Below are 115,343 nucleotides of genomic sequence, written 5' to 3' on the forward strand. Positions count from 1 at the left end.
CACCAAGGGCAGTCGCCCCCATAGCGAGATCGCCTTCGAGAAGGATGATGTCTTGCTATTTGGCCCCGAGACCCGCGGCCTGCCGATGGAAATCATCGAATCTATTCCCACCAGCCAGCGCCTGCGCATCCCCATGGCCGCCAGCAGCCGCAGCCTGAATCTGTCTAACTCGGTGGCCATCATCAGCTACGAAGCCTGGCGTCAGCTAGACTATCAGGGCGCCTGCTAAACAGAGGCAGCTGAGCAGATTATCAAGTATGACCTGCTCAGGTTTTAACCACTCTCGATGGCTCAATTTGTAAAGTCCGCCATCGGCTCCCATACTCAAGCCTACATCCTCGATAAAATGGCGCCTGTTAAGCCATTGAATATCAGCACGACAGACCCAGACAAATTGAGCGTCAGCACAGGAAATGCGTATGGGCATACTCGAGAAATTCCAACAGACCATATGCGAGCATGAAGCAGAGGTCGCCGTGCTCTTTACCGGCAGTAAGACGCCTCTCTACATTATTTTGGGCCTCGCCTGTAGCCTCTTGCTGTCGCTGGCAGTGAAAAACTTTCTATTTGACCATTACCTGCTGGCGAGCCTGCTCGGCCTGTTTACCCTGTTGGTACTGATCGATGTGATCGCCCTACATAAAGGCAAGACCATACCGATCCACACCAATATCGTCGTCACCCTATTACTCATCTGCCTGGGGCTTACCATTCATCAGGTCGATATCAGCGCTATCTTCTGGGCTTTTCCCATCGCCATAGCGATTCTCTATATAGTGCCATTCAAGACGGCCATGTTCTTCTTTAGCCTCATGCTGGCCCTGGTCGGCGTAGAGACCTTCACTCAGGTGGACTCCAGCACAGCACTGAGAACCTGCGTCGCCCTCAGCTTGACCATGTTCATCTCTAGCCTGATCGCCCAACACATGCGCAGGCTGCAAAGGAGCTTAAAAGAGGAGTCGATACGCGACCCCATGACCAATGCACTGAATCGACGCCAGCTCAGCAGTCATCTGTCGAACTGCCTGGCGCGAAAACAGCGTCACGGCATAGACTCGGTGATTTTGCTACTGGATATCGATCACTTCAAACAGATCAATGACACCTATGGCCACGCCATGGGGGATCGCGTACTCAAACGGGTGACACAGACCATATTCAATCAGATCCGCGAGACGGACCTGCTCTTTAGGGTGGGCGGCGAAGAATTCATCCTCCTGATGCATGATATCGACCTGCTGTCGGCAAGGAGGGTCGCGGAAAAGCTACGCCTGAGCATCTCAGAGCAGGCCATCTTAGACCATTACCCTGTCACCGTCAGCATAGGCATCAGCATGGCGCTGCCGCACATAAAAGAGGATGACTGGATAAGACAGGCCGATAATGCCCTCTATAACGCCAAAGATGGCGGTCGCAATCGGGTGAGTTATCACGAGGTGAGCGCCTAGACGCCAGCAACCTAGGGCTATCGTAGCGCCTGTTGCTACTTGGTGGTGAAATTTATGAGGCAGGGTTTAGGGCGATGCCACGATAGACTCGATAGTCGTCATCGTCCTGATCTAGGTATTGCACCTTCTGTAGCCATAACCAGCCATCCCCCTGCGGCGCGAAGCTTAAGCGGATCATCGCCGGGCGCTGCTGCACCAAGCCCTTGCCCAGTAAGGAGAAGCCGCTCTCCTCCCGATACAGGGTAAAGAAAAGGGTCTTATCCGGGTCGACGCCGTTGAAATAGGTGAGCTTTATCTCGCCATCTCCCTCGCGAAACCACCAGGTCTCGCTCAGCGGATGGCTGGCGTGTTCGCTCACCGAGAGCGTCAGCTGACGCCGATCGCCGCTACAGAGCCCCTGCACCTGTACTGCTTTCACCTGTCCCTTGGGCCTGGAGGCCTCCCCCTGCCAGCTCCCCGCCAGGGCCTGACAGAAGGCGGGCAGGGCTATCTTGCCCGCCGAAACCGAAGGCGAGAGCAAGATAGCGGAGAATAAAATGAGCGATTTAGAACAGTTCAACATCTTGTTTCGTTTGCTGTAAATGGTTTTCTCTGTATGCATTAAGCGCCTCGTGTATCGGCACGCCCTCAAGCAGCGCCGCAAACATCTGCCGTTCACAGTCCAGAGAATAATGCGTCTGTATCTCCCCTTGCAAATCTTGCCAAGCCGCCTGGGAGTGGCGCCGCTGCTCATCTCCCAACATGGCCTCCATCAGACTCAGCGCGGTGATCACATGATTAAGGCGCTGGGAGATGCGATCGTAAAATTGAAACGCCATCACCCCGCTGTCGATAGCCCTTAGCAGACCGTCGCTGTGGGCCAGAATCGCCGCTGGCGTATCGCCAGAGCCATGCAGATGACGATTAACCTCGGTGAGATGCCCGGCCATCTGGGTAAACAGCTGCCCGAGGCCGGTGACGTTATGGTCGCCATCGGTCAGCGACAGCTCTATCTGCGCCGTCGCCAATAGCAGCAGCTTAGTGGTCTCCTGCAGGTGGCACCAGTCGGCGTCATCACAGGCGCATGTGTCGCAGCGAGGCGGTATAACCTGGGTCATGGGCATCTCCTGATAGGGCTGGGCTAAGACTTAGCTAAGGCGTTAGTTAAGGTGTTAATTAACCCTAGATGAAAGCCCATCGAAATGCGAACCGCTCGCCCGATAACGCTGGCGCCAATAGCCGATAAAAAAAGGCCCGTCAGCGTTAGCCGACGAGCCTTTATCGATTTAGCCTAACTATCTCTTATTGAGAAGGCTTACTGCGAGAAGCCGACCGCATCGATCTCCACCTGCTTCACCTGACCGTATTCGGCGGCGATGTCGGCGATCTTGCTGGCATTACCGATCAGCACAAATTGCAGCTTGTCCTGAGGAAAGTAGCTCTGAACCAGACGCTGGGTCTCAGCCAGCGTCAGGCCATCGACATTCTTCTGGAAGTCGTTGATGAAGCTGTCGTCGAAGCCATAGAGGTACATGCTCGACAGCAAGCCCGCCAGCTGAGCACTGGTCTCGAACTTAGGCGGGAACTGCCCCTTCACATAGGCCTTGGCCGAATCCAGGGTTGGCTGATCTATCCCCGTCTGCCACAGACGCGCATAGGTCTTCAGCGCCAGATCGATAGCCTCCTTGGTGGTGTCGCTCTTGGTAAAGGTGCTGATCTTGAACACGCCCCCCTGAGAATAAGGGGTAAAGGCCGAGCGAGCACCATAGGTCAGGCCGGCGTTCACCCTGAGCTCGTCGTTGAGCCAGGAGGTGAAACGACCGCCCAGTATGGTGTTCACCACCTGCAGGCCAACATAGTCTGGGTTGTTGCGGCTAATGCCCTTACCACCGATCAGGAAGGTGGTCTCGATGGCATCGCCCTTGTTGACCAGCAACACCTTGCTGGCATCCACTGGCGGCTGACCCTCGGCCAGATCTTGTTTGGCGATCGCCTCGCCGTTCTGCCAATCGCCAAATAGCTTGTCGAGTCTCGCCTTCATCTTGCCTGGCTCGAAATCGCCGACCACAGAGATGGCGACGTTTTGCGGCTGATAATAACTCTTGTGGAAGGCGCGCAGCTGGTTAACCGTCAGCTCTGCCAGAGAATCACTATTACCCGATGCCGGATTGCCATAGGGATGATCGCCAAACACCAGCTTGTCAAAGTAGCGATGGATCACCTGACGTGGGCTCTCCTTCTCCTGGGCCAGGCCCGCTATCTCACGCTGACGCAGCTTATCGAACTCGCCGCCATCGAAATCCGGCGCGCGCAGTAGATCCCGCACCAGCGGCAGCATCTTCTCTGTGTCTTTCGCCATGAAGTCGGCGTCGATGAAGCTGCCCTCTTTACCGGCGTCGGCGGCAATCGAGGCACCGAGGAAGTCGACCATCTGCTCGATATCAGACTTACTCTTGCCGTTAGCCCCCAGCAGCAAGGATTTGGCGGTCATGCTGGCCACACCCGAGGTGGTGTCCTTGACCGCACCGGCGCGCACCACGGCGCTGACGGTGATCAGCGGCACCTCGGTTTGTGGCATCAGATAGACAGTCATGCCATTGTCCAGTTGATACTGCTCATAGGCGGGCATGCTGAAGCTGCCGGTGTCGACCGTCTGGCTACTTGTCGTCGCGGCGCAGCCCGAGAGTGCTAGGGCGCCGGCCACCATGGCCGCCGTGCCCAGCTTGGCAAAGCCTTGGGGAATCTGAGTCAATAGGGTCTTCATTGGTCACTCTCCTCTGTGGCCGCCAGTACTGCAACCGTGCGGTTAGCACGACGTAGGTAGGTTTGCGCAACACGCTGAATATCTTCAGGGGTTACCTTGTTATAGGCCTCAGGCGCGTTAAATAGCTTTTCAAAGCTGCCAAAATAGAGCTCGTAAGTCCCTAAGGTATTGGCCTTGCCGTTAATGGTTTCCATGGCGCGGTAGAAGTTCATCAACTTGATATTCTTCACCTTCTCAAGCTCATCCTGGGTCACGCCTTCACGGGCGATGCGGTTGATCTCGCCTATCATGGCGCCTTCCAGCTCCTGAGCGTTAACGCCTGGGTTGGCAACGCCCATCACGTAGAAGAGGTTAGGGTCGAAGCTCATCGGCATATAGGTTTCCACCTCGATGGCCACCTGCTTCTCCACCAGGCCTTGATAGAGGCGCGAGCTGTTGCCCGTAGTCAGGATAGAAGACAACAAGTCCAGGGCGTAGTAGTCCTGGTTCGAGGTCGCCGGCACATGGTAGGCCAACATCACGTTCGGCGTGCTGACCGAGGCCTTCTGTACGAAGACGCGGCGCTCACCCTTCTGCAGCGGCTCAACCGTCTTCACCTCGCGGGGCGGAGTCTGGGCAGGAATTGGCGCAAAGTACTTGTTGGCCAAGGCCTTGACTTCGTTAAGCTTCACATCACCGGCGATCACCACCACGGCGTTGTTGGGCGCATAGTAGGTCTTGTGGTACTGCACCAGATCGTCCTGGGTCCAGGCGGCGATATCCGACTCGTGTCCTATGACAGACCAGCTATAGGGGTGTGCGCGAAATGCGGCGCCCTTGATCTCTTCTTGCAGAGTACGCCAGTTAGAGTTTTCTAGGCCTGTGGTGCGCTCAGAGGCCACCACGCCACGCTCACTCTCTACCATCTCAGGATTGATATCCAGATGAGCGATACGATCGGCTTCGAGATCGAAGATGGTCTCCAGGGCATTGGCCGGGAACCAGTCGGTGTATACGGTCAGGTTCTCTGTGGTGTAGGCGTTGTTGGCACCGCCCGCCGCTTCCATGGTGCGGTCGAACATCTTAGGACCAAACTTCTTCGAGCCATTGAACATCATGTGTTCGAAGAAGTGGGAGATCCCCGTGATACCCGGCACCTCGTTGCGGGATCCCACCTTCCAAAATAGATACATGTTGGCATTTGGGATCGAGGCGTCTTCTAGCACCATGATTTTCATGCCATTATCTAACGTGAAGCTTTTTATGTCTTCGGCTTGAGTTGCCTGCGCCCCCATGGAGGAGAGGATTCCCCCAATGGAGAGGCACAGCGCGATAATCTTTCGCATCATCTGTCGTTCCCTCATTCGTGAGCAGATAGAATTTATCTCGATATCCGGTGGCGACTCACGCGAGCCGCCTACGTTTATTCGAGAACTATAAGAGGCGAAATTATAAATAAGATCAAGCCTGTTGTAGCAACAATCGATTAAGAGAATTGTAACTTATTGCTTTTGTGCCATGCTAAGACACAAGTATGACGATACCTAACCCGAGGGAGAGTACGCCTTGCCACAAGCCACAGAGATCGATTTAGCCTACCTAAACCGCATCAACTGCAACACAGAGGCCCAGCTGCAAGTTCTCACACCGCTCAGGCCCATCAGGCTAAAGACCCGGCTGATCGGCATAGACCCGGACAATGCCATCATCCTCGCCTTAGGACAAGACAAATACTGGCAGGCCGCCCAGGATTACATCATCCAGGGACAAGGGGTGGTGGTGCGCCTGATCAACAGCGACGACCCCGAGGCCAACATCCTCGCCTTTCGCAGCCAGATCAAGACCTTGCTCAACAATGCCGGACGCTGGTTAGTGGTGAAATACCCCAAGGTGCTGCAGAGCGTGGCCCTGAGACAACACTGCCGCATTCCGGTCAATCTGGCCGCCTCGATACATGAGCGCACGGCAGAGAGCCACTCCACCCATGTCTGTTCCAGCGGCTTTCTGCAGGATATCTCGGTCAAGGGCGGCGCCTACATAGGTGATGAGATTGAGGGAGGCGCCCTGAATCAGGGCTATCGTTTACAGGTCAAATTTGGGCAGTCGCTGGAGACCCTCAGCGTGCCTATCCTACTCAAGAACATCCAGCCTCCAGGCGTGGGGCGCAACCAGTATCAATATGGCTTCATCTTAGATGAGGGTCAGGATGAGGAGACGATGGGCGACTTTGCCCAGAAGGTGATCATCAATCACCTGATGCAGCAGCCTAAGGCATAGCCCTAAAAATGAGTCTTTAAGGCAACGGCCTGAGGCTGAATCTGAGAGTTAGGATTTAGTAAAGAAGACCACATCCTTGTCGATCACCTCGAGCCGCCAGTTAAACGCTTTAGCGATCCACTCGAAGGTGGCCGTGCTGTAGAAGCGGATATGAGTCTGATCCTGCTTGTAATGCCAGTTGGCAAAGGCGGCCTCATCCAGCACCCGCTTGGTCATGACAGCCAGACAGGTCCCCGGCTTCATCATGGCATCCAGGCGCTTTAACAGGGCCGAGGCATCGGCCACATGCTCTATCACCTCTGTCATGGTGATAAAGTCATATTGCTGCTTTAGCAGCTGCTCGTCGGGAAAGTAGTAGAGATCATAGTTGTCCATGGCAATCCCCGCCTCGCCCGCCATCACGCTGATGGTCGGCCCAGGGCCACAGCCAAAGTCCAGCCCGCTATGATCACTGGTTAATCGCTCCCGCAGGGGTAACCAGGTGCGCCCCAGGAAACGCCGGTAGCCCTGATCCGCACTGTCGTTTTGATGGTGGTCATAAAACGCCTTCTCTTCCTCGGCACTCAAGAGGTACTCGTCGGGAACCATCACCAGCTGGCACTGCTGGCAGATCTTGTACGCTCTGTGCTTATCGCGATGAAAGCACGCCAGGTTCTCACTATGACAAAGGGGGCAATGACTCACACGATATCCAATTAACTTTGAGGTTTGGGAATTTTTCGATCTTGGGCGGCGGCTTCACGCGCCTCTTTAAGGTATTTCAACTCTCGACTCTCACGCTCGTTAAACTGACGCTGAGCCTTTTCGCGCTGCGACTCCTGCCACTCGCCCGATTGCTGACGCTCAAGCACCTCCTGCTCCCGTGCCTGAGTAGCATTCGCCGCCTTTCTGGCCTTCTCCAACTGCTCCGCCTCCGTCTGGCGAGCAATCTTGCCGGCCTCTTCGGCCTTAGGGCTCATGCGCTTATATTCTTTCGCCGCGAGATCCCAGCTCAGGCTGGTCAACAATACCAAGACGATGCAAGAAATTGAGCGAGTCAACATGACAGTTATCCTTAACCAGATGAGGGTCTGTGCAGATTCTAACACTATCGGCGCCACAAAACTGAAAAACCTCAAATCCGGCTCAGTTAAGCGATTTGTTAACAAAGATCATAAAAATGATTGAAAAACCGTGCAAATACCTATCCTTAGGTTTGAGTCTCGTTTAGATTCGCGGTATTTTTAACCCCATTGGCAAAGAGAAGACCAGCAAAGGCACCATAAGCGCTGCTCATTGCCCCATTTGCGAGCCACCTCATGGAGCACCCTATGGGCCCTTGGTTAACCAAACTGACGCAGCTTAGCAGCGCGCAGCCTGAGATTCAGCGGCAACTCGACAGTTGGCGCCGGGACGAGTACGCATGCTTAGCCATACTCAAGGGACACGCCTTCATCGGCGCCAGTCAGGGCACACTGGATTATTTCGACACCCAGCGCGACAGCTTTATCACCGCCACCCCCTACGACTTCTCGCCGCGAATTCAGGCCAGCGGCATCAACAGCATAGAAGTGGCGCAGCAACTGATAGAACGTGTGCACCAGGGCGAGGTCGTCAGCGTCAACTGGCTGCACATGAGCCAACTGGGGCGCGAGCTTCCCACCCGAGTCACCATGCTACCGGCACGCCTCGAGGAGAGTCAGGTGATCTTGGTACGTTTCGATACCGCCGATCGCCGCGCCAAACACCGAGAAAAGGTGTCCAACGGTTTCGACCGCCTGCCGGCTCAGCTGGTTTCCAGCATCTTGGAAGACAGCGCAGAGGCCGTCTACATCAGCAACCACCAGCACGAGATCATCGCGGTCAACAAGGCGATGTGTCGCATCTGTGGCTATAGCGCCGACCAACTGCTTAACAAGAGCCCGCTGGATCTACAGGGATTTTGTGAGGTCAGCAATAGGCAATCCGACTTCCTGCAGTGCCTGGAAGATCGCGGCAGCTGGCAGGGCGAGACCCTCAAGACCCGCTCCGACGGCAGCCAGTTTCCTGCTTGGGAAAGCTGCCGTAAGCTACAGATCGACGGCGAGCTCTTCTATGTCACCCTGTTCAGCGACATCAGCGCCAAGAAGCGCCTTGAGTCGCGCCTGACCGAGCAGGCCATGGTCGATACCCTAACCGGCCTACCCAACCGTCATCAGCTCAAGCAGCAACTGGATCAGGCGCTGGCGAGTGCTCAGAAGGAGAGTGGCAAGCTTGGCGCCGTCATATTCATGGATCTTAATGGCTTCAAGAATGTGAATGATTGCTTCGGCCACGCCACAGGCGACAAGGTACTGCAACTGGTGGCGGCACGCCTCGAGGCCAGCTGCATCGACAAGGCCAGCATTGCCCGCCTCGGCGGCGACGAGTTCACCTTAGTGCTGAGCGATTGCCAGGATAGAGCGGAGATAGAGGCGATCTCCCGGCAGCTACTGGCGATATTCGACGCCCCCTTCGAGATCAACAGTCAGAAATTCTTTCTGGGCACCAGCATAGGCATAGCCCTCTTCCCCGAACACAGCGATCAGGCCGCACAGCTGCTCAGCTTTGCCGACACCGCCATGTATTGCGCCAAGAAGAGCCCCAACCATGTGCTCTTCTACGACAGCCAGATGCACAGAGATGCCCAGTACAAGCTGAAGACCATCAACGACCTGCGTCATGCCTTTAACCTGAATCAGTTCCAGCTGGCCTATCAGGTGATCGTCAACCTCGATGGCAACCAGGTATTAGGGGTTGAGGCACTGCTGCGCTGGCACAAGAGTGACGAGGAGATCATCGAGGCCAGTGACTTCGTGCCCCTGCTAGAGGAGACGGGCCTGTTGATCAACATAGGTCAGTGGGTGCTTACCACCGCCTGCGAGCAGGTCGCCAAGTGGCGCGATGAGATAGATAGGCCGCTTCAGGCCTGCGTGAATGTCTCGGCGACCCAATTGGAACACCCGGACTTTGTCCAGCAGGTGACCCGCGCCCTAATCGCCAGTGGCCTGCCTGCCACTGCCCTGGTGCTGGAGATCACCGAGTCGGCCCTGCTACGCCAACCAAAACGGGTCAAAGCCACCCTCATTCACCTCAAGGCCTTGGGCGTGCGAATCGCCATCGACGACTTCGGTGCCGGCCTCTCCTCCCTCAGCAAGCTGGGCAGCCTGCCGATAGACACGCTCAAGATAGATGCGGGCTTTGCCGAGCGACTCAACGAACCACAGGGACGCGAGCTGTGTCAGGCGATGATACAACTGGCCCAGGCACTCAAGATTCAGTTTGTGGTGGAAGGTGTCGAGACACTAGCGCAGAAACAGATACTGGCGGGGATGGGACAAGGATTTGCCCAGGGCTATTTTTATGGTTATCCGACGGCGGCGGAGCAGTTTACCAAGGCCAACTTCATCCTGCATTGAACCGATAACTGTGTCAGCGCCTCGAAGGCGATACTGCCTCCCTGCATGGACAGTAAACTGACACAGCTATCTGACCACTCTATGTTGAGTGACTCAGGCTATTAGACCCTAATTTCTCTCAGATTATCGTGATCTACTCCATAGGCTTTTCCGGTAACCCATGGCTGGTTCACAGTTTTATCATTGGGCTATTCAGGCTCATATCTCTGCCTCACAGATGCCGGCATGGCCGCTAACCTTTGCTGCACCAGGGCCGCCAAGGCATCGTGTAGTGGCGACACGTCGCAGCTCGGCTCCAGGGTTTCGATGGCCAGCGCCGCCGCCTCTAGAGTCGACAGGCTATCGTCGCGCTTTGCCTTGCGTATAGTGTACTTAGAGGGGGCGTCGAGATCTAGATGCACCCCAGGATACTCGCTCAACCAAGGGTTTAGTTTCAACAACTTATAAGCCTTTCGCCAGGTACCATCCAGTAACAGCAACACCACGTCGTGGTGCTTGGCCGAGCTATTTAGCGTCTCGCTCTCCTCGTTGGGATAGAGCAGATACACGGGCCGGGACTGCGCCTTTAGGTAGTCCCTCAGTTCGGCAAAATCCTCGGGGCTCTCCCCTACCACTAAGCGCAATTTATCTCCCATCACTGCCTGCATCAGCTTGACGCTGTTCTTGGCATGGGACACCTCGCTGGGATGTTGCAACACAATCAACTCGACACGGGTCGAGAGTGGTCGAATGCTGTCGCACAGGCAGGCATTGACTGGATAATGGCATTGGGGGCAAACGGGACGACTCACAAGATCCTCACAATGGGCTAGCGCTAAATAAAGGCCTGATTAACACATTCACCGACTCAGCCACAGATAACTCACGCATAAAAATCAAACCTTTACACAACAATCGATTAACAAATATAATCCGGCGCTGGGCTATGGCTCGTCATAAAGCAAGATTATAACGGGCAGCAGAGTGTTATCACAGCATGGACGCTGCCAATATAACAACAAGGAAGAAGAACATGAAAAAGCAGCTACTCACACTCCCTCTCCTATTAGGGTTAACGACACAGGCGTTTGCCGGTGAAGCCGTTAACACCTTTCAACACGAAGCCAATGTGAGTTTCGGCACCGATACCGATCACTTCGAGGACGGTGTCTGGAACCTTGACTACCGCTTCTATTTTAAACCTGTGGAGAAGAACAATACCCCCCAAGCACTGGCGGGATTCCTGGCGCAATCCTCCTATCTAGGCGGTATGTATGCTCAGGAAAACGCCTATGACGATACGGTTCGCTACACAGTAGATGGCCGATATGTGATGGACTCTAATTGGTTCATAGGTGCAAATTATCTCTATCTCGATGTGGATCAAGAAGACTTTATTGCGGTACCGAGGGATGAAGATCAAACCGGTTATGGCATCAACTTCGGCTACTATTTTAACGACAGCTCCGAAGTCGCCATCTATTACCAATACCAAGGCAACTCAGATTCTTGGAGCCTGAGCACAGAGGAAGCCATTGATTACGAACTAGACAATAGTCTCTATGGCGCTCATATCCGCACATACTTTCCGCTGCAATCGACCACAGGCCTAGATCTTAAGGCCCAGATCGAATATGGCAGAATAGAAACCAGCAGTGTCATAGCTTCCCGATCGATAGAGGCTGGCTCTAAAAATGACACGACTCAAGTGAGCCTGAGCGCAGACTGGTATATCACCTCAGCCTGGTCCGTTGGCGCCGGTTATACCTGGCTAAATAGCGATATAAAAACCCAGTGGCCCACCCAGGATAATACCGTTAACACATATACCTATGATGACAGCATCAACCTGTTTAGCCTGTCGACGAAATATTGGTGGCAAATCTCCGACCACTTCGCCGCTAACTTCGCCGGGGTTAAGCGATTTTCCGATGAAGATTACGCCGATGATTTCCTTATCGGTATCGGGGTAAACGCTCGCTTCTAACCCAAGATCAAAAAAAGCCTGCATTGAGGTCACTAATGCAGGCTAAAAGGGTGTTGCTAATGGATCAGGTTGCGCCTATCAGTGGGCGTGGCGTTCCTGGTGCCAGGTATCTAGACGGCTCATATTCATGGCCACCAGCAGCAGGCTCGCCAGGCCACCCATGACGACCACCACGGCGTAAGGCGCCGCCAGGTCGGTCTGCTGGATCAGGCCAGCCAGAATCGAGGCGCCACTCATCTGAATAAAGCCCAGCATGGCGGTTGCAGTACCGGCACGCTCACCAAAGCCCGCCAGTGCCATGCTGGTCGCCGGACCAAGCAGCAGGGCGAAACCGATACACAAGAGCATCATAGGCAGCATGAAACCGAAGGCGGCCGCGAGTCCGGTCTGTGGGCCGGCCCACTGCATCGCAAGTTGTAACAGGGCCGAGACCAACAAGGCGGTCAGGGCGAGGATCACGGTCGGGCGGTTGCCCAGCTTCTGAATCACCACGGGCGCGGCGAAACAGGCGCCGATATTCACCAGGGCATTGAGACCAAACAGACCGCTGAAGGTCAGCTCAGACACGCCGATAGTCTCGATGAGCCATACGGGCGAATAGGACACATAGGTCAAAATGGCAGCCATGCCCGCCATGCAGGCGAAGGCATAAAACATGAAATGCGCATCCATCAGCACAGGCTTATAGCGGGACCAGCGATAGAGACCCCCTTGGGTCACTGTGTTGGCCGGACGTGTCTCGGGCAGGCGATAGCCGACGAGAATCATGATGATGATGGCGTACAGCGTCATAAACACGAAGGTAGAACGCCAGCCAAACTGCAGCGCCAGCAGACCACCTAGGGTCGGTGCAAGTGCCGGGATCACACAGATCACACCGTTAAGATAGCTGTAGTAGCGGGCGCCCTCTTTAGGAGTGAAACAGTCTCTGACGGCACTAAATACCACGATAGAGGTCGAGCAGGCCGCTAAGCCTTGCAGCACGCGAGCCAGTTGCAGCCAATGAAAGTCCATCGCCACCGCGGCCAACAGACTGCTGGCGATATAGAGCAGCAGGCCTCCCAGCGCTATGGGGCGACGCCCGAAGCGATCCGCCAGCGGACCGATCAGCACCTGACCGACCCCCATGGCAAACAGAAACAGCACCAGCGTCGACTGCACCTGACTGGCCGACACGGAAAATTCGGCCGCCATCACGGGCATTGAGGGCAGATAGATATCTATGGCTAGGGGGCTCAAGACCACCATAGACATGAGTATGGGTAACAGGTTCCGACGCATATTTCTCTAATTTTATGTAGGGGTAAGGGTAATGAGGCTTATTTTAGACCAGCCAAGTTATGAACAGAAATGGTATAATTTCAAAAGCTAATTTCCTGTAAGGAATATCTAATGAATCTCGACAACCTGGCGCGTATCGATCTCAACCTCTTGGTCATGTTACAGGTGCTACTGGAGGAGCGCAGCGTGACCCGCGCCGCCAGCCGCCTGCATCTGAGTCAATCGGCCCTGAGCAAGAGCCTCAACCGCCTGCGCGATACCTTAGGCGATCCCCTGTTTATCCGAACCGCCCACGGCCTCAAGCCCACCGCCCACGCGGCCCTGCTGGGCCAGCAATTGCCGGACATGTTGCAGGGGCTCTACCAGCTGACTCAGCCACCGAGTTTCAATCCCGCCAGCAGTCGGCGTCAGTTCTCCTTTGCCATGGTCGAGAGTGCCTACGAGACGCTGCTCCCCTACTTCATCGGCCCATTGCTCAACAATGCGCCCAACCTCAGGCTGGACTCCTATCTGTGGACCGAGAAATCCCTCTCCTCCTTACAGAAGGGGCAGATCGATTTCGGCATCACGGGACGGGACATCAACCCCCAATCGGATCTCATCATCGACAGGCTGCCGGAAGGGATCGCCCACCAGACGCTGTTTACCGATCATCAGGTCTGCTTGGTACGCCAAGGCCATCCCATGCTGTCGGCCATTCGTAATCATCAGTGGGATCTCGACATCTACCTTGAGATGTCCCATGTGCAGGTACGCTGCGAGGGCAACGAGTGGTGGGCGCTGGACTATTTCCTGGCGAAATCTGGGCAGCGACGTCACCTGAGCACCACGGTGCCCGACTTCTATGGTGCCGCCAGCGTCTGCGCCCATAGCGATCTTATCTTTACCCTACCCTCTAGCTTCGCCGCCCACGCCCGCAAGCTCTACGCGCTGGAGGAGTTGCCACTTCCATTCGATTTCCACTCGCTGGCCTATGTGTTGCTATGGCACGAGCGCAACGACGACGAACCGGGGCACAAGTGGATCCGCGAGACCATATGTAAGCGTGTCGCCCAGGCCGTTAATCTGCCCGAAACCCAATTATCGGTATCCGGTTCAGCTTAGGTTAACCTTGCTCCGGCTAACATTAAGTTGTTCGAGACATTTGGTAACAGTTAACAAAGAAGATTAAACGAATTTAACGTGATCTCATGGGGCGAATATGTGCACAATCGAGCCATCAACGCAGGGACTATTGAACAGAGATTAAGCCTGAAAGATAAAGAGTCCCTAGGGAGAAACTATGATTTATCAACAATTTCAACTGACACCTTTCCAGCATAGGTTCTCGGGTACTAAGGGCTGGATGGCCTTCGCGATCGGTTTAGTGGTAATGACATTGGTCTTGCTAGCGCTCCCCTTTGTCATTCTTGTCGGCGCCTTAAGTTTCATCATCCTGAGCCTGTTTGGCCGGGTCTTTCTTAAGCGCCAGCTGGCCAAGTTCCGCCAGCAGGGGAATGCTGCCTTCGGCGCGCAGACACAAGGTTTTGACCAAAAGGGGTTTTCGTCGCGGCCGTTTGAGACCGCCTCGCCCTTTGGCAAGACCCGAGCCCCACGTCAAGGTCGCACCTTCGAGCACGACCCTAACGAGTAATCTCGCTCGCCGCCCGCGGCCTTGCCAACAAAGCGGCAAACACGACCCAGGCCTGTGAGTTATCACAGGCCTTTCTCGTAACATATTCCCCGACGCTTGCCTCGCCGTGATGATAGTTGATCACATAGCTACGATTAGCCTGATAGAAACGCACCCGCTGGGCCGCCTTCTCAGGCGTGTAGAGGGCAAATTCCACTAGCAATCGCGCCGCCTCCTCGCGAGTTATCTCGCCATCGATCAATTGTCTGCACACCAGAGTATCCAGATTAGCCAGGGCTTTATAGGCTTCCATCACCTCATGATAATGCTGCAGATCCCCCTCTATCCCCGCCATGGGCATCAACACCCGCTGCTCGAAATCGATTCTCTCCTCCTTGGTCATCAGCAGCGACAGCCCAAAGTTGGCACTGCCTTCTGAGAGAAACGAGATGGGGCTATAGAGGGGGTAGATGGCGTATTCCCACCAGCCAAGCCCCTTCACCAGTTCACGCTCCTGCAGCAGATTAAACACGTGGTGCCCCGGATAGCCCTCGTGGCTGGCCAGCTCCAAGGCGCGCTCAAGATGCAGGGGATGGTCTTGATTGAGCTGGATCAGGCTGGCGTAATTTCCCTGGTACCAGTTATAGGCGGTCCAGATCTGATCTTTAACGAACTCGACCCTGAACTGCTCCCCTTCCGGAAGGGCCAGATGGCGCTTAGTCAACAGCCTCGCCTGCTCCACCGCGGCGGTGAACACCTGAGGCACTCTGTCGGCCGGCACGATAAACTGACGCCGGTAAGCGTCAAAGCGTTTGGCCAGAGTGCCCTCTCCAGGCAGCAGGCTATCGATTCGTGCGAGCACCTCACTGAAGTCACTCAGATTCAGTTTGGGCGCCTGAGTATCATAGAGGAGCTGCGACTCGGCATCGAAACTAAACGCATGACCCATCAGGCGTTTCAGGTAACCTGCCGCAGCGCCGAGCTGCTTGCTCAGAAAGCCATGACGATCCCTAAGGAGCTGACAGGGCAAGTCCTGACCGGCATTGGCCAGCTGGTTCACTAGTGAAGCGCAACGCGAAGCCAGCTCTGGCAGGGGCAGCTTTGAGGCTTGGGTCTGCCACTGGACGGGACCATAATAGGCATCCATATAGAGGGGATCATGATGGCCGATGGCCAGCACCAGCTTGACGTAGGCCGCCGCCAGTTGATTAAAAGTATGGTTGTGTTCAATGCACCGCGTCACGCAAACATCTTGGTGACAAAATTGACAGCTAACGGATTGGCTTTCGGATTGGGGCTGTGACAAGGCGACTCCACACCGGCTGAGAACAGAGGCGCACATTTAGCCACAAATGGATATTGTATGCAATAATTGTTAGCTATTAGGCGGATCGCTCAACAGTTCCCGAGCGCGCTGCAGGGCTCTCTGCTCCTCGGCGTCTAGGGTGACGCTCAAGACCTTATCGATCTGCAGAGACAGCGACTCCCACAGCGGGGCTATCACCTCACGTTCGCGTTCATTGCCACGCTGGCGCGCCATCTTAAGCAGCGCCGTCGACCCCACCACATCTATGCGTCCCAGTATGCCATCGGCCAGGGCGATGCTCAGCTCTATCATGGCCGGCACGCTGTGGCCATATTTCACCGCCTCCCTCAGGTAGCGCTCGGCCAGAGAGAAGTCGTTGCCCAGGGCATTCTCGTTGTTGAGCATCTGCTGGGCGCAGTGCAGCATGGCATCCAGTTGTCCCTGCTCGGCAGCCTCGGCCATCCACTGCTCGCTGGCCAGGGGATCGGCCTCACAGCCCTCGCCCCGCGCCAACATGAGTGCCAGGTGATACTGGGCATGTGGAAAGCCCGCCTGAGCGGCGCTAGAGATATAATGAAACGCCTGAGCATAGTTGGCCTGCTGATAGTAGAGCACCCCCAGGTTAGCCATGGCTTCCGACTGCTCGCGATCCGCCGCCGCCTGCAGATAACGATAGGCGAGTTGAGTATCTATGCTGATCTGCTCGCCGCCCACCAGGTAAAAATATCCCAGCAACGCCATGGCGTTCACCACCCCGGCCTTGGCGGCGGCTATGATGGCACTCTCGCCCGCCGCCACGTCCGCCTTGCCGGCATAGCCGTGCAGCAGGCTGACGCCGTGTTCATATTTCGCTTCAGGCAGATGGAGCGCCGCCAGAGCAAACCAGTGGGCCGCCTGCTTAAAGTTGGCCTCGCTCTGAGGGTCAAGCTCTTGCTCCGCCTCGTCATGCAGGGCTTGCTCCTGCTCCTTCTGCATCAGGGCACGGGTCTTGAGCGACATGCCCACCAGATACTGCGCCTGAGGATCGTTTTCCATCACGGCGCGATAGCAGAGATCCCGCCCGGCGAAGGCATCGAAAGGCTCGAAGCGATACTCGGGAGCTGGCTCATTGCAGAGCAGCGGATAAAGATCTTCCACTAACTTGACCAGACGCTCTATCGCCTTCTCGGCCAGCTGCTCGAGCGCCTCGGCGGTCAGGTGATATTTCTCGGGATGCGCGCCGCGGTTGCCATCGCTGCGCAGCCGATGCAGGGCGCGGGTCAGCCGTACATTGATCACCCGTTGTCGGTTGAGTAGCTCGATACGATCGTAGAGGTTGGGGCTATCGAAGACCAGCTGCTGGGAGGCCGCCAGTTTGTCCGTCAGCCTATGGGTGAAGCTACGCACGTGCAGCAGCGCCTGGGTCGGCACGTCACGCACATAGCTCTTGGCCACCCGGTAGTCTTCACCCAGTTCCTGCGAAAATTGGCTAACCAGTTCGATATCGCTGAGCAAGGTGAGGACTCCGTGGTTGTAATATTAAAAGAGGGATTCTCGCGGATCAGACCTGCTCGTCTACGCTGGGACGCGACACCATGTAGAGGCGGAACAGGGCCACGTTAACGAACAGACCAAAGAAGGCCACCAGCACCTCGACCACCAAGACCAGGGGGAAACCCACAGACTGTGCCAGGCTAGACAGGGTGCCACCGATAAGCGACAGCGGGATGTATAGCATGAGTACCAGCAGGGTCTTGAAGGCGATGGGGCCACTGAACTTAAAGCTCCCCTTGATCGCTTCCAGCGGCGTCAGGCGCTCGACCACTACCATGAAATTCACATAGGCCAGACGGGCGAAGATATAAATGCTGATCACCAGTCCCACTAACCAGATGGGGCCGAAGGCTGCAAACAGCATGACAGGAGCCAGAATCGCCAGACCAGAGAAGACACCGGCCAGCAACAGCGGCGGAACGAAACTCAGACTCGTCTTAAGCAAGATGCCGGTAGAAGGCTCGTGGCCATGGGATCTCACCTCCATAAACAGGGTCAGGGCGGCGATAAGCAGTGAAAAGACCAGCAAGAGCACCATCATGGCGAGCATGTGAGGCACGCCAAACTGGGGATTCTCCAGATCTGCGCTATTGATCTCCATTCCTAACCACATCTGAATCCCTACCTGTAGAAACAAGATAGGCACGGTAAGCGCCGCTAACTGGCGGATATGGTTACGAAAGAAGTTATAAGCTTCGGTCAAAATCGCTGATAATGACATGTGACTTTCCATTAGATATATGTAAACCAACTTGTGAGTTCGACAGGATACCGAAATTTCAACGCCAATGCACAACACATGTCTAAAAATAGATACAAAGTTATCGCCCGGCTAGGCTAGAATAGGCCGCATATTTAGCACTTATCACCATGGGATGGCGATTCATGAAATTATCCACTATCAGCGCGGTTATCTTAGGCTCTTTACTACTCGGCAGCCCGGCGTCGGCCGGCTGGTTTGACGACCTCACCAAGAAAGAAGAGGTGCCTCAGGTCGCCACCCAGACACAAAACAACGACCTTGTTGGCACTGTGATGTCTCAGCTCGGCCTCAGCCAGACTCAGGCCGAAGGTGGACTGGGTAGCCTGCTCTCGCTGGCGAAAACGACTCTGGGCGGCGACAGCTTCGGTCCTATCGCCGAGGCGATTCCTGGTATCGACGGCCTGCTGTCGGCGGCGCCGCAGCTCGACAGCGACTCAGGCATGTCGGGCCTATTGTCTAAGGCTGGCGATCTTGGCAGCTCGCTGCAGGGTGGTGCCCAGGTCTATGATTCTTTCGAGAAACTGGGCATCTCCAAAGAGCTGGCAAAACCTATGGTGGATATCGTTAAGGGCTACCTCGATGCCAACGCCGGTGCCGGCACCACAGATCTGCTGATGCAAGGACTTGGCGCCCTGCTCTAACCGCTCCATGAAGCAGAGTTCATCTGCACAGGATGAACTCTGGCCTTTTAGGGGACTCTAACCCCTAACTAAGTCTTGAAAGGTATGCGTGATGATCGCCAAGCTGAAACAGTTTCTCACCGCCCAGACTCACGCCGAGTCACCCGAGGAGAAGGCCAAACACCTACAGTTGGCCGCCGCCTGTCTGTTGCTGGAAGTCGTCTACGCCGATCAGACCCTAGACGATCAGGAAGCCGCACTGCTGCCTGAGCTGCTCACCTCGGCTCTACCACTGAGCATACAAGAGGCCCAGAGCCTGATTGCCGAGGCGAAACAGGTGCAGGGCAACGCCACCTCACTGTTTGAATTTACCAAACAGATCAACGACCAGTGCTCTCTGGAGCAGAAACAGCAGCTGATCCTCGCCATGTGGACCCTGGCCTACGCCGACGGCAGTCTGTGCCGCTATGAAGATCAGATCATCCGCCGCACCGCCGAACTCCTCTACCTCAAGCACAGCGAGCTGATCCAGCTAAGAAACGCCGCGATCAACAAGACCCGCTAAGGGCTAACAAACCTATAATTCAAAGACCGAGGCCTTTAAAAGCCAGGCCGTTAAAAGCCAAGCCGTTACAAGCTAGGGCTTCACAACTTAAGGTTTCACAAATTTCAGCACATAGCGACTGGTCTTGCCGCGTACCGCCTCATCGAAAGCCGACAGGGTCAGCTTATCTTCCGGATTTTCCAGCACATCCAGACTCGCCTGCAACTTAAATCCGGCCGCCTCCATGGCATCGATCGCATGCTGCTTGGCCAGACGGTGCAGTTCGTGAGCCGTGCTGGTACCGCTGCCCTCTGCGGCATCATGGTCGATAATAGCCACCAGACCACCGGATTTTAGGCTGCTAAACATCTGCTTTAATAGCCTTTCCCTGTCGATCGCCGGCCAGCCTGGCTCATGATAATAGGTATCGTGAAAGCCCAGGATAAAGAAGATGCGATCTAGGCTTTCGTCAGGCAGTTGTAACTCGTCCGCCTCACAGACAATGGGTTCGGCATTGGGTAGACGCGTCTCGTAGTGGCGCTCTGCCAGATCTTCCTTGGCGAAAGGCAGATAGGCCTGATTATTGTGTACCAGTACGCTGCCCTGCTCCCCCACCACACGCGCTAACAGCTCGCTGTAGTAGCCACCGCCGGAGAAGAGATCCAGCACCCGCTGCCCTGGCGCCACCTCGAAGAAATTTAATATCGCCTCGGGATGGCGGCTGCCATCGCGCGCCTTGTCGCGGGCCAATCTCTCTGGATGCTCGACGGCCGCCCGTATCGCTGAAGCGTCCCCTGCATAACTCGAATTGATACCACCCAAGATCAATCCCCCCAAAAGTGATAACACAATAAGATTAATAGTCTTCACACATGTCCCATCCAAGTGATCTGTTTTGCCCAAGGATAAGCCCTAAAATGTAAACTATTGGTTATTGAAATGTAATTAAAAATATCTCAATTGAGCCTCGAAGTGATTTTTTATTAGCCAAGGCTAAAAAAGGGTGATAACCCTATAAGTTCGTTATTTACATTTGCTTACAAATAGGTGGTATCACTTGTAGCAAAGATAATAAGGTAAGGATGCTTTATGAAAGAAACTGCACTATTAAAACGAACCTTTATCGCCATAGTCGGTGGCGTGATCACCCTATCTCTGTTCGCTTTCATGGCCAAACTGATCGATAACGAACAGCCCACGCAAACATACGCTATTGCAACGCCAGACCTTAACCTCTCCTTCGAGCCCAAACCACCAATAGAAAAGCAGCGGGAAACCATCATCGAACCTAAACAAGATCCGGTGCAGCCCCCTAGGCGCGTCGAAGGCTTCGAAGAGAGTGAAACCAACGAAACCGGGCTGCTACCGGGTGTCATCGAGATGCCTAAGGTCGTCAATACCACCCAAGACTCACCTGCGGTAAACGACACAAGCGATGCCCTGCCTATCATTCAGGTATCGCCTCAGTATCCCGTATCGGCTGCCCAGGAGGGCAAGGAGGGCTACGTGCTGCTGGAATTTGACATCACGGCCAGCGGTGCGGTCGAGAACATCAAGGTGATTGAGGCTAACCCGAAGCGGATCTTTAACCGCGCGGCCGTCAACGCGTTAAAGAAATGGAAGTATAAACCTAAGATGGAAGAGGGACGGGTCATCCCACAAACCAGGCAGCAGGTGCGACTCGACTTCAAGCTAGATCAACAGATCTGAATCGTATCGCCTTTTCCCAAGGAGGCTGCCAAAGCAGCCTCCATGCCATGTACAACTCGACTCAGGCTATTCTATCCAACGCGGCAGGTCTGCTTACGGACCAGATGGGTCTTCTGCCACCAGAGTAGCGGGGCGAGTACAGAAACCAGCAGCAGGGCGTAGAGCATGTTAGCCCCCAGCGCCAGGGTCATGGCCAGGCAGAAGCCAACACCCGTGATCACCAGTGGTAGGTAGCGCTTACTCAACAGCTTGGCCGCCGCCAGCATAGACACCAGATAGATGAGCACGAACACCCCATTGGTCCAGGCGATCAGATGTTCCAGCTCCTGCCCAAACAGATAGGTCAGGCAGATCACTGTGGCCATGGTGAGCAGCACGGCCACCAGCGCCCGCACCGGCACCCTGTGTTGATTGAGCTTGTCGAAATAACGGGGCAGTACGCCTTCGCGACTGAAACTCCAGATCAGCCTGGCCACACTGGCGGTATAGACGTTGACCGTAGAGAGCCCGCCGGCGATCCCGAGAATACCTATCACCTGAGCGCCATAGCCCCCAAGCAGATGATCGAAGGCGTTGACCATGGCGAGCCCTTCCCCCTTAGGCACAAACAGCAGGAGTAAGGTGCAGGTGACATAGACCAGGCCCACCAAGATGGTGCCTATGATCATCGCCGGCAGCATATCTTTGTCCGGACGCTTGAAGTCGTTGGCCAGATGGGTCATCGCCTCGATACCGAGAAAACTCCAAAACGCGATACCGGCCGCCGCCATCACCAGTCCCATATCGCTTCCCGCCTGGGGCGCCGCCAGTTCGAGATCGCCAAGCTTAGCACCACCGGCGCCGAACAGGATCACCACCACGGAGACGATGGCCAGGGTCAGGGCAAACTGCAACTTGGCCGACACCTGTATTCCCTTGAGGTTAAGTGCAAGCAGGAGCAGCAACAGCGCCAGCTCAGTCATCAACTGTTGCCAACCCACCAAGGGCACCAAGGCATTGATAAACTGAAAGGTCATCAAGATGGCGGCGGGTGTGCCTATGGGCACCACCAGGAGGAAGATAAGTCCGGTCGTGCGCCCGGCGGTGCGGCCGAAGGCCTTCTCGACAAAGTAGGCTGGGCCGGCGGCATGGGGAAATACCCCCGCCAGACGCGCAAATACCAGGGTCACAGGGATGATCGCCAGTGTGAGTAGTATCCACGCCAGCAGGGCACCACTGCCCGCAGTGGCTATGGTCATCTCCGGCAGGATAAATACGCCTGTACCAAGCAAAGTGGTGGCCATCAGACCGGCACCTTGCCAGCGACCAATAGTACCGTGATTATGTTCCATCTTAGGTTCTGTTAGGGTTATCTATGGGGATAGTATAGACTTAGCGGATCAAACAATCTGTCAAAGATTTCCGCCGAAACTCAAATTAGAGCCGACACTTTGACGGAATTTTATCGTTTCACCGACATTTTGTCGGTACTAACTTTGTCAGAGACAAGAGAGGATAGCTTGGACAAGTTTGATAAGGCCATCATCAACGCCCTGAGACAAGACGCCAGACAGAGCGTTTCCAGCATCGCCGAGTGCGTCAGCCTGTCTCGCAGCGCGGTTTCCGAACGGATCAAGAAGCTGGAGCAGACGGGGATCATCCGCGGTTATCAGGTATTGCTCAGCGAGTCGCAGAAAGAGGGCGTCTCCGCCTACTTCGAGATCCAACATCGCTGTCCCCGCTGCGCCGACGTGGTGCATGTATTCCAATCTATCCCAGAGGTGATCACCTGCCGCGGCATCACGGGCGACATGGATCTTTTGGTCTATGTGCAGGCCGACTCCATGCGCCGCCTGCATGAGATCCGCGAATATATCGACGCCCAGACCGATATCATCAAGCTCAAGACCCATGTGGTGATGAGCGAATGGATCGACAATCGCGGTTGAAGACCGCGACTAACATGGATATTTCTCATGCCTGAACATGAGTAACAGTTTAGGCCTGTGGTTTCCTTTACTATATGCTTAACGATAGACTATCGTTTAACTCTTTCATTGGTTAAACCATTATGCAGATTGAAAAAACCGCCGAATTAAACCTTCTTTGGGGCTCGCTTATCCTCGAGGAGCTGGCACGCCTTGGAGTGCAACATGTCTGCATGGCGCCCGGCTCTCGCTCGACCCCCCTTACCCTGGCGGCGGCCAAACAGACCAAGCTCAAGCAGCATCTTCATTTCGATGAGCGCGGTCTTGGCTTTCTCTCCCTGGGACTGGCCAAGGCCAGCCGCGCCCCGGTCGCCATCATCACCACCTCGGGCACGGCAGTTGCCAACCTCTATCCGGCCATAGTCGAGGCTTGGCTGACCCAGGTACCGCTAATCGTCTTGTCCGGCGATCGCCCGCCAGAGCTGCTGGGCTGCGGCGCAAATCAGGCGATAGTGCAGCCGGCGATTTTTGCCGACTATGCCAAACAGGTCAATCTGCCGACACCGGATATGGCGATACCGCCCCAGGCGCTGCTCACCCTGCTGGATGAGTCGGTCGCCAACGCCAAGGGGCCGATACACGTCAACTGCATGTACCGAGAGCCCCTCTATCCGGGCTCCATGAGCGCCGATTTCACCCACTACCTGAGCCCGTTAGGCAATTGGCAACATAGTGCCCAGCCCTATAACCTGTTTGCCGACGCCCAGCTTCTCAGCACACCGACGCCAGACGCCCTGGCGCGCTTCGTTCATGGCAAGGGCGTGATCATCGCCGGCACCCTGGCGCCCGAGCAGCAAGCCGTACAGCTTATCGAACTGGCGCAGAAACTCGGCTGGCCGCTGCTGAGCGACGCCCAGTCTCAGCTGAGGCAGCATGGCGCGGCAATCGGCAACATAGATCAACTCCTGCTGCAACCTAAGGCCAAGGCGCTGCTGCAGGAAGCCGATACCGTACTGGTGTTCGGCGGACGCCTGCTGTCGAAACGTCTGATTAGCTATCTTAGCGAGCAGAAATGGAAACGTTACTGGCAAGTGCTGCCCCAGCAGACCCGCCTCGACCCGAGTCACTCGGCCAAACAAGTCTGGATAAGCCCACTTAGCGCCTTTACCCAGCTTCCCTGGCCGAGATCTTCCGAGGCTAACTGGGCGCTGCAACTGATAGAGGCCAACGAGCAACTGGCAACCCTGTTCCAGCAACAGATTGACGACGCCGAATTTGGCGAGGCCCAGGTGGTGCGCGCCATCGCCGGGCGCGGCGAGCAGCAGCTGTTTATCGGTAACAGCCTGCCGGTGCGTCTCTACGACATGTATGCGCCCATCACGCCTGTCGCGCCTCGCATCTATACCAACCGCGGCGCCTCGGGCATCGACGGCCTGCTGGCCACCGCCTGCGGCATCGCGGCCCACAAGGCCAGCCCGACCACGCTGATCATCGGCGATCTGTCACAGCTGCACGATCTCAACTCCCTGGCCTTAGCGGCGAAGCAGCAGGGCCCATTCGTCATAGTTATCCTCAACAACGACGGCGGCAACATCTTCAACCTGCTGCCCGTGCCCGATGAGAAGCTGCGCAGCGGCTACTATCGCCTCGCCCACGGCCTGGAGTTTGGCTATGGCGCGGCCATGTTTGGCCTGCCCTATAATCGCGTCGAGGATATCGTGAGTTTCAACGAGGCCTACGACGACGCCCTGGCCTACCAGGGCGCCTCGGTTATCGAGGTCTGTGTGGCGCAAGATCAGGCCAGTGAACAGATAGCTCGCCTCGCCGCCTGGATAAAGCAAAGCTGATGCTGGCCTATCGCAGTGAAGGCGACCGCAGCAAGCCGGTACTGGTCTTGTTGCATGGTTTCCTGGGTGACAAGCATGACTGGCAGGGCGTTCTTGCCAGACTCAGCCAGCATTTCCGCTGTATCGCCCTGGATCTGCCCGGTCATGGCGCCAGCCCTTCGCTCGAAGGCGATCCAGACTCGTCAGGCTTTCAGCGGGTCGTGACCCATATCCTCTCGACACTGGACGAGCTAAAGGTAAATCGCTTTCATCTGCTGGGTTACTCCCTGGGTGGCCGCATCGCCCTGCATCTGGCCCAGCATCTTGCAAAACGGGCGCCCGAGCGCCTGCTCAGCCTACATCTGGAATCTTGTCATCTAGGGCTTAGCAATGACGAAGAAAGATCCCAGAGGCTGGAGCAGGACAGGCTCTGGCAGCAAAAGTTACTGTCTCTGCCCATCTCAGATTTTCTCGCCCTCTGGTACCAACAGGGGGTATTTGCCTCCCTCAATGATGAACAAAGGCAGAAGCTCATTCAGGCGCGCTCCCACAATCGCCCCGCGGCGCTGGCCAGCATCTATCTGCCAACATCCTTAGGCCACCAGGCTGATTTGTCGAGCCAACCTGAACAATCAACCTTAAATTGGCATTACTATGTAGGTTTGCAAGACGATAAGTTTCTCGCCCTGGCCAAAGCCTGGCAGGCTAAACAAAAGATTGCCCTCTATCGGGTACCGGGGGCAGGCCACAACGTGCATCTGGCACAGCCAGAGGCCTTCTGTGATCTCCTCATCGCTCAGCTCAGGATACAAGCATGATACTCAGTCAACTCAGCCTCTATCGCTACCAGATCCCCCTAGACAAGCTGCTGCCGGTAGGCAAACAGCGTATCGATAACCGTCAGGGGCTGGTCCTCAGGGCCTGCACAGCAGACGAACTGGGCGAGTCTGTTTGCTGCGAGGTCGAGATATCGCCTCTGAGTGGCCTAGATGTAGATGAACAGCCTCTCCAAGGCTTTAGCCAGGAGTCGCTGGCTCAGGTGATCGACGAGCTGCTCCCCCTGTTAGACACCTTGGTCGGCGAGGCTGTCGACACCTTGGTGACCTCTGCCCAGGCGACCAAGCTGCCCTCGCTGGCCTTTGGCCTGTCGCTACTTCATGCAAGACTCTCGGGACGATTGCCCGCCGCCAGACAGCAAGCGCGAACCATCCCCCTCATCTATCGGGCGCAGGATGAGGCGCCTCAGGCGTTGGATGCCCGCATCGATGACCTAGATGACACGGTACACGCGGTAAAGGTCAAGGTGGGACAGACCTCCATGGCCCAGGAGATCGCCATGATTCACCGTATCTTGGCGCGCCGCCCAGATCTCAAGTTGAGGTTGGACGCCAATCGCTGTTTCACCCTCGAAGCGGCCATCGATTTCTTCGCCTGTCTGCCGCTAGAGGCGATCGAATATGTCGAGGAGCCTTGCCAAGACTCTGGCGACAACTCCGCCCTGTACCGGGCCTTAGGTGTGGGCTTTGCCTTGGATGAGAGCCTGAACCACCCTGACTATCGATTTACCATGGTGCCAGGGCTTAGCGCCCTTATCGTCAAGCCGATGATCTTAGGCTCGCTACCAGACCTACAGGCCATGACTCTGCAGGCCCATGAGGCTGGGGTCAGGGTGATCCTCAGCGCCAGCCTGGAAGCCAGCCTCGGCATCAATGCCCTGAGGGATCTGTGCGAGGCCCTAACGCCAGATGAGGTACCAGGGCTGGATACCCTAAGCGCCTTTAGCGCCGATCTGCTGGTGTCGACCGGCAAGAACCGCTGCCTGACCCTGGAAAACCTGATCTGCCTGAAACAGGTCTCCCGGGAGGCGGTTTGAAACACAGCAAGGAAATAGGCCAGGAAAGCATAGACACCTCACCGCTGCACCTGATGGCAACCCAGGCGCCAGCACAAGTCGCACTGCATCACTGGCATGATGGCGGCTATCGCGCCATCGACTATGCTCAACTATCCCAAAGGGTGCGACAGTGTGCGCGCCAGCTGCATGATCTAGGCTTAACGTCAGGCGACAAGCTGGCCTGCGTCGACCAAAACTCTCTGGCGCTGGTGATCCTCTACTGGGCCTGTATCGATCTCGGCGCCATCTTCTGTCCGTTAAATCCCAGATTCCCCAGGGCGCAGATAGCCAGGTTGGCCGAGCGCTACGATTTCAACTATTTCTGGGCTGGCGAGGCCTATCAAGACTCGCTTCCTGAGCCTGGCCTGACGCTCGCCTTAGACGCCGAAGTGTCACTCACCACGACTCGCGATAGCCAGGTAGAAGCAACTAAAGTAGAAGCAATCAGGATAGACACGGCGCGGCCCTGCAACATCATACTCACCTCGGGCAGTAGCGGCATGCCCAAGGCGGCCGTTCACTGCCTAAACAATCATATCGCCAGCGCCCTGGGCTCGACCCAGAAGATCCCCTTGCATCGAGGGGACAACTGGCTGCTTTCCCTGCCGCTGTTTCACATCGGCGGCCTAGCGATAGTCAATCGCTGCGCCTTGGCCGGCGCAGCCCTGACCCTGCCAGCACCAAGACTTTCACTGGCGGAGCAACTCAAGACGATTCCCCTGACCCACCTCTCTCTGGTGGCCACCCAACTAGTGAGATTGCTTAACGACGCCCCCGAGACACTAAAGGGCCTCAAGGCGCTGTTGCTGGGTGGCGGCGCCATAGATGAGCGACTAATAGAGCGCCTGGTGCCTATGGGAATTCCCGCCTTTACCAGCTATGGCATGACGGAGATGAGCTCTCAGATCACCACGGCCAGGGCCAACGCTCAGGGCAGCTGCGGCATGCCTCTGCCTGGGCGTCAACTAAAAATTGTCGATGAGGTGATCTATGTGCGTGGCGAGACCCTGTTTCTCGGCTACCTGAGCGATAAGTCTCCCCATGACATCACCAGGCCACTGGATGAAGATGATTGGTTCTGCACTCAAGATCGCGGCAGGTTAACGCCTGAAGGCGAGCTGCTCATTCTGGGACGCACAGACAACATGTTTATCTGCGGCGGTGAGAACATCCAACCCGAGGAGATAGAGGCGCTGCTAAGAAGCTATCCCGGAATAGAAGAGGCGCTGGTGTTCGGCGTACCCGATGAGGAGTTCGGCCTGCTGCCGGCGGCCATCATCAAGGGGGAAGTCGCGTCACCCGAGGTGCTCGATGAATTTCTCTGCCAGACTATCGCCCGCTTTAAACGCCCCCGCCGATATTTCACCTGGCCGGAGCTGGAGCAGACAGGGCTCAAGTTAGCACGCAAGCAGGTGATCCAGGCGGTAGCCAAGCAACATAAATTAGCCATAAAAAAACCTGCTTGATAGCAGGTTTTTCTTTGCATTGACCTAAGAGCTAGGCGCGTTACATTTCCATGCGGCCCTTGAGCTTGTTCATGGCATTCTTCTCGAGCTGCCTGATACGTTCGGCAGAGACTTGATAGGTTGCCGCCAGCTCTTGCAGCGTGGTCTTCTCTTCGTCCAACCAACGCGCCTGTAGAATATGCTGGCTACGTTCATCAAGGGTCTTGATGGCCGCCAGAAGACGGGTTTGGTTATCGGCTTCGAAGTTGTCGTTTTCGACCTGAGAGGCAATATCCGACGAATGATCTTCGAGGTAATGCACAGGTGCATAATCCTGGTCGTCATCGTTGTCACTGGCCAGATCGAAGGCTGGGTCCTGCGCCGCCATGCGTGATTCCATCTCGGTCACATCGCTCTTCGAGACGCCCAGGTTTTCGGCAACCATGGTCACCTCTTCATCGCTGAACCAGCCAAGACGTTTCTTAGCCTTACGCAGATTGAAGAACAGTTTACGCTGCGCCTTGGTGGTCGCTACCTTAACGATACGCCAGTTTTTCAGCACGTATTCGTGGATCTCGGCCTTAATCCAATGCACGGCAAACGAGACAAGACGTACACCCACGTCGGGATCAAAGCGTTTTACCGCCTTCATCAGACCAATGTTACCCTCTTGGATGAGATCCGCCTGTGGCAGACCATAACCCGCGTAACCTTTGGCGACATGAATAACGAAACGAAGATGAGACATAATCAACTGCTTCGCAGCCTGAATGTCACCGGTCTCCTGCAGACGTTTCGCCAGCTCATACTCCTCATTCGCCTCCAACATTGGAATGTTGTGCGCAGAATGGATATAAGCCTCTAAGCTACTGCTGCTTTGAGGTACCATTAGTGCCATTGATTGCGTTTGACTTGTCATTAACGCTCCTAACTTCTTATCTTGCTTAAATTTAACGCTTTGAGTGCTCAGCGCCGCTTGAAAACGGCATTCCGTGGGAGTCTTTGGAAAGGAATTTACGCCCAGGGACAAGCTGATGAACTATTAACTATCTGACAGTCTATGTCAACACTCGAAGCTGAACAGGGTTTAATTTCACCCGATTCTATAGACAGTGCAAGTGAAAATTAGTTCATAAAAACCCCTGTATCGACTAGGAAGGTTCTATCGCCCGCAGGTGTTGGCGCACCGAGAGATAGGAGCCCAGCCAGCCAAGAAACGAGGCCAACAGAATCAGTTCGCCAAGCTCCACCAATGTCAGCGACTGCATCTCCAGCGTGCTGCCATAGAGGCCCAACAGACTCGCCAGGGCACCGTCGAGATACCAGACCAACAGATTGATGATCACCCAGGCCAGAATGCCGCCAATTACCCCGAACCAGATCCCGGTATAGAGGAAGGGGCGCTGAATAAAGCTCTCGGTGGCGCCCACCAGCTTCATCACCTCGATCTCGGTGCGGCGGTTCATGATGGCCAAGCGTATGGTGTTGCCGATCACCAGCACCACGGCCAATACCAACAAGGCGGCGATAGCCATCACGGTACGCTCCAGCAACCGCACAACGGCCTGCAGACGTTCCAGCCACTCGATATCCAGGCGGCCAAAACTCACCTCAGGCTCGAGCTCTAGCTTCTTCAGCAGCTCACGAGCACCGTTTGGGCTGGCATACTTGATACTTGGGGTCACAGTGATCACTGCCGGCAGTGGGTTTTCATCCAGGTAGGCCAGTGCCTCGCCAAAACCTGAGAGGCGCTGGAACTCTTCCAAGGCCTTATCGCGGTCGATATAGCTGACGGCACTCACCTCAGAATAGGCACTAATCCGGCTGATGAGGCTCTGTATGCTGCGCTCGCTGCGCCCCTCATCGATAAACAGGGAGATCTCGGCGGCGCTGTTCCAGGATTGGGTAATTGTCTCGGCGTTCTTCACCAGTACCTGCAGGGCCGCAGGCAGGCTCAGGCTGACCCCAAGCACGGCCATGGTCATCAGGGAAGAAACCGGATTGCGCCACAACTCCCCCATGCTGCCCATGGCATGTTGAATATGACGAATAAAAAACATCACTATGCGGCCGCTGATGGGTAATTTACTGCGCACCAATTGAGGTTGCTGACTCATCTGACTCTCCTCAATTATTGGCCGAAGGCGCTGGCAGTTGTGTTAGCGCTCGCCAGCTCGTCACCGCCCAGGATACGCCCCTGTTTCAGGGTCAGGGTGCGATAACGCATTCTGGCGATCAGGCCCAGATCGTGGGTGGCGATCAGCACTGTCGTTCCGGCATCGTTAAAGGTTTCAAACAGGCGCAGGATATCCATGGACAACTTAGGGTCCAGGTTACCCGTGGGCTCGTCGGCCAGCAACAGCGGCGGCTTGTTAACAATGGCGCGGGCGATCCCCACCCGTTGCTGCTCACCGCCAGACAACATGATGGGGTAGTGGCGCTCTTTGCCATACAGGCCCACCATATCTAGGGCCGCCAGCACACGCTTCTTGATCTCATGCAGTGCGAAACCCTCGATAACCAGCGGCAAGGCAATATTGTCGAAGACGCTGCGGTCCATCAGCAGGTGATGGTTTTGGAAGATCATGCCGATATCACGGCGCAGGAAGGGTACATCCTTGGGTCTGATGTTGGCGATGTCATGGCCATTGATGGCGACACGACCGGCATTGGCCCGTTCGATCACTGTGATCAACTTAAGCAGGGTACTCTTGCCCGCCCCGGAGTGGCCGGTTAAAAACGCCATCTCACCGCGTTTCAAATGAAAACTTACGTCGGTGAGGGCCTTCTGACCACCGGGATAAACCTTGCTAACCTGCTCAAATCGAATCATAAGTACCCAATCTTAGATGCTGCAATAGTGTTTTGATGGATCAGCCGAATTCGACTGGCCCTGGCTTTACGCCTAGCCGTTTGCTACTTGGCCTCATCCTCATGGCTGAACAGGGCGTCGATAAAGTCTTTCGCATCGAAAGTTCTTAGATCATCGATCTGCTCACCGACACCTATGTGTCTAATTGGTATGCCAAATTTATCTGCAATGGCGAAGATCACACCGCCCTTGGCCGTGCCATCGAGCTTGCTCATGGTGATACCCGTGACGCCAACCGCCTCTTTGAACAGCTGCGCCTGGCTAATGGCATTCTGACCCGTACTCGCATCCAGGGTCAACATCACCTCGTGAGGGGCGCTCTCGTCTTGCTTCTTCATCACCCGCACCACTTTCTTCAGTTCATCCATCAGGTGAGCCTTGTTCTGCAGGCGTCCCGCTGTATCGGCGATCAAGATGTCTATCTTACGGGCACGCGCCGCCTGCAGTGCATCGAAGAGTACCGAGGCGCTATCGGCGCCTGTGTGCTGGGCGATAACCGGAATGTCGTTGCGCTGACCCCAAACCTGTAGCTGCTCGACGGCCGCGGCGCGGAAGGTATCACCCGCCGCCAACATCACCGACTTACCTTGTGCTTGATACTGCTTGGCCAGCTTGCCAATGGTGGTGGTCTTACCCACGCCGTTGACACCGACCATGAGGATAACGAAGGGGCCATCGCTATTTTCAGGTACCAGAGGGATGCTCACCGGCTCCAGGGTCTTCTGCATCTCTTCACGCATCAGCTCGTAGAGTGCCTCGCCATCTTTAAGCTGCTTGCGACTCGCCTGCTCTGTCAGGCTGGCGATCAGGCGACTGGTGGTTTCCACCCCCACATCGGCGATCAGCAACTGCTCTTCCAACTCTTCGAACAGCTCATCATCGATCTTCTTACCCTTAAACAGACCGATGAAACCGCTACCGATATTTTCGCTGGTACGTTTCAGTCCACGTTTCAGACGGGCAAAGAAGCCCTCTTTGGTCGGCTTCTGCTGCGGCTCGGGCTGTTGTTCAACCTGCTCCTCTTGCCCTGTCTGTTCTGCTTGCTCAGCCGCTAGACGCTCTTGCTCTGCCTGTTCGGCAGCAAGACGGGCATTCTCAGCTTCGACGCGGGCCTGTTCTTCGGCTAGACGCTCCCGCTCAGCTTGTTCCGCAGCTAGGCGTTCCTGCTCTGCCTTTTCGGCAGCAAGACGGGCATTTTCAGCCTCGACACGAGCCTGCTCTTCTGCGATGCGTTGCTGCTCAGCTTGTTCCGCAGCTAGACGCTCACTCTCTGCTTCGAGACGGGCCTGTTCGGCTGCCAGACGGGCATTCTCAGCTTCGACGCGGGCCTGCTCCTCGGCTAGACGCTCTTGCTCAGCTTGTTCCGCAGCTAAACGCTCACTCTCTGCTTCGAGACGGGCCTGTTCGGCAGCAAGACGGGCATATTCAGCCTCGACGCGGGCCTGCTCTTCTGCGATGCGTTGCTGCTCAACTTGTTCCGCAGCTAAATGCTCCTGCTCTGCTTGCTCGGCAGCCAACCGTACATTCTCTTCTTCGACGTTAGCCTGTTCGGCATCTGCCTGGGTCGAAACTTCTACTTCTGGTGCCGCCGCTTCCTGCTTAGATTTATCTTTGCGGAACCAAGAAAAAAAACCTTTTTTTGCCATGTGTAATACCAGTACTCAATTAACTGATTCAAAATTCGCTATAAAGTCATGCTGCGCTCGTCATTATAACAAGCTAACGACGCAGAAAAACACGGCATTTTTTTCGTTAATGCCCTGGGCTTTGCACCTTTTTCTGATGCTTTACGTTAAAATAGCGACCTCAATTTAGCGCAACAGTCTATCACTTAATCTGGCTAGGCCAAATTCCGCTAAATGATTCCACACAATAACAGGTAGAAAATGGCAAGAAATCGACCCGCAAGCGGACAGGTAAGGATCATCGCCGGACAATGGCGCTCCAGAAAACTGCCGATACATGATCTCGAGGGGCTAAGGCCCACCACGGACAGAGTCAGGGAAACTTTGTTTAACTGGATCGCAGGCGATCTTCCAGGTGCCCGCGTGCTCGACTGCTTCGGCGGCAGCGGCGCCCTCTGCTTCGAGGCGCTCTCTCGCTATGCCAAGTACGCCAAGGTATTTGAGCTACAGGCCAGCGCGGCCAAGCAGCTCAAACAAAACCTCGCCACCCTCAAATGCGACTGCGCCGATGTAGTTCAGGGCGACACCCTAGTGCAGCTCAAGACGCCCCCCGCCGAGGGCTTCGACGTCGTCTTCATCGATCCACCGTTTCGCAAAGGGCTAGCCCAGGCCTGTATCGATGCGCTGGTCGCCCAAGACTGGCTCAATCAGGATGCTCTGGTCTATGTGGAGACAGAGAAAGAGCATCCGCCCCTCGGCTTGCCCAGCGGCTGGATGCCACTGAAAGAGAAACAAGCCGGTCAGGTGACCTATCGCCTGTATCGAGTCGAACACACGGAGACAGAGTAATGAAATTGGTGATTCTTATCGGCAAGGCGATCACCCTATTTGCCTGGGCCGTCATGATCTACAACTTATTTGCACCAGCGGAAGGCAACATAGGCATGCTGTTGACCCTACTGCTGGCGATCACCCTGGTGATGCACGGCCTGCAGACACTGATCTTCCGCACCCTGTTTAAACCACTGATGACCCTAGGTTTCCGCCAGTACCTGAATGTCATGCTCTTCGGTGTATTCAGTCTGCTGGAATATCGTCAGCGGGTGATGCAGCAAGGCATCACCGACAAGCAGGCCTAATACCAATCGTAATAAACAATTGATCATTCTAGCTCGTTAAAACGCTCGATAACTGTATTAGTATTTTTAATTGTAGAATAACTACTTATCTAAAAATCCTGCTTTGTTCTCAAGCGTTTTTCCTGCGCTATTTCTGATCACATGTCTACTGTGATTGGTATAATTTGCTCTCATCCTTTATAAAAAGCAGTCATAAAAAAAGCCCCAGATAGGGGCTTTTTATATGACTCGAAATGACAGAACTAGAGTCCGGGCACCCGTCCCTGATAATTGATCGGGTAGTAACCCTGACTGTCACGCTTGCCGAGGAAGCTTAGCGCCTGCTTTAGATCTTCTGGCTGCGCCTGAGTTTCTTTTATCTTGGCGGTTACCTGCACCAGCTTGTCGGCTTTAAGCAGCGCATGGCCACTGAGGCCTAAGGCGTTCATGCTGTCATCCGTCTGCACCTTGATGTTGCCATCGACACAGCTGAGCGCCACGGCGACATCCCCCAGAGGATACTTGCCAAACTGATTGTTCACCTGCAGCTGCTGGGCAAAGAGTTTACCCGTAAGCTGCTGACACCAGGGCTCACCCTGCTCCATATTTTGTAGCATCAGGCTGAAGTTACCCCCGACCTGGGTACGAAACGGCAGACGTGTATTGCCCACCAGGAACTCGCTCGGCGCGTCGAAACGCACGCCGCTGGCATCTATGCCAGACATAGAGAGACTGACGAATCCCTTACCGTTAACTGCGGTAGCACGGCTGCCCACCACGAAGTCGATATTAGCTTTGCCCGTCAGTAGCCCCCAAGGGCTCAATTGCCAGCTCACCTGCTCCAGGCGACGCTTTTGCAACATTAAGGTGTCTATTTCACCAGACCAAATGGTGCCCGAGATCCCTGAAACACTGACTTGCTTAGGCAAGGGGGCCAACTTAACCGCCAGACTCGCCGGAAACAGAGCGATAAGAAACACCAGATAGACGAAAACGCCGATAACAATTTTTTTCACTAGACCCACAAAAAACCCTTACTACTTAGTTACTGCGAGAACTGGATGCGACGTACCTTGACGAAGCCCTCGGCCTCACCATCGGCCAGATCGATATTATCCAGGGAGAGACCCTTCTGCTGCACCAGGTCGCTCAGATAATCCAAGAGCGAATCGAAGGGCACCTCGTCCATCCACACCTGGATCTTATTGCCCTGTGGCTGCATACGGGTGATTTCCAGGCCATAGCTTTTGGCACTCTGAGTCACCACAGTACTTAGGCTGCCAGAGAAGCCCTTCTTACCACCGGCCTGCTTAAGACCGGCGATCTTGTTGGCCGTCTGCTTCACATAATTGAGTGTACTTTCCTGAGCCGTCAGGTTGCGCCGTGCATCGGCCTCGGCCTGACTGATCGGTGTCCAGATCCCCCAATAGAGGATGCCGACCCCCAACACTATGGCGCAAGCCGCCACGAGCTGCTGCTCGCGCAACACTAAGCCATTCCACCACGTCTTAATGTTGTCCATCTTACTTGCTCCTCAGGGTTAAGGTACTGGTCACTTCATCTTCGCCGCTGTTCATGGCGCCAGAATCCACCTGGAAGTGAGGCGAGATCAGCTCCTTAAACTGTTCAATCTGGGCATAGCTCTTGGCGGTGATCTGCATGCGCAGCTCGTTACGGCCGCTGTCGAAACGCAGACTGGTCGGCTTAAGCTGCGGCACCTTAGCGAAGCCCTCGGCGAGATCGTCCAGCATGGTAAAGAAGGCCATGCCGCCGCCTGCCCCTTGCAGGGTACGCAGCTGACTCTGCATCTGCGAGCGCACGTTGACCATACGCGAGCTGCCCATCACCTGTTTAAAGATCTCACCCGTCTGCTGCTGTAAGCCTTCACGCTCGACGTTCAGCTGATGAATATTGAGCCCCTTGTTCACCAAGGCCAGCACCAGGGCCACCAAGATAACCATGGCGGCATTACGCCACAGTAGCAGATGCTTGCTGTATTCACGCTTAGGGGTATAGATACCACTGAGTAGGTTCAACGGCGCGTTGAGGATCCCCTTAGCCAACACCAGCATCGGTAGATCCAGCGGCTGAGGCTTCACCTCGACGCCTTGAATGTCCATGTCGCTATAACTGGCCAGGGTGATAGGCGTCTCTTCCTGCCCCTCCGCAAGCTTAGGCAGGGCGGCCTGGAACCAGCTGGCATCCAGGCTGACACCGCTACCTGCGCTGGTACGCAGCAGGTAATCCGGGCCAAACTTCATCGCCGCCCACTGACATTCCTGCAGTGGCAGGGCCAGACAGTCGGGCACCAATTGACGCGCCTTGATGCCAGCCTCACTCAACCAGGAGAGCCAGGTCTGCATCTGCTCGTGAGCCACCACGGCAACGCTAAGAGACTCGCCGCAGCGCGGACCCGGGACAAAATGCAGTTCATCGACATTCTCGGCCAGACTCTCTTCCAGCATGAAAGGCAACGCCTTCAGCGCCTGACGCTGGCCCTTCTCCGGCAGCTCCACCGAGGTGAGGGTAATGGCAGAGGCGGGCACCAGAATATCCACCGGACGGTTACCGGCGCGCTCGGTCAGCGTCGACAGCCCCTGGGCGTCGCTCAGCTCTCCCGAGGCGATGATCTCCTGCTCTTGTTCCGACCATACCAGCCAGGAGCAGCTCTGCTCCGCGCTTCTTCCTAATCGGATAAATAATCTTTCACTCAATGTCTTTCTCCACAAGTCTCATGAAGTTGCTCTCGATGAGCTTGTCCTTTTATTAGCCTAGACGAGCATGGCCCACCTAAGTGATTATTTTTGGCCGCCATATTGACGGGTCAAGACGTCCAGCTGGTTGTTACCGCCCACACGTAATACACTTTGCATCCTAAAGGTGGCACTATCAACCTTAGCACCCGCCTCTAACAGAAAATACTTACTCTTGAGGCTAAAGCTCGATTCCAGGTTCTTTTGCTGACGCAGCCCAGAGATGGAGCCATTGGACCAGAAGTCTTCCATGCTGTCATAGCCGTCGCCAGGACGCTGATTAATGATGCTCTCGGCCTCTCCCACGCTGATCTTATTATCAAACATTCCCGCCAGCAGCGCCGCCTGCTCCACCTCTATGGTATTGACGTTCAACACCTGGCGATCATTACCTGGAATGACGCAGATATAGGGCGCCAACTTAAGGTAGACCTCCTGACTAAAGCCGATCACCGCCCGCAGCTCGCTGCGATGACTCATCAAGGTGTTAGCGGCGCGATAGGGCACGGTTCGCGACTCATAGTCGGCATCTTCGGCGCCGAAGGGGCTGGCGACCGTGTCCTCATCGATATAATCTTTCAGCGTATGGGTCAGACGCTCGGCGGAGAAATCATCCATCCCCAGCGCAACCAGCAGCCCCTTAAACTGTATCGCCGCCAATGGCAGCTTAGGTTGGCCGTTTTCCACCACTGTGGTCTCAATAGCCAGGGCATTAAGGTTAAAACAGGCCTGCAGGTCGCTGATTCGACCACCTATCTCCCCCTGCTCTGCCGGAAATACCACATCGGCCTGAGCCCAATATTGTTGCCGATGCACCTTGCCATCATCGGCATCGTCTAAATCTTGCTTAAGCACCTTCTTGACCAGCTCTTCGGCCGATATCGCATACCAATAGGCTTGATCATACTGCGCCAAGTTAATAGTGCGACGCACAGATATCTGGTTGCGGCTATTGATGTTAGTGGCAATGATGGCGATCATCGCCACAATCAGCAAAACGACGATCAGCGCCACGCCACGCTGCTTTCCTGGCAGGTTATTCATCGCCATCTTCCTTGCCACCGGAGCCGCCACTGTTGTTGCCACCAGTATTATTACCGCCCGAGTTGTTGCCGTTATTGTTGCCGTTGTTATTGTTGCCGTTATTGTTACCCGAATTATCTTTGCTAAGCGTTGCCCCTAGCGGTAACAGGAACTTGCGCTGCACCTTGCCCAGGCCTTCCACCTCAACGGCCATGGCAATCGCCTTGGGCAGGCTGGTAGCGTCAAACTTACGCTCCCACTTGTCCTCGACATAGAAGGAATACTCCACCGACAGGACGTTCTTAATCACCACAGTCTTGATCGGCTCGGCGCCAAATTCCGGTTCAGGATAGGGAAAATACCAACGCTCCAGGTTATTTTCCTGCACCACATAGGCCACAGATTGCAGACTGCCCCGCGGCAACAAGCCATCGGGATTCAGCCAGCCGATGCGATAAAAGACGATGGCCTCCGACTCAGAGTCGAACATATCTTTACCGGTTTGAATCACGGTCGAGCCCCGTCCGCCTTCCAACAGGCGTGGGGTGCGGGCCACCATCTGGCCAAAATCTCGCTCTAAAGCCCCGAATCCCTGTTGCAGCGACTTTAGCCGCTGGGCAAACTCGGCGGTGACCTCATCGTTTTTCATCACAGTGCCGAGCACGGCATTGGCCGCCAGACCCAACATGGCAAAGATGGCGATGGCGATCAGCATCTCCAGCAGGGTAAAACCGCGAGTAGTCTTATTCTTCTTTAAGGACATAGCTACTCACCTGGGCGATGACGCGTTGGTAGCGATCATCGTCACTGACACTGATGCGTATCATGCGAAAATTATCATCTGTGGTTTTCACCACCTCTTTGCGCCAATACCACTCTTTTCCCGCCAGCTCGACGCTGCCATCTTTACGGCCAAGGTCGGGAAACTTCTTCTCCAGGCGGGCGTCCACCATCTGATTGCTGGCCACCCACTGTGCCAGGGTGCGCTCCTCGAGTATCGGCATATTGGCCATCTGCTCACCCAGACTCTTAGTGATGGAGACGGCGGCGATGGCAAACACCATGAGGGCAACGATCACCTCAAGCAGCGTCATACCTGCGCTGCGGCCTCTGGCCTTGATACTCGGGCCTAGCCTGGGCTTACTCATCGAATCCATCCTCTCTGCCCAGGGTCAGACGCCCCAAGGCATCCCCCACCACCAGGGCCTCTATTTCCTGGCCTCGCTCATCCTTACCGACGAAGGTCAGCTCGAAGGCGCTCATCTCGCCGCTGGGAAACAGCATCACCTGAGGCTCGGGAAACTTTTTCTTCTCATCTTCACTGCGCTCGATGAGCGGCTCGTCGAACCAGGACTCATCATCTTCTTCATCTTCTTGGATTAAAGGCAAACCATCGAGCACCAGATGCATCTCGACTCCAGGTTCCATCTCTTTGGCCGCCAGCAGGCGATCTTGCTGCAGTGGCTTCCATTTGCCTTCATCGTAATAAACGAACTCATAGTGCTTCTCATCGATGACGATACCGATGAAATGACCGCTGAGTATGGTCTCATCCAACACCAGCTCGGTCGCCGCCATAAACTGTCGCGCCGTACGCTCCAGCGCCTTATGCTGATCGGCGCCGCTGGTAGTATAAGTCACCGCGGCGGCAGCCAATCCCATCAGCAAGACGACCAGCAGGACCTCTAGCAGGGTGAAACCAAATTGGCGAACGCCACGCATAGACAGACTCGACCTAAGGCTTATTGGTAATCTTGCAGGTTCCAGTTACCGATATCGTCTTCGGTACCCGGCTGACCGTCAGGACCAGCACTGAAGATGTCGATCTTACCCTGCTCACCCGGGCTCAATAGCAGGTAATCGTTACGCCATGGATCCTGTGGCAGACGCTTCACGTAGCCATCGGCACGGTAGTTGCGTGGCTCGGGTGAGATAGTTGGCTTCTGTACCAGGGCTTCCAGTCCCTGCTCTGTCGTCGGGTAGACGCTGTTGTCCAGACGATACATGTCTAAGGCATTTTCCAGTGCAACAATGTCAGATACCGCCTTTTGGATGTCGGCTTTATCTTTGTTGCCCATAAGGTTAGGTACAACCATGGAAGCAAGGATCCCTAAGATAACGATAACCACCATGACTTCCAGTAGGGTAAAACCTTTTTGCTTGTTTCTTGCTTGCATTAATACTTCCTCTATAAAAAATACCCTAACGTCTGGAGTTAGGACGGCTGTTGGTAGTTAACGCTTGGACGTTAACCACTAATCATGTTGTTGAGTTCTAAGATCGGCTGCAGAATCGCCAGGACGATAAACAGGACCACGGCCGCCATGCTGACCACCAGCATAGGCTCGAACACCCCCAGGGCGATGTTGACATTAGACTCAAATTCTCTGTCTTGGTTGTCGGCGGCGCGCTCTAGCATCTGCTCAAGCTGACCGCTTTTTTCACCCGAGGTGATCATATAGAGCATCATAGGGGGAAAAAGTTTAGTATTGGCGAGCGCTGCGCCTAGACTCGTGCCTTCACGTACCCTGGCGGTGGCCTCCTCGACCGCCGCCCGCACCCTGACATTCATCAAGACCTCGCTGGCGATACGCATAGCATCGAGTAGCGGAACCGAACTGGCGGTCAAGATACTCAAGGTGCGTGCAAAACGCGCCGTATTAAGTCCCTTACTCACCCGTCCGACAACCGGCATCTTGAGTATTGCCGTGTCGAACTTCATCCGATTGGCCGCGCTGCGCAGCAGCTGCTTGGCACCGACCACCAGGACTATGATGATACCCATGACGATAAGGCCATAGTCGCGGACAAAATCCGATGAGGCGATCAAAAACTGTGTCGTCCAGGGCAGTTCCTGGCCCATATGCTCGAACTGACCCACCACCTGAGGCACCACGGCGGCCAGCAAGATGGCGATCACGCTGATGGCAACCAGCGTCAGCACTATGGGGTAGATCATCGCCTGAGTCATCTTGGTCTTTAGCTGCTGACGACGCTCGGTATAGTCGGCGAGACGGTTGAGCACTATCTCGAGATGGCCCGACTTCTCGCCCGAAGCCACCATGGCGCGATAGAGATCGTCGAAAATATGAGGAAATTCCGCCATCGAGTCGGCCAGGCTGTAACCCTCTACCACACGCGATCGAACCGCCATCACCATGCTGGCAAGCCTGTCCTTCTCACACTGCTGACCTACGGCCTTGAGCGCCTCCTCCACCGGCAAACCTGCGGCCACGAGAGTCGCTATCTGACGGGTGATCAGTGCCAGTTCGGCGACCGAGATGCCACGCTTGAAGCTGAAACCACCGCTCTTCGCCTTGGCCTCCTTCTCGACTACTGGGGTGATCTCCAGCGGCATCAGACGCTGCTCACGCAGTTGGCCCCTGGCATGACGCGCCGTGTCGGCTTCGACAACCCCTTTCTGCTGTTTGCCCTGGGCGTTTAACGCCTTGTACTCAAATGCTGGCATGGCTACTCCTCGCGAGTGACGCGCAGCACTTCTTCCAGGGTAGTCACCCCGTCGAGGACTTTGATCATGCCGTCATGGCGAATGCTAGGTACCGTCTTACGAATATGCTTCTCGATGGCCAGCTCGCCGCGTCCGGTATGGATAAGCTCACGAACATAGTCATCCACCAGCAGTAGCTCGTGGATACCGGTACGGCCACGGTAACCGTTGTGACCACAAGCAGCACAACCTGTCGCGCGGTAGATGGTGCGCGGATCGTCTTCGCTGATCCCCAGCAGCTCTCGCTCACGCAAGTCTGGCGTGTGTTCCGTCTTACACTGAGGACACAGGGTACGGATCAAGCGCTGTGCCAGCACCCCCAGCAGACTCGAGGAGACCAGGAAGGGCTCAACCCCCATGTCTTGCAGACGGGTAATGGCGCCCGAGGCGGTGTTGGTATGCAGGGTCGAGATCACCAAGTGACCAGTAAGTGAAGCCTGCACGGCGATCTGCGCCGTTTCAAGGTCACGGATCTCACCTATCATCACCACGTCAGGGTCTTGACGTAGAATGGCTCTCAGACCACGGGCGAAGGTCATGTCGACCTTAGTATTCACCTGAGTCTGACCTATGCCAGGCAATTCATATTCGATCGGGTCTTCGACGGTCAGAATGTTGGTGTCGATGGCGTTGATCTCGGTAAGACCCGCGTACAGGGTAGTACTCTTACCCGAACCGGTAGGACCGGTCACCAAAATAATACCGTGAGGCTTACGGATAAGCTCATCGAACTGCTCGCGTATGGTGTCGGTCATCCCCAGCTGTTTAAGATCTAGGTTACCGGCGTTCTTATCCAGCAGACGCAGTACCACGCGCTCGCCATGGCTAGATGGCATGGTGGACACACGCACATCGACCGCACGCCCGGCGATACGCAGGGAGATACGGCCATCTTGCGGCACACGCTTCTCGGCAATATCCAGACGCGCCATTACCTTGATACGCGAAACCAGTAGCGACGAGAGCTTGCGATTCGGCTTGAGCACCTCTTTGAGCACACCGTCGACGCGGAAACGCACCACCAGCTGCTTCTCGTAGGTCTCGATATGGATATCAGAGGCTTCCTCTTTGATCGCCTCGGACAAGAGGGCATTGATCAGCTTGATGATAGGCGCATCATCGTCACCCTCCAGCAGATCTTCTGTCTGGGGCAGCTCCTCGGCCAGGGTAAACAGATCCATCTCGTTGCCGATATCTTCCATCAGCTGCTGCGCCTCGGAAGAGTTGGCCTGATACACCTGGGTCAGCTTGGCCTCGAACACGTCAGGCTCAAGCCGAGCCAATGCCAGTTCCTGGCCAGTGTAACGACGCACCTCCAGCATCGCCTCTATCGGCGTGTTGACTGTGTGATACAGGGTGAGTCCCGCCTCGTCCTTATCCAGCACCAACTCGAATCTGTGGGCGAAGGCGAAGGGCAGACGGTCACGACTGCTTGAGTGAAATACCTCATCGGATTCGGCCTCCGAGGCTAGCCCGAGTTCACTCGTTACCTGGGCCAGTTCCTCGTTTTGTGCGGCTTGGATATCACTCATCTTGCTTATCTTGCTGCTTGTTTTCGTTGATCTGTTTCAGCGCAGGATCGGTTTCACGCATCTTGGTATCGAGTCCCTTGCGATCCTTGTAACGTTGCAGCACCTCATTCACTTCAGGCGGCAGGTACTCCTCCTGACTCCACTCTTCCAGGATAGGTACGCTGGTATTTGGCATCAGATTCACGCCACGCTCCTGCTGCTCTAGCTGTAGGGCGCGGAAGTAGTTGTATTTACGACCGGCTATGCCTTCCATGGTCACACCATCACGAATGATGGTCGGCTTGATGAAGACCATAAGGTTTTTCTTCTTCTTACCGCTCGATGATGACTTGAACAGGTGACCCAAGATAGGGATATCGCCGAGGAAAGGTACCTTCTGCACGCTCTCCTGCACCTCTTCGTTGATCAGACCACCGAGCACGACGATCTGACCCGAATCGGCCATTACCGTGGTCGTCAGTCGGCGAGTAGCAAAGGTTACGTCCACACCCGTCTTACCATTGATACCAGAGACTTCCTGCTCTATGGTGAGTTTAACCGTGGTGCCTTCGTTGATCTGTGGCACGACTTTCAGCTTCACGCCCACTTCCTTACGCTCGACCGTCTGGAAGGGGTTGCTGTTGCCGTTGCTGGAGTTCTGGCTGCCTGTCAGCACAGGAACCTCGTCACCCACGATGAAGGAGGCTTCCTGATTATCCAGAGTGGTGATAGAAGGTGTTGCCAGTACGTTTGACTTGGTATCGCTGGAAACCGCCTGGATCAGGGCACCAAAGTCGCCCATGGCCACGCCCCACGCCATACCATTCACCTTGCCCAGCGCCTGCGCCAGTATGGTGATATCACCTTTCTTGGAAGGATTCTCGGTACAAGTACCGTTTTCGGTACAAACCTTAGTACCATCTTCTTCCTGAGCAGCCCAGATACCGGCACCGATCTCGCCGATTGTGGGACCTAAGTTATTAAACTGGGTGCCGCCACCAGACTCTGTGGCCCACTGCACGCCAAAGCCGACATCGTCACCCTCGGCGACCTCGACAATAATGGCTTCTACCAGTACCTGTGCGCGGCGAATATCCAGCTGGTTGATGACACTCTCCAGCGTGCGCATCTGATCCGGCTCGGCGCTGAGCACCAGGGCGTTGGTGTCTGGGTGAGCCATGATGTTAATTTCGTTGCGACGCTTGCTGCGACCGCCCTGGGACTGACCACCGTCCTGATCTTTGGCCAACTTCTCGGCGAAACCGGTCAGCACTTCTACCAGATCTTCTGCCTTAGCATAACGCAGGTAACGCACCTTGGTATTACCTGTGGTCGCCTGCTCGGCATCCAATTTCTTAATCAGGGCCACCACGCGCTGACGGCTCTTCTCGTCACCACTGACGATCACCGCATTGGTACGCTCGTCGGCAACCACTTTAGGCGCCTGACCCGGTAACTGAGACTGGTTGGAGCTTGCGCGGTACAGGGTATCTATGATGCGCACCATCTCGCCGGCAGAGGCATATTCCAGCGGCACCACCTGCACCTCGGTATCACCCTGCTTGTCGACGCGGCGGACGATCTCCACCAGCTTGTTCACCACGGCCGCACGACCGGAGATCATCAATACGTTTGACGGGTCGTAGTTAACCACATTACCGCCACCCGCGTTGTCGTTGAGCTGACGCAGCAAGGGAGCAAGTTGTTTGGCCTCGGTGTTATAGAGGGCGACGATTCGAGTCACCATCTCATCGCCCAGGCCTGGAGTAGTATCATCGGCAACGCGGATCGCCGAGGTCTTGGCGTCTTTGTCCTTGATCACCTTGATGATGTTGTTGTCCATCTCGACCACGGCGTAGCCATAGACCTGCAACACATTAAGGAAGAATTGATAGTACTGCTCATCGTTGAGCAGATCGTAGCTGCGTACATTGATTTTGCCGCGTACGGTAGGGTCGACGATGATAGTCCGGTTCAGGTTCTTACCAACTATGTTGATAAACTCCTGAATGTCAGTGCCCTTGAAATTAGCCGCGTATTGTTCCGACCACGCCACTTGTGGCGCTAACAGCGAGGCGCCCATCACGACGCTCGCGATAAGGTTGCGGCGTATTTTCTTGTTGTTCATTAATGACTTCCTCTAACCCTTTTTATTGCGGCAAACTAAACATGATCTCAACCAGCTGACCCTCTCTTTCGACCATCAGAGAAATTTCGGTCAATTCTGGCAACTGCGCCATCACTTCCAATGCTTGACTCATATCAGTCAGATCATAGCCGTTCATTGATTTTGCTAAATCGTTGGCCTTAAAGCCAGCCTGTTCAAATAATTGTCTGTCCTTGCCTGGGTTTAAGCGATACCCCTGCAGCTCGCCGCCGGCGTTAACCGGTGAAATCGCCAGGTAATCGGTGATCTTGCTGGGATCTTCCAGCAGGGCGTCGCGCGACTCTTCCAGCTCTTTAGAGACGGCACTGTTGTTGCGCTTATCTATGGTGCGGACATCGCGAGAGGAACGTGCCTCTTGCAACAAGTTATTGGCTTCGCCCTGAGCCTCATACTTGAGGCCATCAAGCATCAGCGTCTCGTAACGACCAGTGTTAGAGATGATGATGCGATCGGCGTACACCTCTTTAAGCGAGGCTGAGGTGCCCTGGATCTTGTCGCCCAGGCTATAGGTGTTCTGGCTACCACGGGACTCGATCACCGCTAGCCCATTCTGCTCGGCGGTCGAGGCCACCACGCCGGTCAACTGAATCGACAGCGAGGTCTTGGGTGCGTCGGTGATCTTCTCTTCCACCACAGGCTTAGGCTTATCCGAGTTGGGGTCGGCCTTACCGAAGAGGGCTAATGCTTGCAGCGTAGAGACATTCACCTGGGACGATGACTGACTGCTGGAGACAGGGGTCGCCTGCCATTTTTGTGGGGTTTCAGCGACGGGCACCAACTTCCATGTGATTTGCGCCAAAAGATAGATAGCGATAATCAAACCGAGCCAGAATACGGCCGAACTCAGAGGCTTCTGCGGCACGGCAGCGGCCTTAGATATTACTTTGTCTAATAAATCCATATTATTGTGGACCCTCTATGCAGGCCTCTAATCTGATTATGATAATTTCCTAGCTGTGGCTCATGCTAACCTACACAGCTAATCGCAACAAGCCCATAACAGTCTCTTTATTGGCCTATAGAGGCGATTTATGCTAACTTTACGCGCCTAAAAAGGGTGTGAGGTCTGTCGCTATCTCATCTGTTGGCTAACAACAAGTATGGACTATTTTTTAAGCCTGTGAGCTTGCACATCTTTATACACCTAAGGAGACCTGATCACCATGACCTCAGAGAAAGAGCTTGGCGTTCGGCTCGACAAGTGGCTGTGGGCCGCCCGCTTCTATAAGACGCGTGCAGTCGCCAAAGAGATGATCAACGGCGGTAAGGTGCACTACAATGGCCAGCGCACTAAGTCGAGCAAGCTGGCCGAAGTCGACGCCGTGATTAGATTACGACAAGGATATGACGAAAAAGAGATCGTCATAAAAAAATTATCCGAGCAGCGCCAAAAGGCGGTGGTCGCCCAAACCTTATATGAAGAGACGCCAGAAAGCATAGCCAAACGCGAGACCTATGCCGAGGCAAGACGCTTGAATGTGCTTAACAATCCCGCGCCGGATACCAAGCCAGACAAGAAACAGCGTCGCCAACTAATACGCTTTAAAGAAAGCTAACTGTGAGACACAAATGAGTAAAGATATCTTAAACCGTTACCTATTCGACAACGCCGATGTGCGCGGACAAATCGTACAGCTAGAGAAGAGCTATCAAGAGATCTTATCGGCTCACACCTACCCTGAAGCCATTGCCCGTCTGCTGGGCGAGCAGATGGCGGCCACCTCTTTACTCACCGCCACACTGAAATTTGATGGTGATATCAGCGTGCAGGTGCAGGGCAACGGCCCGGTATCGCTAGCGGTGATCAATGGCAACAACCTACAGCAGCTGCGCGGCGTTGCACGCTGGGAAGGCGAGGTCGCCAAAGACGCCAGCCTACAACAGCTCATGGGCCAGGGACACATGGTGATCACCCTGACTCCGAGCAACGGCGAGCGTTATCAAGGCGTAGTGGCGCTGGAGAAGGAAACCCTGGCCGAGTGTCTGGAGCAATACTTCCTGCAGTCTGAGCAGCTGCCGACCGCCATCCGCCTGTTTGCCAACGGCAAGCAAGCCGCCGGCATGTTGCTCCAGGTCTTACCGGGCGAGAACGAGCACAACCAAGAGTTCGAACATCTCGAACAGCTGACCAGCACCATCAAGGCCGAGGAGCTATTTGATCTCGAGGCAACAGAAGTATTGCACCGCCTGTATCACCAGGAAGAGGTTCGCCTGTTCGATCCTATCGAGGTCACCTTCTCCTGTACCTGCTCCCGTGAGCGCAGCGGTCAGGCACTCAAGACGGTAGCCAAAGAAGAGCTGGACGCCATTCTGGCCGAACAGGGCAAGATCGAGATGGGCTGTGAGTACTGTAACTCCAGCTACAGCTTCGACTCCATCGATGTTGAAGCCCTATTTAAAAACGCGCCTAAGGCCGATACTCAGCAGTAAATCATCGGCTTATATTCAGCTTTGAAAGAGGATGCCTGTGCGCATCCTCTTTTTTTCACGATTTTCGCGATCTTCCTCACACATTCAATTCCGCTTAAGTTACAATCGGGCCTCTGCAAATCATGCAGATAAAACAAAAACAAGCTGGCACAGACCGGCCAACCCTACTCGAATGATGGAGACCTTACAGATGGCGGATGGATCTAAGCAGACTCATAGAAATCCCTCTACGGCACAACTAGTTGAGTTTGCACTCGCACGCGGCGAAGGAGAGCTAACGGCGAATGGTGCATTAGTGGCAAAAACCGGCGAGCGTACCGGACGCTCACCCAACGACCGCTTTATCGTGAAAGAAGCAGGCAGCGAAAACGAAATCGATTGGGGATCGGTCAACAAGCCGTTCGCCATGGATGCCTTTAACGCCCTATGGGATCGCGTTGCGACCTACCTGGCCGACAAGGAGACTTTTGTTTCTGAGCTGGAAGTGGGTGCCGACCCTGAGCACTACCAACCTATTGAAGTAAAAACCGAGACCGCCTGGCATCAGCTTTTCGCCCGTAACCTGTTTATCGTGCCTGAGCAGTTTAACGTCGCCAACAAGCCCGTTTGGCAGATCATGAACGCCCCGGGTTTCGAGTGTGATCCTGCCCGTGACGGCACCAACTCTGACGCCACCGTCATCATCAACTTCGCCGATCGCAAGGTACTGCTGGCAGGCCTTAAGTACGCCGGCGAGATGAAGAAGTCTATGTTCTCAGTGCAGAACTTCCTACTGCCTGCCAAAGGCGTACTGCCAATGCACTGCTCGGCCAACGTCGGCAGCGAAGGCGATACTACCCTATTCTTCGGCCTGTCAGGCACGGGCAAGACTACCCTATCAGCAGATCCTAAGCGTTTCCTCATCGGCGACGACGAACATGGCTGGGCACCAGGCGGCGTATTCAATATCGAAGGTGGCTGCTACGCCAAGTGTATCGATCTGAGCCAGAAGAACGAGCCGGTGATCTGGGATGCTATTCGTTTCGGTACCGTACTTGAAAACGTGACTCTGGATGAGCAGCGCATTCCTGACTACAGCAACACAGAGCTGACCGAGAACAGCCGTGCGGCCTACCCGCTCGAGCACATCGCTCAACGTAAGGAAGAGAACCGCGGCGCCGAGCCAAATGCCGTGGTCTTCCTGACCTGTGACGTATCAGGCGTACTACCACCAGTGTCTAAGCTCAGCAAGGAACAGGCGGCCTATCACTTCCTCTCTGGCTACACGGCTAAGGTAGGTTCGACCGAGATGGGCTCGACCTCTGCGATTCAGTCAACCTTCTCGACCTGTTTCGGCGCACCTTTCTTCCCACGTCCTGCTGGCGTTTACGCCGAGCTGCTGATGAAGCGTATCGAGTCATTCGGTAGCCAGGTATATCTGGTCAACACAGGCTGGACCGGTGGTCCACACGGCGTAGGTAAGCGTTTCGATATCCCAACGACCCGCGCCATCGTCGATGCCATCGTCAGCGGCGAGCTGAAGGATGTAGAAACTGTGCACATCGACAAGCTAAACCTGGACGTGCCCGTGGCCGTGTCTGGTGTCGATGCCAAGCTGCTTAACCCGGTTAACACCTGGGCCGATAAGGCTGAGTACGACAAGTACGCCCAGCAACTGGCAGAAGAGTTTGCCGCCAACTTCACTAAGTACGACGTGTCTGACGCCATCAAACAGGCTGGCCCTAAGGCTTAAGCCCTGGTGCTAACCTCTTAGCTAAAAATGGCCCCCAGGGGCCATTTTTTATTGTCTAAATACCCTGCAAGTCTTGCACTTCTAACCTATCCGATCGGGTAATGGTAATTTAATCAAAGCTATAGATAATGTCCTTTCAGCCGTATTGGACCTTGCTAAGTTATACCAATCGTAATAAATAGTTGATCATTCTAGCTTGTTAAAACGCTCGATAACTGCATTAATATTTTTAATTGTAGAATAACTACTTATCTAAAAATCTTGCTTTGTTCTCAAGCGTTTTTCCTGCGCTATTTCTGATCAAATACTTACTGTGATTGGTATTTCACCGCCCGGTCCCTTTCATTGTTAATATTTGTAAGGACACAAATATGCGTTTAACTCACCTAAGCTCTCTGCTGCTCGGTACCTGCCTACTCAGTGCCTGCGGCGGCTCCAATGACGATTCAGATACCCCAACCGACGGTGGCACGCCACCCACAAGCTTCGATCATCAAGTCATAGGCACTGTGGTGTATCAAGGCGCGGTAGCCGGCGCCGAGGTCTGTGTAGATTTCAACCAGAATGCCAGCTGTGAAACCAATGAGCCCAGTAGCATAGCAGATGCAGAAGGAAAGTATCAGATCGACTGGACCAGCAACGTCGAGATGCCCGTCTATGATCTGGTAGCCAACTGGCAGCAGGCCGCAGAAACCGCCACCAAACCGGCCCTTCTCAAGGCAGCATTTCGAACCGATGCCCTAAATACCCGTGCGCAATCCGATAACACCCAGGCCGTCATCTCCATGGAGGGAGAAGGCAGACTGGTCGCTCTGCAGGAGCACGGAGGTGAGATCAATGCCCTGACCAACCTGGAATTTCAACGTGTCGCCCGCATGCGCGCCGCCGGCACCACCTCCCTGGAGATCGCCTCTCAGCGTGCCCTGCTCGCCGCCATGGTGCTGACGATTTACGAGCGCCAAGGCAATCCCTATAAGCTGAGCGCCGAGCAATCCCTCGCCCCTGAATTCATCGACACCTATCGACTGCATCGTCATCTGGAAGCCTTGATCGGCGATCAGCTCAGCGATGTGCTGGCCGTCGATGACATCATGTCGATGACCCGCGACCAGCTAAGGAACCTGGTAGAAGCGAGCGGCATGAACACCCAGGACTACTTGAATAACGACCCCATGGCGATACGTTTCCTGGTAAACAATGCCCTGCTCGCCGCAGGCTATATTGAGACGCCAATCGATGAGAAGATCATGTCATACGCCGATTGGCAGGTGATCAAGAACCATTTCTTTGAGGACGACCAGCTGCACAGCGACTTCACCCTGGCGCCCGCCAAACTGCACAGCGCCTTTACCCTCACCTATGGCACGCCCGATCTCACCTTCATAGGTTCAATCATCGAGGACAAGGTCAATGGTCGGGTATTCGATTATCGTGAAGGAGAAGGCACTGAGACGCCAGAGGCGTGTTGGAATCAGGAACTCGAACTTTGGGTCGGCGATGACGATAAAGCCTATCAGGCGCCTGAGATTCGCTACATAGACAACACTCTTCACACTGTATACAGCGGCACGTTTGTGCCCCTCACCGTCGAGTTTACTAAATATTCGGGCAGTGGCGATGAGTGGCAGGCTGTCCTTAGCACCACCCCTCCCGCGCTGAAGCTGGGCGAGCTTAGCTGGCCGAGTCAGGTATATCGTTACCGCATCAAGCAGGCGGCGGATGTGATGTGCCGGGTACAGGATGAGTTCATCACCTGGCCCATGCCGAGTCATCAGGATGCTGAACAGCTGACCACGGCAGATGTCGCTCGCCTCTTCTGGCCTGCCTTTTACCCAGATGACACTGTCATCGACGAAGAAAACAAGACCATCAAGGTCAACATTACAGGTCAGGTCGAAACCCATCAATGGTCGCTGATCACCGGCCCAAGCGATGAACCTGTGCTGCGCGTCAAGCAGATTGACCTGCCGGCAGCCTATGCCGACATGGTGTCGGCCGATGACTATCTTATCCAGGGCGACAAGCTAATCGAGGTCAGCATCTATGAGGCCACCGACTATATGAGCAAGTTCGGGGACTACCTCAACGTCAGCTTCGATGGCAATGAAGACAACTTCAACCAGCGCTTCCAGCAACACCTGGAGGCGATCGTCAAGGGACAACAGCCTTAAGCCCGATGAACTAAGGCTTATTCAATAGCAAACCCCAACAGAGAGGATGGCAAATGCCATCCTCTTCTTTTCCCCCTCGCCATAGCACTTCATTTTTGCGCAAAAGCTCGGCTATCACGCGCCATGCTTGGGCTTTATCCTCAAGGCACGCCTGAATTCACAGACTCTTGCCCTCCCCCGTGCTACGCTGCGCGCCTGCAAGACTATACTCATTTCAAGTTAACACTAATCACAGTAAATAAGTGAGCAGAGATAGCGCAGGGAAAACGCTTGCGAACAAAGCAAGATTTTTAGATAAGTAGTTATTCTACAGTTAAAAATACTAATGCAATCATCGAGCGTTTTAACAAGCTAGGATAATCAGTCATTTATTACGATTGGTACAATACAGACGACAGGGCGAGGCAAAGGTGAAAACCAAGACAAGTAGGCTTTTAGGCAATATCGGGGTGCAGGTGGTGATCGCCATGATTATCGGCGCCGCCGTCGGTTTTATCATGGGCGAACAGGCCAGCGTATTTGCGCCGCTAGGCACCATTTTCATCCATCTGATCAAGATGTTGGTTATCCCTCTGGTGCTGGTGTCCATCATCTCGGGCGCCGCCAGCCTGGGCGACAGCCCCTCGGCGGGTAAGATAGGCATAGGCACCTTCGGCTTCTTCATCATCACCTCAGGGGTGGCGGTTGCCCTGGCGCTACTGCTAGGCAACCTGTTCCAGCCCGGTAACGGCGTCGATTTCACCGCCCACAGCGCCAGCGGCCTGATGAAGGTCACCGAAGAGCATGGTGCCCTGCCCGGCGTGATGGATACCTTCATCGGCATGATCCCCACCAATGTGTTCGAGTCCCTCACCGGCGGCAATATTCTGCAAATTCTGGTCTTTAGCATCTTCTTCGGTATCGCCCTCACTAAGGTGAAGGGAGATGGCAGTAAGCCGATTCTGGCGGCGCTCAATACCATAGTCGACGCCTTCGTGTGGATGATCAACTGCGTCATGGTGATCGCCCCCATCGGCGTGTTTGGCCTGATGGCGGACTCGGTCGGTACCTTCGGCTTCGATGCCTTGGAAGTGGTATTCAAGCTGTTTGCCGTATTTGTCTTCGGTATCTTGCTGTTTGGCTTCCTCTTCTTCCCGCTACTGGTACAGCTGTTCTCCAATGTCAGCGCCAAGAAGTTTATCAGCGTGATGAAGAAGCCTCAGGTGATGGCGCTGTCTACCGCCTCCTCCATGGCGACCCTACCGGTGAACATGGAAACCTGTGAGGAGGAGCTGGGGGTCTCAAAACCCACCGCCTCCTTCGTGCTGCCGCTAGGCGCAACCATCAACATGAGCGGTAACGCCATCTACTACGGCCTGGTGGCGATTTTCTTCGCCCAGATGTATGGCATAGATCTCAGCCTGGGCGCCTATCTGGCGATCATCTTCACCTCGACCCTGGGCGCCATAGGTCAGGCAGGCGTGCCCGGCCCCTCCTTCCTAGTGGTTGCCGTACTGCTGGCCGCGGGCATCCCCATCGACGGCCTGCCGCTGCTGTTTGCCCTGGATAGGGTCTTTGACATGATCCGCACCTCGCTCAACATCACGGGCGATGCCGCCTGTGCGGTGATCTTAGATAAATACACTCAAGCTAAGTAATGAGCTAATACGAGTGAAATAACAAGGAGGTGGCCTCGAACGGCCATCTCCCTCATCTGTCCATCCAATGCCAATTCGCCACCTTAAAAGTTAAACAAACCAAACTTTATGTAAAGCACACTTGACCTTGAGTCTTTTTTAACCTAGCTTGTTATGTAAAGGGTATTTGACATTTAACACGAGCGAGAGGAACCGCATATGAAACAGATCATCGACGCCATCTGCTCCAGAGGGCTACCGTTAAGGGATATTCAGAATGCCAACCGGGTGAATCTGCTCGCCCTCTTATGGGCGCTCAGCCTGGGAGGAACATCCTTCCTGGCCCATCAAGGCTATCTGACATCGACATGGGTGCTGGCAAGCTGCTTCATCCTCCATGGTGCCATCGGCATCTGGATGCTGCTGGCCTTCAAACGCTTCCTGCGCCAACTCGACGAGATGGAGCGTAAAATACAGCTCGATGCCCTGGCCTTAGCCGTCGGCGTCAGCATCATAGGCTTCTCCCTCTACTCGATTCTGGACATGGCGGATCTGCTACCGGATCTCAAGGCCGCCTATCTGGTGGTGCTCCTAGCGCTCACCTATATGCTGGGGCTCATCTTTGGGAGACTCAACTACAGATGAAGAACCGTCTAAAACCCCTGCGCGCCGAACGCAACTGGACCCAGGCCGATCTGGCAGACCTGCTGGATGTATCGCGCCAGACCATCAATGCCATAGAGAAGGGCAAGTATGATCCCAGCCTGCCGTTGGCCTTTAAGATCGCCAGGCTGTTTCAGCTCCCCATCGAGTCCATCTTCGAGGACTAGCAATATCTCTCGGCCCCTATTGACTCAGGGGCCTTTTAGATCGACACTCGCCGAAAATTGACCCGCAGAAAAGCCCAAGACGTCATCCCGCCCGTAAGCCCTCTGCACCAGACACTGTTAACTAGGAACACACCATGAACTTTGATGCTTGGGTAGCTATCGATCCCTTTCGCTGGCGCGAACTCGGCTGCGCCATTCTCTGCGGCCTCATCATAGGCTTGGAACGCCAACTCAGGGGCAAACCCGTCGGCATACGTACCTCATCGCTGATCGTGCTGGGCACCTATATCTTCATCACCGCCTCCATGGCGATCGCTACCTCGGTATCGGATCCGTCGCGCATCATAGGCCAGGTGGTGACGGGCATAGGTTTTCTGGGGGCGGGCGTCATGCTGGCCAAAGAGGGAGTGGTCGTCGGCGTAACCTCGGCCGCCGCCATCTGGGCACTGGCCGCCATTGGTGTCTGTATCGCCGTGGTCGACCCCTTTGTGGGGATCAAGCTCTCCCTGCTGGTGGTGGCCATCCTTTATGGCGTCGATCTGCTGGAGGAATACTCCTCGCTGTTCACCCGAGGCGTACACACCAAGTATCGCAATTGGCGCCGTAACGGCTATTGATCGATCAGGTGGGGCGCCTCGGCGCGCGCCAGACACCACACCTGCACCTGGATGTAGCGCGCCTCGAACAGCTCGGCGATCTCCATGGCCGTGGTACCGGTTGTCACCACATCATCAACTAGGGCCACGCGCTGATATTCGAACCCGTCACTCAGGCTAAAGGCGCCCGCGAGATTACGCCGTCGCTGCTTGCCCGTCAGCCCAGCCTGAGGCGGCGTATCACACAGTCGCACCAAGGCATCGGGCTGTATAGGGATCGACAGCGCCTGACCTAACTCACAGGCGATCAGATAGGCCTGATTAAAGCCGCGCTGGCGCAGACGCCTCGGATGCAGGGGCACAGGCAGTAGCACCTGAGGCAGAGAGATAGCCTCCACGGCCACCAGCTTATGAATCCGTCGCACTAGGGCCTGCACTAAGGGGGATAAGCCGGCCAGTTGTCCCTGATACTTGATCGCCGCTACCGTCTCCCCCAGCCCCTGATGGTAGCTGGCAGGCGCCACCACCTTGAGAGGTCGCGTCGTCATGCAGGTGCCGCAATAAGCGCTCTGCAGACTCATGGTGCGACCACAGCCCAAACAGCTAGGCGACGAGTAGAGCCCAGCATCGAGACAGGTGAGACAGATGCCCCGCTGTGGCAAGAGCACCCTTTGATGGCAGATCATACAGCGATTGGGTAGACTAGCCGCCAGCAGCCGCCGTAATCGACTAAGCCGGAGCTGCCAGCGTGATAAATTCAGACGAGTTCTATCCATTTAACTAACTTTCCGATCTGTAGAGGCATCTTAGTGAGTCAGCAATCCTTGCATATTGAAACTATAGGCCAAGGCCGCCCCATCGTCATGCTGCACGGCTGGGGGGTCAATAGCGCTGTGTTTACCCCCTTACATCACGCTTTCCACGATCATCAACTCCTGTGCATCGACCTGCCCGGCTTCGGCGATAGCCCGGCCGTAGAGGGCGAGCTAGATGCCTTGGTCGATCACATCATGGCTCATGTACCAGAGCGGGCCATCTGGGCCGGTTGGTCTCTGGGCGGGCTCGTCGCCACCCGCGCCGCGCTGCGCTATCCAGAACGTATCGAGGCCCTGCTGACCATAGCCTCTTCCCCCTGTTTCATGGCACGAGAAGAGGAGGGCTGGCCCGGTATTCCGCCGCAGGTTCTGGGACAGTTTGGCGATCAGCTGGAAAAAGATCTTGGCAAGATGATAGAGCGCTTCCTCGCCATCCAGGCCATGGGCAGCGAGACCGCCAAGCAAGATATCAAGCAGCTCAGGGATCTGGTGATGGCCAAGCCGCTACCGGATGCGGGTGCGCTGCGCGCCGGACTTCAGATGCTTAAGGAGGTGGATCTCAGGGCGCAGCTCAGCGAGATTCAGGCGCCTTGGCTTAGGGTGTGGGGAAGATTAGATGGCCTGGTATCACGCCGGGTGCAGCCACTGATGCCGGTTTGCGAATCACGCTATCAAGATCTTGTGCTGCCTAAGGCCTCCCACGCCCCCTTCTTCTCCCATAGAGAAGCCTTTATCGATGGCGTCGGGGCCTGGCTGAAGACGTTTAATAAATAATCACTTTAATTTATATCACTTTGTGGTTATTATTTAAGCAACATTCAGAGGGATTTCTATGTTAGTGGTGACCAACTATCCGCAAGTACCAATCGCGACGACCAACGCCGCGACCGATAGCGCGCGGGTAGAGAGTCAGCAACGCCCACCGATCATACCGGCGCCGCAGCTCGCCAAGAGCAACGAAGAGCGCCCCTTCAATCCTCAGAACGAGCGCGCGGCGGATCAGGCCAATGTTCAGGCGAAGCTCAATGAGAAGGTGCAGGCCAAGCAGCAAGGGCAAGGCCAGCATCAGCAGGAAGGTCAGCAACAGCAGCAACAGGCTAAACAAGGGACGGCGGCCATCATTCGACCGCTGATGATGAAACCTGCGCTAGCGCGCCGGGACATTCGCAGCGTACAGGCTGAGATGCCAAGAGAGCCCCAAAAACCTAAGCCTCAATTCGAAAATCAGGCCACCAGCTTCTATCAGAGCGTGTCGGCCCACATCGCCAGCTTCTATCAGACTCAGGCCCTCCCTAAGGGAGAGCCCGAGTTATCCACCTTTATCTGATCACGCCTTCGCTCGAAGACTTGCTCGATGCCGTGTTTTGCTGCGGCGTCTGATACAACTGTTGTTGGTAAGCCATGCTGCCCCATAGCGCCCACGACAGGGCTGTCTGCTTCATCTCGTCGCTCTGAGACTTATGGGTCAGGGTATTACTGGCAAAGTCATAGCCATAGCCGGCTGGTTCACGCTCCGGCTGCAGGATCACCACATCGTCACCACGCAGATAGGCCATGTTCTTGTCGTACTGCATCAGGGCGCGACCGGGCCAGTTGTCATCCATCTTGGTCAGATCCCGTCCCAGCATAGGATAGCTACCGGATACGCCCATCAAGGACAACAGAGTCGGCGCCAGATCGATCTGGCTGGCCACTCTCTGATCCAGCTTAGGCTCAATACCATCGCCCAAGATAATCGCCGGGATCCTAAACTGCTCCACGGGTACCAGAGAGGCACCGCCTACGCGGCTCTCATGGTCGGCCACCACCACAAACAGAGTGTCATTCCAGTAACTGGACTGCTTGGCGAGCTTAAAGAACTCACCCACGGCATAATCGGCATACTTGGCCGTGTTGTTACGGGTCTGCTTGGGTTGATCGTAGAGCTCGATGCGGCCATCGGGAAACTCGAACGGCTCATGGTTAGATGAGCTGAACACTAAACTAAAGAAAGGCTTACCCTCTTTATGGAACTGCTCAAACTCGCTATTGGCCCGCTTGAGCAGATCTTCGTCCGACACCCCCCAAGAACCGACAAACGCAGGATCTTTATAGTCATTCTGATCCACGATATCGCTAAAGCCGTTGCCCAGGAAGAAGCTGCGCATGTTATCAAAATGGCTCTCACCTCCATAGATAAACTGAGTCTCATAGCCGTTCATCTTGAGCAGATCCGCGACAGTGAAGAAGTCGGTCTGACTCTTACCCAGCTTAACCACAGAACGTGCAGGGGTCGGCGTGAAGCCGGTAGTGACCGCCTCGATACCGCGCACCGAACGGGTACCCGTGGCGTAGAGACGATTGAAGGCCCAGCCCTCTTTCGCCAGGGCATCGATATTAGGCGTCAGTGGCAGACCACCGAGGTAACCGGTAAATCTCGCCCCCAGGCTCTCCTGCAGTATGATCACCAGGTTCTTGGGCTTACCCTGGTAGCTGGCCTGGTTGTAGGTCACGCTCGGCAGAGAATCGGAGGTGAAGGCGCTCGACGGACGACCGCTGTCTTTACGAATGTTGTCTATGATCTGGCTCTTCTCCAGCTTGCCATACACCTTAGAGGCATTGGCTTCCGCCGACATCTGATCGATAGCAAATACCAGCGAATAAGAGGAGTTCACCACCAGAGAGTTCACCAGCGGATCGTCGGCAAAAGCCACCATAGAAGGGTTAAGTGGTCTGTGTCCCAGACTGGAGCGTGCACCCAACAGGGTCACGACTATCACCAACAGGGCAATCGCCGGGCGCCATACCCAACGCGGATAGACCACCTCTTTCAGTAAGCGCCCACTCAGGCGCCAGCCGCCCCAAAGGCTCAGGGTACTAACAATCAGCCCGAGGAAGATCTCTCCCTTACGGCTGGTCCACAGCATGGAGAGCACCTCTTTGGGATAGATAAGGTATTCGATATAGAGACGGTTGGGCCTCAGGCCATATTCGTCGATAAACGAGGGAGTAGACAGCTCAAGAAAGATCATCAACCACAGACCCAGAGTTAGCCAGACTCTGAGCACAGACTTCCAACCACGACCCACCAGATGATCGCCACCAAAGATGGTGGTCCCTAGGGCAGCGACACCCCATAACCAACACAGGGTGGCAAAGTCGACCCTCAGCCCCTGAAGCAGCAGGTGTGGCCAGCCATCGACGGCGGCGACCCTATCGGCCTGCCAAACGCCTAAGCCGATACGGCTCAGTGTGGTGATAGCTAAGGCTATCAACCCAAAACAGATAATGGCGCCAAACGGCCCCCATGTTGACTTAACTTTAGTCATAAATTTTCCACATATTTTCAATCTAGTCTTATGCTTTCTCGCGAAGCACTTGTTACCTTGCCTACATCGCACGGTAGTTTGACACAAAAGTAACACTTTAGTTCTATTTTTGTTTCAGCGTGCTTCACGATCAACAAAAAAGAGACGAGCCTAGCCATCGTCGAGTAGAACACTCTCAGGGTGAAAATTTTGTAGACAGACTGGGCACCACAGCTGACAGCAGATGAAAAATGGATACAAAAAAAGCCAATCCCCCAGGAGGGATTGGCTTTTTCTCTTTACTTTTCGGCTACTTTTTTAATTTAGCGAAAGCATCGGCGAAGGCGTTACCCATGGCGGCATTGGCAGGCGCCTTGGGCTGCTTGTATTGCCCCTTGGCTTGGCCCTTACCCTGGGGACCTTTTCCCTGATGGCCCTTGCCATGACCAGTCTTTGCCGGGCCCTTGGCGCCCTGATGAGACGCCTTCTCACCCGGCTTCTCATCCAGACGCATGGTCAAACTGATACGCTTGCGCTCGGCATCGACCTCCATCACCTTGACCTTGACCACATCGCCCGCCTTCACCACGGTATGGGGATCGCTGACAAACTTGTCGGTAAGCGACGAGATATGTACCAGGCCATCCTGATGCACACCGATATCGACGAAGGCACCGAAGTTGGTCACATTGGTCACTACGCCTTCTAAGATCATCTCTACCTTAAGGTCTTTGATCTCCTCAACCCCTTCCTTGAATACGGCGGTCTTAAACTCACCGCGAGGGTCACGACCCGGCTTATCCAGCTCGCTGAGAATATCTTCTATGGTAGGCAGACCAAACTCCTCGGTCACAAACGCCTTGGCATCGATCTGCTTGAGCAACTCGGTGTTGCCGATCAGGGCATCGACCGCCTGCTGCTGGGCCTTGGCTATCTGCTCGACCAGGGCATAGGTCTCGGGGTGCACGGCGCTGGCATCCAGCGGATTATCTCCCTCGCGAATACGCAAGAAACCCGCCGCCTGTTCAAACGCCTTGGGGCCAAGACGCGGCACCTTGAGCAGCTGCTTGCGCGAGGTAAACTGACCGTTTTCATCGCGGTAGTCGACAATATTGCGGGCCAGGGTCTTGTTGAGACCCGCGACCTGAGTCAGCAGTGGCATAGAGGCCATGTTGAGATCCACGCCGACGCCGTTTACACAGTCTTCCACCACGGCCTCGAGGGACTGTGACAACTGACTCTGACTCACGTCGTGCTGATACTGGCCCACACCGATAGACTTAGGCTCTATCTTCACCAGCTCGGCCAAGGGATCTTGCAGACGACGGGCGATAGACACGGCGCCGCGAATCGACACGTCCAGATCGGGAAACTCCTCCGCCGCCAACTCGGAAGCCGAATAAACCGAGGCACCCGCCTCGCTCACCATGATCTTGGTGAGTCCTGGCAGCTCACTCTTGAGCGAGGCAATCAGCTCACCCGCCAGCTTGTCTGTCTCACGTGAGGCGGTGCCGTTGCCTATGGCAATCAGCTCCACCTTATGCATCTTCACCAGGTTCGCCAGGGTACGCAGCGACTTCTCCCACTGGTTTTGCGGCGCATGGGGGAAGATGGTGGTATGGGCCATCAGCTTGCCCGTGTTGTTGACTATGGCCACCTTAACGCCGGTTCTCAGGCCTGGGTCCAGCCCCAGAGTCGCCTTGGCACCGGCAGGCGCCGCCATCAAAAGATCGCCAAGATTTCGGGCGAATACATTGATCGCCTCGGTCTCGGCGCGCTCACGCAGCTTGGCAATAAATTCGGTTTCCATCTGCAGCGCTATCTTGATGCGCCAGGTGGAGGTCACCACCAGCTTGAGCCACTGATCCACCGGCGAGTCGCTCAGCTTAAGACCGAAGTGATCGGTAATAATCACCTCACAATAACTGCCTTGTTTGGCCTCGCTGTCGGGGTCGGCATTCATACTCAGGCTCAGTACGCCTTCGTTGCGACCACGAAGCATGGCCAGGGCACGATGCGAAGGCACATTCATCAGCTTCTCGCTGTGCTCGAAATAGTCTCTAAACTTGGCGCCCTCTTTCTCCTTGCCCTTCACCACACGGCTCTCGAGCACGGCGCTCTGGGTCAGATGCTGACGCACCTTCTGCAAGAGCTCGGCATCTTCGGCAAATCGTTCCATCAGGATGAAGCGCGCACCATCGAGCACCGCCTTCACTTCATCGAACCCGGCCTCGGCATTGAGGTACTCGCTCGCCAGGGCCTCGATATCTGCCAGACGATCACTGAGCAAACGATCCACCAGAGGCTCGATACCGGCCTCGATGGCGATCTGCCCCTTGGTACGGCGCTTGGGCTTGTAGGGAAGGTAGAGATCTTCCAGGCGGGTCTTGCTGTCGGCCTGATCTATGGCGGCCTGCAACTCGGCGGTCAACTTACCCTGGGCCTGAATGCTGGAGAGGATCACCTGACGGCGATCGTTGAGTTCGCGCAGATAGCCCAGGCGGCTATAAAGGGTGCGCAGTTGGGTATCATCTAAACCACCAGTGACCTCTTTACGATAACGCGCAACGAAGGGAACCGTCGCGCCGTCATCCAATAGAGTGATAGTTGCCGTCACTTGCTGCTCGCGAACATTCAGTTCCTGAGCGATGATTTGTGCAATATTTTGCATAGATTACGTCGTGCCCAAATAGAGAGTTAAGTGCCGCCAAAGATAACACAGCCCAAGGCCAAGTTGTACGCCCTATCTGTCGCAACTCCTGATAAGGGCGGGTAAATTAGGCGACACGTCTCTCAGTTTAGTCGCGTTTTTCGCACAGCTCCTGCCAGCGCTGCGTCGCCTCAGGGTTACCGTTGCGATAACCTATGTAACAATTGAGCTTCTGAGTGGTGTCGCTCTGGGCCGATGCCTCAACAGATGCTGGCACCTCGATGAGATGCAGGCCACCGCTGGCGATGCAGCCACACAGGGTATCGACAAACTCACCGCTTTGCCGGCACAGGTGACCGCTGCCACCATAGGCTTGAATCAATAGCTTAGGATCGAACCCCTCATGGTTGCAGGCGTAGATGGGCGCATCACCCGCCTTACCCAGGTGGAAGATGTTGTTACGCATGTAGACGATAATCAGGTTGGCTCCCTGCTTCTGCAGGTTGATCAGCTCATTCGCCTGGAAGTTAAAGCCGCCATCACCGGTGATCACCACCACAGGCTGCGAGCTTTGGCGCTCGGCGAGCTGATCTACCACGGCTCTGGCATAGGGCAGGCTGGTGCCCATAGCCGCATACCAAGGATTAGCCAGATAGCTGCGGCCGATATCGCTGCCTAGGGTGGTCAACTCGAAGCTGGCAAACAGCGAATTACCCACCTCGGGCAGGAAGATGAAGGGACGCTCGACGCGCTGCTGCGCGGCGTTGATGCAGGCCGAAAGATGGTGATAGCCAAGCTCTGCCTGGGGAGCCAGTTGTTGCGCAGTCTCGACAGCCAGGTTCACGCTAGCATTAAGGGTTAACGGCTGCGTGGCGAGCAGCGCTATCACCGCCTCAATATCGGCTTCCCACTGCGCCGTCCCCTTGAGCATGGTCTTATTGCCATGATTGTCTATGGCATGGGTCTGGCTGCTAAAGGCGTTGTTGGTATCGGATGGGAAGATGGCAGTGCCTAGTTCGAGCACATAATCGGCCTCAGACTCGATATAGGCCTGATGAGGCAGACGGCTGAAGACGCCGTTATAGCTGCCTAAACAGAGCGGTCTCGATTCATCCAGCATTCCCTTGCCAAACCAGGTGGTGGCATAGGGCAGACCATTTTGCTCACAGAAGGCCAAAATTTTCTCAAGCAGCGGCTCATTGAGCCTGAGCTTCTCGCCGAGAAACACCAGCGGCGCCTTGGCCTGCTCCAGCTGGGTGCGGATCTGGCTGGCGATCAGCTCGGCGCCGCTTAAGTTAAGTGCCTGAGGCCTAAGCTGACTCGGGCAACTCGGCAGACTCAGCGCCTGGGTCGGCTGATAGATGAGATCCCTGGGCACCTCGATATACACGGGCTGACGATTGACATAGGCATGGGTAAGCAGCTGCAGAAACTGCTCGGCGGCCACATTGGGTTGGCCGCTATGGCGCTGGCCCTGCAGGCGTTCGGCGCGCACACCCAGCGCCTTAAAGGCATTGAGCGCCGCATCGAGATCCGTATGCCAGGCCGTGTGCGGATGCACGCTGTGATGCAACGCCTGACTGTTTATCTCCGCCTCGCCAGGCGCCCCCGAGATAAACACCACGGGCAAACCTTCGGTGCGCGCCAAGGCCGCCGCCGACGTGCAAGGCAGGCTGCCCACGGTATAGGTGGTCATGCAGACCCCGAGAGGGTTTAGCTCGGCCTGGGCGCAGGCACTAAAACCTGCGTGCATCTCATTGCTTGAGGGCAATACCGCCACCTGCTTATCCAGGGTATTGATCAAGTTGGCGACAAAGTCACCACCAACACCATAAACACGTTTCACGCCGAAGAAGACGAGCAGTTCGGCGATGCTATCGCCAAGCAGCGGGAGATGGGCGGCATAGTCGACGCCAAAATTAGATTCGATCGATACAGACACGTTAGCTTCTCGGTTGTCAAAAAGTGTCTGTAGCCTAGAGAGTGAGGTGTCGCCGCGCCTTGATCGAGATCATCAAGCCATCGAGCCAGTGCCGACACCGCGGGACGCAGAGAGTGACAAGATATCGTTACATTGTGATTAACGGCTAAATATCAACTTTAATATCAGTCTATTAGATAGGATAAAAAGCGTTAGCCCAGGCTTACACCCAGGCTGAAATCACGAAGGCAGGCTTAGTCCTCGAACGCCTTATATTGGATCTTGTTGACGTACCACTCCTTCTTACCGGCGGGGGTGTTGACCACCACTTCATCGTCCACCTGCTTGCCGATCAGCGCCCTCGCCATGGGCGAGTCTATGGTGATGTAGCCCAGCTTAGTATCCAGCTCGTCCTTGCCGACGATGCGATAACGCACAATCTCGCCTTCCTCGTTTTCCAGCTCCACCCAGGCGCCGAAGAACACCTTGCCCTCCTGCTGTGGCGAGTAGTCGACGATCTGCAGATCCTCCACCCGCTTCACCAGGTAGCGCACCCGGCTGTCTATCTGACGCAACAGACGCTTGTTATAGGTGTAGTCGGCATTCTCGCTTCGGTCACCCTGGGCCGCCGCCTCCTGCACCTTCTTGGTGATCTCGGGGCGATACTCTTTCCATAAATACTTAAGCTCTCGGTCGAGCGCTTGCCACCCTTCACGGGTGATCAACATGGCTTTCATTTTTCTCTCGTCACGACTCAACAAGATGCCTGGCACAGGCCAGCGCATCGAATGATTTTCCGCTGATAATACCCAGTGCAACCCTTGAAAAACAATAGTCCAGTGGCTCGACCATGGCGAGGCCGCCAACCTGGGAGTCACTCTGCCGGCTGGCTCTAGGCAGTTTCAATTTGGTTACAATTTCCCGACAGCCAGTTTAAAACATATAATTTCAAAGACTATCAGCATGTTACAAGTGTTTCATTTCTACCTAGATAAATTATCGCCTCAATTCAGGATGAAATCTCGCTAGGCTTTTAAATAGCAAAGCGGCTATATTAAGCAGGCACATAAGATTAATATTGAAATTCAGCCAGTTGAGCGGTAAACCTTGAGTCGATCGCACTGAAATAAGGGATAGAGAACATGGGACAAGAAACCTCTAAAATTCTCGTTGTCGATGATGATATGCGCCTAAGAGCCCTGCTAGAGCGTTACTTGATGGAGCAGGGATACCAGGTCAGAAGCGCCGCCAATGCAGAACAGATGGACAGGCTGCTGGAGCGAGAAAACTTTCACCTGCTGGTGCTGGATCTTATGTTGCCGGGCGAAGATGGCCTCTCTATCTGTCGTCGCCTGCGCCAAAATGGCAATACCATTCCCATAGTTATGCTGACCGCCAAGGGGGACGAGGTGGACCGCATCATAGGCCTGGAACTGGGCGCCGACGATTACCTGCCCAAGCCTTTCAATCCCAGAGAACTCCTGGCTCGCATCAAGGCGGTCATGCGCCGTCAGGCGCCAGAGGTACCCGGCGCGCCGACCCAGCAGGAAGAGGAGATCACCTTCGGTGAGTTTACCCTCAACCTGGCGACCCGCGAGATGTACCACGGCGAAGAGGCGATCTCCCTCACCAGCGGCGAATTTGCCGTACTTAAGGTGCTCGTGAGTCACCCAAGAGAGCCCTTGTCACGGGACAAGCTGATGAATCTGGCCCGTGGCCGCGACTATTCGGCACTGGAGCGCTCTATCGACGTGCAGGTATCACGCCTGCGTCGCCTGATCGAGAAAGATGCCGCCAACCCCAGATATATCCAAACAGTCTGGGGACTGGGTTATGTGTTCGTACCCGACGGGGCCGCGCGGCGTTAGCCCAGGCCATAGTCCTCAACGCCAACAATGAGCTGGTTTAAACGCTTTCTGCCCCGTAGCGCCTTCAGTCAGACAGTACTCCTGATAGGCTCGCTGCTGCTGGTCAATCAGCTGGTCTCCTATCTTTCGGTGGCCGTCTACTTTATTCAGCCCACCTACCAGCAGATCAACCAGCTGATCGCCCGTCAGGTCAACCTGCTGTTCGTCGACGGTATCGATATCGGCCGCGAACACCTCTCCATGGTCGATGCCCTCAATGCCAAGGTGCGTGACGACAGCATGCAGATCTACAACCTCAAGCAGGCCCGCGAGGAAGGCGTCGATCGCGCCGCCTACTACAGCCTACTGTCTGCGCAGATGTCGGAGCATCTGGGCGGCAAGGCCGAGGTGCGCATCGCTCAAGGAACAGAGTTCGAGATCTGGATCCGCCCGCCCCAGGCGCCATCTGTATGGATCAAGGTGCCCCTGACCGGCTTCAACGAGTTTGGCCTCTCGCCCCTCACCCTCTATCTCATGGTGATAGGCGCCCTGAGTGTCGCCGGCGGTTGGTGGTTTGCCCGCAAGCAGAACAAGCCGCTTAAACGCCTGCAGAAGGCGGCTATCTCGGTCTCCCGAGGCGACTATCCCGCGCCGCTGCCGCCGAGTGGCTCCACCGAGATCATCGAGGTGACCAACGCCTTCAACCAGATGTCCCGCAGCATGCAGCAACTCGAACAGGACAGGGCCCTGCTGATGGCGGGGATCTCCCACGACCTGCGCACCCCGCTGACGCGCATCCGTCTCGCCTCCGAGATGATGGTCGAGGAAGATGAGTACCTCAAAGAGGGCATAGTGCATGACATCGAAGATATGGATGCCATCATCAACCAGTTTATCGCCTATATCCGCCAGGATCAGGAAGCCAATCGCGAACAGGTTCAGCTCAACGAGCTGCTAAAGGACATCGCCCAGGCCGAGGCCAACCGCGACGGCGAGATAGTGCTCGAGCTGAGCGAGTGTCCCGAAATCCCCATGCAGGCGGTGGCAATCAAGCGTGTCATCAGCAACCTAGTAGAAAACGCCTTTCGTTACGGTAACGGCTGGGTAAGGCTCAGCTCCAGCTTCAATGGTCGCCGGATCGGCTTTAGCGTCGAAGACAACGGCCCGGGTATTCCCAGCGATCAGATCCCTAAGCTATTTCAGCCCTTTACCCAGGGCGACAGCGCCCGCGGCAGTGTCGGCTCCGGGCTGGGACTGGCCATCATCAAGCGTATCGTCGATCGCCATCAGGGACAGGTGATACTGACCAATCGCCCAGAGGGTGGCCTGAGCGCTCAGGTGTGGCTGCCGCTGGAATAAACGGCAACCCCCTTCACGACAATCCCCTTCACCATACCGGTAGTTTTAACGCCGGATAGAGACTTCATCCTTAAGTGCGAATGTCATCAATTTGCAATATATACGTCATATTCTGGCGCAAACTGTCATTGGCACTTGATCATGAAAATTTCCACCCTCTCCCTCTGGGCTTCTGCCATCCTGTTACTGCTGGCCGCGCTGCTGGCTGGCGTCGTCGTGTGGAGTAATCAGGAACGCGCCCAGATAGAGCAGAAGAATCAGATGCTCTCCGACCTGCAGCAGCAATTTCTGCTAGAGGTTCGCCGTCAGCTGGAAAGCTACCTGAGCACGGGCAATAACCAGCAGCTGAGCAGTGCCAAACAACAGCTAGAGACCATAGCCGCCAGCTTAGAGCAGCTCTCTCACGATGAAGCCAACCGGCTGCAACAATCGATCGCTACCTTCATCAAAGACCTAGACACCCAATATCGCGCCGCAGGCAAGTTGGCCGGCAATCCCCGCCAGCTACTGGCCCACGCCGAGAGCGAGATGCTCGCCTACAACCAGCATCTGGCCGAGTATGCCGACAAGGGCCTGCCGGAGCACCCAAAGCTGGCCAAGCAATACCTACTGCTGACCCAAAGCCTACCGCCTTTGGTGTATCGGCTTTCACAGCTGACTCAGGACTATCTGATCGGCAAGGATCAGCGCCTCAAGTCCCTGCTGGCGAGTCAGATACAGGCGCTGACCGATTGGCACGATCAACTGGCCAAGCTGCCACTACTGAGTCTTTATGAGACCCTAGATGCCGACGAATTCGCCCTGGGCGACGATGAGCCCGAACAGATAGAGATAGGCGAGAGTGACTACAGCGAGCTGCTCTCCCTGAGCCAGCGTTACGGTAAAGAGGTGAGTAACACCCACCAGATGCTGACGGCCAATCAGGCAGCCCAGGAAGCCATGATGGCGGCCATCGTCCGCATCGAAGATGAACTGCTTAAGTTAGGCCTGGCACAGCAGGCGCAAAACCAGCACCTCAAGCAACAGCTGCAGACATTGCTCTATGGTGTGGTGTCTGTACTGGCGCTGTTCGCCCTCATCTACCTATTGTTACAGCAACGCAGGGTCGTGAAGCCCCTCAGGCATCTGAACCAGGCGTTTATGCGCCTGAGCGAGTCCAACAGCCGTGAGCGTCTGACCATAGCGCGGCGCTGCGAGACGGGGCAGATCGCCGGTCACTTCAATCAACTGCTGGACAGGTTCGAGGCGGAAGATGCCGCCCAACGGGTCAAGATAGGCCAGATCTCCACCTCGCTGTCACAGCTGGTACACCGCATTACCGAGCTGACCCAAGGCACGGAGACCACGCTCGGCATAGTCGACACGGCACAGAATCAAACCGAGCAGGTACGCGCCATCGCGCGCGAGGTGAGTGAACTCTCCAGCCAAGTCGAACAACATGCCCAGCAGACCCATAGCCAGATGCTCGCCAGCCAGCAGGAGGTGCAGGCCTTCATGAGCGCCGCAGACGAGACCCAGCAGGCCGTTGACCATTGCCACCTCTCCCTGGGCAGCCTGACCACCTCGGTCAACGACGTCTCCACCATACTGGATGTGATAGGCAACATCGCCGAGCAGACCAACCTGCTGGCATTAAACGCCGCCATCGAGGCCGCGCGCGCCGGCGAGCAGGGACGCGGCTTCGCCGTGGTCGCCGACGAGGTGCGCAGCCTGTCCCAACGTACTCAGGAATCCTTGCAGCAGGTGGTGACCATATTGAGCCGCCTCACAGAGGCCAACCAGCAGCTGACCCTAAGTGTCGAGGGCATCGCCAACACCAGTCAGAAGCAGGCACAGGGGGCGCAGACTCTCTGGCAGGTCACCCAGACGGTACAGCAGCAATCCGAGGAGATGACTGAGACCGCCAAGCAGGGCTGCCGCTTCAGCGGCGAGCAGACCAGCCACCTGGACAGCCTGTCCCAGGCGATGGAGTCGCTGAAACAACACGCCATGGCCGCCGCCAGTCAGAGCGAGGTGATCGCCGATGAGGTCGCTCAAGGGGTTGCCGACATCGAAGCCAGCCTCGGCATCGACGCACAAGCATCTCTCGAGAGCGCCGCCTAACATAGCGATACGAGAGCAAACTGGAATCTGGCTAGCAGAAAAATTAGTCATCTTGTGCTAAGGTGCGCCGCATCATAACGGATGATGAACCACAGAGGCGCCTCATGAAGACAACACTCGCACTCGGCTTAGTTGGGCTAATGAGCTTTTCCGCATTCGCAGACTCAGACAACTCACCCTACGCCATGTCACTCATTGCTGGCCTGGAGTCTTACCCTGACTCAGAGTTCAGCTCTATGTCCCGCGGCGGAGGCCTGTCGTTTATCTGGGACGACCTGCGCTATAACAATGTCTACCAGCTGGATACCAACTACTTTAGGGTGCGCGGAACCTACTACTATGAACGCGACTCCGAAAAGTACGATGAAGACAGATTCCGTAACTCCATGGATCTGCGCTTTAACTACCAGCGTCCCTTCGCCACCCTGGGCGCACAACAAGACTATCTGCTCAGTTTTCACGGCCGCTACGAGGGGCATTACAACAGCCAGCAACTAGAAGAGTTTGAACAGCTGGCAGTCGCGGGCCTGTCGCTCAATCGCCGCTTTAGCGACGTCAACCACTATGATCTCGGCCTAACACTCGGCCTGGGCTACAGCGAAGAAGAGAAAGATGACGACTGGCCGCGTGAGGAGATGGGCCGCACCGAAGAGGAGCTCAACCGCGCCGGTTTTGGCTATTTCTTCGAATGGAGCAACAAATACACCTTCGCCCACACGGGGGTGCAGCTAGGCGCCAAGTGGAGCCGCTTCGACGGCCAGTGGGGCTATGACGCCGACAAGTTCTACACCATGGACAGACTCACCCTGGAGGTGATCATGCCGCTGGCCAATCAGAACAACCTGCTGCACTTCACCACCCAATATATCAGCCGCGACTATGAGGTGGATCTACTGGGCTTCGAAGACACTCTCTACCGTGTCGCCGTGGAATATGTGCACTACTTCTAGGAGCTTGTTTTAAGGTGTTGTTTTAGACCCTTGTTTTAAAGCCTGTTTTAGTGCCTTTTAACATCTAGCCACAAAAAAGGGAGCCTAAGGCTCCCTCTTTATTTGCAGCGGCTTATAAAGCTGCCAATACCACCTCGGCCTTGCTGACCTCGAAGCTTTTGGGCGCCTCGACATTCAGCAGGCTCACCACGCCGTTGTCGATCACCATGGCGTAACGCTGAGAGCGAATGCCGCCAAAGCCAGCGGTGTCCATCTCCAGCCCCAATGCCTTGGTAAAGCTGGCATCACCATCGGCCAACATCATCAGCTCGCTGGCATTTTGCGCCTCGCCCCAGGCCTTCATCACGAAGGCATCGTTAACCGATACACAGGCGATAATATCCACCCCCTTAGCCTTAAATTGATCTGCCAACACTACATAGCCGGGCAGATGCGCCTCGGAGCAGGTCGGGGTAAAGGCGCCGGGGACGGCAAACAGCACCACCTTCTTGTTGGCAAACAGCTCGGTCACGTCATGGTTGACCATGCCACTCTCGGTTAACTGACCTAGGGTCGCGGCGGGTAATGCTTGTCCTTGGGCTATCATGGGGAGATCCTTATTAGTTAAATAATCTTGTTGGCGAATATTAGCTAACTTATATTCACGAACTTATGCTCAGTTTACACAAGCATAGCCCTTATTCGCGGTGACAAACACAGACGAACCTTAGGGTTTCTCTACCCTGGCCTCGACTTGGGCTTTAGCGGTGAGACGAATCCGTCGATAGGCGCCGCGGCAACAACGCCCGCAACCGTGCAACGTCAGTTCGCACAGCATGGAAAACAGCAGACCAAACAGCAGGCCGAAGGCGATGGCGCGGCCATCGAGTAAGATGCTGTGGCTGAAGTGGCGCCACACCTGATCGCGGAGCGCTGGCAGAGGACTCATGACAACTTGGTCGAATCCGCCATAGGCTGACCGATTAAATTCCGTTAACGCCTCAGACAGCAGCCGATATCTTTGGTAAATCACCTCGATACTGTCGCCGCCGGCGTTAAATACCGCATCGGGGTTCTGCTTATAGTGGGCGATGAGCTTGTCGATATCGCCACCGAAGAAACGGTCGGCATCACGCTGAAACTCGGCCAGACTCTGTTTGGCTTCCTGGGTATGCGCCGCAAGCGCCTTGCCATACTGATCCACAAAGCTCGGCACCTGCACGCCTAACAGCACGCCGCAGACAAACAACAAGAGTCTCAAATAATCCATCAAGCGTCTTAGCATCAATCCGACCTTTGCCTTTCAATTAACAGACATTAGCTCTCTATCACCACGCTAGGATACTGCTCGCTGGCATGCTCATGATAGATATCATCCAGAAAACCAGTTAGCTCATCCTCTGTCAGCTCGGGCGGGATCACCACATCATAGACGCGAGCACGCATCCCGGTTTGCGACTCATTAAACAGCTGCCACTCACCACTAATACGCCTAACCGACATAGATCTGCCGAACACATTAATCCTTATCATTGCTTTCTCCCAAAACACCACTAAATAAGCAAGCTAACACTCGCCGCCGGGCATAACAATAGCCGCCTCATTAAAGGTCATTCACAAAGAAATCAACGAATTGACAATGGTGCACAAGCATTTGGATTTAGCGGCGCTGTCCCCGATTGCCCCGCCTGCAGGCAAACACTGAACGCTGCAACTGACAACGACTGCTCAGGCGGCCGACAGCGGGCCGGGAGGCTCATCGAAAGCGCAGACAGACTGCGCTTCGAGATATCCAAAATCCAAGCTATGGCAGCTCGGCCACTTCCAAGCGGAACTCCTCACCGAAAAAATCCCCCGGGTACCACTTAGGACGGGCTGCAGCGTCGACGATTTCCTTGCCGAGGGCAAAATTAACCACTGAGAACATCGCCGCGGCGTCATAGTCGATAGGCAATGAGGTATCGTCCGACGGCCGATGGTAATGGGTGCGATAGAAAGATTGAGCGATTTGCCCACCGTTGAGTGCGGGATCAGCAGCAGTAAAACCCGGCATCAGATAGACAGACGGAATACCTTGTTTTACAAAAGAAAAGTGATCGGTTTGTACAAACAGCGCGAGTTCGGGAACCGGATCGGGACTGATCTTGAGCCCCGTTTTCTCGGCGGCCGCTTTTACAAAGTCCCCCATCGACGAATGCTGCGCACCGAATGCGATGATATCGGCAAACGGATATAGCAAAATCGGCATATCGAGATTAATGTTCGCCACTATGGCGTTCGAGGGAACCCTTGGATTGTGCGCAAAGTAGTCCGAACCGAGAAGGTTTTTTTCTTCTCCGGTCACGGCAACAAACAACACGGAGCGCTTCGGCTTTTCTCCCAGGCTGAAGCGACGAGCGGTTTCCAGCATGATGGCGACGCCGGTGGCATTGTCAACAGCCCCGTTGTTGATATGGTCTTCGGCTGAATTGGCACTCATGCCGATATGATCCAGATGAGCTGAATATACGACATACTGGTGTTTCAGCACAGGATCGCTCCCTTCGATCACGCCCACAACGTTCGGGCTGCTGATGCGCTCCACGCCGGTGCTATGCGCCAACGACACATCAAGATTCAAGTCGAAGCCCACAGGAGACTTGCCTTGCTTAAGGTCGGCATATAGGCCGTTCAAACTCAATCCTGCCTCGGTGAATAGTGTTTTGGCCGCCTCAGCGGTGACTGCGGCAACGACATGCAGACCGGGGGATGAACCGAAGGCGATGCCATTTTTTTGCTGCCATTGCAGCCTGGGAGCGCTCGCAAACTCGGCCATGTGCCGATAAAAGCCCTGCCGTTCTCCGGTCGGGGGGCCCATGAAGATAACACCAACGGCACCCCGCTCTGCGGCATGGCGAATTTTTTCATCCGGCTTTGCCACAAATGCCCCCGCCTCGCTTGAGTATGAGGCTGGCCTTCCGGCCAATATCAACACGATTTTTCCGGCGACATCGAGCCCCGCATAATCATTCTGCTTGAGTGCCTTCGATACGATACCGTAACCGGCAAAGGTCACCTGGGCCCTCACCCGTCCCGATGCGGCTCCAGCCCCCGGCAGTACGATAAATTCCTTAGAATACTCAAGCTTGAGCGGTTCGGTACTCACTCGGCCGTGTAATGTCATGTGCGCCGAAACCGGATCTAGCGTGCTTTTCAGCATAGGAACCGCTTGATACCAGGTGTGATTGTCGCCCATGGGGGTCACGCCATACTGGGCCAACCGACTCGCGACATAATGCGCCGCAATGGCATGGCCGCGACTGCCGGTTTCGCGCCCTTCCAACAGGTCACTGGCAAGAAATTCGACATCGGCACGAAGCCTGCTTTTTACCCGTTCCTCCGTCGGGCGCGAAGCGGATTGAACCGCTGCATCCGCAGACGGTCGGGCGGCAGAGGTACAGGCAGATATCAGCATCAGCCCGCCGACAAAGAGCGCCTTGAGGGTTGTTTCAACATTCATCAATAGGTCCTTTCACAGTACATTCAACATATAAACGTCTGTGAATTTACGCACTGAGAAAGGAGAATGCGCCTGAATCGGCCGATTCGGACGTACAACTAGGCCGAGCCGGACTCGATTTGTACGGCCCGGCTCAACTGCTCGCGATATTGACTGGGCGTTTTCCCGGTGAACTGTTTGAAAACGGCATTAAATGTGCTCTTCGATGAAAAACCGGATTCCAAAGCGAGGTCGAGCAGTTTAGCAGAACTGTCCGCCCGCAATTTCTCGCAAAAATAATGGATGCGGTACTGATTGACGAACTGATAAAAGTTTTTACTTTCCTGTTGATTCAACACCTCAGACAAATGATGGGGCGTCAATCCAACGGCCTCTGCCAGACGCGTCAACGTCAGCTGGTTATCTAGGTAGGGACGGTGTTCGGCCATATGCTGTTTGACGACATTCGAAAGGTTACAGCGAATGCCCTCGGTAAGCACCCCGCTCTGTTTGTCGGTCGTCTGTTGCCCCTGAATATTCCCGTCGCCCGAATGGGTCTGCAATGTCGAAACGTCATCGATATTCGGCGTTTCCGCCAGTTTGGCTATTGTGAACAATCTGGGGTTACGCCACTGGGCCAGGGCAATGCTGTAGATCAAAATCACGATCAAGAAATCGCCTAAGGTTGAGAGTCGCGAAAAATCGGTGCTGAGACTTCCCAGGGCTTTGAAAAGCCAGATGACGCCATTCAGAACCAACAATTTCCACAGCCAGGTAAAAATAGCTGGGTTGAAGTCCGACAGGGTTTGCGCCGCTTTAATCCGACACCGATGCAGCAGCCCGATAGTGAACCCGAGATAAATAAACGCCTGAAAGAATAAAATCAAGTTACTTAGCTCAAAGCGCCACGACTCGGGCCCTCCGGACTGCACCATGGCTAATTTGCTTTCCGCCGGTGCCAGCAAGATATCCAAATTAAGTCCCCAGCAAATAAGCAGAGGTGTAAAATGCCACAAGTCTAGGTAGCGAAACCTTTGTTCCATCAGCGCATGGCGGCAGTACAAAAACAGCAGGGCGCCGTAACCCGCCGGTAAAAAATAACTCCAGCCGATAAGGTCGGAAAACGCATTCAATTCTCCATTCATGGGAATGAACGCGCTTAAGAAGCGCAACGCAAGAAACAGACACCAGCTTCCCAATATGCGATTGCCGTGACTGTTCTGCCCGCCGACAATCAACAGGCACGCCATTAAAACGCCTTGAAAGGAACCGATGGCAAAAAGGTATTGGATTAAAATCGGCATAGGTTCTTCGTGTTACTTGTTATGAAATCCCAAAATCAAGCATTGGGCAGGTATTCCGGTTTTCAGATCTCAAAACGACGCAGCCGAAGAGTCGGCAAACAATTGAAAACAATGAACCGTATAGCCATCTACACTAACTTGATTCGCACCTAAAAGAAAACAGGGTGTCTCGTTTTCAAACGAAAAAAACGACACAAGTCGGGTTGTTTAATGCTGTTTTTAAAGAACAAAAAGTCAGTATGACTAACCCCAGGTCAGAACCCATAAAAGCCTCAGGCCCGAAGGAAAGGTCATTTCAAGCTTTACCGCGGTAGCTGCTGGAAGTTAATTTGAATCGCCACCGATTTTCTAGACACTAGTTGTCTTTCATCGCGGCCTTAACGTAGACATCGAAGCGGTTCTTCTTGGTTTCGATACGGGTGCTGGGTTTGACGCCGTCGAGATCGTCGGCGTAGTCGGGGCGCTTGACCACCACGCGCTTGCTGGCGAGAGCCATGGCCGGGGCCAGCAGGCCGTCGGCGTCGAGGTCGGCGCCCACCAGCGACTGGAATACGCGCATCTCTTTCTTCACCAGGGCCGACTTTTCCCTGTGGGGATACATAGGGTCCAGATAGACCACATCCACCTGCTCACCCAGTTCGGCCAACGCCGTCAGGCTGGAACCATGGACTAGATGCATTCGCTCACGCATCCAGGGGCCGATATCGGCATCTTCATAGGCGCGACGCAGACCATCTTCCAGCAAGGCGGCCACCACGGGATTGCGTTCAACCATGGTTACCTTGCAGCCCAGGCTGGCGAGCACGAAGGCGTCCCGCCCAAGGCCTGCGGTGCCATCGACGACGCTCGGGGTCACTCCCTGCTTGAGGCCCACCGCCTTGGCTATCGCCTGGCCTCGACCGCCGCCGAACTTACGCCTGTGAGCCACGGCGCCGGTAACGAAATCCACCAATATGCCCTTGAGTTTGGGCTCGTCGCGCTTGTTTAAGATGAGACAGTTATCTTCGAACACCAGCTCGAACTGGGCGTCCTTGTCGAACACTAGCCCCCAACGATCACACACGGCTTCCAGGGTCGGGTATTGGCGATTAAAAAAGATCCCCACAGATGCGGGCTTGGTCGATGATGCAGTCACTTTGGCTCAATAAGTTAAGAAATAACGTTCTCATTATGCCAAAAGTGCACAGCGCTGAATATGGCCTTTGTTAGCGAGACTTACTGCCTGCCGCTGCACCTAGACAGGAGTCGCTGTACCTGGGCTGGCATCCCCCCTATAATCGCCCTATCAGGCTAGCGCCCTCACCATCTGGAATCTTCATGTTAAGTTATCGTCACGGCTACCACGCCGGAAACTATGCCGATGTGCTCAAGCACAGTATCTTGCTGCAAACCCTCAAGTTGATGCATAAGAAGAATAAGCCCATGGTGTATATCGATACCCATGCGGGCGCCGGTGGTTATGCGCTATCCGATGAGTTTGCCCAGAAGACGGGTGAATATTTAGAGGGGGTCGCCAAGCTGTGGGACAAGCAGGACCTGCCCGAGGCACTTAGCCAATACATAAGCGATATCAAACACTTCAATGGCTCGGACGATCTAGAGCTGTATCCGGGCTCCCCCGCTTTTGTCGACATGAACCTAAGAGATAATGATCGCATGGTGCTGCATGAGCTGCACGGCGCCGACCATCAGCTGTTGGATGAGCAACTGGGCGGTGACAAGCAGATCAAGGTGATCAAGGGCGACGGCCTGAAGGGGCTACTTGCCGCCGTGCCGCCACCGGAACGCCGCGGCGTCATCCTTATCGACCCCAGCTACGAGATAAAGAGCGACTACCAGGAAGTCGCCAAGGCCGTGATCAAGGCGCACAAGAAGTTTGCCACCGGCGTCTATATGATCTGGTATCCCGTGGTGAAGCGCGAGCAGACCGAGGCCATGTTTGACCTGCTAAAGCAGAGCGGCATTAAGCGCCAGCTACGTATCGAACAGGCGATTAGACCCGACAGCGAGGAATTTGGCATGACGGCGGCAGGCCTCTGGGTGATCAATCCCCCCTGGCAGCTTGATGAGATAGCCAAGACGACGCTGGACTATCTGGATCCGCTACTGAATCAGGGCGGCGGCCGGGTAGAGGTCACCTGGGAAGTGGGCGAATAGCAGCTAGGAATATTCGCTTAGAAACAAGCGCTGAGAGAAAACCTTTAACCACAAGCCAGTTAGAAGTAGGGCGCGCAGGGCGTGCCCTGATGGTAGATCATCTGCCATCGGCCATTACTGCATTTCCACAGCGAGGTGCGCAGCGAATAACGCTTATCTACCTCGTTTACCGGCTTAAAACAGGCGCGGTAGTTGAGCTGGACCAGATCTTCGCTCAGCAAGCGATACTGCATATCGCTCACTCTAAATACCGGCGGTTTCTCCTTGGGCAGGCGCGCCAACACCTCAGGCTTGCCGAAACTGATTCCCGTGGCGCCCACCTCCAAAAAGTCGGCATGTATCAACTCGTCGAGCACATTGGCATCGCAGCGCACCTCTGGGCTGAGCAGCGCGAGTTCCAATTCGATAATGGTCTGCTGCATCTTAATCACCCCAGCTTCTGATAACGCTTCATCAGTATCTTGACCCGTTTCACATAGGCCTGGGTCTCCGGATAGGGCGGGATCCCCTTGTACTGAGTCACTGTGGTAGGGCCGGCATTATAGGCGGCGCAGGCCAGATCGATATTGCCATCGAACCTTGCCAGCATCTTGGCTAAGTAGCGAGCGCCGCCGTCGATATTCTGCTCGGGGCGGTAGGGGTTCTTCACTCCCATCGCCTTGGCGGTATCTGGCATCAGCTGCATCAGCCCCATGGCACCGCTACGGGACAGGGCAAACACATTAAAGGCGGATTCGGCATGGATCACGGCGCGGATCAGCGCGGGATCTAGATGATGCGCCTTAGCAGCTCTTGAGATTAGCTCATCATATTCCGCGCTAAACAGCGGCATCTTCTGCCAGTCGAGAGTCGAGTCGGGTTTACAGGCATAGCACTCATACGACAGCACCCTGAAATCCCTGTCGCCCGGGGCATGGTCGGCAAAGGCCACCACGCCGTTGGCCTGGGTGTATTGATAAACTTTGATCTTGCTATCGCCCGTCTCGCTAGGGCGCGGGGCATCGCCCCTGTTTAAGATGCCATGCTTAGAGTAGCTCGCCTTGTAGCGCGGCTTTTCCGATTGCGCCACAGCAAGCTGCTGGCATAGCAGCAGGCCGAGCCCAAGACAGACCAGCTTTAGGGGAAAATGTAGAGTGCGGGGCGCGGCAGCAGGCATTAAAATCCAATGTCTTGGTCGAGTTTGAGTACTTCAATCATAGCAAACAGCTGCTTCATCTCACGGTTAATTTGGCTAAACTCGTACTCGAAGGTAGCGCCGTTAAAGATGGAACCCATCTCGAAGCGGTTATCGCCACTCTGCAACATGATCAATAACTTGTCTTCATAGAAGGCGCACTGGATCTTACCGGAAAACAGGTTGGCCAGTGACTGGAGACGCTCCATGAAACCGACCGTGAGCAGGTAACGCGCCTCGATCTGATCGCTTGAAAACACGTCAAACTGCTTCTCGAATCTCGGGTCTTCCAGCTTAACCCGGCTCAGGCGCTTAAAGCTGCTGGAGAGAAAATTCACCAGGCCGCCGCGATTCTTCACCACCACGGTATGCCCCTTAAATGCCTTATGGCTGCTGAGCTGCACCATGACGCCGCGAAACACGGTCTCTGTCTCTGTACTCTTCTCACGCTTGACCTGCTTGGTCAAACACAGCTCGTTGATGGCGATCTCGACCCCTTTGTAGGTGCCTTGCACATAGTCATCAAACTTAGCATTGTCATAGCCAGGCAGCAGCTTAGAGCGCTTGAGCTGAGTCAGGCTCATGCTGTGGCTGGTACTGAAGATAAAGTCATGGCCGAAGTAACGGAAGATCTTGGGGAACACCTCGCGCTTCACATCGCTTTTATAACGCTTCAGGGGGCGATAACTCCACCAGCCAAAGGGGAGACACAGCACAATGAAGAAGACCCAAGGGATATCCAGGTAACCGGACATACTAAAGATAAAGATCAGCAGCGCCAGACCGAGGAGGATCCCTAAGCTGGTATAGATACGCCCGCGCAGCGCCTTGAGGCTGGCGACCCTGTGGTTTTCAAATTTACGGGTGAGCGGCTCGATATGTTCTTCATAATAAGCCTTAAATTGTACCAACTCCTCGGGGTCCGCCCGCAGGCGCTGCGGTTGACGCAGGGCCTTAATCGGCGCCCCGAGGATAAAACTGATCGGGTTCATGGAATCAGAACCCGCTTTACTTCAGGTAGTCGGATGCATCGATCGGCGTCTTCGACGCTTCATCGGCTTCGTAGAAAGGCATCACCTTAACCTTGGCCATGGAGGCGATAATGGAACCGGGGAAGATCTCCACCGCGGTATTGAGTTCAGACACGGCCGAGTTGTAGAAACGTCTCGCCGCCGAGATATGCTCCTCGACCTCGCTGTAGGTGGTCATCGCCTGCACCATGCTCTTGTCTGACTTAAGCTCGGGGTAGTTCTCGACGCTTACCATCAGCTGGCCCATCTTGCTGTTGAGCTGCCCGGCCAATCCCAAATGCTCCTTGATGGCATCGGCATCGTTCAGATCATAGCCCGCAGTCACCTGAGCACGCAGCGCGGTGATCTCGGTAAGCAGCGACTTCTCGTGATCCATAAATTTCTGTGCAATCTTAAGAATATTGGGCACCAGATTGGCGCGCTTCTTCAGCTGCACATCGATACCCGACAAGGCTTCACGCACCACGTTACGCTTCTTGATCAGGCTGACATACCAGAGGTAGGTGATAATAACGACTAGGCCAAGGCCTAATAACAAACCTTCCATCTTTGAGTTCCTTCCCTATAGTTATTCTTATATCTCGTTAGTTAACGCACCAGCTTCACCGATTTTCGCGATGATTTCCAGCAATTTATCTATGGCGTTTTCACCGGCTCATTGCTGCTATATTCATCTGTTTTCAGCCTAAATGAAAATAATGACGCCATTATTTGCCGCAAAAATATCTTTTTCACCTAAGTCCATGATGTTTTACCGCTAGTTAGACGAAACAACAAGACACCAGAAAAACCAAGATAAATACCCATATAAAACAATACAATAAAGACAAATAAAAACCAAACCAACACAATCACCTCATCATAGTCCAGTCATAAAGACAGGCATCATCTGCATGAAGCGACATCTTAGGACAAAAATAGCGCAATCAGGCGGATATTTAATAAACAACCACCTTAGCCCCCTTAACCCTACCGAGCTGGTTGCGCAGAGATTAACCAGTCTCATCATGGCGAGCAGAACGGGAAACGACGCTCGTTTCCCCTCCTGTCTCAACGCGTTATCTGTTCAGTCTTCATACAGCTAACTTGGGCTAATATCTTAGTCAACCAAGAGGCAACCCATCTTCCCTAGTTGGGCTTTGGTTCAATCATCATCTTAATATCGGCCCGCTTACCCCCTAAGCCGGGCTTTTTTTTGCCTATTGTTCACCCTCTGCACCCCAACGCAAACGGGCGATTTGCCCCAAATTAAGCTTCAGTTAAAGCAACTCCTTCATCATGGGTGGCTAACACTACGCCGTTTGGCGAGCAGATATATAAGGGCACCCAGATGTCCAAGATGAAGGAAACACCATGAGCTCCAATAAAGAAGAGGGTCTGGTGGCCAACCAGCCCCCAGCCCCCTCGACGACCAAGAACGGCCTCTTCGTCCGCTTTCTCAACCTGGTCGAACATTTGGGGAACCTCCTACCCCATCCCATCACCCTCTTCGCCCTATTTTGCGCCGCCGTGATAGTGATCAGTGGCATCGCGGGTTATTTCGAGCTGACGGTCAACGATCCCCGTCCGGTCGGCGCGGCGGGACGTGGCGAAGATGGCCTGATCCACGTGGTTAGCCTGATGAACGCCGAAGGCCTGAGGATGATAGTCTCCAACCTGGTGACCAACTTCACCGGCTTTACTCCCCTGGGCACTGTATTGGTGGCCCTACTTGGGGTTGGCATCGCCGACCGCTCCGGGCTGCTGTCGGCGGCCATGCGCACCCTGGTCATGGGCGCCTCAAAGCGTCTGGTCACGCTGACAGTAGTCTTCGCCGGTATCGTCTCCAACACGGCGGCCGAGCTGGGCTATGTAGTGTTGATCCCCATGGCCGCACTGATCTTCCACTCTCTGGGGCGTCACCCCCTGGCGGGTCTGGCGGCGGCCTTCGCCGGTGTCTCAGGCGGCTATAGCGCCAACCTGCTGCTGGGCACGGTCGACCCGCTATTGTCGGGCATCACCGAGGCGGCGGCGCAGATGATCGACCCCGACTATTTAGTTGGCCCAGAGGTGAACTGGTACTTCATGTTTGCCTCCACCTTCGTCATTACCCTACTGGGCGCCCTAGTCACGGAGAAGATAGTCGAGCCCAAGCTGGGCAAGTACGACCCCACCGAGGCCAGCATAGATCTGCATAGTCAGAAGATGGATAGCGTCACGCCGCTGGAGATCAAGGGCCTCAAGATGGCCGGTCTCTCCATCCTGATATTAGGCGGCATCCTGGCGCTCTCTGTGGTGCCGGAGAATGCGCCGCTGCGTCACCCTGAGACGGGGCTGGTTGCCGGTTCGCCCTTCCTCAAGGGGATAGTCGCCTTCATCTTCATCTGTTTCGCCATTCCCGGCCTGGTCTACGGCAAGGTGGTGGGCACCATGAAGCGGGATAAAGACGTGATCGACGCCATGTCCCACAGCATGAGTACCATGGGCATGTATATCGTGCTGGTGTTCTTTGCCTCGCAGTTTGTCGCCTTCTTCAAGTGGACTAACCTGGGCGCCGTGCTGGCGGTAGCAGGGGCCGACGCCCTCAATGCCATAGGGCTCACGGGGCCGCTGGTGTTCCTGCTGTTTATCATGATGTGTGGTTTCATCAACCTGATGCTGGGCAGCGCCTCGGCGCAGTGGGCGGTAACGGCGCCTATCTTCGTGCCCATGCTGATGTTGGTCGGCTATGCGCCAGAGACGATTCAGGCAGCCTACCGAATCGGCGACTCGGTCACCAACCTAATCACCCCAATGATGAGCTATTTCGGCCTGATCCTGGCGGTGGCCTCCCAGTATAAGAAGCACCTGGGCATAGGCACGCTGGTCGCCACCATGTTGCCTTACTCTATCGTCTTCTTTATCGGTTGGACCTGCTTCTTCTTCATCTGGGTGTTCGCCCTCGGGCTGCCGGTCGGTCCGGGCGCCGCCACCTACTACACGCCGTAAGAAAAGTTGCGAGGCCGGTGAAACCATCGGCCTCGCTCATTTTGCTAGGCCAGGCTGGCCTTAATCACTTCTCGTACCGACTCCACCCGCTTCGCCAATACCGACCGTCGTCGACGGCAGAGATAAATAGGCTCGCTGACAGCATTGGGCAGCCGATGCGCCCTTATCAGCTCCTGACGGGCAAAGGCCTCCACCGCATAGGCCGGCAAGACGGTAAAGCCCAGTCCACGACTCACGGGCTCGAGAATCAAGCCTATCTGATTAGAGAAACCCCGATTAGGCAGCTGATCACTATGTTCAAACTCTGGATAATTAGCGCCCAACAGCAGCTTGGCATGATGAGCACCGTCGGGATGATCGAAAAAACCCATCTGCTGTAGCGCCTCCCAGGACACAGTCTCCTGGCTCGCGGGCGTGACCAGAAGCAGCGGCTCCTTGGCGATCGGCTCGGCCTGTACCTCGGTAAGCTCTGGCTGGCGAGTCATCAGGCCGATATCGGCCTCCATCGCGGCGATGGCGCTCTCGACTCCGGCGTTGGAGGCGAAACGATAATCCAGCGACAACTCAGGGTGCGCGCATTGCAGCTCAAGCAGCTCGCCATACAGCTTGAGGCCGACGCTGCCGGGGGAGATCAGGCGTACCTCTCCGGCAAAGGGCGGGTCTTGCTTGATCCCCTGCTCAAGCTGAGCCAAGGATTGCAGTATCGCCTGCCCCTGCTGGTATAGCTGACGCCCGGCGTGGGTCAGGGAAAACTTCTTGCCCTCTCTGAGCAGCAGCTGAGTATCGAACTGCTCTTCGAGCTTACGCACATGCTGACTGACGCCGGATTGAGTCATATGCAGGCGCTCGGCGGTGCGGGTGAAATGGCCCAGCTCCACCAGGGTGCAGAAGCTGCGCAACCAGACGGGATTAATCATCACAATTTGTACTCAAAATTATAAATTTTGATAATTTTACATAATTCTGTGTGATTTGTAATCTATACCCAACTCACCAACAGGAGCACAGTATGAACAACACAACTTACCCAAGAACCTTTTCTCACATAGGTATTTCGGTGCCGGATCTCGAGGCAGCCGTCAAATTTTACACCGAGGTGTTAGGCTGGTATCTCATCATGAAACCCACCGAGATTGTGGAAGATGACAGCCCAATCGGCGAGATGTGTACCGACGTCTTCGGTGCCGACTGGGGATCGTTCCGTATCGCGCATCTGGCCACCGGCGACAAGATAGGCGTCGAGCTGTTTCAGTTTGCCAATCAGCAAAACCCTGAGGATAACTTCGAATATTGGAAGACGGGCGTATTCCACTTCAGCGTACAAGACCCGGATCTCGAAGGCCTAGTGGAGAAGATTGTCGCCGCAGGTGGTAAGAAGCGCATGAAGGCCCCTCGCTACTACTATCCAGGCGAGAAGCCTTACCGCATGATCTACATGGAAGATCCCTTCGGCAACATCCTAGAGATCTACAGCCACAGCTATGAGCTAACCTACAGCGCGGGCGCTTATTAATACCAAACTCTAGCCCATAAAAAAGGCCAACCCTTAACATAGGGTTGGCCTTTTAGTACCGATTTAGACTAATCAGAAAAGCATTAGCCTTGAATGCCCGAGTGTCTCAGCAGGGCGTCGATCTGTGGCTCACGGCCTCTGAAACGCTTAAATAGCTCCATCGGCTCCAGGCTGCCGCCCATCTCGAGGATGTTTTCTAGGAAGCTGCGTCCGGTCTCGGCATTAAAGATCCCCTCCTCCTCGAAGCGAGAGAAGGCATCGGCCGACAATACCTCGGCCCACTTGTAGCTGTAGTAACCCGCGGCGTAACCACCGGCAAAAATATGGGCAAAGCTGTGCTGGAAACGATTAAAGTCGGCGGCCTTGACCACGGCAACCTGATCTCTCACCTCATCCAACTTAGCCTGAATGTGGGCACCCTCGGCCGGGTCATATTCCAGATGCAGGCGGAAGTCGAACAGCGAAAACTCCAGCTGACGCAACATCATCATGCCCGACTGGAAATTCTTCGCCGCCAGCATCTTGTCTAACATCGCCTTCGGCAGGGGTTCATGGGTCTCGAAATGGCCCGAGATCTCCGCCAGCGCCTCCTCCTCGAAGCACCAGTTTTCCATGAATTGGCTCGGCAGCTCCACCGCATCCCAGGGCACACCATTGATGCCAGAGACGCCCGCCACATCTATCTTGGTCAGCATATGATGTATGCCGTGGCCAAACTCGTGGAACAGCGTCGTCACCTCATCGTGGGTAAACAGCGCAGGCTTGCCGCTGACAGGGGCGTTAAAGTTACAGGTCAGGTAAGCCACCGGCTTCTGCAGGCCCTTGGCGGTTTGTCGACGCACCCGGCAATCGTCCATCCAGGCGCCGCCGCGCTTACCCTCGCGGGCATAGAGATCCAGGTAGAAGCTGCCTCTGTGCTCACCCTCGGCGTCTTTGATATGGAAGAAGCGCACATCTTTATGCCAGCTGTCGAAATGCTCCTGCTCCTCTATGGTCAGGTCAAACAGACGAGACACCGTATAGAAGAGGCCCGACAGCACACGATCTTCAGGGAAATACGGGCGCAGCAGCTCCTGGGAGATCTCATATCTGTGGTGCTTGAGCTTCTCGGCATAGTAGCTGAGATCCCAAGGCGCCAGCTCGGTCACGCCAAACTCTTTCTCGGCAAATGCAGTCAACTCGGCCAGCTCGTTTTGACCCTGCTGCTTAGAGCGGGCCGCCAGCTCGTTGAGGAAATCCAGCACCTGCTGCGGCGTCTCGGCCATCTTGGTCGCCAATGACTTGTGGGCGAAGCTGTCGAAGCCAAGCAGTTTAGCCAGCTGATGGCGCAGATCTAAGATCTCATCCATTAAGGGGCCGTTATCAAACTCACCGGCGTTAGGGCCCTGATCCGAGGCGCGGGTGACGAAGGCTCGGTAGCACTCCTCGCGCAACTGACGATTGTCGCTGTAGGTCATCACGGGCAGATAAGAAGGGAAGTCCAGGGTGAACAACCAGCCTTGCAGCTCTTTGGCCTCGGCCATCGCCTTAGCCGCGGCAATGGCTGACTCGGGCAAACCGGCCAGATCCTCGGCGTCGGTTATCAGCTTAGTCCAGGCCTGAGTGGCATCCAGCAGCTGATTAGAGAAGCTACTGGTTAACTCAGATAAACGTTTAACCAATTTTCCATAAATTTGTTTATCTTCATCGTTCAATCCTATGCCCGACAGCTCGAAATCGCGCAGGCTATGCTCAATACTCGTCTGTTGCGCCTGGCTCAGCTTGGCAAATTCATCGGACTCCTTCAGCGCCTTGTAGGCCTGATACAGCCCCTGATGCTGACCCACATAGGTACCATATTCAGACAAGAGCGGCAGGCAGGCATCGTGGGCAGCGCGCCACTCATCAGTGCTGAGCACAGAGTTCATGTGCGACACGGGCGACCAGATCTGGCTCAGTTCGTCATCCACCTGCTCGAGCGGTGCGATCAGATTATCCCAGGTGTAGGGACCTCCACTGGCGAGCACCTCATCGATCTTCTGGCGACAATTGGCAATCCCCTGCTCGACGGCTGGCTGAATATGCTCGGGTTTAATTTGCGAAAATGGCGGTAATTCACTGCCGCTTAGCAAAGGGTTACTCATCTGGTGTCCTCGTCAATCTTTGGGTATTGAGAGTACATATGGGCGGCGCCGCGACTATTCAAGCATCTTTGGAAAACTTGCAGGCCGAGAATAATGCTTAAGACCTAGGTTTTAACACCTAGAAGTGAGCACCTAGCAATGACCTAGATGGAAAACTTTGATCTAAAGCAAGGCGGTAATGACTAGATATTTACATTGTCGATATTGCCAAGCGGATCGCAAATGCGACCAATTATCATTTATGTTTAATATTTGACCCATTATCATCCGTAACGATTCCAACAGCTTTCAATGTTACTCCCATGAACAGACTGCTCTCTCATTCTTGTATAGTCGGCCTCATACTAGCCGGCACAGCCAACGCCACCGACGAACCAATTCCGGGTACAGTCGATGACTCGCATATCAACAACATCATCAGTCACGCCGAAGGCCCGGATACCAATGTCATCCTCGACCTGGGTTGGGACTCAAAATATATCTCAGAGGGACGCAACAACTTAGACAAGGGTGGCATCTACTGGGCGACGGCCGCCGTACAAGTCGACGATCTCACCCTGTTTACCACAGTCGGTCGTGGTGATAGCCAATACTATATCGAGTGGAACATGGGGCTGGAATATGGCTTCGAGCTGGGCGACAAGCTAAGTGCCGCCCTGGGTTATCAGCGCATCGAGTCCTACGGCGATGAGCGCTGCGGCGACAACGAACTGTTTGCCACCCTGGAATACACTGGCATCACCTGGCTAACCCCTTCGCTGAGCTACACCTACTCCACCGAGGCGGGCGGTTACTTTGTCGAGGCCAGCCTGCACAGCGAATGGCCAGTCTCAGACAGACTGACACTGACACCCTATGTCACCCAGGCGTTTGACTTCCAGTATGCGACCGAAGAACACGATGGCCCTAACCATTTTCAGTTTGGTGTAGAGGCCCAATATCAGCTAGCCAATCGCCTTGTGCTCTCTGGCCACCTGAGCCGCACCCTAGCCCAGGAAGATATTAAGCAGGAAAACCCAGACGCCAAGGGTAGCCTCAACAACACCTATGCGGGCCTGCACCTCACCTTTAGTTTCTAGGCATTAGCTTCTAGGCTTTAGCCGACAGCCCAAACCGTGTCCTTCATTGAAAGCTGGCTCGCCATGAACTAGCTTTACCTAAGGCTAGCAAGGAGTGCTAGCCCTGACTCGGAGGACACGGAATGTCTGGCCACTATCGAACGCTTACCTATTTCACCTTAAACGCCATCGCGCTCTCGCTGCTATTCAGCTGTACCGCAGAGGCCAAAGATAAGGACACGCCGCTCACGCAAGAGACTGTCCTCCACGAGACTATGACCCTGCCCGTCGACGGTGCGCTGGATAGCGAAGGTAATCCACTCGCCATCCCAGACAATCCCACCGGCGCCCTTAACTATCGCGCCAGCCATGCGCAGCCCAAGTCGCGCCGAGATAAGAAATCGCCCTCAAAATCCAAGAGCAAACGCAGCAAAAAACAAAACCGCAAAACGCCGAGCCGCAAACAGCAGCTTGCCAGCCGCCAGCATGTGGCCGACGACCCCAGCTGCCGCTGGCTGGACAAACGCATGTCGCATCTTGAAAACAGCCTCAAGCGGCAACAGAAACACCAGTACGGCTACCAGGATAAGGAGCTACGCGCCCGCCAGAGCGAATGGGTCTGCATGAAGTGCGGCGCCGAAGGGCCAAGCCAGAGCGATCACCACAGATGCCAATATCGGCGCTAACGCCAAACGCATTTGAAAGTCATACGCCCTGACGCGGGTCTATTGCTAAAGGGCGCACACACCTCTGGTTTGCTTGTCGCTTTACCCCTACAATGACCCCCATATGCAATCCGTCGAATTTGGAGAAAAAGATGGCTCAACATTTTGACTATATCTGTTTAGGCGCCGGCAGCGGCGGGATCGCCTCGGCCAACCGTGCGGCCATGCGCGGTGCCAAGGTACTGCTGATCGAAGCCAAGGCGCTGGGCGGCACCTGCGTTAACGTTGGCTGCGTCCCTAAGAAAGTCATGTGGTATGGCGCCCAAGTCGCCGAGGCCATGCACCTGTACGCCAAAGACTATGGCTTCGACGTATCGGTCAACAAATTCGATTGGAGCAAGCTGGTCGAGAGCCGCGAAGCCTACATCGAGCGTATCCACGGCGCCTACGACCGTGGCCTGGACAGCAATGGTGTCACCTTGGTGCGCGGCTATGGCCGCTTCGTCGACAACAACACCATAGAGGTCAACGGCGAGCACTACAGCGCCGACCATATCCTGATCGCCACCGGCGGCACCCCCACCATTCCAAACATTCCGGGCGCCGAATATGGTATCGACTCAGACGGCTTCTTCGCCCTCAACGAGCAGCCTAAGCGTGTGGCCGTTGTCGGCGCTGGCTATATCGCCGTCGAGCTGGCGGGTGTACTCCATGCCTTGGGCAGCGAAACTCACCTGTTTGTGCGTAAGCATGCGCCGCTGCGCAGCTTCGACCCTATGCTGAGCGAAGCCCTGATGGAGTCTATGGCCACAGACGGCCCTAGCCTGCACACCCACAGCATTCCAGAGTCTGTGACCAAGAACGCCGACGGCTCACTGACCCTTAAGCTGGAAAATGGCGAAAGCTATGAGGTCGACACCCTAATCTGGGCCATCGGCCGTCGTCCATCCACCGACAAGATCGGCCTGGAAAATACAGACGTTAAGCTCAACGACAAGGGTTATGTGGTGGTCGATGCACAGCAAAACACCACAGCCAAGGGCATCTACTGCGTCGGCGACATCATAGAAGGCGGCATAGAGCTTACCCCGGTTGCGGTAAAAGCCGGTCGCCTGCTGTCGGAGCGTCTGTTTAACGGCATGACAGAAGCCAAGATGGATTACAGCCTAGTGCCAACCGTGGTGTTCAGCCACCCGGCAATCGGTACCATGGGCCTCACCGAGCCAGAGGCGATCGCCCAATATGGCGAGGAGAACGTCAAGGTTTATAACTCAGGCTTCACCTCTATGTACACGGCAGTTACCGCTCACCGTCAGGCCTGCAAGATGAAGCTGGTGTGCGCCGGTAAAGAGGAGAAGGTCGTGGGCATTCACGGCATCGGCTACGGCATGGATGAGATACTGCAAGGCTTCGGCGTCGCCATCAAGATGGGTGCCACCAAGGCCGACTTCGACGCCGTCGTCGCCATCCACCCCACAGGCGCCGAAGAGTTCGTAACTATGCGTTAATCAGCTCGTTGCTTGATTGAGAGAACAGCAAAAGGCCAGACATATGTCTGGCCTTATTTAATGCTACGCGATGAGAATTGGCGCTCATCTTGTGGAAATATCGGCTAACGCCGCGTTAAGGGGCAGCCAACGCTGCTTCCAAGCTTCAGCATAACATCGTAATCACACAAACCAACGCATAATAAAAATGCCACGCGTTGGCTGTCCCTCTTGAACGCTTTGCTAGGTTAATTTGTTACCTCGTACTCCATAGCGCCATAGGAACCAATTAGTACGTCTTCACGCGTTTGCTCTTCTGCGTTATCAAAGAAGTTATACCCATCCATCCCAATTTCCTTACACAAGTCAATTAGCTTGTTTTGAATATCTTTAGGCAAGTAAATTGATATAGACATTACGCGTCCAGTTAATGGCATATCTGGAGGACCAAACCTTGAAACCCCAAGAACTGAGTTTTTTGCCAATACAGACTTAATGTCATCACTGTCAGCAAGATGCGTGTTGACGCCAACTAATACATTAGATAAAGCAGTGTCAGAAGCACTACCTTCACTCTCTTTAAGGCTCTCGATAGTGACTAACTTCTCTAACTTCTCAATTTTGGCGGTTAACTCGTGGAACTGAACTTCCGATTTACTCACTTTGATTACTGCATTTGTCTTATTGCTTAAATAGCTTGAGTAATAAGAATCCTCTTGTAGCTCTGGACGAAACTTCGTTTGCAACAAAAAAACCGCAGACAAAAACAAAGGAACATTTACAACCGCAGCGATAACCAAAAGACCAGATTGCCAAACAGTTTCAATATTGGTAGCTGCAATCAAAAATGAACTACTAATGGATAATAAACCAACTAACCAAGCAGCTAAAAGCTGGATTGGCTTCGTTAATTTTTCAGGGTTTATCTTACTTTGATTCAATTTGATTTCCCAAAAATTAACCTAACGCTTATTAGCGAGAATGTCGTCTATGTAAATCATTACCACCTAACGTACATCGCGACAAATTCTTTAACCGTCTGAAATTTATATCAATAATGGCATTTCACAACAAGAAAAAGCGAACAACCCAAAACAAAACGAGACCCGCTTAATTAAAGGAAAGAGCGAGACCTGCAATGCTTCCCATTAAATAAGCAACACGATAATCCAAGTCCTTATATGCGACGCAATACGCAAAGCGGATTATCAAATTAACAGGATAGTGAGCAGCCCTATCAGCCTTTTCCTTCACGCCAGCCTTAGTCTACTCCTAGCAAGCAATCACCGAACATAAGCCAAAAGTGTGACTTGCGCGGCTCTGCAAAGTGAGTCAAATCCAGCATAGATAACACTCCTGCCGAGCCTTGGGTTCAGCAACAAAATCCCTTGTGGTCACGACAAAAAAAATTAGCTTTTCTCCGCTGGGGTTTATCAATAAGGTCGCGCCCTAAACAGGCGATGGAAGACCTCTGGCAATCGAATGATATCCAAGGAAAAAAGACCGTTCCGCCGCGGTACTACTCAATTATGGCTATAGTTAAACCAGTTGAGTTATTCCGTTGGCGGCAGGCCGCGCTTAGGTGATCTTTTGCCAACGCGACCCCTCGCGCCGTCGACCTAGATTGTTCGCCATGAGGCCAGCAATCATTTTGAATTTGAAAGCATTAATTTTTTGTTTTACCACTAAGGAATGTAGACATGCGTATTGCAATCTTGTCTCGCAACGAGAACTTATACTCTACCATGCGCCTGAAAGAAGCCGGCGAAGCGCGCGGCCACGAGGTGGATATCATAGACACGCTGCACTGCTACATGGATATCACCAGCAGCAACCCGACCGTGCGTTACATGGGTAAGGTGTTGCCTAAATATGATGCCGTGATCCCACGTATCGGCTCGTCGATCACCTTCTACGGCACGGCCGTGGTGCGCCAGTTCGAGATGATGGGCACCTTCTGCGTCAACGAGTCGGTGGCCATCAGCCGCTCTCGCGATAAGCTGAGATCCCTGCAGCTGCTGTCACGCAAGGGCATTGGCCTGCCGCGCACCGGATTTGCCAGCAAGCCCGACAAGATCCAGGATTTGATCAAGAATGTGGGCGGCGCCCCCCTGGTGATCAAGCTGCTGGAAGGCACACAAGGCATAGGCGTAGTATTGGCCGAAACCAATAAGGCGGCCGAGAGCGTGATCGAGGCCTTCATGGGTCTCAAGGCCAACATATTGGTGCAGGAGTTCATCAAAGAGGCAGGCGGCGCCGATATTCGCTGCTTCGTGGTGGGTGATAAGGTAGTGGCGGCCATGAAGCGTCAGGCGGCCGAAGGCGAGTTTCGCTCTAATTTACACCGCGGCGGCGTGGCCCAGCTGGTGCGCCTGTCGAAAGATGAGCGGGCAACGGCCCTCAACGCCGCCAAGGCGATGGGGCTCAACCTGTGTGGTGTGGATATCTTGCAATCCAACAATGGTCCTGTGGTGATGGAGGTCAACTCCTCGCCAGGCCTGGAAGGGATAGAACAGGCGACCGGCAAGGATGTGGCCGGGCTGATCTATGAATTTATTGAGAAAAAGGCGAAACCCAACGCCAACAGAACTCGCGGAAAAGGCTAAATGAATTCAGCACTGACCATAGCAGGGGTCGATATTCAACCCGGCACCGAGCACCAGCTCGAGCTGCCCGTTGCCAGCCTCTACACTGACACTCAGGTCTCAATTCCTGTCCATGTGATCCGGGCCAAGAAGGATGGCCCCAAGGTGTTTGTCAGCGCCGCGGTGCATGGCGATGAACTCAATGGCATAGAGATCATCCGTCGCCTGATCCAGAGCAAGCTTAAGCTGCTCAAGGGCACGCTGATCTTGGTGCCTATGGTCAATGTTTATGGGGTGCTGAACCAGAGCCGTTATATGCCCGACAGGCGCGACCTTAACCGCTGTTTTCCCGGTTCGCCCAAGGGCTCACTGGCGGGGCGGGTGGCGCATACCTTCTTAGACAGCATAGTGCAGCACTGCGACTATGGTATCGACCTGCACACCGGGGCGATCCACAGATCTAACCTGCCGCAGATCCGCGCCAATCTGGATGACGAGCAGACTCTGGCCCTGGCCCAGGCCTTCGGTGTGCCTGTGCTGCTTAACGCCAACGTGCGTGATGGCTCGCTGCGGGAGTCGGCGGTTAACAAGGGCACCAGGGTGCTGTTGTATGAGGCAGGTCAGGCACTCAGATTCGACGAGCTGTCGATTCAGACCGGCGAGCGGGGGATTCTCAACGTGCTGTCGGCGCTGGGGCTGATCCGCAAGCGCAGGCAGCGCAAGAAGATAGCCCCCTTCATCGCCAACCGCAGCGACTGGACTCGCGCCTCGGCCAGTGGCTTCGTGTGCGAATTTGTTAAGCTAGGCAGCTATGTGGAGAAGGGCGAGGTGCTGGCGGAGATCAACAGCCCACTGGGCGAGCTGATCCAGAGCGTGGTATCCAACCGCGCGGGCATCGTCATCGGCAAGCAGAATATCCCCCTGGTACTGGAGGGTGATGCCATGTTCCACGTGGCCTACTTTGGCAGCGCCGCCGACGAGGTGGCCGAACATATTGAGATAATGAACGATCAGATAATGCCGCTGACCACCCAAACCATCTAAGGCATGAAGAGGCATGAAGAGGCATTAAGCGAGATTGAGGGACAAAGAGCGATGAACAAGATCATCATAGGCAACTTAGAGGCATGCGATCTGCCGGATCTGGGCATCAAGGATCTGCATGTACGCATCGACACGGGCGCCAAGACCTCGGCCCTGCATGTGGATAACCTCAAGCGGATCAAGGTGGGGGGGCGTCCCTATGTCGCCTTCGACCTGCATCCGGATGTGTACGACTTAGACCAAATCGTCCACTGTAAAGCACCTGTGCATGACTCCCGCCGCATCAAGTCGTCCAACGGCGAGGTGGAGCAGCGCTGCGTGATTGAGACCACACTCAAGCTGGGAGAGCATGAGTGGCCCATAGAGCTGACCCTGAGTAATCGCCAGGACATGACCTATCTGATGCTGCTGGGCAGAGAGGCGATGGGCGATCGCGTTCTGGTGGACCCGTCGGAGAGTTTTCTCATCAACGGCTAACCGTCTGTTGCAGTGCTTGCTAAGGCAGGCACTGGCTCTGCCTGTGGCAATGTAAAATGCAGGCTTTCAATGGTTTAGTTAAGGGCTTTCCCTTACACTGTCCCCCAAGCTCAACCAAGGACATCCCCTATGACAATGCCAGACCCCATACCACCCACAGATCAAGCGGCCAGAGACGACCTACTCGCCCGCGTCATCGACATTGTCAGCCATCCCGAGGCGGAGGAGCTACCCTCCCTCGGCTTTATCAGCGACTATTCCGATGCCGACCTGGCCGACCTGCTGGAGTCGGTGAGCGACCAGTATCGTTCGCCCATCTGCCGTAAGATCCCAATTGATCGCGGCTGGCCCATATTGCACCTGCTGCACTATGAAACCGCCCGCCACGTCTTAGATCTGCTCAGCCCCGAGCAGCTACAGGGACTGGCACGGCGTATCTCAGAGATAGATATCCTCACCTTCGCCGAGATTCTGCCCAGCGACATAGTCGAAGACTATCTGGATCAGCAAGAAGCCCTCACCACGGAGCAGATGCAACAGGCGCTGAGCTACCAGGATGAGGCGGTCGGCCGTTATCTCAACAACGATATCTTACGCTCGCGCCCAACCGCCACGGTTGGCCGGGTGTTGGAGAGAATAAATAAGCAGAAACAGCGGGAATATGTGGCCGTCTATGGTGTGGATGCCGAGGGGCAGTTTCATGGTGGCTGCACACTGGAGCAACTCTATCGTACCGATCCCGCCACCCCATTGGCCGAATGCCTCACCGAGCTCGAGATCATAGGCGACGAGCAGGACATCACTAAGGTGGCGCAGCAGTTCAATCCTGTGGCGGGGTTCGCCTGGGTGCCGGTTGAGAAAGAGGGCAAGATCATCGGCGCCGTCGCCCTGTCGACCCTGATGCACCGCCTCAAGGAGCGAAGCCTGGAGGTACTGGTGTCTGAGACGCCTCAGGATGAGGAAGACCTCTTTACCCCGGTCGGCGTGGCGGCGCGCATGCGCGCCATCTGGCTCACGACTAACCTGCTAACCGCCTTCCTCGCCTCCTGGGTGATCGGCCTGTTCGGCGACGCCTTGCAGCAGGTGGTGGCGCTGGCGATTCTGATGCCAGTGGTGGCCAGCATGGGCGGCATCGCGGGTAGTCAGACCCTGGCGGTGGCGCTGCGCGGTATTGCCCTTAACCACTTGAAACGCAGCAACCTGACCATGCTGCTGGACAAGGAGCTCAAGATTGCCGCCTTCAACGGCGTGCTGCTGGGCGCGCTGATCGGCGTGGTGGTGAGTTGGTGGTTCTCCTCTCTGGCGCTAGGGGGCATCATCTTCGTGGCGATTGTGTTCAACAGCCTGGCAGCGGCCTCGTCGGGTACTGTGATCCCTTTCTTGCTCAAGCAGATGCGAATCGACCCTGCGGTAGCGGGCTCGGTGATCCTCACCACAGTCACAGATGTGGTAGGCTTCTTCATCTTCCTCGGACTGGGTAGCCTGCTCCTGCTGAGCTAGCCTGACTGAGCTTAACTGGGCCTTAGTTGGGTTTGGTTGGACTTAGTTGGACTTAGCTGGGCTTGAAAACCTAGCCGAGCTGGGCGAAACCCGACACAGGTAAGATTAAAAATACCGAATCTGTGGTAAAACAGCCCGAATTCGATAGAAGGTTGGCAGGCCTTATTCTGCCAACCCGGTTAAACAAGATATAGACTCGATGAAAGCATTGTTTCAAAAGTGGCCATTTCCCCCCGCTCAGGCGATCTTCTTTCTCGCCGGCGCCCTCTGTCTGACGCCGGTGATCTCCTCGCCCATCGCCCTGGTGATAGGCTTCACCCTGGCCAGCCTGGGGCTGGTGCCCCAGCAGCTGGATATCGGCGCCCTGACCAAGAAGCTGCTGGCCTACGCCATTATCGGCCTCGGTTTCGGCATTCAGCTTGATGCGGCCATCAGTGCCAGCAGCCAAAATATCGGGCTGATCTTAGGCTCCATCATCTTTACCCTGCTACTGGGCACTGTGCTGGGCAGGCTGCTGAGAGTCGATGCCAAGCTGAGCCATATGATCGCCTCGGGTACGGCCATCTGTGGCGGTAGCGCCATCGCCGCCGTCGCCCCTGCCATCAAGGCCGACAGCCATGACACGGCCATCGCCCTGGCGACCGTGTTCGTGCTCAACTCCATCGCACTGTTTCTGTTTCCCGCACTCGGGCATCTGCTGCAGCTGAGTCAGTATCATTTTGGGGTGTGGAGCGCCATCGCCATCCACGACACCTCGTCGGTGGTCGGTGCCGCCTCGGCCTATGGTGATGAGGCGCTGCGCACCGCCACCACGCTCAAACTGGCCAGAGCCCTGTGGATAGTGCCCGTGGCACTGGTCAGCGCCATGGCCTTCGGGGGCAATCGACGCAAGGTCGCCGTGCCCTTCTTTATTCTCTTCTACTGTCTGGCGATACTGCTGGCGCACTTTGTGCCCCAGGGGCAGGTTCTCTATGACGGCATCTTTGCCCTGTCTAAACGTGTGTTGGTGCTCTGCCTGTTTATGATTGGCGCGGGGATCACCATAGGCAAGATGCGCCAGGCAGGAATGCGGCCGATGACCCTGGGATTACTGCTCTGGCTGATTATCGGCGCGGGTTCTCTGCTCTACATCGTCAACTTTAGCTGAAACGCTGTAGCGCCACACTAGGGTCACTATGGTAATAAAGGCCGCCAGCTCCACCAGGGAGCGAGCGAGTCCCGTGGTGAGCCAGGACGCCAACAGGAAGGCACAACACAAAAGCACTAGCCACTTTTTCATCTTTGCCTCCTTTAAGTTTAACGAAAGAGTTTGGCGAAATGATTAAGTGGCTATTATTTATTGCCGCCGAAATCTCAGCAAATACCCGTTTTTACTAACAAATAGCTGAATCGGCTAAGGACTAAATTGACTAACTTATGACGGCGTAGGGATCCTTGTCGGCATCACTGTTCCACTGATATTCGGTAAGCACCTCTATCTTCCTCGCCTGGGCCTCACCAAACTGCTGCGCGATATAGAAGAGCGCCGCGTCTGTGCCGGCCGACACGCCTGACGAGGTCAAGAAACGGCCATCGTCCACCCAGCGGGCGCTAGGCTGCCAGATCACCTTATCGTTTAATCCCGTCACCCAGGCATAGGCCATCTTGTTGGTGGTGGCGCTGACGCCATTAAGCAGATCCGCCTTAGCCAGTAGGGCCGCACCGGTACAGACGGAGAACACCTTCTTAGACACCTGCACCTGACGTGTCAGCCAATCTAACAAACGGGTATCGTCCACCAACTTGCGCGTCCCCATGCCGCCGGGGATCAATAGGAGATCGCACTCGACCACATCATCGAGCAGCCTGTCGGCAACCACTCTCGGCCCCTGGTAACTGCGCACGATAGACTTAGGACCGATCAGGGTGATATCGACGCTAGGCAGATGCCCCAGCATCTCGATGGGACCATGCAGATCTAAGGTTTCATAGTCATCAAACACCAGAGCCAACACCTTGAGCGGTGCTTGGGTTTGATCAAGTGCCTGGGTTTGATCTTGGTCTTTGACAGAATTGTGAGTAGGACTCGCGGCAATTAGCTTGGGGGAGAGACCCGCGGCGAGAAGCGCGCCGCCGGCCAGGATAAATTCTCTTCTGTTCATCGATGACTTAAGCCAATTTCAGTAATAGATTGGCGCCAGTGTATCCGCCCACGGCGCGCCATACAGCACGGCATTGGACTTCTGCTAGCCAGCACGCAAAATCCTTGAAATCTTGATGCCTGTTGCAGGCTAACTCAGTAGAAGGGGCTTGGGTCCACATCCAGGCTGCTGGGCGACACGCCGCGCTCGATATGCAACTCCGATTTAAGCAGATCCACCATAGCCACCTCGGTGTAATGCTTGTGCTTCACCGAATAGAAGGTCTTGATCACCGGGTGTAGGGCGTCTCTGTCTTTCGCCTCCCAGACGATTCCCACCCTGCCATCGGAGAGCTGCACCAGGGAGCCAACCGGATAGACACCGACACAACGGATAAACTCATACACCAGCCTCTCGTCCAAGTGGAAGGGGGTCAGGCTGAGCAAGATCTTAAAGGCCGCGGCCGGGCTCATCGCCTCCTTGTAGCAACGGGTCGCAGTCAGGGCGTCGAAGATATCCACGATACAGCTCATGCGACCATGGAGGGAGAGCTCCTCCCCCTTGAGGCCATTGGGGTAACCCTTGCCATCGAGCTTCTCGTGGTGCATCAGACAGACATCGCGGCTGATCTGCGACAGATCCTCTGTCTCGGCCAGGATCTCCTGGGCATAGACCTGATGCAGCTTCATATGCTCAAACTCTTCCGGCGTCAGACGCCCCGGCTTGTGCAGAATGCGATTATTGACGCGCACCTTGCCGATATCGTGCAAGATGCCACCCACCGCTAACTGTTTGAGCACGCTACGCTTGAGCTTGAGGTAGCGACCGAAGGTCACCAGGAGGAAGGCCACATTGATGGAGTGTTCCAACAGATAGGCATCTTTGGAGCGCAGGGCCGAGATACACTTGAAGGCGTCGGCATCGAGCATGACAGATTCGAGCATCTTGTCCGCCAGTGCCTCGAAAGGCTCTACCTTGACCGCCTTACCCTCGAAGGTCTCGGACAAGACCTTCTTGACCAGATCTTTCGCCTCGCTCATCAGGCGTTTGGCCTTCTCCTGGGACTGATCCCGGGTCAGCCGTATTATCTTCTCTGGCTCTTGTTTCGGCCTGAGTCCACACTCTGGCGCCGACCTTTCTACGTCGACCCAGACATACTCGATACCGTTACGCACCAGCTTATCTATGGCTTGTCGATCTTTAATCTGTCCCGGATTGGTGATATTGACTCTTCCCTGATGATCGATAGCCGCAACATACATGCCCAGCGCCAAGTTTGGCACCGGCACCTTCATAACATCCGCTTTTTCGTTCACGCTTTCGGTCATACCGCTTTCCCAAAAAATCACCCGGTTTTCGCATCCGCTCCTTTTTAGCCTAGTCTAAATCCCTTAGCTTCGGTGCGATTGCCTGTGAAAACACTGTGATAGGAGGAAATTATAGTATGCCTAGGCGCGGCAGAACGCCAGAGGCCGGTGAGGATAGTTCCAGGTTGAATGCCGATTTATCCCTATTTTCCGGCCCCGAAAATGAGGCAAGTTTTTGTAAAGCAAAGACTAATATACTGCTACAAGAAGGTACACTCGATGGCGTCGATCAACCAACGACGACGGGCACAATTGACGCAGGAACGCTCGATATCATCCACCTGCTCATCTTCATCGTCGGCGATGAAGCCGTCGCACCCGGCCGCCAGTTGCCGCGAGGCGCCATACTCCTCCCCATCTAGGGTCAGTTGCCATCGCCCCTGACGTAGTTCAAATGCTTGCTGCATGCTATTCCTCATCGACTTAGCAGTGGGCCGCTAATAGTGTTTCAGCTGCTGCTTGAGGGCGTTGCGCCAGCGGCCCTGATCCTGATACACCAGCAGGGAGACCTGATGATCCCGATAGACAGCCTTCACCTTGCCCGACAGGTAGAGAGGGGTCTTGAAGCAGAGCTGCTCGCCGCTATCGCTGAGCACACGGTCGACGCCGGTCAGCTCGATCGCCTCACCAACCGAGAGCGACACCTCGCCCGCCTCTAGCCCGGGCATCTTAAACTGCCCCTTGATGCGACCATCGTTGCCCTGCAACCTCAGCCCCAGGCCGGCTAAGGCGCCAATCACCCCCTGCCCCGTACCGCCATGTTCGCTCAGATGTATGCCAAGCTGCTCGGCCAGGGCGTAGGCTTGCGCCTTGGTTTTCACCTCCTCCTTGGCCTGCTCGCCGAAGGCGATGAGGGGAGCCTGCTCAAACGGGCTGTGCAGATCCAGCAGGGCGATGCCGGGATCGGCGGCCGCGGCGCTCTCGCTACGCAGATGGGCCACGGCTATTGCTAAGATCTCATCCTGAGACTTAGTGGTACGCACCTGAAAACACATGGCGCTGTTGTGTGAGGTATAGGGGATATCCGGATGCACGTATAGCTGATGACGGGTGACGAATGCGCAGCGACTCAGGTGATTATCGCTCAGTAGCTGGGCTATCTCCTCGGCGATCTCCCCGGTTCCCTTAGTGCCAATATCGTCGGTATCGTCGATACACACCAACCAAGATCTCAACCCAGATGCTCTCACCATGCTTAAATCTCCTCTCTATCTATCAGATCGTGGCTGCGTAGCCGCTCCAACACGGGTGGAACGAGCAAGGCCGCCAGCAAGGCGAAGAAGCTGCCAAACACCAGACTCTTACCAAATTGCAGCGCCACGACTTGTGGACTCAGACCCACCAACAGCCCCTCGATCAGGCCCTTGCTGGCCCAGGCCAGGGTGCCCACCAGCGCCAGTATGATGCAGCGCCACTTGAGCGCCAGCAGGCTGGGCAGAAGCAGCAGACAGATATCCATGGCGATGGCCGGCAGGCCAAACTTCACCAGCAGGAAGGGACCGCCCTTGCCGACGCCCAGGGTCATAGCCATCATGCCCGCCAGCAGGCCACACAGGCTGATGGCACCGCGTTTACCCACGGCACCATAGCAAATTAAGTAGAAGAAGCTCATCAGGAACATGGAATGTCCCGACAGCCCCAGCTTCAGCCTCAGCATCCCCTTCAGCGCCACCAGCAGGGTGGCACAGAAGCCGATAAACAGGGCGTCATTTAGGTTGAATCCTTTATTGTTCATACGCTTGGTTCTCACTAATAGGGCCAGTGGGTCGGCTTGGGATGACGACCAAACTGGCGCAGCCTGGCCGCGGTGGCCATCTGCTTGGATAGTTTTAACAGCTGGATCAGCAGCGGATAGAGCACGCAGTAGATCAGCTCACGCCAATGCTTGGGTCGCCACAACGACTTGAGGCGAATGTTGGCGCCGCGCATTACCTGCATCTGATAGATCTCCCGCGTCTCCTGCCCCAGATAAGGCAAGATGCCGAAGCAGGCGGCCAACACGAAGGCCCACTTGTGGGGCAGACAGAAGCTGAGTACCTCGCCGATACGCTGGGGCGAGCAGGCCACCGACAGCCACCAGCCGGGGATCATGGCCATCAAGATGCGGCAGACGGCGATAATCCCCTCGGGCAGACGCTCGAGCCCGTGCAGCAGCAGATAGAGCAGGCTGGTTATCGCCAACTGACTGGTGAAGATCACCAGCAGCCCCCTGAGCCGACCGCCCAGGTAACGACCCTGTATCAGCAACAGCAAGTTCGCCAGGCCCAGGTAATGCAGCCATGACAGGGGCAAGAGGAAGGCGCAACTGGAGAGCCCCAGTGCGAGCAAGATAGCGAGCGCGCACCAGCGGGTGTCGTTGACCGCGAAGTGGCGTTTAGCACGGCGCACTCCAGGCGCACGTACGCCGCGTCTAGCCCACACGTGAATACGCCTGTGGCGAGGCCGAGAGAGTCTCGAGACGCCCATCCGCCACCCGCCAGAGGCGGTCCACCGGCAGCGCCGCAATCGGCCTGTGGCTGGCGATCACCAGGGCGGTGCCCTGACGGCTCAGCTCCATCAGCAGCGCCACTATCTTGTCGGTGAAGTGGGCATCGAGCCCGGCGAAGGGGTCGTCTAACAGCAGCAGCTTGGGCCTGAGACAGGCGAGCGACGCCAAGGCGATCAGATGCTGCTGGCCGTAAGAGAGCGTATGGGGCGAGTGTCGCGCCAAGGTGGTCAGCCCGAGTTGTCCCAGCAGGGCGATGGCCCTATCCAGCGGCAGACCGTAACGCTTGAGGCTAAACTGCATCTCCTCGATCACGGTATTTTCAAACAGTTGCCGACTCGGTCTCTGGTGCAGCAAGGCCAGATCGGCGCCGAAGCGTCCCAACTTGGGACGCTGACCAAACACCTTGATGCCTAAGGGATCTATGCCCGCCTGGATACCCGCCAGACTCTTGAGCAGTGTGCTCTTGCCGCAGCCATTGTCGCCCACCAGCGCCGCAATCTCACCGGGAAAGAGCAGCAGGGACTCGGCATCGAACAGCTTCTGACGCTCTCGAAATGCCAGGGTAAAACCATGGCTGTCGATGACGGCACTTCCCTGAGGCCAGCAGGGCGACTCGCGCCAACACACCTGCTCGGGACTCGTATCCACCTCTTGCGCCGATAACGCCTGCAGCTGACCCTGGCTTAACTGCCATCTGTGGGTCACTAGATCCTTGAAGACACCCTGATGGTGCTCGACGATCAACAGGGCAACCCCCTGCTGCCTGAGCTGGGTTAGTACGGCCGCCAGCTCCTGCACACCCTGATCGTCCAGCTGGGCCCAAGGCTCATCCAGCAAGAGTAGATCCGGCTCGAGCACTAGCTGGGCGGCGATCATCAGACGATAGCGCTGACCCAGCGAGAGGCTGGTGATCGGCGTGTCCAGGCTGATGTAGAGGCCGACCCGCCGCAGCGCCGAACGCACCTGCAGCAACATCTCATGGCTGGCGACCCCTAGGTTTTCGAGGGCAAAGGCCACCTCGGCCCCCAGGGTCTGGCGCAGCAGCTGCACATTGGGGTCCTGCATCACCACCCCAAGGGTGGCCCCATCGGCTATCTCCCGCTCCCCCTCCCAGGGGCGCTCCAGGATCCCCAGCAAGAGCTTGAGCAGGGTCGACTTACCACAGCCGGTATAGCCGTGAATAAGATGACACTCGCCGGGAGCTATGGTCAGATTGAGATCCTCAAACAGCGGCTGCGCCGCTGTCTGGAAGTTAAAATGGATCTGACTGAGTCGCACCAGGGCCATGGTTTATACCTATAGCTGCCAGTTCACACCTAGGAACACCTGACGGCCCGCCTGAGGCAAGCCTTCGCTCTGATAGTAGCGCTCATCGAGCAGGTTGGCGGCCCTGAGGTAGACAGATAACGCGTCACCGGCAATAGGATGGCTCAACTTGAGATCCACCAGTGTGTAATCATCCAGCGACTTCTCCACCTGCTGTTTCTGGCCGGCAACCTTCTCCTCGGTGTGATACACCTGCCCCATGATATGCTCAATATTCAGGTTGATGCGGGTGGCAAAGCTAAACTCATAGTCCGCCTGTAGCCTGAATTGATGGCGCGGACGGTACTCTAAGGTATCCAGCCCTGGCGCAGCATCCTTGTCTTCGCTGTCGAGGAAGCTGTAGCCGAAGCTCAGCGACAGGTTGTCGATGCTCTGATCGCGCACCAGGAAGTCGACCCCCTTGAACTGATAACGCCCCATGTTCTGATAGATGCCATCGACATCCTTGGCGATATAGTTTTCCGCATCCGTGTAGTAGGCCGCCAGACTCAGATCTGTGTTGCTGCCCAGCCCCTGCGCCAGACTCAGCTCCAGGTGCTTAGAGGTCTCAGACTCGAGATCCTGGTTGCCCGACGAGAGCGAATAGAGGTTGCGCATCGAAGGAAAACGTACCTTGCGGGCCACACCTAGGTTGAGGCGAGTGGCCTCTGCAGCCTGCCAGTAGGCGGAAGCCTGCGCCGAGTAGTCGGACTCATCTTCGCGCACACGTTGTTGCTCATGTAGGGCGCCGCCCAGGCTGGCACCGACGCTGTCCTGCTGATACTGATATTCCGCCGCCAGGGTGTAGAGCCAAGAGGAATCGTCGAATGACTCGGCGCCGCCAGAGCCATTACCGCCACCCGAACCGTTTCCGCCGCCGCTACCAGAACCTGAGCCACCGCCCGAACCGCTACCACCGCCAGTCCCAGAGCCCGAACCGCCGCCGGTTCCTGAACCACTCCCTGATCCAGATCCTGAACCAGAGCCGCTGCCTGATCCGCTACCAGCATCGCTAGTCTCTATCTTCTTGCTCTCTGACTCCCAGCTCTGATGCTCGGCGATCAGGGCGCCGGTCAACAGGTGGCCCTCATCGAAGTCGGCGATCAGCTGCACATTACCGCCGCTCACCACAGAGCGGCCATCCAGGCTTTGCTGCACACCGACAAAGCTGTCATCCAGATAACGGTTTTCCAGCACGTCCGACTGATTCTGATAGATAAAGCCCCTCAGGGTCAGCAGCTCGTTAAATCTATGGGCCAAGCCCAGCTGCACCGTGTGGGCGTCGTAGTCATCGACGCGTTCAAATCTCGTCTTGCCGTTGGTGGTACCGTCGACGGTAGGTTTGCCCCAATCGCCGCTGCGTAGGCTAAGGTTTGCCATCAACTGAGTATTGTCCGACAGCCAGTAGCTGCCCTGGGCAAACAGGTTATCGATGGTCTTGTCGCTGTTGAAGCGGGTATCGCCCTGCTGCAGCTCGGTATCGGGCTGATCGCCAGACACGGGCCAGCCATCTGTCTGCTGACGCGACAGCGAAACCAGCCCCTGCCAACGCTCGCCAGAGCCAGCAACAGTCACGTCGCCGTTGAAGGTATCATTTTCACTGCCCTCGAGATGGCCGGAGAAACCTGGCACGTCGGCGCCCTGCTTAGTGCGAATGTTGATCACGCCGCCCGCGCCGCCTGGACCGTAGAGCACAGAGGTTGGCCCCATGGAAACTGTGACCGAGGCGATCTGGCTGGCGGGTACCACGCTAGGGTCGAACTGACCATCTTCGGCGCCATTGGCCGGCACACCGTTGATCAGATAGATGACATGGCGGGCCTTGAAGCCACGCACATCGACCCTGGGCGTGCCCTGACCGCCAGTACGCACATAGACACCGGGGGCATTCTTTAATATCTGGTCTAGGCTCTGGGCACCCATGGCCTGAATCTCATCGGCGCTGATGGTCCAGCTGCTGGTGGTCTGCTGTAGCGGCGTCGGCTTCTCGCCTGTGATCACTATGACCTCAGCTACATCTAAGATGGGTTCGTGTTTTACTTCCTCGGCCATGACCAGAGGGCTGGCGGCAACGGCGGCTGCCACGAGTGATAATGTGAGACTAACTGGTTTGTTTTTCATGCTTACTTCGCTGTGTCATTTCCCTATGGCCGTCATTCTTCCGGCTTACACCTGTAGCAACAAGCTAACGAAAACCAAAAACAAACCCAGATCGACAAATTTGAACAAATGCCGTGATGGTGGCAGTAGACAAGGGACATTTTGTCCAGTGTAAAACCTTGATTAGACAAAAATACACAGGATAGAATTGCTTCCCAAATAAATGACAAATCTCTCTTTTCTTGGGCAAGCTCACAGCTTAACTGCCTGTAACTTGACAGCTAACAGTCGGCACATTAGTTTGTGGTAAAGATTCTTATTACCAATTCAGATAAGTCTCAGATTCGCCGTGTTTGATGTCCTTACCCGCCTTCAAACCCACGCACTTTTTTACCAGGTTGGAGTATTTCTTGAGCGTTTCCTCGCTGCCACAGGCCATACAATCCCTATCCCGCAAACTCGAAAAACTCGATATTCACCCCCAGGGTGAACCGATCATTCAGTTGTCGGTGACGGCCTGTGTTATGCCGATGATCGCCTGGATCGCCAGCCAACCTTGCTACCCCAGGATCTATTGGCATGGCCGCGACACCCAGGAAGAGGTCGCCGCCCTGGGATGCTGTAAAGATTTTGTCTTCGAAGATGCGGTAGACGACAACCAGCTTTCTCAGGCTTATCAGACCCAGAGGTCACTCTCGACCAATCAGGAAATACGCTACTACGGCGGCGTCGCCTTCGATCGTCATACCGAGTGCTGGCCCGAATATGGTCGTGCCCATTTCATCCTGCCCAGGGTCGAACTCAGGCGTAGCGGCGATGAATACAAGCTGCTGGTCAATCTCAACGTAGAATCTCGCGATATCGAGCAGGAGCGTAACCTGGCGCTGCAGGCCCTCGCCGCTTTGGTACCACCCAAGCCGCTGGCACCGCCAAACAAGATCCATCTGCTGAGCCGCAGCGACCGTCCCAACAAGCTACGCTGGCACGAGCTGGTCAACCAGGTCACCCATGACAGGTTTATTCAGGACACGCCTAAGGTAGTGCTGTCCCGTCTGACCCAGCTCGAGGTGAACGAGAAGGTGGATCCCTGGATGCTGCTGGCAAGCTGGCAGGGTCGCAACCAGAACAGTTTTCAATTTGGCTTTCAATTCAGCCCAGAGAGCGCCTTTATCTCTTGCACCCCTGAGCGTCTGTATCGACGCCGTCAGCGGGAGGTGTTTACCGAGGCGCTGGCCGGCACCACCACGCGTGGGCTCAACGAAGCCGAAGATGCCTTGCTTGCGCAACAGCTGCTGGACGACACCAAGAACAGCCACGAGAACCAGCTGGTGCGTGAACATATCGTCGATGCCCTGACGCCGCTGAGCAACTATGTGGGGGCCGATGAGCTGGCCAAGGTGTTTAAGCTGAGCCATATCCAGCATCTGCACCGCGCCATTCGCGCCGAACTCAAGCCTGGGGTGAACGATTTTCAGATCCTACAGGCCCTGCACCCCACACCGGCCGTGGGCGGCCTGCCGAAGGCTTCGGCCATCAACTTTATCCGCCAACGCGAAGGCTATACCCGAGGCTGGTATGCCGGCGCCTGTGGCTATTTCAACAAGTATGAGAGCGAGTTTGCGGTGGCGATCCGTAGCGCGCTGATTGAACCCGGGCGCATCAACCTGTTTGCCGGTGCGGGCATAGTCTCGGGCTCAGAGGCCGAGGCGGAGTGGAACGAGCTGGAGAACAAGCTCAAGACCATAATGTCGATCCTGACCGAGGTCTAGCTCTTACCTAACCAGGCTGATAGACGCTAGCAGAGTTGGCCTCAGGCTTATTTACCCAGCGGCACCCGGTCGCGATAACCAACGTTGGCCTGAAACAGACGATCCAGCTCACCGCTGGCGAGCATGCGCGCCATGGCACGGTTAAAGATCGCCTTCAAGCGCTTACCTTTCTGCGTCTGGGGAAAGACGAAGAATACCTCCGCATTGAGTACATTTTCTTTTATCACATACTGCTGCGGCCGATTTAACTGGCTGGCGAGCCCCAGCAAAGAACGCTTATAGTCGAGCACGGCGTCTATCTTGCCGCTGTTAACATGGTTGAGCATCTGCAGCAGATCGCTCCCCTCCTCGTAATACATGGGCACCTTGATAAAGGTATCGTAGCGATACTCCAGCAGCGCCTTCACCTTCTTCTTTTTCAGGCTATTGATGTCCTGCCAGATAGCCGCCAGCTCGGGCGTCAGGGCGGCATCCACCTGATCCACCTCCACCGGCAGGTCACAGTAGTATTCGGGTTTGACTTCGTCGAGATAGAAGCCCAGCCCCACGTCGACCTTGTGATGCTGCACCATGTAGAGGGCGCGGGAGAAAGGCACAAAATCGACAGAGAGCTTCCACTTGGGGGCAGGAAAGGCGCTTTGCATCAGCGCGAGGTAAAAGCCTTTGCCGTCTGGCGTGCTAAAGCCGGGCCAGTTGCCGGTTACCACGGTGATCTCCTCAACCTCTTCGGATGCGGCATGCCGTGGCGTACCCGCTAACATGCAGGCGCACAAGATGACGACAAGATAACGCCAGGATCTCATCGACCCCTCCTCGAAATCATGGTGATATTCAACCAAGTGTAGTCTCTTTATGCCTTGTAAGCGGGAGCTCGGCAGAGAAAACGACGCAAAATCCTTGCTCATTTGGTCTTAATGACTATAATTTGCCGCCCTGTCTCCCGGGCTAGGCTCAGGACACGGCTAACCGAGGCGCAAGCCTTACCCAGTTTCTAAGCGGGTTCCCTCACCCCGCGTTAACCCACTAAAAAGGCCACAAGATGTTAATGTTATCCCCGGCGCAGATTCAGCGTGCGCTCCTGCTGCTTGTCAGCTTTCATATCGCCATAATCACCGCAAGTAACTACTTGGTTCAGCTGCCCTTTCAGCTATTTGGTTTTCATACCACCTGGGGCGCCTTCAGCTTTCCCTTCGTCTATCTGGCCACAGATCTGACGGTGAGAATCTTCGGCCAACAGTCCGCGCGTAAGATCATCCTCAGGGCCATGATACCGGCGCTGTTGATCTCCTATCTGATCGGCGTGCTCTTCCATCAGGGCAGTTTTCAGGGTGGCGACGCCTTAGCGCAATTCAACAACTTCGTGTTTCGTATCGCCTTCGCCAGTTTCGCCGCCTATCTGGTCGGCCAGTTGATGGATATTACCGTATTCGCCCGCCTCAGACAGGCCAAGGCCTGGTGGGTCGCACCGGCCGCCTCGACTGTGGTTGGTAACCTTATCGACACCCTGGTGTTCTTCAGCGTCGCCTTCTACGCCTCGAGCGACCCCTTCATGGCCGAGCACTGGATGGAGATCGCCAGCGTCGACTATGGTTTCAAGCTAATCGTCAGCCTGGGGCTCTTCCTACCTGCCTACGGCGTCTTACTCAGGGTACTGCAGGAGCGAATTTTGCGAGAAGGCCAGACAAAATCGCAGACCGAACTGGCCTGACCAGTTGATTTATACTATCATCGCGGCACTCAAATTTTCACCAGTGCCGCCATGCTAGCACCAACTTTGGAGAGCCAAGATGTACACCACAAGTATCGAGCATCACACCCAACTGAGCGATGAGCTCATCGACACCCTCATCGGCCTGAGCCAACAGGTGCCCGAATTCGACGGGCGTCTTCAGGCGGCAGATTATCAATCACGCCTGAACGGCAAGCCCTTTCTGGTGCAGCTGATCCGCATCGAGGGCGAGCTGGCGGGCTATAAGATAGGCTATGGAGAGGCCAATGGTGAGTTTTACAGCTGGCTAGGTGCCATACTGCCTGAGTTTCGCCAGCTGGGGCTGGCCAAGGCACTGATGCAAGATCAGGAGCGCTGGGCCAAGACTCAGGGCTTCAACACCCTGGCGGTTAAGACCTACAACCGCTTCGCCAGCATGTTACAGCTGCTGATAAAGCAGGGCTACAAGATAGCCGGCTTGGAAAATTCCACGGCCAATATCGATGATAACAAGTTGGTTTTAAACAAGTTACTGAGCTAGAGACTGTTAATCGTGAATCTTTACACGATAAAAGCTTGCAAACCTAAATGATAATTATTACTATTTGAGTGCGTTCCAAAACTCAGTCTGTTTTAAGCACTTCATCTCTGCTTACAATGATGAGTTCGCAAGCACAACATTGCTCACACACACTCTTTGTGGCCGGAATATAACTATTCCGGCTCTTTTTTTTATCTGAAGTCCAGGCTTACCGAGCTGCCCAGGGAGTCTTTACGAATCCCTAAGCCATACAATCACTAGGCCTCTCGCACCTTCTTGTCCAGCGCACTCGAGAAATGCAGTCCCTCGTAAGGCGGATTGAACTGATCGTCGATCGCCTTGTGGTACAGGCCTATGGTAAACAGGGTGCCCTTACCGACCGTTGAGCTGACCTCTATGGTGCCGCCGATCCGCTTGATGATGCCATAACTTAGCGACAGCCCCAGTCCGGTACCATCCTGACGCGTGGTATAAAAAGGATCGAAGATGCGCCCCAGCTGTTCCTCGGGGATCCCCTTACCCTCATCTTCCACCTCTATCTTGACCCCTATGGGCTCACCGCCCTGGACCCAGTCATAGGTGCGGATCCAGATGCGTCCCTGTCCATCCATGGCGTGGGCGGCATTAACCACCAGGTTAATCAGCACCTGTAATAGCTGAGGGCGATTGACCTCGATTGGATAACTGGCGTTGAGATCCTGGATCAGCACCACCTCCTGCTTCTTGATGGAGTGACGCACTAGGATGGCCATCTCCTCGACGATCGGCGTGAGCTGATGCATCTCCAGTGGCGCGTTGAACTCGCCGGGACGACTGTATTGCAGCAGGCTGCGAATAATGGTGCTGATGCGGCCCACCTGCTCGATGACGATGTCTATCTCTTCCTCGACATCCTCGGCCTTGGCGCCGAGTTCAGACTTGAGCAGCTCCATGTTGCCCAAGATCACCGCCGTCGGATTGTTGATCTCATGGGCGATCCCCGCAGTCAACTCACCCAGGGCGGTTAGCTTCTCGTTGGTCACCAGTTGCTGACGGGTCTCGTTCAGCAGGGCCACGTTACGCTGCAGCTCCTCCGTCTTCTCCTGCAGGCTGCGGGTACGCTCCTCGACCTTAACCTCCAGCTGCTCGGCCGCCGCCTGGATCTGCGAGTTACGCCGCTGCAACAGATCCAGCATGCGGTCGAACTGTTCGGCCAAATTAGCCAGCTCGTTGTCTCGCTCAAGCCCCAAGGAGCCTATACGCAGGTTGCGCCCCGACTGCACCGCCTTCACCACGTGGTGGATCCGCTCAATCGGCTGCAACAGGCTATAGGCGCCGCGGTAGACCAACAGACCAGAGACCAGCAGCACCAACATGAGTATGGTGCCCAGCTCTATGATGTTGAGCAGGTAGTTATGGATAAAGGGCGACTCTGAAAACCCCGTATAAATCATGCCAATGCGCTCGCCACGAATATCTTTGAGCGGGGCATAGGCCGAGATAAACCAGTCGTTGTAGACGAAGGCGCGATCGACCCACAGCAGCCCCTGCACTAACACCTTCTGCCGCACCTCTTCCGACACCAGACTACCGAGCGCTCGGCCGCGCTTCTCGCTGTCTTGAGGGAAGAAGTTCAACGGCACGTTAGTGCTGATACGGGTGTTGTCGAGGAAGATGGTTACCGTGCCGATGGAACGCTCTGGCAGGGTGCCCTTGTCATAAACCAGGTCACGAATATGATCCACGATACGAATGTCGCGATTGAGCAAGATGCCGCCGTCCAGATACCAGCCCACCTTGCCATCGCGGCCCAGGATAGGCAGTAGACTGCGGCTCAACATGCCGCGCTTCTCGACATCCTTACTCGGCTTCTGGGATCTTGGAGTATCCACCAGGGTGATCACCGCCTCCTGCTCCAGATTGGGCGACAGCCGGGCCAGACGTTGTGGCTGGAGCACCATCAAGCCGGAGAAGGGTTGGTTGTCCTGTATCTTGGGCAGCATCACCCTAAGGTCTGGGTCCTGGGCCGCCTCGGCGACGCTGACCAGGCGCAGAAAGTCCAGATCCAGCTCGGCCTGCTTTTGCTTTAGCAGCTCGGCCAGCTTGGCTCTGGCGGCCTTAGTGTCTCCATCGAGATCGCGAAATTCGTTCTGAAATTCCCAGGAGGCGCGCACCAGCTCCAGCTGATTTTCCTGCTTCTCCTGCACCGAGATGAGCGTGTTACTGGCCACCGTCAGGTCGGCCTTCACCTTCATGAAGAGCTGCTTGCCCGTGTAGCTGATGTTCCAGTAGATGGTGATAAACACCAGGCTCACCAGGGTGAGCAAAATGGGCAGCAGGGTGAGGATCAGGATGCGATAACGCACCTTGGCCTGCAATTGCTGCCAGTTGACACCAAAGAGACGCGAGAAAAAAGACACGGTTATTCTTCCTCGAGGTTATTGAGTTCGAACCACTCTTTATATTTACGATCCAGTGTCTTACGGGAAACTCCGAGATCACGCGCGGCGGCAGACTTATTGCCCTGATACAGGTCGACTACCGAGGTCACATGGTGTTTCTCCACCTCTTTAAGCGACCAGTCAAGGGGATAACCCAGCTCGCCCGCCACCTCTGACTTGGGCTGCTGCTTCCAATATTCCGCCGGCGGCTTACCCAGGAGGATACAGCGCTCTATCATGTTGCGCAGCTCACGTATGTTGCCCGGCCACTCATGCTGTTGCAGCTTGAGCATATCCTCGTGGCTCCATACCACCTCCTTGACCCCCAGCTCGGCGGCCAGCAGGCGGGTGAAGTGATGGGTCAGCTCCACCACATCTTCCGGGCGTTCCCGCAGCGGCGGGATCACTATGTCGAGCACATTGAGTCGATAGAAGAGATCGCGTCTGAAGTTACCGGCCTCCACCTCGTCCGCCAGCTTGCGGTTGGTGGCCGCCAGCACCCGGACATCGATATTGATCTCTTTCTCGCTGCCCACGGGGCGTATGGTGCGTTGCTCCAGCACCCTCAGCAGGGCCGTCTGCATCTTGAGCGGCATCTCGCCGATCTCGTCGAGGAAGATGGTGCCGCCCGAGGCGAAGCTGAACAAACCTTCACGGTTGCCCTTGGCGCCGGTGAAGGAGCCGGCGGCATGACCAAAGAGTTCACTCTCCAGCAGTTCGGGGGCGATAGCGCCACAGTTGACTGGCACGAATGGTCCCTGACGACCGCTGAGCAGATGCAGCTGTCTGGCCACCAGCTCCTTACCCGTGCCTGATTCGCCTTCGATCAGAATAACTGCGTTGGTGGGCGCCACTCTCTCGATCACATGTTTCACCTCCATCATGGCATCGCTGCTGCCTATGATGGTGGAGGATTGGCCGATGGAGACCTCGCGGCGCAGCATGAGGTTTTCGCGCTTGAGCAGACGACGCTCGATGCAGCGGTCAACCGCCTTCATCATCTGCTCCAGGTGGAACGGCTTCATAATAAAGTCGGAGGCGCCGGCGCGCAGCGCCTTGATGGCCACGTCCATATCGGCATAGCCGGTCATGAAGATGATGTCTGAGCGCCGCTCCTGATCGCTCAGCGCCTCGTCCCACTCGATGCCGGAACGGCCCGGCAGGCGAATATCGACGATCAGCAGATCGAAGTGACAGCGGCTCCTGAGCTGCTCGGCATCTTCGACGCTGCCGGCGGTTTCCACCAGGGCAAACTTCTTCGACAGCGCCTTCTTCAGAAAGCTGCGCATGCCCGGCTCATCGTCGACGATAAGCACAGATACGGCGGAAGGTAGGGGCTTCATCTCTTTATTGGGCTGGCTCATATTGTCTTCTTTTGGACATTTTGACTCATATTGAACAGATTCTAGCATCAAACCTCGGCCAATTGGTCACCCTGAACCAGTAGAATCGCGCTCTGGGACATTATGTCTGGAGACAATTTACCGAGCTTGCGATCTGCTTCACACTTTGTTGGCAACTTGTGAGCTTTTTTTGCAGATAATGGATCTGGCACTATTTTTGCTGAAACAGTCTCGTTATTTACACATGATCCGCGTGATCTCGGCAAAATCACGCACTCAAGCAGATGCCAAGGAGCAAAAATGCTAAAGCTAAAATCGATACTCAGCCTAGCGATCGTCGCCAGTGCCCTAACGTTAACCTCTGCCCAGGCAGAAGAGGTGATCAAACTGGCCACCACTACCAGCACAGAAAACTCTGGCCTACTCAGCCACCTACTGCCTAAGTTTGAGCAGGAGTCTGGCTACAAGGTACAGGTTATCGCCACAGGTACTGGTAAAGCACTTAAACTTGCTCGTCAGGGCGACGTGGACGTGGTGATGACTCACGCCCCGGCTGCCGAAGCCAAATTCGTTAATGAAGGCTATGGCATGATGCCACGCGGCATCATGGAAAACGATTTTGTGATCTTGGGCCCGAAAAACGACCCAGCGAAGATCCGTAGCAGTAAGACAGCCGAAGAGGCCTTTGCTAAAATAGCCGACTCTGGCGTGGGCTTCGTCTCTCGCGGTGACAACTCGGGTACCAACATGAAAGAGTTGATCATCTGGAAAGGCGCCAAGGTCGAGCCAACATTTAACGGCTACCGCGCCGTGGGCCAAGGCATGGGTAAGACACTGCTGATGGCCAACGAGCTACAAGCCTACACACTGTCTGACCGCGGCACTTTCGTGGCCTACAAGGCGAAGCTAGATCTCGCGGTTGACTATGATGGCGGTAAGACACTGGCGAACCCCTATCAAATCATGTTGATCAACCCTGAGAAATACCCAGATCTGAACCACAAAGGTGCTAAGGCGCTGAGTGACTGGCTGATCGGCAACGAAGCCCAAGGCATGATTAACAGCTACACCGTACAGGGTGAGCAACTATTTAAGGCAACATATAGCGAATGAGTGAAGGCTGGTTAGCCCTAATACAGCAGGCGTTGAGCCTGCTGTTTTCATTAGATCCCGATGTTTGGTCTATCGTCAGCGTCTCCTTTTCTGTCTCTCTGGCTGCGCTGGCGATCACCCTTATTCCCTCTATGATACTGGGCTTCGTGCTGGCCTTCGCCCGCTTCCCCGGACGCTGGTTTGCAACGAATCTGGTACAGACGACCCAATCTATCCCCACAGTGGTGATCGGCCTCTTGGTCTATCTGATGCTTACCCGCATGGGCCCACTGGGCGATCTAAAATGGCTATTTACCCAGAAAGGCATGATACTGGGACAGATGATGATCTGCGCCCCCGTGTTAATCGCCATGAGTCAGGCCGCCTTTACCAGCGTAGACAAGCGTGCCTGGGAAACCTCACGCACCTTAGGTGCCTCCTGGCTGCGTTCCGTCTGGCTGGTGTGCCGGGAACTCAAGGTACCGCTATTGATGGCCATAGTCGCGGCCTTTAGCCGCATCCTCACCGAGGTGGGTTGTTCCATGATGGTGGGCGGCAACATCGCCGGTGTCACCCGAAATATCCCCACCGCCATCGCCCTGGAAACCAGCAAGGGCGACTTCGCCCAGGCCATCGCCCTGGGACTAGTACTGCTTATCCTGGCCTTAGTGCTCAACTTCACGCTCGGGACCCTCAGGGGCAGAGCCGAACCGAGGAGCCTTTAATCATGGTCAAGATCATCGCCAACAACATAGAGATGCGCTTCGGCAGCCGCCTGTTATACCGCTTCGATCGCCTCAGTCTGGCCCAACATCAGACCATACACCTGCAGGGTGACAATGGCAGCGGCAAGACGACCCTGATGAAGATGCTAGCTGGTCTACAGGCACCAAGCCTAGGTGAGATCCACACAGAAGGCTTTGCGCCTACCCCCTGGTGGCGCCGCAATCCCTTGCTGGGCAAGGCGGTCTATCTGCACCAACACCCCTATCTGTTTGACGGTAGCGTGGCCTACAACCTCAACTATGTGCAGCCCCTTTGCGACATGACGGAACAGGAGATCGCCTCGCGTACCCAGACGGCTATCGAGATGGCCCAGCTTGGCGGCCTGCTCAACCAGAGAGCCGCAAGCCTTTCCGGCGGCGAGCGTCAACGCCTGGCCATAGCCCGCGCCTGGATCATGCGCCCGCACCTGCTGATGCTGGACGAGCCCACCTCCAACATGGACAAGCTGTCCCAGCAACTGGTGCTCACCATGGTCAGCCATCTTAAACAGCAAGGCACAGGCATGCTGATTTCCAGCCATCAGAGCTGCTTGCTCACAGGCCTGTGCGAGCAGACCTGGCAGATCCAAAACCAGGCTATTCAGGTCAGCCCATCAAGCCTTGATGAGCGCCCCTTCACCCCATCACAGCAGGAGCTGAGATATGTCACCGCAAATTGATGCCGTGATCCTTGCCGGCGGCATGGCCAGACGCATGGACGGCAACGACAAGGGACTGGTCGAGTTAAACGATCAGCCGATGATAAAACACGCAATCGACAGGATAAAACCTCAGGTTAAGCAGATCCTGATCAACGCAAATCGCAATCAGGACCGCTATGCTGAGTTTGGTTATCCGGTACTGAGCGACGAAGACTCGGGTTATCTGGGGCCGCTGGCCGGCATGATCACCGCACTGGGGCAGACCCAGGCCGACTACCTTATGGTGGTGCCCTGTGACTGTCCGCTGCTGCCGACGGATCTGGTGCCGCGCATGCTCGCCGCCATAGAGACCCAAGGGGCCGAGATGGCCGTGGCCAGCGACGGCAAGCGAGAACAACCTGTGGTGCTACTGATGAAACCGGCGCTGCGAGAATCAATGAAGGCCTTCTTAGATGCAGGCGAGCGTAAGATCGATTTCTGGTATGCCAAACACCACTGCGTGGTGTGTGACTTCTCCGATCAGCCCAATGCGTTCGTGAACGTCAACACGCCAGAACAAAAACAACAACTTTCCGAGGCAATTGCCCACTAAAAATAGAGGTGTACATGAGCGTACCGTTTAACAATCCACTGCCGATCCCCGTCCTCGGATTTTGCGCCTACAGTGGCACAGGCAAGACTACACTGCTAAAGAAGCTGATCCCCGAACTCAATCACCGGGGCCTGCGTCTAGCCGTTGTCAAACACGCTCATCATAACTTCGATGTGGATATTCCCGGCAAGGACAGCTACGAGATGCGCAAGGCTGGTGCCCGCCAGATGCTGGTCGCCTCCCACGTGCGTTGGGCGCTGATGACGGAAGATCCGGTAGAGGATGCGCCAGAACTACCCCACCTGCTGGCGCAAATTGAAGCCGATAAAGTAGATATCGTCCTGGTGGAGGGCTTCAAGAAGCTGGCCCTGCCCAAGATAGAGCTTCACCGCGCCGCCCATGGCAAACCTTTTATCCATACCCATGACGACAACATTCAGGCCATTGCCTGCTGCGACGAGACTGAGCTGCCTTCAGACCTTAGACGGCTAGATATCAACGATGTGGGCCAGATAGCCGACTTCGTTATCGAATACGCCAACAACTGGCGACCCTGCACGCCATCGCTCCCCCTCGCGCCCGAGTGCGGCTGCGAACTCGATACCAGCAAGACGCTGTCGGTGAGACAGGGGATAGATAAAATTCTTTCTTATGTCACGCCAGTCTCTGCCAGCGAAGAGGTGGCCATCGATGACAGCACAGACAGGGTTTTGGCCGAGGATGCCATCTCACCAGTGGACGTGCCCCAACATACCAACTCGGCGATGGACGGTTTCGCCTTCGCCTATTCAGATCCCATGCTAGCCAGCTACACCTTGGTGGGCGATGTGATGGCCGGTCACAGCTATCAGGGCACACTCAAGCCCGGCGAGGCGGTGCGCATCATGACGGGCGCCCCCATGCCTGAGGGTGCCGATACTGTGCAGATGAAAGAGATGGCAGAGGATCGCGGCGACGCCGTCAGCTTCCAGGGCAAGATCAGCCTAGGACAACACGTTCGCCAGGCCGGTGAAGATATCGCCAAGGATCACACGGCGCTGGGGGCCGGAAACAGACTCAAGGCCGCCCATCAGGGCATGCTGGCCTCGCTCGGCTTCGGCAGGCTGCCCGTATATCGTCGCCCTAAGGTCGCGGTATTCTCAACAGGTGACGAGGTATGCCAGCCGGGCGAGCCATTGAAACCCAACTGCATCTACGATTCCAACCGCTTCACCATCAAGTCCATGGTGAAACAGCTGGGCTGTGAGGTGATCGACCTCGGTATCATCGAAGATAGCGAGGCAGCGCTCATTGACGCCCTGCAAGGCGCGGCGCAGCAGGCCGATGTGGTAATAAGCTCGGGTGGCGTCTCGGTAGGCGATGCCGACTTCATCAAG

The 115,343-nt window shown here is 55.4% G+C and carries 109 protein-coding genes (2 of these 109 only partly in view); 50 read left to right on the forward strand and 59 right to left on the reverse strand.

The genetic code is table 11. The annotated features are described in order from the left end of the window. Positions 1-229, forward strand: the end of a protein-coding gene (gene trmL / locus L1D43_RS17085) for a tRNA (uridine(34)/cytosine(34)/5-carboxymethylaminomethyluridine(34)-2'-O)-methyltransferase TrmL (RefSeq protein WP_239853498.1). It extends 236 nt beyond the left edge of the window; the window shows 229 of its 465 coding nt (coding positions 237-465); its start codon lies off the left edge, out of view; the stop codon is at positions 227-229. A gap of 190 nt (positions 230-419) precedes the next feature. Beyond that, positions 420-1,448, forward strand: coding sequence for a GGDEF domain-containing protein (locus L1D43_RS17090; protein ID WP_239853499.1), 1,029 nt, complete (start codon positions 420-422; stop codon positions 1,446-1,448). Between the two features lie 52 nt (positions 1,449-1,500). Here L1D43_RS17090 and L1D43_RS17095 read toward each other — a convergent pair whose 3' ends face one another. The 4 genes from L1D43_RS17095 to L1D43_RS17110 form a co-directional block, all read right to left on the reverse strand. After that, a complete protein-coding gene (locus L1D43_RS17095) occupies positions 1,501-2,010 on the reverse strand; it encodes a hypothetical protein (RefSeq protein WP_239853501.1) in 510 nt (169 codons plus the stop codon). After that, positions 1,994-2,545 (reverse strand): hypothetical protein, encoded by a 552-nt coding sequence (locus L1D43_RS17100; protein ID WP_239853503.1) that lies wholly within the window; start codon positions 2,543-2,545, stop codon positions 1,994-1,996. The genes L1D43_RS17095 and L1D43_RS17100 overlap by 17 nt, the downstream gene beginning before the upstream one ends. 197 nt (positions 2,546-2,742) lie before the next feature. Next, positions 2,743-4,191, reverse strand: a complete 1,449-nt coding sequence (locus L1D43_RS17105) for a pitrilysin family protein (RefSeq protein ID WP_239853505.1) — start codon at positions 4,189-4,191, stop codon at positions 2,743-2,745. Beyond that, entirely contained in the window at positions 4,188-5,519 is a 1,332-nt protein-coding gene (locus L1D43_RS17110) for a pitrilysin family protein (RefSeq protein ID WP_239853507.1), read from the reverse strand. The genes L1D43_RS17105 and L1D43_RS17110 overlap by 4 nt, the downstream gene beginning before the upstream one ends. Positions 5,520-5,736: 217 nt before the next feature. Between L1D43_RS17110 and L1D43_RS17115 the strand changes: the two genes are divergently transcribed. Then, positions 5,737-6,447 carry a flagellar brake domain-containing protein gene (locus L1D43_RS17115; RefSeq protein WP_239853508.1) on the forward strand — a complete coding sequence of 237 codons (711 nt, stop codon included), beginning with the start codon at positions 5,737-5,739 and terminating at the stop codon, positions 6,445-6,447. Positions 6,448-6,495: 48 nt separating this feature from the next. Here the strand turns inward: L1D43_RS17115 and L1D43_RS17120 are convergent, their stop codons facing one another. Both L1D43_RS17120 and L1D43_RS17125 read right to left on the reverse strand, forming a co-directional pair. After that, positions 6,496-7,131, reverse strand: coding sequence for a class I SAM-dependent methyltransferase (locus L1D43_RS17120; protein WP_239853510.1), 636 nt, complete (start codon positions 7,129-7,131; stop codon positions 6,496-6,498). An 11-nt stretch (positions 7,132-7,142) separates the two neighbouring features. Next, positions 7,143-7,490, reverse strand: coding sequence for a hypothetical protein (locus L1D43_RS17125; RefSeq protein ID WP_239853512.1), 348 nt, complete (start codon positions 7,488-7,490; stop codon positions 7,143-7,145). Between the two features lie 267 nt (positions 7,491-7,757). Here L1D43_RS17125 and L1D43_RS17130 point away from each other — a divergent pair, with 267 nt between their 5' ends. Further along, positions 7,758-9,863: an EAL domain-containing protein gene (locus L1D43_RS17130; protein WP_239853514.1), complete on the forward strand. Its 2,106-nt coding sequence runs from the start codon at positions 7,758-7,760 to the stop codon at positions 9,861-9,863. Positions 9,864-10,051: 188 nt separating this feature from the next. On the opposite strand, the gene L1D43_RS17135 is transcribed toward L1D43_RS17130, so the two are convergent. Next, positions 10,052-10,654 (reverse strand): tRNA-uridine aminocarboxypropyltransferase, encoded by a 603-nt coding sequence (locus L1D43_RS17135; RefSeq protein WP_239853515.1) that lies wholly within the window; start codon positions 10,652-10,654, stop codon positions 10,052-10,054. Between the two features lie 221 nt (positions 10,655-10,875). Here L1D43_RS17135 and L1D43_RS17140 point away from each other — a divergent pair, with 221 nt between their 5' ends. After that, positions 10,876-11,829 (forward strand): porin family protein, encoded by a 954-nt coding sequence (locus L1D43_RS17140; RefSeq protein ID WP_239853517.1) that lies wholly within the window; start codon positions 10,876-10,878, stop codon positions 11,827-11,829. Positions 11,830-11,907: 78 nt separating this feature from the next. On the opposite strand, the gene L1D43_RS17145 is transcribed toward L1D43_RS17140, so the two are convergent. After that, positions 11,908-13,110, reverse strand: a complete 1,203-nt coding sequence (locus L1D43_RS17145; protein WP_041508841.1) for a multidrug effflux MFS transporter — start codon at positions 13,108-13,110, stop codon at positions 11,908-11,910. Positions 13,111-13,221: 111 nt separating this feature from the next. Between L1D43_RS17145 and L1D43_RS17150 the strand changes: the two genes are divergently transcribed. Then, positions 13,222-14,214 (forward strand): LysR substrate-binding domain-containing protein, encoded by a 993-nt coding sequence (locus tag L1D43_RS17150; RefSeq protein ID WP_239853519.1) that lies wholly within the window; start codon positions 13,222-13,224, stop codon positions 14,212-14,214. A gap of 178 nt (positions 14,215-14,392) precedes the next feature. Continuing rightward, positions 14,393-14,743: a hypothetical protein gene (locus tag L1D43_RS17155; protein ID WP_239853521.1), complete on the forward strand. Its 351-nt coding sequence runs from the start codon at positions 14,393-14,395 to the stop codon at positions 14,741-14,743. Here L1D43_RS17155 and L1D43_RS17160 read toward each other — a convergent pair. From L1D43_RS17160 to L1D43_RS17170, 3 genes are all read right to left on the reverse strand, one after another. After that, the gene (locus tag L1D43_RS17160; RefSeq protein ID WP_239853523.1) at positions 14,733-15,965 is read right to left on the reverse strand and encodes a hypothetical protein; all 1,233 of its coding nucleotides are present in this window, start codon (positions 15,963-15,965) and stop codon (positions 14,733-14,735) included. The genes L1D43_RS17155 and L1D43_RS17160 overlap by 11 nt on opposite strands. Before the next feature lie 132 nt (positions 15,966-16,097). After that, positions 16,098-17,522, reverse strand: a complete 1,425-nt coding sequence (locus tag L1D43_RS17165) for a tetratricopeptide repeat protein (protein WP_239853525.1) — start codon at positions 17,520-17,522, stop codon at positions 16,098-16,100. A 46-nt stretch (positions 17,523-17,568) separates the two neighbouring features. Then, positions 17,569-18,282 carry a hypothetical protein gene (locus L1D43_RS17170; RefSeq protein WP_239853527.1) on the reverse strand — a complete coding sequence of 238 codons (714 nt, stop codon included), beginning with the start codon at positions 18,280-18,282 and terminating at the stop codon, positions 17,569-17,571. Between the two features lie 164 nt (positions 18,283-18,446). Here L1D43_RS17170 and L1D43_RS17175 point away from each other — a divergent pair, with 164 nt between their 5' ends. Continuing rightward, positions 18,447-18,965, forward strand: a complete 519-nt coding sequence (locus L1D43_RS17175; RefSeq protein ID WP_239853529.1) for a DUF2780 domain-containing protein — start codon at positions 18,447-18,449, stop codon at positions 18,963-18,965. Between the two features lie 91 nt (positions 18,966-19,056). Then, on the forward strand, positions 19,057-19,509 hold the full coding sequence (locus L1D43_RS17180) for a TerB family tellurite resistance protein (RefSeq protein ID WP_239853530.1): 453 nt from the start codon (positions 19,057-19,059) through the stop codon (positions 19,507-19,509). 87 nt (positions 19,510-19,596) lie between these two features. Here the strand turns inward: L1D43_RS17180 and L1D43_RS17185 are convergent, their stop codons facing one another. Continuing rightward, complete coding sequence (locus L1D43_RS17185; protein ID WP_239853531.1) at positions 19,597-20,310, reverse strand: methyltransferase domain-containing protein; 714 nt, start codon at positions 20,308-20,310, stop codon at positions 19,597-19,599. Positions 20,311-20,577: 267 nt separating this feature from the next. On the opposite strand from L1D43_RS17185, the gene L1D43_RS17190 reads away from it, so the two are divergent. Next, positions 20,578-21,198 (forward strand): energy transducer TonB, encoded by a 621-nt coding sequence (locus tag L1D43_RS17190; protein WP_239853532.1) that lies wholly within the window; start codon positions 20,578-20,580, stop codon positions 21,196-21,198. Positions 21,199-21,269: 71 nt separating this feature from the next. Here the strand turns inward: L1D43_RS17190 and yjeH are convergent, their stop codons facing one another. Next, on the reverse strand, positions 21,270-22,529 hold the full coding sequence (yjeH, locus tag L1D43_RS17195) for an L-methionine/branched-chain amino acid transporter (RefSeq protein ID WP_239853533.1): 1,260 nt from the start codon (positions 22,527-22,529) through the stop codon (positions 21,270-21,272). A gap of 168 nt (positions 22,530-22,697) precedes the next feature. Between yjeH and L1D43_RS17200 the strand changes: the two genes are divergently transcribed. From L1D43_RS17200 to menE, 5 genes are all read left to right on the forward strand, one after another. Then, positions 22,698-23,126, forward strand: coding sequence for an Lrp/AsnC family transcriptional regulator (locus tag L1D43_RS17200; protein ID WP_041508831.1), 429 nt, complete (start codon positions 22,698-22,700; stop codon positions 23,124-23,126). A gap of 122 nt (positions 23,127-23,248) precedes the next feature. After that, on the forward strand, positions 23,249-24,952 hold the full coding sequence (gene menD / locus L1D43_RS17205) for a 2-succinyl-5-enolpyruvyl-6-hydroxy-3-cyclohexene-1-carboxylic-acid synthase (protein ID WP_239853534.1): 1,704 nt from the start codon (positions 23,249-23,251) through the stop codon (positions 24,950-24,952). Then, positions 24,952-25,749: a 2-succinyl-6-hydroxy-2,4-cyclohexadiene-1-carboxylate synthase gene (gene menH / locus L1D43_RS17210; protein ID WP_239853535.1), complete on the forward strand. Its 798-nt coding sequence runs from the start codon at positions 24,952-24,954 to the stop codon at positions 25,747-25,749. Before menD ends, menH begins: the two co-directional genes overlap by 1 nt. Next, entirely contained in the window at positions 25,746-26,804 is a 1,059-nt protein-coding gene (gene menC, locus L1D43_RS17215) for an o-succinylbenzoate synthase (RefSeq protein ID WP_239853536.1), read from the forward strand. Before menH ends, menC begins: the two co-directional genes overlap by 4 nt. Beyond that, complete coding sequence (gene menE / locus L1D43_RS17220; protein ID WP_239853538.1) at positions 26,801-28,291, forward strand: o-succinylbenzoate--CoA ligase; 1,491 nt, start codon at positions 26,801-26,803, stop codon at positions 28,289-28,291. The genes menC and menE overlap by 4 nt, the downstream gene beginning before the upstream one ends. A 40-nt stretch (positions 28,292-28,331) precedes the next feature. Here menE and rpoH read toward each other — a convergent pair whose 3' ends face one another. The 4 genes from rpoH to ftsY form a co-directional block, all read right to left on the reverse strand. Then, entirely contained in the window at positions 28,332-29,189 is an 858-nt protein-coding gene (rpoH, locus tag L1D43_RS17225; protein ID WP_041508828.1) for an RNA polymerase sigma factor RpoH, read from the reverse strand. 232 nt (positions 29,190-29,421) lie between these two features. After that, positions 29,422-30,387 carry a permease-like cell division protein FtsX gene (ftsX, locus tag L1D43_RS17230; RefSeq protein WP_041508827.1) on the reverse strand — a complete coding sequence of 322 codons (966 nt, stop codon included), beginning with the start codon at positions 30,385-30,387 and terminating at the stop codon, positions 29,422-29,424. Positions 30,388-30,401: 14 nt separating this feature from the next. Further along, positions 30,402-31,103, reverse strand: a complete 702-nt coding sequence (ftsE, locus tag L1D43_RS17235; RefSeq protein ID WP_239853541.1) for a cell division ATP-binding protein FtsE — start codon at positions 31,101-31,103, stop codon at positions 30,402-30,404. 83 nt (positions 31,104-31,186) lie between these two features. Next, complete coding sequence (gene ftsY, locus L1D43_RS17240; RefSeq protein ID WP_239853542.1) at positions 31,187-32,788, reverse strand: signal recognition particle-docking protein FtsY; 1,602 nt, start codon at positions 32,786-32,788, stop codon at positions 31,187-31,189. 240 nt (positions 32,789-33,028) lie between these two features. On the opposite strand from ftsY, the gene rsmD reads away from it, so the two are divergent. Further along, entirely contained in the window at positions 33,029-33,616 is a 588-nt protein-coding gene (rsmD, locus tag L1D43_RS17245) for a 16S rRNA (guanine(966)-N(2))-methyltransferase RsmD (protein ID WP_239853544.1), read from the forward strand. Continuing rightward, entirely contained in the window at positions 33,616-33,906 is a 291-nt protein-coding gene (locus L1D43_RS17250) for a DUF1145 domain-containing protein (RefSeq protein ID WP_239853546.1), read from the forward strand. Before rsmD ends, L1D43_RS17250 begins: the two co-directional genes overlap by 1 nt. Before the next feature lie 242 nt (positions 33,907-34,148). Here the strand turns inward: L1D43_RS17250 and L1D43_RS17255 are convergent, their stop codons facing one another. From L1D43_RS17255 to gspC, 12 genes are all read right to left on the reverse strand, one after another. Further along, positions 34,149-34,910, reverse strand: a complete 762-nt coding sequence (locus L1D43_RS17255) for a type II secretion system protein N (protein WP_239853548.1) — start codon at positions 34,908-34,910, stop codon at positions 34,149-34,151. Positions 34,911-34,930: 20 nt separating this feature from the next. Beyond that, positions 34,931-35,407, reverse strand: a complete 477-nt coding sequence (locus L1D43_RS17260) for a type II secretion system protein M (protein WP_239853557.1) — start codon at positions 35,405-35,407, stop codon at positions 34,931-34,933. A 1-nt stretch (position 35,408) separates the two neighbouring features. Continuing rightward, positions 35,409-36,599, reverse strand: a complete 1,191-nt coding sequence (gene gspL / locus L1D43_RS17265) for a type II secretion system protein GspL (protein WP_239853561.1) — start codon at positions 36,597-36,599, stop codon at positions 35,409-35,411. A gap of 84 nt (positions 36,600-36,683) precedes the next feature. Next, positions 36,684-37,682 (reverse strand): type II secretion system minor pseudopilin GspK, encoded by a 999-nt coding sequence (gspK, locus tag L1D43_RS17270; protein ID WP_239853571.1) that lies wholly within the window; start codon positions 37,680-37,682, stop codon positions 36,684-36,686. Beyond that, positions 37,675-38,424, reverse strand: coding sequence for a type II secretion system minor pseudopilin GspJ (gene gspJ / locus L1D43_RS17275; protein ID WP_239853573.1), 750 nt, complete (start codon positions 38,422-38,424; stop codon positions 37,675-37,677). The genes gspK and gspJ overlap by 8 nt, the downstream gene beginning before the upstream one ends. Beyond that, the gene (gspI, locus tag L1D43_RS17280; protein ID WP_239853575.1) at positions 38,405-38,809 is read right to left on the reverse strand and encodes a type II secretion system minor pseudopilin GspI; all 405 of its coding nucleotides are present in this window, start codon (positions 38,807-38,809) and stop codon (positions 38,405-38,407) included. Before gspI ends, gspJ begins: the two co-directional genes overlap by 20 nt. Further along, positions 38,802-39,383 carry a type II secretion system minor pseudopilin GspH gene (gene gspH, locus L1D43_RS17285; RefSeq protein ID WP_239853577.1) on the reverse strand — a complete coding sequence of 194 codons (582 nt, stop codon included), beginning with the start codon at positions 39,381-39,383 and terminating at the stop codon, positions 38,802-38,804. Before gspH ends, gspI begins: the two co-directional genes overlap by 8 nt. 20 nt (positions 39,384-39,403) lie before the next feature. Further along, entirely contained in the window at positions 39,404-39,838 is a 435-nt protein-coding gene (gspG, locus tag L1D43_RS17290) for a type II secretion system major pseudopilin GspG (RefSeq protein WP_041508816.1), read from the reverse strand. Between the two features lie 71 nt (positions 39,839-39,909). Next, positions 39,910-41,130 carry a type II secretion system inner membrane protein GspF gene (gspF, locus tag L1D43_RS17295; RefSeq protein WP_041508815.1) on the reverse strand — a complete coding sequence of 407 codons (1,221 nt, stop codon included), beginning with the start codon at positions 41,128-41,130 and terminating at the stop codon, positions 39,910-39,912. Between the two features lie 2 nt (positions 41,131-41,132). Continuing rightward, entirely contained in the window at positions 41,133-42,701 is a 1,569-nt protein-coding gene (gene gspE, locus L1D43_RS17300; protein ID WP_239853579.1) for a type II secretion system ATPase GspE, read from the reverse strand. Continuing rightward, a complete protein-coding gene (gspD, locus tag L1D43_RS17305; protein ID WP_041508813.1) occupies positions 42,694-44,808 on the reverse strand; it encodes a type II secretion system secretin GspD in 2,115 nt (704 codons plus the stop codon). The genes gspE and gspD overlap by 8 nt, the downstream gene beginning before the upstream one ends. 22 nt (positions 44,809-44,830) lie before the next feature. Then, positions 44,831-45,748, reverse strand: a complete 918-nt coding sequence (gspC, locus tag L1D43_RS17310) for a type II secretion system protein GspC (protein ID WP_041508812.1) — start codon at positions 45,746-45,748, stop codon at positions 44,831-44,833. A gap of 262 nt (positions 45,749-46,010) precedes the next feature. Here gspC and hslR point away from each other — a divergent pair, with 262 nt between their 5' ends. From hslR to L1D43_RS17350, 8 genes are all read left to right on the forward strand, one after another. Further along, entirely contained in the window at positions 46,011-46,403 is a 393-nt protein-coding gene (gene hslR / locus L1D43_RS17315) for a ribosome-associated heat shock protein Hsp15 (RefSeq protein WP_239853581.1), read from the forward strand. 13 nt (positions 46,404-46,416) lie between these two features. Continuing rightward, on the forward strand, positions 46,417-47,277 hold the full coding sequence (gene hslO / locus L1D43_RS17320; RefSeq protein ID WP_239853583.1) for an Hsp33 family molecular chaperone HslO: 861 nt from the start codon (positions 46,417-46,419) through the stop codon (positions 47,275-47,277). 190 nt (positions 47,278-47,467) lie between these two features. Beyond that, positions 47,468-49,009, forward strand: a complete 1,542-nt coding sequence (locus L1D43_RS17325; RefSeq protein ID WP_041508809.1) for a phosphoenolpyruvate carboxykinase — start codon at positions 47,468-47,470, stop codon at positions 49,007-49,009. Between the two features lie 371 nt (positions 49,010-49,380). After that, positions 49,381-51,180 (forward strand): hypothetical protein, encoded by a 1,800-nt coding sequence (locus L1D43_RS17330; RefSeq protein ID WP_239853592.1) that lies wholly within the window; start codon positions 49,381-49,383, stop codon positions 51,178-51,180. A gap of 410 nt (positions 51,181-51,590) precedes the next feature. Continuing rightward, entirely contained in the window at positions 51,591-52,817 is a 1,227-nt protein-coding gene (locus L1D43_RS17335) for a dicarboxylate/amino acid:cation symporter (RefSeq protein ID WP_345773716.1), read from the forward strand. 198 nt (positions 52,818-53,015) lie between these two features. After that, on the forward strand, positions 53,016-53,441 hold the full coding sequence (locus L1D43_RS17340; RefSeq protein WP_239853594.1) for a hypothetical protein: 426 nt from the start codon (positions 53,016-53,018) through the stop codon (positions 53,439-53,441). Further along, entirely contained in the window at positions 53,438-53,626 is a 189-nt protein-coding gene (locus tag L1D43_RS17345) for a helix-turn-helix transcriptional regulator (RefSeq protein ID WP_239853597.1), read from the forward strand. The genes L1D43_RS17340 and L1D43_RS17345 overlap by 4 nt, the downstream gene beginning before the upstream one ends. A 134-nt stretch (positions 53,627-53,760) precedes the next feature. Continuing rightward, positions 53,761-54,243 carry an MgtC/SapB family protein gene (locus L1D43_RS17350; RefSeq protein WP_239853599.1) on the forward strand — a complete coding sequence of 161 codons (483 nt, stop codon included), beginning with the start codon at positions 53,761-53,763 and terminating at the stop codon, positions 54,241-54,243. On the opposite strand, the gene L1D43_RS17355 is transcribed toward L1D43_RS17350, so the two are convergent. Further along, positions 54,237-54,998 carry a ComF family protein gene (locus L1D43_RS17355; RefSeq protein ID WP_239853600.1) on the reverse strand — a complete coding sequence of 254 codons (762 nt, stop codon included), beginning with the start codon at positions 54,996-54,998 and terminating at the stop codon, positions 54,237-54,239. The two genes, L1D43_RS17350 and L1D43_RS17355, sit on opposite strands and share 7 nt — an antisense overlap. A gap of 33 nt (positions 54,999-55,031) precedes the next feature. Between L1D43_RS17355 and bioH the strand changes: the two genes are divergently transcribed. Continuing rightward, positions 55,032-55,811: a pimeloyl-ACP methyl ester esterase BioH gene (bioH, locus tag L1D43_RS17360; RefSeq protein WP_345773717.1), complete on the forward strand. Its 780-nt coding sequence runs from the start codon at positions 55,032-55,034 to the stop codon at positions 55,809-55,811. A 58-nt stretch (positions 55,812-55,869) separates the two neighbouring features. Further along, complete coding sequence (locus L1D43_RS17365) at positions 55,870-56,364, forward strand: hypothetical protein (protein WP_239853601.1); 495 nt, start codon at positions 55,870-55,872, stop codon at positions 56,362-56,364. Here L1D43_RS17365 and L1D43_RS17370 read toward each other — a convergent pair. The 4 genes from L1D43_RS17370 to greB form a co-directional block, all read right to left on the reverse strand. Continuing rightward, positions 56,357-58,345 (reverse strand): LTA synthase family protein, encoded by a 1,989-nt coding sequence (locus L1D43_RS17370; RefSeq protein WP_239853603.1) that lies wholly within the window; start codon positions 58,343-58,345, stop codon positions 56,357-56,359. The genes L1D43_RS17365 and L1D43_RS17370 overlap by 8 nt on opposite strands. A 289-nt stretch (positions 58,346-58,634) precedes the next feature. Further along, positions 58,635-60,995 carry a Tex family protein gene (locus L1D43_RS17375; protein ID WP_239853605.1) on the reverse strand — a complete coding sequence of 787 codons (2,361 nt, stop codon included), beginning with the start codon at positions 60,993-60,995 and terminating at the stop codon, positions 58,635-58,637. Positions 60,996-61,122: 127 nt separating this feature from the next. After that, complete coding sequence (locus L1D43_RS17380; RefSeq protein WP_239853606.1) at positions 61,123-62,916, reverse strand: thiamine pyrophosphate-binding protein; 1,794 nt, start codon at positions 62,914-62,916, stop codon at positions 61,123-61,125. 233 nt (positions 62,917-63,149) lie between these two features. After that, on the reverse strand, positions 63,150-63,632 hold the full coding sequence (greB, locus tag L1D43_RS17385) for a transcription elongation factor GreB (RefSeq protein WP_220072568.1): 483 nt from the start codon (positions 63,630-63,632) through the stop codon (positions 63,150-63,152). A gap of 405 nt (positions 63,633-64,037) precedes the next feature. Here greB and ompR point away from each other — a divergent pair, with 405 nt between their 5' ends. The 4 genes from ompR (at position 64,038) to L1D43_RS17405 (ending at position 69,154) form a co-directional block, all read left to right on the forward strand. Then, on the forward strand, positions 64,038-64,763 hold the full coding sequence (gene ompR / locus L1D43_RS17390; RefSeq protein ID WP_011867431.1) for a two-component system response regulator OmpR: 726 nt from the start codon (positions 64,038-64,040) through the stop codon (positions 64,761-64,763). 27 nt (positions 64,764-64,790) lie between these two features. Further along, positions 64,791-66,101, forward strand: coding sequence for a two-component system sensor histidine kinase EnvZ (envZ, locus tag L1D43_RS17395; RefSeq protein ID WP_239853609.1), 1,311 nt, complete (start codon positions 64,791-64,793; stop codon positions 66,099-66,101). Positions 66,102-66,242: 141 nt separating this feature from the next. Beyond that, positions 66,243-68,204 (forward strand): methyl-accepting chemotaxis protein, encoded by a 1,962-nt coding sequence (locus L1D43_RS17400; protein WP_239853618.1) that lies wholly within the window; start codon positions 66,243-66,245, stop codon positions 68,202-68,204. 104 nt (positions 68,205-68,308) lie between these two features. After that, positions 68,309-69,154: a hypothetical protein gene (locus L1D43_RS17405; protein ID WP_239853620.1), complete on the forward strand. Its 846-nt coding sequence runs from the start codon at positions 68,309-68,311 to the stop codon at positions 69,152-69,154. 112 nt (positions 69,155-69,266) lie between these two features. On the opposite strand, the gene L1D43_RS17410 is transcribed toward L1D43_RS17405, so the two are convergent. The 6 genes from L1D43_RS17410 to L1D43_RS17435 form a co-directional block, all read right to left on the reverse strand. Then, a complete protein-coding gene (locus L1D43_RS17410; protein ID WP_239853622.1) occupies positions 69,267-69,740 on the reverse strand; it encodes a peroxiredoxin in 474 nt (157 codons plus the stop codon). A 120-nt stretch (positions 69,741-69,860) separates the two neighbouring features. After that, on the reverse strand, positions 69,861-70,418 hold the full coding sequence (locus tag L1D43_RS17415; RefSeq protein WP_239853624.1) for a DUF2937 family protein: 558 nt from the start codon (positions 70,416-70,418) through the stop codon (positions 69,861-69,863). 32 nt (positions 70,419-70,450) lie between these two features. Further along, positions 70,451-70,666 (reverse strand): hypothetical protein, encoded by a 216-nt coding sequence (locus L1D43_RS17420; RefSeq protein ID WP_239853627.1) that lies wholly within the window; start codon positions 70,664-70,666, stop codon positions 70,451-70,453. Positions 70,667-70,937: 271 nt separating this feature from the next. After that, positions 70,938-72,632, reverse strand: a complete 1,695-nt coding sequence (locus tag L1D43_RS17425; protein ID WP_239853629.1) for a M28 family peptidase — start codon at positions 72,630-72,632, stop codon at positions 70,938-70,940. Positions 72,633-72,730: 98 nt separating this feature from the next. Next, entirely contained in the window at positions 72,731-73,915 is a 1,185-nt protein-coding gene (locus L1D43_RS17430) for a helix-turn-helix domain-containing protein (RefSeq protein WP_239853631.1), read from the reverse strand. Between the two features lie 355 nt (positions 73,916-74,270). Beyond that, positions 74,271-75,020: a class I SAM-dependent methyltransferase gene (locus tag L1D43_RS17435; RefSeq protein ID WP_239853783.1), complete on the reverse strand. Its 750-nt coding sequence runs from the start codon at positions 75,018-75,020 to the stop codon at positions 74,271-74,273. 212 nt (positions 75,021-75,232) lie between these two features. Here L1D43_RS17435 and rlmJ point away from each other — a divergent pair, with 212 nt between their 5' ends. Then, the gene (gene rlmJ / locus L1D43_RS17440) at positions 75,233-76,072 is read left to right on the forward strand and encodes a 23S rRNA (adenine(2030)-N(6))-methyltransferase RlmJ (RefSeq protein ID WP_239853638.1); all 840 of its coding nucleotides are present in this window, start codon (positions 75,233-75,235) and stop codon (positions 76,070-76,072) included. Between the two features lie 59 nt (positions 76,073-76,131). On the opposite strand, the gene L1D43_RS17445 is transcribed toward rlmJ, so the two are convergent. From L1D43_RS17445 to L1D43_RS17460, 4 genes are read right to left on the reverse strand one after another with little or no spacing between them, the layout of a single operon-like run. Beyond that, a complete protein-coding gene (locus tag L1D43_RS17445) occupies positions 76,132-76,494 on the reverse strand; it encodes a DUF4440 domain-containing protein (RefSeq protein ID WP_239853640.1) in 363 nt (120 codons plus the stop codon). A gap of 5 nt (positions 76,495-76,499) precedes the next feature. Further along, positions 76,500-77,228, reverse strand: coding sequence for a lytic transglycosylase domain-containing protein (locus L1D43_RS17450; protein WP_239853642.1), 729 nt, complete (start codon positions 77,226-77,228; stop codon positions 76,500-76,502). Beyond that, positions 77,228-78,238, reverse strand: a complete 1,011-nt coding sequence (locus tag L1D43_RS17455; RefSeq protein ID WP_239853644.1) for a DUF3137 domain-containing protein — start codon at positions 78,236-78,238, stop codon at positions 77,228-77,230. The genes L1D43_RS17450 and L1D43_RS17455 overlap by 1 nt, the downstream gene beginning before the upstream one ends. Positions 78,239-78,254: 16 nt before the next feature. Next, on the reverse strand, positions 78,255-78,824 hold the full coding sequence (locus L1D43_RS17460) for a LemA family protein (RefSeq protein ID WP_239853646.1): 570 nt from the start codon (positions 78,822-78,824) through the stop codon (positions 78,255-78,257). A gap of 806 nt (positions 78,825-79,630) precedes the next feature. On the opposite strand from L1D43_RS17460, the gene L1D43_RS17465 reads away from it, so the two are divergent. After that, positions 79,631-81,244 (forward strand): AbgT family transporter, encoded by a 1,614-nt coding sequence (locus L1D43_RS17465; protein ID WP_239853647.1) that lies wholly within the window; start codon positions 79,631-79,633, stop codon positions 81,242-81,244. A 44-nt stretch (positions 81,245-81,288) separates the two neighbouring features. On the opposite strand, the gene L1D43_RS17470 is transcribed toward L1D43_RS17465, so the two are convergent. After that, the gene (locus tag L1D43_RS17470; RefSeq protein ID WP_239853785.1) at positions 81,289-82,161 is read right to left on the reverse strand and encodes a LysR family transcriptional regulator; all 873 of its coding nucleotides are present in this window, start codon (positions 82,159-82,161) and stop codon (positions 81,289-81,291) included. A gap of 92 nt (positions 82,162-82,253) precedes the next feature. On the opposite strand from L1D43_RS17470, the gene L1D43_RS17475 reads away from it, so the two are divergent. After that, positions 82,254-82,757, forward strand: a complete 504-nt coding sequence (locus tag L1D43_RS17475) for a lactoylglutathione lyase family protein (RefSeq protein ID WP_239853649.1) — start codon at positions 82,254-82,256, stop codon at positions 82,755-82,757. 83 nt (positions 82,758-82,840) lie between these two features. Here the strand turns inward: L1D43_RS17475 and prlC are convergent, their stop codons facing one another. Beyond that, complete coding sequence (gene prlC / locus L1D43_RS17480) at positions 82,841-84,880, reverse strand: oligopeptidase A (protein WP_239853651.1); 2,040 nt, start codon at positions 84,878-84,880, stop codon at positions 82,841-82,843. A 302-nt stretch (positions 84,881-85,182) separates the two neighbouring features. Between prlC and L1D43_RS17485 the strand changes: the two genes are divergently transcribed. The 3 genes from L1D43_RS17485 (at position 85,183) to gorA (ending at position 88,111) form a co-directional block, all read left to right on the forward strand. After that, the gene (locus L1D43_RS17485) at positions 85,183-85,959 is read left to right on the forward strand and encodes a hypothetical protein (RefSeq protein WP_239853656.1); all 777 of its coding nucleotides are present in this window, start codon (positions 85,183-85,185) and stop codon (positions 85,957-85,959) included. A 122-nt stretch (positions 85,960-86,081) separates the two neighbouring features. Beyond that, positions 86,082-86,624 carry a hypothetical protein gene (locus tag L1D43_RS17490; protein ID WP_239853657.1) on the forward strand — a complete coding sequence of 181 codons (543 nt, stop codon included), beginning with the start codon at positions 86,082-86,084 and terminating at the stop codon, positions 86,622-86,624. A 131-nt stretch (positions 86,625-86,755) separates the two neighbouring features. Continuing rightward, positions 86,756-88,111, forward strand: coding sequence for a glutathione-disulfide reductase (gene gorA, locus L1D43_RS17495; protein WP_239853658.1), 1,356 nt, complete (start codon positions 86,756-86,758; stop codon positions 88,109-88,111). Positions 88,112-88,338: 227 nt separating this feature from the next. Here gorA and L1D43_RS17500 read toward each other — a convergent pair whose 3' ends face one another. Then, positions 88,339-89,031, reverse strand: coding sequence for a hypothetical protein (locus tag L1D43_RS17500; protein WP_239853659.1), 693 nt, complete (start codon positions 89,029-89,031; stop codon positions 88,339-88,341). Between the two features lie 759 nt (positions 89,032-89,790). On the opposite strand from L1D43_RS17500, the gene rimK reads away from it, so the two are divergent. From rimK to L1D43_RS17525, 5 genes are all read left to right on the forward strand, one after another. Further along, a complete protein-coding gene (gene rimK / locus L1D43_RS17505; RefSeq protein WP_239853660.1) occupies positions 89,791-90,696 on the forward strand; it encodes a 30S ribosomal protein S6--L-glutamate ligase in 906 nt (301 codons plus the stop codon). Next, a complete protein-coding gene (locus L1D43_RS17510; RefSeq protein ID WP_041508784.1) occupies positions 90,697-91,719 on the forward strand; it encodes a succinylglutamate desuccinylase/aspartoacylase family protein in 1,023 nt (340 codons plus the stop codon). It begins immediately after the preceding gene. A 51-nt stretch (positions 91,720-91,770) separates the two neighbouring features. Next, complete coding sequence (locus L1D43_RS17515; protein ID WP_239853661.1) at positions 91,771-92,196, forward strand: RimK/LysX family protein; 426 nt, start codon at positions 91,771-91,773, stop codon at positions 92,194-92,196. A 129-nt stretch (positions 92,197-92,325) separates the two neighbouring features. Beyond that, entirely contained in the window at positions 92,326-93,696 is a 1,371-nt protein-coding gene (locus L1D43_RS17520; protein ID WP_239853669.1) for a magnesium transporter, read from the forward strand. Positions 93,697-93,895: 199 nt separating this feature from the next. Continuing rightward, positions 93,896-94,843, forward strand: a complete 948-nt coding sequence (locus L1D43_RS17525; RefSeq protein ID WP_239853672.1) for a putative sulfate exporter family transporter — start codon at positions 93,896-93,898, stop codon at positions 94,841-94,843. Here the strand turns inward: L1D43_RS17525 and L1D43_RS17530 are convergent. From L1D43_RS17530 to L1D43_RS17570, 9 genes are all read right to left on the reverse strand, one after another. Beyond that, positions 94,784-94,975: a hypothetical protein gene (locus L1D43_RS17530; RefSeq protein WP_239853673.1), complete on the reverse strand. Its 192-nt coding sequence runs from the start codon at positions 94,973-94,975 to the stop codon at positions 94,784-94,786. The two genes, L1D43_RS17525 and L1D43_RS17530, sit on opposite strands and share 60 nt — an antisense overlap. Before the next feature lie 130 nt (positions 94,976-95,105). Next, positions 95,106-95,837, reverse strand: coding sequence for a DJ-1/PfpI family protein (locus L1D43_RS17535; RefSeq protein ID WP_239853675.1), 732 nt, complete (start codon positions 95,835-95,837; stop codon positions 95,106-95,108). A gap of 134 nt (positions 95,838-95,971) precedes the next feature. Beyond that, entirely contained in the window at positions 95,972-97,144 is a 1,173-nt protein-coding gene (locus L1D43_RS17540) for an HD-GYP domain-containing protein (RefSeq protein ID WP_239853686.1), read from the reverse strand. A gap of 239 nt (positions 97,145-97,383) precedes the next feature. Continuing rightward, complete coding sequence (locus L1D43_RS17545) at positions 97,384-97,590, reverse strand: hypothetical protein (protein ID WP_239853688.1); 207 nt, start codon at positions 97,588-97,590, stop codon at positions 97,384-97,386. A 30-nt stretch (positions 97,591-97,620) separates the two neighbouring features. After that, a complete protein-coding gene (locus L1D43_RS17550) occupies positions 97,621-98,358 on the reverse strand; it encodes a DNA-binding protein (RefSeq protein ID WP_239853786.1) in 738 nt (245 codons plus the stop codon). A gap of 20 nt (positions 98,359-98,378) precedes the next feature. Further along, the gene (locus L1D43_RS17555; RefSeq protein WP_239853690.1) at positions 98,379-98,918 is read right to left on the reverse strand and encodes a core component of ECF transporter; all 540 of its coding nucleotides are present in this window, start codon (positions 98,916-98,918) and stop codon (positions 98,379-98,381) included. Between the two features lie 14 nt (positions 98,919-98,932). Further along, positions 98,933-99,604 carry an energy-coupling factor transporter transmembrane component T gene (locus L1D43_RS17560; RefSeq protein WP_239853692.1) on the reverse strand — a complete coding sequence of 224 codons (672 nt, stop codon included), beginning with the start codon at positions 99,602-99,604 and terminating at the stop codon, positions 98,933-98,935. Next, positions 99,594-100,958 (reverse strand): ATP-binding cassette domain-containing protein, encoded by a 1,365-nt coding sequence (locus L1D43_RS17565; protein WP_239853694.1) that lies wholly within the window; start codon positions 100,956-100,958, stop codon positions 99,594-99,596. The genes L1D43_RS17560 and L1D43_RS17565 overlap by 11 nt, the downstream gene beginning before the upstream one ends. Before the next feature lie 9 nt (positions 100,959-100,967). Next, complete coding sequence (locus tag L1D43_RS17570; protein WP_239853696.1) at positions 100,968-103,097, reverse strand: TonB-dependent receptor; 2,130 nt, start codon at positions 103,095-103,097, stop codon at positions 100,968-100,970. A 389-nt stretch (positions 103,098-103,486) separates the two neighbouring features. Between L1D43_RS17570 and L1D43_RS17575 the strand changes: the two genes are divergently transcribed. Next, positions 103,487-104,845, forward strand: coding sequence for an isochorismate synthase (locus tag L1D43_RS17575; RefSeq protein ID WP_239853698.1), 1,359 nt, complete (start codon positions 103,487-103,489; stop codon positions 104,843-104,845). 47 nt (positions 104,846-104,892) lie between these two features. Here L1D43_RS17575 and L1D43_RS17580 read toward each other — a convergent pair whose 3' ends face one another. After that, positions 104,893-105,648 (reverse strand): transporter substrate-binding domain-containing protein, encoded by a 756-nt coding sequence (locus tag L1D43_RS17580; protein ID WP_052813643.1) that lies wholly within the window; start codon positions 105,646-105,648, stop codon positions 104,893-104,895. Positions 105,649-105,884: 236 nt separating this feature from the next. On the opposite strand from L1D43_RS17580, the gene L1D43_RS17585 reads away from it, so the two are divergent. Together L1D43_RS17585 and L1D43_RS17590 are read left to right on the forward strand one after the other, a co-directional pair. Continuing rightward, positions 105,885-106,553, forward strand: coding sequence for a 7-cyano-7-deazaguanine/7-aminomethyl-7-deazaguanine transporter (locus L1D43_RS17585; RefSeq protein ID WP_239853701.1), 669 nt, complete (start codon positions 105,885-105,887; stop codon positions 106,551-106,553). Between the two features lie 79 nt (positions 106,554-106,632). Continuing rightward, a complete protein-coding gene (locus tag L1D43_RS17590; RefSeq protein WP_239853702.1) occupies positions 106,633-107,094 on the forward strand; it encodes a GNAT family N-acetyltransferase in 462 nt (153 codons plus the stop codon). Between the two features lie 257 nt (positions 107,095-107,351). Here the strand turns inward: L1D43_RS17590 and L1D43_RS17595 are convergent, their stop codons facing one another. Both L1D43_RS17595 and L1D43_RS17600 read right to left on the reverse strand, forming a co-directional pair. After that, positions 107,352-109,493 (reverse strand): HAMP domain-containing sensor histidine kinase, encoded by a 2,142-nt coding sequence (locus L1D43_RS17595; RefSeq protein WP_239853705.1) that lies wholly within the window; start codon positions 109,491-109,493, stop codon positions 107,352-107,354. 2 nt (positions 109,494-109,495) lie between these two features. Next, positions 109,496-110,926 carry a sigma-54 dependent transcriptional regulator gene (locus L1D43_RS17600; protein ID WP_239853707.1) on the reverse strand — a complete coding sequence of 477 codons (1,431 nt, stop codon included), beginning with the start codon at positions 110,924-110,926 and terminating at the stop codon, positions 109,496-109,498. A 231-nt stretch (positions 110,927-111,157) separates the two neighbouring features. Between L1D43_RS17600 and L1D43_RS17605 the strand changes: the two genes are divergently transcribed. The 5 genes in view from L1D43_RS17605 to L1D43_RS17625 are tightly spaced (at most 14 nt apart) and all read left to right on the forward strand, a layout consistent with a single transcriptional unit that may run on beyond the window. Continuing rightward, entirely contained in the window at positions 111,158-111,970 is an 813-nt protein-coding gene (locus L1D43_RS17605; protein ID WP_239853713.1) for a substrate-binding domain-containing protein, read from the forward strand. After that, a complete protein-coding gene (locus L1D43_RS17610; protein WP_011867478.1) occupies positions 111,967-112,674 on the forward strand; it encodes an ABC transporter permease in 708 nt (235 codons plus the stop codon). Before L1D43_RS17605 ends, L1D43_RS17610 begins: the two co-directional genes overlap by 4 nt. Positions 112,675-112,676: 2 nt before the next feature. Continuing rightward, the gene (locus L1D43_RS17615) at positions 112,677-113,393 is read left to right on the forward strand and encodes an energy-coupling factor ABC transporter ATP-binding protein (protein ID WP_239853714.1); all 717 of its coding nucleotides are present in this window, start codon (positions 112,677-112,679) and stop codon (positions 113,391-113,393) included. Next, positions 113,377-113,967, forward strand: a complete 591-nt coding sequence (mobA, locus tag L1D43_RS17620) for a molybdenum cofactor guanylyltransferase MobA (RefSeq protein WP_239853715.1) — start codon at positions 113,377-113,379, stop codon at positions 113,965-113,967. The genes L1D43_RS17615 and mobA overlap by 17 nt, the downstream gene beginning before the upstream one ends. Positions 113,968-113,981: 14 nt before the next feature. Continuing rightward, on the forward strand, positions 113,982-115,343 hold the 5' portion of the coding sequence (locus tag L1D43_RS17625; protein ID WP_239853716.1) for a bifunctional molybdopterin-guanine dinucleotide biosynthesis adaptor protein MobB/molybdopterin molybdotransferase MoeA. 438 nt of this gene lie beyond the right edge of the window; the window shows 1,362 of its 1,800 coding nt (coding positions 1-1,362); its start codon is at positions 113,982-113,984; its stop codon lies beyond the right edge, outside the window.

This window comes from Shewanella sp. Isolate8 (assembly GCF_022398495.1).
GTDB classification, from domain to species: domain Bacteria; phylum Pseudomonadota; class Gammaproteobacteria; order Enterobacterales; family Shewanellaceae; genus Shewanella; species Shewanella aquimarina.

What these genes read in the sequence shown, in the direction of transcription:
- L1D43_RS17445 (WP_239853640.1), bottom strand. Translation starts at nt 76,494, where the DNA reads ATGCAGCAGACCATTATCGAATTGGAACTCGCGCTGCTCAGCCCAGAG.
- L1D43_RS17465 (WP_239853647.1), top strand. Translation starts at nt 79,631, where the DNA reads ATGAGCTCCAATAAAGAAGAGGGTCTGGTGGCCAACCAGCCCCCAGCC.
- L1D43_RS17170 (WP_239853527.1), bottom strand. Translation starts at nt 18,282, where the DNA reads ATGTCATTATCAGCGATTTTGACCGAAGCTTATAACTTCTTTCGTAAC.
- L1D43_RS17260 (WP_239853557.1), bottom strand. Translation starts at nt 35,407, where the DNA reads ATGGACAACATTAAGACGTGGTGGAATGGCTTAGTGTTGCGCGAGCAG.
- gspE (WP_239853579.1), bottom strand. Translation starts at nt 42,701, where the DNA reads ATGAGTGATATCCAAGCCGCACAAAACGAGGAACTGGCCCAGGTAACG.
- L1D43_RS17430 (WP_239853631.1), bottom strand. Translation starts at nt 73,915, where the DNA reads ATGCCGATTTTAATCCAATACCTTTTTGCCATCGGTTCCTTTCAAGGC.
- gspD (WP_041508813.1), bottom strand. Translation starts at nt 44,808, where the DNA reads ATGAACAACAAGAAAATACGCCGCAACCTTATCGCGAGCGTCGTGATG.
- L1D43_RS17400 (WP_239853618.1), top strand. Translation starts at nt 66,243, where the DNA reads ATGAAAATTTCCACCCTCTCCCTCTGGGCTTCTGCCATCCTGTTACTG.
- L1D43_RS17095 (WP_239853501.1), bottom strand. Translation starts at nt 2,010, where the DNA reads ATGTTGAACTGTTCTAAATCGCTCATTTTATTCTCCGCTATCTTGCTC.
- L1D43_RS17100 (WP_239853503.1), bottom strand. Translation starts at nt 2,545, where the DNA reads ATGACCCAGGTTATACCGCCTCGCTGCGACACATGCGCCTGTGATGAC.
- L1D43_RS17330 (WP_239853592.1), top strand. Translation starts at nt 49,381, where the DNA reads ATGCGTTTAACTCACCTAAGCTCTCTGCTGCTCGGTACCTGCCTACTC.
- hslR (WP_239853581.1), top strand. Translation starts at nt 46,011, where the DNA reads ATGACCTCAGAGAAAGAGCTTGGCGTTCGGCTCGACAAGTGGCTGTGG.
- L1D43_RS17375 (WP_239853605.1), bottom strand. Translation starts at nt 60,995, where the DNA reads ATGCAAAATATTGCACAAATCATCGCTCAGGAACTGAATGTTCGCGAG.
- L1D43_RS17615 (WP_239853714.1), top strand. Translation starts at nt 112,677, where the DNA reads ATGGTCAAGATCATCGCCAACAACATAGAGATGCGCTTCGGCAGCCGC.
- L1D43_RS17175 (WP_239853529.1), top strand. Translation starts at nt 18,447, where the DNA reads ATGAAATTATCCACTATCAGCGCGGTTATCTTAGGCTCTTTACTACTC.
- L1D43_RS17140 (WP_239853517.1), top strand. Translation starts at nt 10,876, where the DNA reads ATGAAAAAGCAGCTACTCACACTCCCTCTCCTATTAGGGTTAACGACA.
- L1D43_RS17515 (WP_239853661.1), top strand. Translation starts at nt 91,771, where the DNA reads ATGAACAAGATCATCATAGGCAACTTAGAGGCATGCGATCTGCCGGAT.
- L1D43_RS17155 (WP_239853521.1), top strand. Translation starts at nt 14,393, where the DNA reads ATGATTTATCAACAATTTCAACTGACACCTTTCCAGCATAGGTTCTCG.
- L1D43_RS17470 (WP_239853785.1), bottom strand. Translation starts at nt 82,161, where the DNA reads ATGATTAATCCCGTCTGGTTGCGCAGCTTCTGCACCCTGGTGGAGCTG.
- L1D43_RS17555 (WP_239853690.1), bottom strand. Translation starts at nt 98,918, where the DNA reads ATGAACAATAAAGGATTCAACCTAAATGACGCCCTGTTTATCGGCTTC.
- L1D43_RS17475 (WP_239853649.1), top strand. Translation starts at nt 82,254, where the DNA reads ATGAACAACACAACTTACCCAAGAACCTTTTCTCACATAGGTATTTCG.
- menH (WP_239853535.1), top strand. Translation starts at nt 24,952, where the DNA reads ATGCTGGCCTATCGCAGTGAAGGCGACCGCAGCAAGCCGGTACTGGTC.
- L1D43_RS17565 (WP_239853694.1), bottom strand. Translation starts at nt 100,958, where the DNA reads ATGGCCCTGGTGCGACTCAGTCAGATCCATTTTAACTTCCAGACAGCG.
- L1D43_RS17485 (WP_239853656.1), top strand. Translation starts at nt 85,183, where the DNA reads ATGAACAGACTGCTCTCTCATTCTTGTATAGTCGGCCTCATACTAGCC.
- L1D43_RS17350 (WP_239853599.1), top strand. Translation starts at nt 53,761, where the DNA reads ATGAACTTTGATGCTTGGGTAGCTATCGATCCCTTTCGCTGGCGCGAA.
- ftsY (WP_239853542.1), bottom strand. Translation starts at nt 32,788, where the DNA reads ATGGCAAAAAAAGGTTTTTTTTCTTGGTTCCGCAAAGATAAATCTAAG.
- ftsE (WP_239853541.1), bottom strand. Translation starts at nt 31,103, where the DNA reads ATGATTCGATTTGAGCAGGTTAGCAAGGTTTATCCCGGTGGTCAGAAG.
- L1D43_RS17590 (WP_239853702.1), top strand. Translation starts at nt 106,633, where the DNA reads ATGTACACCACAAGTATCGAGCATCACACCCAACTGAGCGATGAGCTC.
- L1D43_RS17585 (WP_239853701.1), top strand. Translation starts at nt 105,885, where the DNA reads ATGTTAATGTTATCCCCGGCGCAGATTCAGCGTGCGCTCCTGCTGCTT.
- greB (WP_220072568.1), bottom strand. Translation starts at nt 63,632, where the DNA reads ATGAAAGCCATGTTGATCACCCGTGAAGGGTGGCAAGCGCTCGACCGA.
- gspJ (WP_239853573.1), bottom strand. Translation starts at nt 38,424, where the DNA reads ATGTCCTTAAAGAAGAATAAGACTACTCGCGGTTTTACCCTGCTGGAG.
- L1D43_RS17610 (WP_011867478.1), top strand. Translation starts at nt 111,967, where the DNA reads ATGAGTGAAGGCTGGTTAGCCCTAATACAGCAGGCGTTGAGCCTGCTG.
- L1D43_RS17250 (WP_239853546.1), top strand. Translation starts at nt 33,616, where the DNA reads ATGAAATTGGTGATTCTTATCGGCAAGGCGATCACCCTATTTGCCTGG.
- L1D43_RS17105 (WP_239853505.1), bottom strand. Translation starts at nt 4,191, where the DNA reads ATGAAGACCCTATTGACTCAGATTCCCCAAGGCTTTGCCAAGCTGGGC.
- L1D43_RS17490 (WP_239853657.1), top strand. Translation starts at nt 86,082, where the DNA reads ATGTCTGGCCACTATCGAACGCTTACCTATTTCACCTTAAACGCCATC.
- L1D43_RS17090 (WP_239853499.1), top strand. Translation starts at nt 420, where the DNA reads ATGGGCATACTCGAGAAATTCCAACAGACCATATGCGAGCATGAAGCA.
- L1D43_RS17325 (WP_041508809.1), top strand. Translation starts at nt 47,468, where the DNA reads ATGGCGGATGGATCTAAGCAGACTCATAGAAATCCCTCTACGGCACAA.
- mobA (WP_239853715.1), top strand. Translation starts at nt 113,377, where the DNA reads ATGTCACCGCAAATTGATGCCGTGATCCTTGCCGGCGGCATGGCCAGA.
- L1D43_RS17150 (WP_239853519.1), top strand. Translation starts at nt 13,222, where the DNA reads ATGAATCTCGACAACCTGGCGCGTATCGATCTCAACCTCTTGGTCATG.
- gspI (WP_239853575.1), bottom strand. Translation starts at nt 38,809, where the DNA reads ATGAGTAAGCCCAGGCTAGGCCCGAGTATCAAGGCCAGAGGCCGCAGC.
- L1D43_RS17415 (WP_239853624.1), bottom strand. Translation starts at nt 70,418, where the DNA reads ATGCTAAGACGCTTGATGGATTATTTGAGACTCTTGTTGTTTGTCTGC.
- L1D43_RS17180 (WP_239853530.1), top strand. Translation starts at nt 19,057, where the DNA reads ATGATCGCCAAGCTGAAACAGTTTCTCACCGCCCAGACTCACGCCGAG.
- gorA (WP_239853658.1), top strand. Translation starts at nt 86,756, where the DNA reads ATGGCTCAACATTTTGACTATATCTGTTTAGGCGCCGGCAGCGGCGGG.
- L1D43_RS17455 (WP_239853644.1), bottom strand. Translation starts at nt 78,238, where the DNA reads ATGAACCCGATCAGTTTTATCCTCGGGGCGCCGATTAAGGCCCTGCGT.
- L1D43_RS17600 (WP_239853707.1), bottom strand. Translation starts at nt 110,926, where the DNA reads ATGCTAGAATCTGTTCAATATGAGTCAAAATGTCCAAAAGAAGACAAT.
- L1D43_RS17355 (WP_239853600.1), bottom strand. Translation starts at nt 54,998, where the DNA reads ATGGATAGAACTCGTCTGAATTTATCACGCTGGCAGCTCCGGCTTAGT.
- gspF (WP_041508815.1), bottom strand. Translation starts at nt 41,130, where the DNA reads ATGCCAGCATTTGAGTACAAGGCGTTAAACGCCCAGGGCAAACAGCAG.
- L1D43_RS17450 (WP_239853642.1), bottom strand. Translation starts at nt 77,228, where the DNA reads ATGCCTGCTGCCGCGCCCCGCACTCTACATTTTCCCCTAAAGCTGGTC.
- L1D43_RS17405 (WP_239853620.1), top strand. Translation starts at nt 68,309, where the DNA reads ATGAAGACAACACTCGCACTCGGCTTAGTTGGGCTAATGAGCTTTTCC.
- L1D43_RS17145 (WP_041508841.1), bottom strand. Translation starts at nt 13,110, where the DNA reads ATGCGTCGGAACCTGTTACCCATACTCATGTCTATGGTGGTCTTGAGC.
- L1D43_RS17425 (WP_239853629.1), bottom strand. Translation starts at nt 72,632, where the DNA reads ATGAATGTTGAAACAACCCTCAAGGCGCTCTTTGTCGGCGGGCTGATG.
- L1D43_RS17130 (WP_239853514.1), top strand. Translation starts at nt 7,758, where the DNA reads ATGGGCCCTTGGTTAACCAAACTGACGCAGCTTAGCAGCGCGCAGCCT.
- L1D43_RS17340 (WP_239853594.1), top strand. Translation starts at nt 53,016, where the DNA reads ATGAAACAGATCATCGACGCCATCTGCTCCAGAGGGCTACCGTTAAGG.
- L1D43_RS17540 (WP_239853686.1), bottom strand. Translation starts at nt 97,144, where the DNA reads ATGACCGAAAGCGTGAACGAAAAAGCGGATGTTATGAAGGTGCCGGTG.
- L1D43_RS17460 (WP_239853646.1), bottom strand. Translation starts at nt 78,824, where the DNA reads ATGGAAGGTTTGTTATTAGGCCTTGGCCTAGTCGTTATTATCACCTAC.
- menC (WP_239853536.1), top strand. Translation starts at nt 25,746, where the DNA reads ATGATACTCAGTCAACTCAGCCTCTATCGCTACCAGATCCCCCTAGAC.
- menD (WP_239853534.1), top strand. Translation starts at nt 23,249, where the DNA reads ATGCAGATTGAAAAAACCGCCGAATTAAACCTTCTTTGGGGCTCGCTT.
- L1D43_RS17545 (WP_239853688.1), bottom strand. Translation starts at nt 97,590, where the DNA reads ATGCAGCAAGCATTTGAACTACGTCAGGGGCGATGGCAACTGACCCTA.
- gspH (WP_239853577.1), bottom strand. Translation starts at nt 39,383, where the DNA reads ATGCGTGGCGTTCGCCAATTTGGTTTCACCCTGCTAGAGGTCCTGCTG.
- envZ (WP_239853609.1), top strand. Translation starts at nt 64,791, where the DNA reads ATGAGCTGGTTTAAACGCTTTCTGCCCCGTAGCGCCTTCAGTCAGACA.
- rlmJ (WP_239853638.1), top strand. Translation starts at nt 75,233, where the DNA reads ATGTTAAGTTATCGTCACGGCTACCACGCCGGAAACTATGCCGATGTG.
- L1D43_RS17365 (WP_239853601.1), top strand. Translation starts at nt 55,870, where the DNA reads ATGTTAGTGGTGACCAACTATCCGCAAGTACCAATCGCGACGACCAAC.
- L1D43_RS17510 (WP_041508784.1), top strand. Translation starts at nt 90,697, where the DNA reads ATGAATTCAGCACTGACCATAGCAGGGGTCGATATTCAACCCGGCACC.
- L1D43_RS17580 (WP_052813643.1), bottom strand. Translation starts at nt 105,648, where the DNA reads ATGAGATCCTGGCGTTATCTTGTCGTCATCTTGTGCGCCTGCATGTTA.
- L1D43_RS17535 (WP_239853675.1), bottom strand. Translation starts at nt 95,837, where the DNA reads ATGAACAGAAGAGAATTTATCCTGGCCGGCGGCGCGCTTCTCGCCGCG.
- L1D43_RS17190 (WP_239853532.1), top strand. Translation starts at nt 20,578, where the DNA reads ATGAAAGAAACTGCACTATTAAAACGAACCTTTATCGCCATAGTCGGT.
- ompR (WP_011867431.1), top strand. Translation starts at nt 64,038, where the DNA reads ATGGGACAAGAAACCTCTAAAATTCTCGTTGTCGATGATGATATGCGC.
- L1D43_RS17525 (WP_239853672.1), top strand. Translation starts at nt 93,896, where the DNA reads ATGAAAGCATTGTTTCAAAAGTGGCCATTTCCCCCCGCTCAGGCGATC.
- hslO (WP_239853583.1), top strand. Translation starts at nt 46,417, where the DNA reads ATGAGTAAAGATATCTTAAACCGTTACCTATTCGACAACGCCGATGTG.
- gspC (WP_041508812.1), bottom strand. Translation starts at nt 45,748, where the DNA reads ATGGATTTATTAGACAAAGTAATATCTAAGGCCGCTGCCGTGCCGCAG.
- rimK (WP_239853660.1), top strand. Translation starts at nt 89,791, where the DNA reads ATGCGTATTGCAATCTTGTCTCGCAACGAGAACTTATACTCTACCATG.
- rsmD (WP_239853544.1), top strand. Translation starts at nt 33,029, where the DNA reads ATGGCAAGAAATCGACCCGCAAGCGGACAGGTAAGGATCATCGCCGGA.
- gspG (WP_041508816.1), bottom strand. Translation starts at nt 39,838, where the DNA reads ATGCAAGCAAGAAACAAGCAAAAAGGTTTTACCCTACTGGAAGTCATG.
- L1D43_RS17420 (WP_239853627.1), bottom strand. Translation starts at nt 70,666, where the DNA reads ATGATAAGGATTAATGTGTTCGGCAGATCTATGTCGGTTAGGCGTATT.
- prlC (WP_239853651.1), bottom strand. Translation starts at nt 84,880, where the DNA reads ATGAGTAACCCTTTGCTAAGCGGCAGTGAATTACCGCCATTTTCGCAA.
- L1D43_RS17125 (WP_239853512.1), bottom strand. Translation starts at nt 7,490, where the DNA reads ATGTTGACTCGCTCAATTTCTTGCATCGTCTTGGTATTGTTGACCAGC.
- L1D43_RS17520 (WP_239853669.1), top strand. Translation starts at nt 92,326, where the DNA reads ATGACAATGCCAGACCCCATACCACCCACAGATCAAGCGGCCAGAGAC.
- ftsX (WP_041508827.1), bottom strand. Translation starts at nt 30,387, where the DNA reads ATGAGTCAGCAACCTCAATTGGTGCGCAGTAAATTACCCATCAGCGGC.
- L1D43_RS17110 (WP_239853507.1), bottom strand. Translation starts at nt 5,519, where the DNA reads ATGATGCGAAAGATTATCGCGCTGTGCCTCTCCATTGGGGGAATCCTC.
- L1D43_RS17570 (WP_239853696.1), bottom strand. Translation starts at nt 103,097, where the DNA reads ATGAAAAACAAACCAGTTAGTCTCACATTATCACTCGTGGCAGCCGCC.
- yjeH (WP_239853533.1), bottom strand. Translation starts at nt 22,529, where the DNA reads ATGGAACATAATCACGGTACTATTGGTCGCTGGCAAGGTGCCGGTCTG.
- L1D43_RS17410 (WP_239853622.1), bottom strand. Translation starts at nt 69,740, where the DNA reads ATGATAGCCCAAGGACAAGCATTACCCGCCGCGACCCTAGGTCAGTTA.
- rpoH (WP_041508828.1), bottom strand. Translation starts at nt 29,189, where the DNA reads ATGACAAGTCAAACGCAATCAATGGCACTAATGGTACCTCAAAGCAGC.
- L1D43_RS17345 (WP_239853597.1), top strand. Translation starts at nt 53,438, where the DNA reads ATGAAGAACCGTCTAAAACCCCTGCGCGCCGAACGCAACTGGACCCAG.
- L1D43_RS17370 (WP_239853603.1), bottom strand. Translation starts at nt 58,345, where the DNA reads ATGACTAAAGTTAAGTCAACATGGGGGCCGTTTGGCGCCATTATCTGT.
- L1D43_RS17530 (WP_239853673.1), bottom strand. Translation starts at nt 94,975, where the DNA reads ATGAAAAAGTGGCTAGTGCTTTTGTGTTGTGCCTTCCTGTTGGCGTCC.
- L1D43_RS17605 (WP_239853713.1), top strand. Translation starts at nt 111,158, where the DNA reads ATGCTAAAGCTAAAATCGATACTCAGCCTAGCGATCGTCGCCAGTGCC.
- gspK (WP_239853571.1), bottom strand. Translation starts at nt 37,682, where the DNA reads ATGAATAACCTGCCAGGAAAGCAGCGTGGCGTGGCGCTGATCGTCGTT.